Origin of the sequence: Rhodococcus sp. NCIMB 12038 (assembly GCF_002165735.1) — a bacterium.
GTDB lineage: Bacteria > Actinomycetota > Actinomycetes > Mycobacteriales > Mycobacteriaceae > Rhodococcus_F.
The window spans coordinates 1-115,343 of record NZ_NHML01000031.1; the positions used below are offsets into that span (position 1 = coordinate 1).

General features: G+C 68.3%; 101 protein-coding genes and 6 tRNA genes (1 of these 107 running past the window's edge). 50 read left to right on the plus strand and 57 right to left on the minus strand.

Translation table 11 applies throughout. From position 1 onward, the window contains the following. The 4 genes from CA951_RS44640 to CA951_RS43060 all read left to right on the plus strand — a co-directional run. Positions 1-143 (plus strand): hypothetical protein (locus tag CA951_RS44640; RefSeq protein WP_179220413.1); only part of this gene is annotated, 143 nt, incomplete at its 5' end. Between the two features lie 66 nt (positions 144-209). Continuing rightward, entirely contained in the window at positions 210-1,598 is a 1,389-nt protein-coding gene (locus CA951_RS33605) for an NAD(P)/FAD-dependent oxidoreductase (RefSeq protein ID WP_087561001.1), read from the plus strand. Beyond that, positions 1,595-2,578 (plus strand): ROK family protein, encoded by a 984-nt coding sequence (locus CA951_RS33610; RefSeq protein WP_087561002.1) that lies wholly within the window; start codon positions 1,595-1,597, stop codon positions 2,576-2,578. Before CA951_RS33605 ends, CA951_RS33610 begins: the two co-directional genes overlap by 4 nt. Before the next feature lie 40 nt (positions 2,579-2,618). Then, positions 2,619-3,005: a DUF222 domain-containing protein gene (locus CA951_RS43060; RefSeq protein ID WP_143543146.1), complete on the plus strand. Its 387-nt coding sequence runs from the start codon at positions 2,619-2,621 to the stop codon at positions 3,003-3,005. A 278-nt stretch (positions 3,006-3,283) separates the two neighbouring features. On the opposite strand, the gene CA951_RS33620 is transcribed toward CA951_RS43060, so the two are convergent. After that, a complete protein-coding gene (locus CA951_RS33620; protein ID WP_087561004.1) occupies positions 3,284-4,753 on the minus strand; it encodes a sugar porter family MFS transporter in 1,470 nt (489 codons plus the stop codon). 239 nt (positions 4,754-4,992) lie between these two features. Between CA951_RS33620 and CA951_RS33625 the strand changes: the two genes are divergently transcribed. Further along, entirely contained in the window at positions 4,993-6,045 is a 1,053-nt protein-coding gene (locus CA951_RS33625; RefSeq protein WP_087561078.1) for a LacI family DNA-binding transcriptional regulator, read from the plus strand. A gap of 23 nt (positions 6,046-6,068) precedes the next feature. Here CA951_RS33625 and CA951_RS33630 read toward each other — a convergent pair whose 3' ends face one another. The 10 genes from CA951_RS33630 to CA951_RS33680 form a co-directional block, all read right to left on the minus strand. Further along, positions 6,069-6,935, minus strand: a complete 867-nt coding sequence (locus tag CA951_RS33630) for a sugar phosphate isomerase/epimerase (protein WP_087561005.1) — start codon at positions 6,933-6,935, stop codon at positions 6,069-6,071. Positions 6,936-7,014: 79 nt separating this feature from the next. Further along, the gene (locus CA951_RS33635) at positions 7,015-8,202 is read right to left on the minus strand and encodes a phytanoyl-CoA dioxygenase family protein (protein ID WP_087561006.1); all 1,188 of its coding nucleotides are present in this window, start codon (positions 8,200-8,202) and stop codon (positions 7,015-7,017) included. 86 nt (positions 8,203-8,288) lie between these two features. Then, positions 8,289-9,062, minus strand: a complete 774-nt coding sequence (locus CA951_RS33640) for a M23 family metallopeptidase (protein WP_087561079.1) — start codon at positions 9,060-9,062, stop codon at positions 8,289-8,291. Between the two features lie 278 nt (positions 9,063-9,340). Continuing rightward, a complete protein-coding gene (locus CA951_RS33645) occupies positions 9,341-11,275 on the minus strand; it encodes a sugar phosphate isomerase/epimerase and 4-hydroxyphenylpyruvate domain-containing protein (RefSeq protein ID WP_087561007.1) in 1,935 nt (644 codons plus the stop codon). Between the two features lie 7 nt (positions 11,276-11,282). Then, positions 11,283-11,723: a type II 3-dehydroquinate dehydratase gene (aroQ, locus tag CA951_RS33650; protein WP_087561008.1), complete on the minus strand. Its 441-nt coding sequence runs from the start codon at positions 11,721-11,723 to the stop codon at positions 11,283-11,285. 68 nt (positions 11,724-11,791) lie between these two features. Next, the gene (gene clpX, locus CA951_RS33655; protein WP_005248181.1) at positions 11,792-13,072 is read right to left on the minus strand and encodes an ATP-dependent Clp protease ATP-binding subunit ClpX; all 1,281 of its coding nucleotides are present in this window, start codon (positions 13,070-13,072) and stop codon (positions 11,792-11,794) included. Positions 13,073-13,312: 240 nt separating this feature from the next. Next, positions 13,313-13,975 carry an ATP-dependent Clp protease proteolytic subunit gene (locus CA951_RS33665; protein ID WP_087561009.1) on the minus strand — a complete coding sequence of 221 codons (663 nt, stop codon included), beginning with the start codon at positions 13,973-13,975 and terminating at the stop codon, positions 13,313-13,315. A 48-nt stretch (positions 13,976-14,023) separates the two neighbouring features. Continuing rightward, positions 14,024-14,611 (minus strand): ATP-dependent Clp protease proteolytic subunit, encoded by a 588-nt coding sequence (locus CA951_RS33670; RefSeq protein WP_011594411.1) that lies wholly within the window; start codon positions 14,609-14,611, stop codon positions 14,024-14,026. 184 nt (positions 14,612-14,795) lie between these two features. Then, the gene (gene tig / locus CA951_RS33675) at positions 14,796-16,190 is read right to left on the minus strand and encodes a trigger factor (protein WP_087561010.1); all 1,395 of its coding nucleotides are present in this window, start codon (positions 16,188-16,190) and stop codon (positions 14,796-14,798) included. A gap of 62 nt (positions 16,191-16,252) precedes the next feature. Continuing rightward, positions 16,253-16,329 (minus strand) — tRNA-Pro (locus CA951_RS33680). A gap of 139 nt (positions 16,330-16,468) precedes the next feature. Between CA951_RS33680 and CA951_RS33685 the strand changes: the two genes are divergently transcribed. Together CA951_RS33685 and CA951_RS33690 are read left to right on the plus strand one after the other, a co-directional pair. After that, positions 16,469-16,542 (plus strand) — tRNA-Gly (locus CA951_RS33685). A gap of 243 nt (positions 16,543-16,785) precedes the next feature. Next, entirely contained in the window at positions 16,786-17,613 is an 828-nt protein-coding gene (locus tag CA951_RS33690) for a hypothetical protein (protein WP_087561011.1), read from the plus strand. A gap of 8 nt (positions 17,614-17,621) precedes the next feature. Here CA951_RS33690 and CA951_RS33695 read toward each other — a convergent pair whose 3' ends face one another. Together CA951_RS33695 and CA951_RS33700 are read right to left on the minus strand one after the other, a co-directional pair. Continuing rightward, positions 17,622-18,419: an Fpg/Nei family DNA glycosylase gene (locus CA951_RS33695; RefSeq protein WP_087561012.1), complete on the minus strand. Its 798-nt coding sequence runs from the start codon at positions 18,417-18,419 to the stop codon at positions 17,622-17,624. A 6-nt stretch (positions 18,420-18,425) separates the two neighbouring features. Then, positions 18,426-18,899: a ribose-5-phosphate isomerase gene (locus CA951_RS33700; RefSeq protein WP_005248193.1), complete on the minus strand. Its 474-nt coding sequence runs from the start codon at positions 18,897-18,899 to the stop codon at positions 18,426-18,428. Positions 18,900-18,966: 67 nt separating this feature from the next. Between CA951_RS33700 and CA951_RS33705 the strand changes: the two genes are divergently transcribed. Then, complete coding sequence (locus CA951_RS33705; protein ID WP_087561013.1) at positions 18,967-19,941, plus strand: M48 family metallopeptidase; 975 nt, start codon at positions 18,967-18,969, stop codon at positions 19,939-19,941. A 12-nt stretch (positions 19,942-19,953) separates the two neighbouring features. On the opposite strand, the gene CA951_RS33710 is transcribed toward CA951_RS33705, so the two are convergent. Further along, positions 19,954-20,610, minus strand: a complete 657-nt coding sequence (locus CA951_RS33710; RefSeq protein ID WP_373414756.1) for a DsbA family protein — start codon at positions 20,608-20,610, stop codon at positions 19,954-19,956. 100 nt (positions 20,611-20,710) lie between these two features. On the opposite strand from CA951_RS33710, the gene CA951_RS33715 reads away from it, so the two are divergent. Next, positions 20,711-21,946 carry an NAD(P)/FAD-dependent oxidoreductase gene (locus CA951_RS33715; RefSeq protein WP_087561014.1) on the plus strand — a complete coding sequence of 412 codons (1,236 nt, stop codon included), beginning with the start codon at positions 20,711-20,713 and terminating at the stop codon, positions 21,944-21,946. A gap of 72 nt (positions 21,947-22,018) precedes the next feature. Beyond that, positions 22,019-24,598, plus strand: coding sequence for an aminopeptidase N (gene pepN / locus CA951_RS33720; protein ID WP_087561015.1), 2,580 nt, complete (start codon positions 22,019-22,021; stop codon positions 24,596-24,598). Between the two features lie 21 nt (positions 24,599-24,619). On the opposite strand, the gene dinB is transcribed toward pepN, so the two are convergent. The 4 genes from dinB to CA951_RS33740 all read right to left on the minus strand — a co-directional run bounded on the left by dinB (position 24,620) and on the right by CA951_RS33740 (position 27,445). Continuing rightward, entirely contained in the window at positions 24,620-25,846 is a 1,227-nt protein-coding gene (gene dinB / locus CA951_RS33725; RefSeq protein ID WP_087561016.1) for a DNA polymerase IV, read from the minus strand. 128 nt (positions 25,847-25,974) lie between these two features. After that, the gene (locus CA951_RS33730) at positions 25,975-26,451 is read right to left on the minus strand and encodes a DUF5130 domain-containing protein (RefSeq protein ID WP_087561017.1); all 477 of its coding nucleotides are present in this window, start codon (positions 26,449-26,451) and stop codon (positions 25,975-25,977) included. Continuing rightward, complete coding sequence (locus tag CA951_RS33735) at positions 26,438-26,698, minus strand: hypothetical protein (protein ID WP_012688329.1); 261 nt, start codon at positions 26,696-26,698, stop codon at positions 26,438-26,440. Before CA951_RS33735 ends, CA951_RS33730 begins: the two co-directional genes overlap by 14 nt. 75 nt (positions 26,699-26,773) lie before the next feature. Then, complete coding sequence (locus CA951_RS33740) at positions 26,774-27,445, minus strand: HNH endonuclease (protein ID WP_179220415.1); 672 nt, start codon at positions 27,443-27,445, stop codon at positions 26,774-26,776. A gap of 140 nt (positions 27,446-27,585) precedes the next feature. Here CA951_RS33740 and CA951_RS33745 point away from each other — a divergent pair, with 140 nt between their 5' ends. Both CA951_RS33745 and CA951_RS33750 read left to right on the plus strand, forming a co-directional pair. Next, positions 27,586-27,981 (plus strand): globin, encoded by a 396-nt coding sequence (locus tag CA951_RS33745; RefSeq protein ID WP_087561080.1) that lies wholly within the window; start codon positions 27,586-27,588, stop codon positions 27,979-27,981. Between the two features lie 67 nt (positions 27,982-28,048). Continuing rightward, the gene (locus CA951_RS33750; protein WP_087561019.1) at positions 28,049-29,644 is read left to right on the plus strand and encodes a glycoside hydrolase family 13 protein; all 1,596 of its coding nucleotides are present in this window, start codon (positions 28,049-28,051) and stop codon (positions 29,642-29,644) included. A 28-nt stretch (positions 29,645-29,672) separates the two neighbouring features. Here the strand turns inward: CA951_RS33750 and CA951_RS33755 are convergent, their stop codons facing one another. The 7 genes from CA951_RS33755 to CA951_RS33785 form a co-directional block, all read right to left on the minus strand. Beyond that, positions 29,673-30,359 (minus strand): hypothetical protein, encoded by a 687-nt coding sequence (locus tag CA951_RS33755; protein ID WP_087561020.1) that lies wholly within the window; start codon positions 30,357-30,359, stop codon positions 29,673-29,675. Then, complete coding sequence (locus CA951_RS33760) at positions 30,352-30,777, minus strand: thioesterase family protein (protein WP_012688334.1); 426 nt, start codon at positions 30,775-30,777, stop codon at positions 30,352-30,354. The genes CA951_RS33755 and CA951_RS33760 overlap by 8 nt, the downstream gene beginning before the upstream one ends. Next, positions 30,774-35,675 (minus strand): NAD-glutamate dehydrogenase, encoded by a 4,902-nt coding sequence (locus CA951_RS33765; RefSeq protein WP_087561021.1) that lies wholly within the window; start codon positions 35,673-35,675, stop codon positions 30,774-30,776. The genes CA951_RS33760 and CA951_RS33765 overlap by 4 nt, the downstream gene beginning before the upstream one ends. A 108-nt stretch (positions 35,676-35,783) precedes the next feature. Further along, positions 35,784-36,206 (minus strand): thioesterase family protein, encoded by a 423-nt coding sequence (locus CA951_RS33770; protein ID WP_087561022.1) that lies wholly within the window; start codon positions 36,204-36,206, stop codon positions 35,784-35,786. A gap of 4 nt (positions 36,207-36,210) precedes the next feature. Beyond that, a complete protein-coding gene (gene ettA, locus CA951_RS33775) occupies positions 36,211-37,890 on the minus strand; it encodes an energy-dependent translational throttle protein EttA (protein ID WP_072947065.1) in 1,680 nt (559 codons plus the stop codon). Positions 37,891-38,024: 134 nt separating this feature from the next. Then, positions 38,025-38,453, minus strand: coding sequence for a single-stranded DNA-binding protein (locus CA951_RS33780; RefSeq protein WP_087561023.1), 429 nt, complete (start codon positions 38,451-38,453; stop codon positions 38,025-38,027). Positions 38,454-38,621: 168 nt separating this feature from the next. Then, positions 38,622-40,652, minus strand: a complete 2,031-nt coding sequence (locus CA951_RS33785) for a cytochrome c oxidase assembly protein (protein WP_087561024.1) — start codon at positions 40,650-40,652, stop codon at positions 38,622-38,624. A gap of 104 nt (positions 40,653-40,756) precedes the next feature. On the opposite strand from CA951_RS33785, the gene CA951_RS33790 reads away from it, so the two are divergent. Both CA951_RS33790 and CA951_RS33795 read left to right on the plus strand, forming a co-directional pair. Then, complete coding sequence (locus CA951_RS33790; protein ID WP_087561025.1) at positions 40,757-41,134, plus strand: DUF4345 family protein; 378 nt, start codon at positions 40,757-40,759, stop codon at positions 41,132-41,134. 57 nt (positions 41,135-41,191) lie between these two features. After that, positions 41,192-41,264: transfer RNA gene (locus tag CA951_RS33795), tRNA-Arg, on the plus strand. Between the two features lie 86 nt (positions 41,265-41,350). Here CA951_RS33795 and CA951_RS33800 read toward each other — a convergent pair. From CA951_RS33800 to CA951_RS33810, 3 genes are all read right to left on the minus strand, one after another. Continuing rightward, entirely contained in the window at positions 41,351-42,175 is an 825-nt protein-coding gene (locus CA951_RS33800; RefSeq protein ID WP_087561026.1) for an alpha/beta fold hydrolase, read from the minus strand. Positions 42,176-42,404: 229 nt separating this feature from the next. After that, positions 42,405-42,968, minus strand: a complete 564-nt coding sequence (locus CA951_RS33805) for a PaaI family thioesterase (RefSeq protein WP_087561027.1) — start codon at positions 42,966-42,968, stop codon at positions 42,405-42,407. Next, complete coding sequence (locus CA951_RS33810; protein WP_087561028.1) at positions 42,968-43,684, minus strand: SDR family oxidoreductase; 717 nt, start codon at positions 43,682-43,684, stop codon at positions 42,968-42,970. Before CA951_RS33810 ends, CA951_RS33805 begins: the two co-directional genes overlap by 1 nt. Positions 43,685-43,772: 88 nt before the next feature. Here CA951_RS33810 and CA951_RS33815 point away from each other — a divergent pair, with 88 nt between their 5' ends. Both CA951_RS33815 and gdhA read left to right on the plus strand, forming a co-directional pair. Beyond that, positions 43,773-44,276 (plus strand): helix-turn-helix domain-containing protein, encoded by a 504-nt coding sequence (locus tag CA951_RS33815; protein WP_087561029.1) that lies wholly within the window; start codon positions 43,773-43,775, stop codon positions 44,274-44,276. Positions 44,277-44,377: 101 nt separating this feature from the next. Then, a complete protein-coding gene (gene gdhA / locus CA951_RS33820) occupies positions 44,378-45,721 on the plus strand; it encodes an NADP-specific glutamate dehydrogenase (protein WP_087561030.1) in 1,344 nt (447 codons plus the stop codon). Positions 45,722-45,782: 61 nt separating this feature from the next. Here the strand turns inward: gdhA and CA951_RS33825 are convergent, their stop codons facing one another. The 3 genes from CA951_RS33825 to CA951_RS33835 are packed head-to-tail and all read right to left on the minus strand — an operon-like array spanning position 45,783 to position 48,318. Next, positions 45,783-45,992, minus strand: a complete 210-nt coding sequence (locus CA951_RS33825; RefSeq protein ID WP_087561031.1) for a hypothetical protein — start codon at positions 45,990-45,992, stop codon at positions 45,783-45,785. A gap of 11 nt (positions 45,993-46,003) precedes the next feature. Further along, complete coding sequence (locus CA951_RS33830) at positions 46,004-47,176, minus strand: acyl-CoA desaturase (protein ID WP_087561032.1); 1,173 nt, start codon at positions 47,174-47,176, stop codon at positions 46,004-46,006. A gap of 32 nt (positions 47,177-47,208) precedes the next feature. Beyond that, on the minus strand, positions 47,209-48,318 hold the full coding sequence (locus CA951_RS33835) for a ferredoxin reductase (protein ID WP_087561081.1): 1,110 nt from the start codon (positions 48,316-48,318) through the stop codon (positions 47,209-47,211). Positions 48,319-48,436: 118 nt separating this feature from the next. On the opposite strand from CA951_RS33835, the gene CA951_RS33840 reads away from it, so the two are divergent. The 3 genes from CA951_RS33840 (at position 48,437) to CA951_RS33850 (ending at position 50,678) form a co-directional block, all read left to right on the plus strand. Beyond that, entirely contained in the window at positions 48,437-49,144 is a 708-nt protein-coding gene (locus tag CA951_RS33840) for a TetR family transcriptional regulator (RefSeq protein ID WP_087561033.1), read from the plus strand. Positions 49,145-49,170: 26 nt separating this feature from the next. Further along, complete coding sequence (locus tag CA951_RS33845; protein ID WP_087561034.1) at positions 49,171-50,022, plus strand: alpha/beta fold hydrolase; 852 nt, start codon at positions 49,171-49,173, stop codon at positions 50,020-50,022. 77 nt (positions 50,023-50,099) lie between these two features. Next, positions 50,100-50,678 (plus strand): DUF4203 domain-containing protein, encoded by a 579-nt coding sequence (locus CA951_RS33850; protein WP_087561035.1) that lies wholly within the window; start codon positions 50,100-50,102, stop codon positions 50,676-50,678. Here CA951_RS33850 and CA951_RS33855 read toward each other — a convergent pair. Then, positions 50,675-52,000: an MFS transporter gene (locus CA951_RS33855; RefSeq protein ID WP_087561036.1), complete on the minus strand. Its 1,326-nt coding sequence runs from the start codon at positions 51,998-52,000 to the stop codon at positions 50,675-50,677. The genes CA951_RS33850 and CA951_RS33855 overlap by 4 nt on opposite strands. Positions 52,001-52,126: 126 nt before the next feature. Here CA951_RS33855 and CA951_RS33860 point away from each other — a divergent pair, with 126 nt between their 5' ends. Genes CA951_RS33860 through cmrA form a run of 3 tightly spaced genes read left to right on the plus strand, consistent with a single transcriptional unit; the run spans position 52,127 to position 55,520 of the window. Next, a complete protein-coding gene (locus tag CA951_RS33860; RefSeq protein ID WP_087561037.1) occupies positions 52,127-52,660 on the plus strand; it encodes a PadR family transcriptional regulator in 534 nt (177 codons plus the stop codon). A gap of 13 nt (positions 52,661-52,673) precedes the next feature. Further along, positions 52,674-54,698: an NADPH-dependent 2,4-dienoyl-CoA reductase gene (locus CA951_RS33865; RefSeq protein WP_087561038.1), complete on the plus strand. Its 2,025-nt coding sequence runs from the start codon at positions 52,674-52,676 to the stop codon at positions 54,696-54,698. Between the two features lie 18 nt (positions 54,699-54,716). Further along, positions 54,717-55,520 carry a mycolate reductase gene (gene cmrA, locus CA951_RS33870; protein WP_087561039.1) on the plus strand — a complete coding sequence of 268 codons (804 nt, stop codon included), beginning with the start codon at positions 54,717-54,719 and terminating at the stop codon, positions 55,518-55,520. On the opposite strand, the gene CA951_RS33875 is transcribed toward cmrA, so the two are convergent. Next, positions 55,521-57,257, minus strand: coding sequence for a helicase HerA-like domain-containing protein (locus CA951_RS33875; protein ID WP_087561040.1), 1,737 nt, complete (start codon positions 57,255-57,257; stop codon positions 55,521-55,523). Positions 57,258-57,342: 85 nt separating this feature from the next. Here CA951_RS33875 and orn point away from each other — a divergent pair, with 85 nt between their 5' ends. Together orn and CA951_RS33885 are read left to right on the plus strand one after the other, a co-directional pair. Further along, positions 57,343-57,942, plus strand: coding sequence for an oligoribonuclease (gene orn / locus CA951_RS33880; protein WP_005261989.1), 600 nt, complete (start codon positions 57,343-57,345; stop codon positions 57,940-57,942). An 87-nt stretch (positions 57,943-58,029) separates the two neighbouring features. After that, positions 58,030-58,105: transfer RNA gene (locus CA951_RS33885), tRNA-His, on the plus strand. A 62-nt stretch (positions 58,106-58,167) separates the two neighbouring features. Here CA951_RS33885 and CA951_RS33890 read toward each other — a convergent pair. Next, entirely contained in the window at positions 58,168-59,406 is a 1,239-nt protein-coding gene (locus tag CA951_RS33890) for an Ig-like domain-containing protein (RefSeq protein WP_087561041.1), read from the minus strand. A gap of 289 nt (positions 59,407-59,695) precedes the next feature. Between CA951_RS33890 and CA951_RS33895 the strand changes: the two genes are divergently transcribed. Beyond that, a tRNA-Lys gene (locus tag CA951_RS33895) sits at positions 59,696-59,768 on the plus strand. A 156-nt stretch (positions 59,769-59,924) separates the two neighbouring features. Here the strand turns inward: CA951_RS33895 and CA951_RS33900 are convergent. Continuing rightward, positions 59,925-60,146, minus strand: a complete 222-nt coding sequence (locus CA951_RS33900; RefSeq protein WP_037236402.1) for a DUF3618 domain-containing protein — start codon at positions 60,144-60,146, stop codon at positions 59,925-59,927. A gap of 161 nt (positions 60,147-60,307) precedes the next feature. On the opposite strand from CA951_RS33900, the gene bcp reads away from it, so the two are divergent. Both bcp and CA951_RS33910 read left to right on the plus strand, forming a co-directional pair. Then, complete coding sequence (gene bcp, locus CA951_RS33905; protein WP_087561042.1) at positions 60,308-60,781, plus strand: thioredoxin-dependent thiol peroxidase; 474 nt, start codon at positions 60,308-60,310, stop codon at positions 60,779-60,781. Positions 60,782-60,930: 149 nt separating this feature from the next. Further along, entirely contained in the window at positions 60,931-61,620 is a 690-nt protein-coding gene (locus CA951_RS33910) for a TetR family transcriptional regulator (protein ID WP_087561043.1), read from the plus strand. 68 nt (positions 61,621-61,688) lie between these two features. On the opposite strand, the gene CA951_RS33915 is transcribed toward CA951_RS33910, so the two are convergent. Continuing rightward, positions 61,689-62,081 carry a holo-ACP synthase gene (locus CA951_RS33915; protein ID WP_009474123.1) on the minus strand — a complete coding sequence of 131 codons (393 nt, stop codon included), beginning with the start codon at positions 62,079-62,081 and terminating at the stop codon, positions 61,689-61,691. A gap of 9 nt (positions 62,082-62,090) precedes the next feature. Further along, positions 62,091-71,414 (minus strand): type I polyketide synthase, encoded by a 9,324-nt coding sequence (locus CA951_RS33920; RefSeq protein ID WP_087561044.1) that lies wholly within the window; start codon positions 71,412-71,414, stop codon positions 62,091-62,093. A gap of 455 nt (positions 71,415-71,869) precedes the next feature. Between CA951_RS33920 and CA951_RS33925 the strand changes: the two genes are divergently transcribed. The 5 genes from CA951_RS33925 to CA951_RS33945 all read left to right on the plus strand — a co-directional run bounded on the left by CA951_RS33925 (position 71,870) and on the right by CA951_RS33945 (position 74,033). Continuing rightward, entirely contained in the window at positions 71,870-72,529 is a 660-nt protein-coding gene (locus CA951_RS33925; protein ID WP_087561045.1) for a hypothetical protein, read from the plus strand. Next, positions 72,526-73,011, plus strand: coding sequence for an HNH endonuclease signature motif containing protein (locus CA951_RS33930; RefSeq protein WP_087561046.1), 486 nt, complete (start codon positions 72,526-72,528; stop codon positions 73,009-73,011). The genes CA951_RS33925 and CA951_RS33930 overlap by 4 nt, the downstream gene beginning before the upstream one ends. A 46-nt stretch (positions 73,012-73,057) precedes the next feature. Continuing rightward, positions 73,058-73,139: transfer RNA gene (locus CA951_RS33935), tRNA-Leu, on the plus strand. A 130-nt stretch (positions 73,140-73,269) separates the two neighbouring features. After that, positions 73,270-73,671, plus strand: coding sequence for a transcriptional regulator (locus tag CA951_RS33940; RefSeq protein ID WP_087561047.1), 402 nt, complete (start codon positions 73,270-73,272; stop codon positions 73,669-73,671). Next, positions 73,668-74,033, plus strand: coding sequence for a DUF3817 domain-containing protein (locus CA951_RS33945; RefSeq protein ID WP_087561048.1), 366 nt, complete (start codon positions 73,668-73,670; stop codon positions 74,031-74,033). The genes CA951_RS33940 and CA951_RS33945 overlap by 4 nt, the downstream gene beginning before the upstream one ends. A gap of 90 nt (positions 74,034-74,123) precedes the next feature. Here the strand turns inward: CA951_RS33945 and rdgB are convergent, their stop codons facing one another. The 11 genes from rdgB to clpS form a co-directional block, all read right to left on the minus strand. Continuing rightward, positions 74,124-74,741 (minus strand): RdgB/HAM1 family non-canonical purine NTP pyrophosphatase, encoded by a 618-nt coding sequence (gene rdgB, locus CA951_RS33950; protein WP_087561049.1) that lies wholly within the window; start codon positions 74,739-74,741, stop codon positions 74,124-74,126. A gap of 4 nt (positions 74,742-74,745) precedes the next feature. Beyond that, positions 74,746-75,534 (minus strand): ribonuclease PH, encoded by a 789-nt coding sequence (gene rph, locus CA951_RS33955; protein WP_087561050.1) that lies wholly within the window; start codon positions 75,532-75,534, stop codon positions 74,746-74,748. 43 nt (positions 75,535-75,577) lie between these two features. Continuing rightward, the gene (locus CA951_RS33960) at positions 75,578-76,336 is read right to left on the minus strand and encodes a cyclic nucleotide-degrading phosphodiesterase (protein ID WP_179220416.1); all 759 of its coding nucleotides are present in this window, start codon (positions 76,334-76,336) and stop codon (positions 75,578-75,580) included. A 122-nt stretch (positions 76,337-76,458) separates the two neighbouring features. Next, on the minus strand, positions 76,459-77,409 hold the full coding sequence (locus tag CA951_RS33965) for a PLP-dependent cysteine synthase family protein (RefSeq protein ID WP_087561052.1): 951 nt from the start codon (positions 77,407-77,409) through the stop codon (positions 76,459-76,461). 341 nt (positions 77,410-77,750) lie between these two features. Further along, on the minus strand, positions 77,751-78,422 hold the full coding sequence (locus tag CA951_RS33970; RefSeq protein WP_087561082.1) for a rhomboid family intramembrane serine protease: 672 nt from the start codon (positions 78,420-78,422) through the stop codon (positions 77,751-77,753). Between the two features lie 19 nt (positions 78,423-78,441). Continuing rightward, positions 78,442-79,404, minus strand: coding sequence for a PLP-dependent cysteine synthase family protein (locus tag CA951_RS33975; RefSeq protein WP_087561053.1), 963 nt, complete (start codon positions 79,402-79,404; stop codon positions 78,442-78,444). A gap of 8 nt (positions 79,405-79,412) precedes the next feature. Further along, positions 79,413-79,685: a MoaD/ThiS family protein gene (locus CA951_RS33980; RefSeq protein ID WP_072947006.1), complete on the minus strand. Its 273-nt coding sequence runs from the start codon at positions 79,683-79,685 to the stop codon at positions 79,413-79,415. A gap of 61 nt (positions 79,686-79,746) precedes the next feature. Continuing rightward, positions 79,747-80,166, minus strand: a complete 420-nt coding sequence (locus CA951_RS33985) for a Mov34/MPN/PAD-1 family protein (protein ID WP_236580991.1) — start codon at positions 80,164-80,166, stop codon at positions 79,747-79,749. 105 nt (positions 80,167-80,271) lie between these two features. Continuing rightward, a complete protein-coding gene (locus tag CA951_RS33990) occupies positions 80,272-81,342 on the minus strand; it encodes a P1 family peptidase (RefSeq protein WP_087561055.1) in 1,071 nt (356 codons plus the stop codon). After that, the gene (locus CA951_RS33995; RefSeq protein ID WP_087561056.1) at positions 81,339-81,926 is read right to left on the minus strand and encodes a DUF2017 domain-containing protein; all 588 of its coding nucleotides are present in this window, start codon (positions 81,924-81,926) and stop codon (positions 81,339-81,341) included. The genes CA951_RS33990 and CA951_RS33995 overlap by 4 nt, the downstream gene beginning before the upstream one ends. A gap of 36 nt (positions 81,927-81,962) precedes the next feature. Continuing rightward, the gene (gene clpS, locus CA951_RS34000) at positions 81,963-82,301 is read right to left on the minus strand and encodes an ATP-dependent Clp protease adapter ClpS (protein WP_072947001.1); all 339 of its coding nucleotides are present in this window, start codon (positions 82,299-82,301) and stop codon (positions 81,963-81,965) included. On the opposite strand from clpS, the gene CA951_RS34005 reads away from it, so the two are divergent. The 5 genes from CA951_RS34005 (at position 82,300) to CA951_RS34025 (ending at position 88,946) form a co-directional block, all read left to right on the plus strand. Beyond that, positions 82,300-83,679 (plus strand): nicotinate phosphoribosyltransferase, encoded by a 1,380-nt coding sequence (locus tag CA951_RS34005; protein ID WP_087561057.1) that lies wholly within the window; start codon positions 82,300-82,302, stop codon positions 83,677-83,679. The genes clpS and CA951_RS34005 overlap by 2 nt on opposite strands. Beyond that, positions 83,676-84,302, plus strand: a complete 627-nt coding sequence (locus tag CA951_RS34010; RefSeq protein WP_087561058.1) for a nicotinamidase — start codon at positions 83,676-83,678, stop codon at positions 84,300-84,302. The genes CA951_RS34005 and CA951_RS34010 overlap by 4 nt, the downstream gene beginning before the upstream one ends. 9 nt (positions 84,303-84,311) lie before the next feature. Next, positions 84,312-86,360, plus strand: a complete 2,049-nt coding sequence (locus CA951_RS34015; protein WP_087561059.1) for an ATP-dependent DNA helicase — start codon at positions 84,312-84,314, stop codon at positions 86,358-86,360. Positions 86,361-86,436: 76 nt separating this feature from the next. Beyond that, the gene (locus tag CA951_RS34020) at positions 86,437-87,357 is read left to right on the plus strand and encodes an ABC transporter ATP-binding protein (protein ID WP_087561060.1); all 921 of its coding nucleotides are present in this window, start codon (positions 86,437-86,439) and stop codon (positions 87,355-87,357) included. Further along, on the plus strand, positions 87,354-88,946 hold the full coding sequence (locus CA951_RS34025; protein ID WP_256974206.1) for an ABC transporter permease: 1,593 nt from the start codon (positions 87,354-87,356) through the stop codon (positions 88,944-88,946). The genes CA951_RS34020 and CA951_RS34025 overlap by 4 nt, the downstream gene beginning before the upstream one ends. Before the next feature lie 40 nt (positions 88,947-88,986). On the opposite strand, the gene glgP is transcribed toward CA951_RS34025, so the two are convergent. Beyond that, positions 88,987-91,584, minus strand: coding sequence for an alpha-glucan family phosphorylase (gene glgP / locus CA951_RS34030; RefSeq protein ID WP_087561061.1), 2,598 nt, complete (start codon positions 91,582-91,584; stop codon positions 88,987-88,989). 160 nt (positions 91,585-91,744) lie between these two features. Between glgP and CA951_RS34035 the strand changes: the two genes are divergently transcribed. The 3 genes from CA951_RS34035 to CA951_RS34045 are packed head-to-tail and all read left to right on the plus strand — an operon-like array spanning position 91,745 to position 97,429. Then, entirely contained in the window at positions 91,745-93,763 is a 2,019-nt protein-coding gene (locus tag CA951_RS34035) for an alpha-1,4-glucan--maltose-1-phosphate maltosyltransferase (RefSeq protein WP_087561062.1), read from the plus strand. Next, the gene (gene glgB / locus CA951_RS34040) at positions 93,763-95,961 is read left to right on the plus strand and encodes a 1,4-alpha-glucan branching protein GlgB (protein ID WP_087561063.1); all 2,199 of its coding nucleotides are present in this window, start codon (positions 93,763-93,765) and stop codon (positions 95,959-95,961) included. The genes CA951_RS34035 and glgB overlap by 1 nt, the downstream gene beginning before the upstream one ends. A 16-nt stretch (positions 95,962-95,977) precedes the next feature. Next, positions 95,978-97,429: a neutral zinc metallopeptidase gene (locus tag CA951_RS34045; protein WP_373414783.1), complete on the plus strand. Its 1,452-nt coding sequence runs from the start codon at positions 95,978-95,980 to the stop codon at positions 97,427-97,429. A 12-nt stretch (positions 97,430-97,441) separates the two neighbouring features. Here the strand turns inward: CA951_RS34045 and CA951_RS34050 are convergent, their stop codons facing one another. Continuing rightward, positions 97,442-98,218 carry an IclR family transcriptional regulator gene (locus CA951_RS34050; RefSeq protein ID WP_256974207.1) on the minus strand — a complete coding sequence of 259 codons (777 nt, stop codon included), beginning with the start codon at positions 98,216-98,218 and terminating at the stop codon, positions 97,442-97,444. Positions 98,219-98,285: 67 nt separating this feature from the next. Here CA951_RS34050 and CA951_RS34055 point away from each other — a divergent pair, with 67 nt between their 5' ends. Genes CA951_RS34055 through CA951_RS34070 form a run of 4 tightly spaced genes read left to right on the plus strand, consistent with a single transcriptional unit; the run spans position 98,286 to position 102,453 of the window. After that, the gene (locus tag CA951_RS34055) at positions 98,286-99,296 is read left to right on the plus strand and encodes a 2-dehydro-3-deoxygalactonokinase (protein WP_087561065.1); all 1,011 of its coding nucleotides are present in this window, start codon (positions 98,286-98,288) and stop codon (positions 99,294-99,296) included. Next, positions 99,293-99,919: a 2-dehydro-3-deoxy-6-phosphogalactonate aldolase gene (locus CA951_RS34060; RefSeq protein WP_087561066.1), complete on the plus strand. Its 627-nt coding sequence runs from the start codon at positions 99,293-99,295 to the stop codon at positions 99,917-99,919. The genes CA951_RS34055 and CA951_RS34060 overlap by 4 nt, the downstream gene beginning before the upstream one ends. A 54-nt stretch (positions 99,920-99,973) precedes the next feature. Then, positions 99,974-101,122: a galactonate dehydratase gene (gene dgoD / locus CA951_RS34065; protein WP_087561067.1), complete on the plus strand. Its 1,149-nt coding sequence runs from the start codon at positions 99,974-99,976 to the stop codon at positions 101,120-101,122. A gap of 20 nt (positions 101,123-101,142) precedes the next feature. Beyond that, positions 101,143-102,453 (plus strand): MFS transporter, encoded by a 1,311-nt coding sequence (locus CA951_RS34070; RefSeq protein ID WP_087561068.1) that lies wholly within the window; start codon positions 101,143-101,145, stop codon positions 102,451-102,453. A 70-nt stretch (positions 102,454-102,523) separates the two neighbouring features. Here the strand turns inward: CA951_RS34070 and CA951_RS34075 are convergent, their stop codons facing one another. The 3 genes from CA951_RS34075 to CA951_RS34085 all read right to left on the minus strand — a co-directional run bounded on the left by CA951_RS34075 (position 102,524) and on the right by CA951_RS34085 (position 105,188). Next, positions 102,524-103,441: a tetratricopeptide repeat protein gene (locus tag CA951_RS34075; protein WP_087561085.1), complete on the minus strand. Its 918-nt coding sequence runs from the start codon at positions 103,439-103,441 to the stop codon at positions 102,524-102,526. A 118-nt stretch (positions 103,442-103,559) separates the two neighbouring features. Next, positions 103,560-103,931 carry a DUF3817 domain-containing protein gene (locus CA951_RS34080; RefSeq protein WP_087561069.1) on the minus strand — a complete coding sequence of 124 codons (372 nt, stop codon included), beginning with the start codon at positions 103,929-103,931 and terminating at the stop codon, positions 103,560-103,562. Positions 103,932-103,994: 63 nt separating this feature from the next. After that, a complete protein-coding gene (locus tag CA951_RS34085) occupies positions 103,995-105,188 on the minus strand; it encodes an acetyl-CoA C-acetyltransferase (protein ID WP_087561070.1) in 1,194 nt (397 codons plus the stop codon). Positions 105,189-105,282: 94 nt separating this feature from the next. Here CA951_RS34085 and mce point away from each other — a divergent pair, with 94 nt between their 5' ends. Then, positions 105,283-105,756 carry a methylmalonyl-CoA epimerase gene (gene mce / locus CA951_RS34090; protein WP_072946976.1) on the plus strand — a complete coding sequence of 158 codons (474 nt, stop codon included), beginning with the start codon at positions 105,283-105,285 and terminating at the stop codon, positions 105,754-105,756. A gap of 68 nt (positions 105,757-105,824) precedes the next feature. After that, positions 105,825-106,916: a hypothetical protein gene (locus CA951_RS34095; protein WP_087561071.1), complete on the plus strand. Its 1,092-nt coding sequence runs from the start codon at positions 105,825-105,827 to the stop codon at positions 106,914-106,916. On the opposite strand, the gene CA951_RS34100 is transcribed toward CA951_RS34095, so the two are convergent. After that, positions 106,913-107,239 (minus strand): ATP/GTP-binding protein, encoded by a 327-nt coding sequence (locus CA951_RS34100; RefSeq protein ID WP_072946972.1) that lies wholly within the window; start codon positions 107,237-107,239, stop codon positions 106,913-106,915. The two genes, CA951_RS34095 and CA951_RS34100, sit on opposite strands and share 4 nt — an antisense overlap. 17 nt (positions 107,240-107,256) lie before the next feature. After that, positions 107,257-107,931, minus strand: coding sequence for an endonuclease NucS (gene nucS / locus CA951_RS34105; protein WP_043824264.1), 675 nt, complete (start codon positions 107,929-107,931; stop codon positions 107,257-107,259). A gap of 36 nt (positions 107,932-107,967) precedes the next feature. Here nucS and CA951_RS34110 point away from each other — a divergent pair, with 36 nt between their 5' ends. Then, positions 107,968-109,569 (plus strand): adenylate/guanylate cyclase domain-containing protein, encoded by a 1,602-nt coding sequence (locus tag CA951_RS34110; protein WP_087561072.1) that lies wholly within the window; start codon positions 107,968-107,970, stop codon positions 109,567-109,569. Here the strand turns inward: CA951_RS34110 and CA951_RS34115 are convergent. Then, the gene (locus tag CA951_RS34115; protein WP_087561073.1) at positions 109,516-110,298 is read right to left on the minus strand and encodes a TetR/AcrR family transcriptional regulator; all 783 of its coding nucleotides are present in this window, start codon (positions 110,296-110,298) and stop codon (positions 109,516-109,518) included. The two genes, CA951_RS34110 and CA951_RS34115, sit on opposite strands and share 54 nt — an antisense overlap. Positions 110,299-110,387: 89 nt before the next feature. Here CA951_RS34115 and CA951_RS34120 point away from each other — a divergent pair, with 89 nt between their 5' ends. Continuing rightward, positions 110,388-113,189 (plus strand): DEAD/DEAH box helicase, encoded by a 2,802-nt coding sequence (locus CA951_RS34120; protein ID WP_087561074.1) that lies wholly within the window; start codon positions 110,388-110,390, stop codon positions 113,187-113,189. Continuing rightward, complete coding sequence (locus tag CA951_RS34125; RefSeq protein WP_087561075.1) at positions 113,186-113,959, plus strand: SWIM zinc finger family protein; 774 nt, start codon at positions 113,186-113,188, stop codon at positions 113,957-113,959. The genes CA951_RS34120 and CA951_RS34125 overlap by 4 nt, the downstream gene beginning before the upstream one ends. On the opposite strand, the gene CA951_RS34130 is transcribed toward CA951_RS34125, so the two are convergent. Continuing rightward, a complete protein-coding gene (locus tag CA951_RS34130) occupies positions 113,925-114,299 on the minus strand; it encodes a UBP-type zinc finger domain-containing protein (RefSeq protein ID WP_087561076.1) in 375 nt (124 codons plus the stop codon). The two genes, CA951_RS34125 and CA951_RS34130, sit on opposite strands and share 35 nt — an antisense overlap. Before the next feature lie 141 nt (positions 114,300-114,440). Between CA951_RS34130 and CA951_RS34135 the strand changes: the two genes are divergently transcribed. Further along, positions 114,441-115,343: the 5' portion of a CdaR family transcriptional regulator gene (locus CA951_RS34135; protein WP_087561077.1), read on the plus strand. 726 nt of this gene lie beyond the right edge of the window; only the first 903 of its 1,629 coding nucleotides appear in the window; its start codon is at positions 114,441-114,443; its stop codon lies beyond the right edge, outside the window.

The following is a 115,343-nucleotide window of genomic DNA, read 5'->3' on the forward strand; positions in this document are numbered from 1 at the left end:
GCTGGAAGAACTCCCTGTTCGGCGACACCCACGCCCACGGCGCCGAAGGTGTGCACTTCTTCACCCGCGGCAAGGTCGTCACCACCCGCTGGCTCGACCCCAGCCACGGCGGCCTCAACCTCGGATTCCCCCAGAACGCGTAAGTACTGGTTCTCCGCGCCGGACCGTCCGCGGTCCGGCGCGGCGTCCGTTCGATCGAAAGGAACTTCATGAGCGACACCTCTCTCGCCCGCCGTCATCGGGTCGTGGTCATCGGATCGGGATTCGGCGGCCTCTTCGCCACCAAGGCACTGAAACGGACGGACGTCGATGTCACTCTGATCGATCGCACGACGCATCACCTGTTCCAGCCGTTGCTGTACCAGGTGGCGACGGGAATCCTGTCGGAGGGCGAGATCGCGCCCGCGACGCGGCTCGTCCTCGAAGACCAGCAGAACGCGTCCGTGCTCATCGGCGGAGTCGAGAAGATCGACGTCGCCGACCGAACCGTCACCTCCACCCATCGCGGCCGCACGACCGTCACCGAGTACGACAGTCTCGTCGTCTCGGCGGGCGCCCGCCAATCCTATTTCGGCAACGACCATTTCGCGGAGCACGCACCCGGAATGAAGACGATCGACGACGCCCTCGAGCTGCGGGGTCGCATTCTGGGCGCCTTCGAGAGCGCCGAGGTCAGCACCGATCCCGCTGAGCGGGCGCGACTGCTGACGTTCGTCGTGGTCGGCGCCGGGCCCACCGGTGTCGAGATGGCTGGCGAGATCGCCCAGCTCGCGCACCGCACTCTCGCCGGCGCGTACCGCACCATCGATCCCCGTGACGCGCGCATCATCCTGCTCGACGCGGCGCCGACGGTGCTCCCGCCGTTCGACGACAAGCTGCGCCGGGCGGCCGCGGACACGCTGGAGAATCTCGGGGTCGAGATCCAGCTGGGCGCGATGGTGACCGACGTCGACGACGACGGACTCACCGTCCGCGACCAGGACGGAGCCGAGCGGCGGATCGAGGCCGCCTGCAAGATCTGGTCGGCGGGCGTCGCGGCCAGCCCGCTGGGCAGGCAACTCGCCGAGCAGACCGGCGCCGGCACCGACCGCGCGGGCCGGGTTCTCGTCGAACCCGACCTCACCCTGCCGGGCCACAGCAACGTCTTCGTCGTCGGGGACATGATGAACCGGGACGGCCTTCCCGGCGTCGCGCAGGTCGCGATCCAGGGCGGCCGCTACGCCGCGCAACTGATCGCCGCCGAGGTGCGCGCCCACCGGAAAGGTCGCGACAAGCCCGAACGCGCCCCGTTCCGCTACACGGACAAGGGCAGCATGGCGATGATCTCCCGCTTCCACGCGGTCGCGAAGGTCGGCCGCCTCCAACTGACCGGGCTGCTCGCCTGGCTGCTGTGGCTCCTGATCCACCTGGTCTACATCGTCGGATTCAAGAGCCGGCTCGCGACCGCCCTGTCTTGGACGTGGTCGTTCCTGGGCAGCTCCCGGGGCCACCTCGCCGTCACGGAACAACAGGTGGTCGCCCGGACCGCGATCAGCAGGCTCGATGCCTGGGAGGATTCCCGGGCGGTACCCGAGGCGGCGACGGCCTCGGCACGGTGAGTACCGTCGCCTCCGTGCCTGTCTCCGCTCTCACCGTCGGCATCGACGTCGGTGGTACCAGTATCCGGGCCTGCGTGGTCGACGACACCGGCGAGGTGCTCGACTCCGTGCAGGCGCCCACACCACAATCGGCGAAGGCCCTCGAGGACGCGCTCGACCGTGCCGTCCGCGAACTCGCGGGGCGCCATCCCGTGTCGGCCGTCGGGCTGGCCGTGGCGGGTTTCATCACCCCCGACCTCACCACCGTGCGGTTCGCGCCGCATCTGCCGTGGAAGAACGTGCCGGTCGCCAACGACCTCAGCGAACGGCTCGGCCTGCCAGTGGTCCTCGAACACGACGCGAACGCGGCGGCGTGGGCGGAGCACCGGTTCGGGGCCGCCGCCGGTGGTCGCAATGTGGTGATGGTCGCGATCGGCACCGGCATCGGTGCGGCGCTGCTCATCGACGGGACGCTGTACCGCGGGAGCCACGGTGTCGCCCCCGAACTCGGCCACCTGCAGGTGGTCCCGGGCGGCAGACCCTGCGCCTGCGGCAAGCGCGGGTGCTGGGAACGGTATTGCAGCGGAACAGCGCTCGTGGACACGGCCATCGAACTTCTCGCCTCCGACCCCACGAGTTCGACGATCCTCGCACGCGAAGTGGCGAGCGATCCGGGATCGCTCACCGGCCGCCGGATCGCGAGCGCCGCGCGGGACGGCGACCCGCTGGCCATCCGCACGATGGAAGAGTTCGCACGATGGCTGGGCGTCGGACTCGCCATGGTCGGCGACGTCTACGACCCCGACCTCGTCGTCATCGCCGGCGGAGTCAGCGGTTCGGCTCCGTTGTTCCTCGACCACGCGCGGGACGTCTACGCCTCTCTCGCAACCGGTTCCGGGCACCGCCCCCTCGCCCGCATCCGCGAAACACAACTCGGCGAATCGGCACAGCGCATCGGGGCCGCCACCCTCGCGAGGCGCTCCGCGCCCGTGCGTGGTTGAGGAGTCCCCGGACTCGTCGGGCACTCACGAGCGCGGAAGCATGACGACACCGCCGGGAATCTTGGCGATCGATGGGCTGCGGATGGGCAGGTCGATGCTGGTGCAAGCTCACCATCGACGAGTGATGGCCGTCGCACTCGGCGTCAACGACCCGGTGGTGACCCCCTGGATCGACCTCGGACTCGACCTGCGCCACCGCCTGCACGGCACCCGAGACGCATTCGCGGCCGGGCGGATCGACCTGGATCAGGCACGGGTCATCGCCCGCTACGACCCCGACAGCATCGTCCACCGCAACAAGCTCGCCATCGCCGATCGCGACGTGTGGATCCGCCCGGCGGAGAACGGCATGGCCTACCTCGACGGGCACCTCCCCGCCGCCGACGCCCACACCCTCGCAATGCGGTTGCGGGAAATGTCGGTCTGACGGTCGAGTCGAATCTCGCCTGCCTCTGCCGGCGTCATCACCGGCTGAAAACCTACGGCTGTTGGACCGTCCGGCAGATCGGCGCGGGACAACTCGAATGACCACAACCACATCCGAGGCGTGCAGAACTCCCGTGCCCTCCGGCCGCTCACCGAGCGTTCCCACGACCAGCAGGGACGCCGAGTACCTGAACGAACTACACGGGCGGCGCCCCACACACCGCAACGCACCGGCACCACCACCCGCAGGCGGTGGTACCGGTGCGTGAGAACCGGCGATCAGTGGGTGGCGACGGCTGCGGCGCTTCCCGCAGCGGACGTGGCGGGATTGCCCGCGCCGAGGCGGTCCTCCAACTCTTCGAGGCTGCGGCCCTTGGTTTCCGGGACGAAGCGGTACACGAAGTACACCGACATCAGGTTGACGAGAACGAACAGCCCGAACGTTCCGGTGGATCCGAGAACCGAGTTGAGGATCGGGAAGACGAACGAGATGAAGGCGTTGGTCGTCCAGAGCACGAATACCGCGATACCCATTGCGAATCCGCGGATGGCCATCGGGAAGATCTCCGACAGCAGCAACCACACGCAGGTGCCGATGAAACACTGCACGAACGCGACGAACACCATCATCGCGGCGAGGATGATGTAGCTGCGTCCGGTGGACGAGGGCAGCAGAAACACCAGCGACAGCGCGGCCTGCGAGCTTGCCACCCCAATGAAACCGGTGAGCAGCATCTTGCGGCGATTCACGAAGCCCAGCAGGACGATTCCGAGGATCGTCATGACCACGGAGGTGACACCGACCGCGATGGTGGCCACCAGGGACGCGCTGACCCCCAACCCACTCTGTTCGAGGATCGTCGGGGCGTAATAGTTGACCGTGTTGATGCCCGTCGCCTGCTGCACGATGGCAAGCCCGCAGCCGATCCACAGGATCCGGCGCATCCAGGGGTAGTCACGCAGGTAGTGGACGGCGCCACTGGTCTTCGACTTCCGGTCGCGGGCGGCGTGGAAGGCGATGCCGGCGTACTCGTCGGCGGCCTCGGACTCGCTGCGGCTCAGTTCGAGGGTCCTGCGGGTCTCGGCGAGCCGGCCCTTCGACGCGTACCAGCGCGGTGAATCGGGCAGCGCGAGCATGCCGAGCAGCAGGAGAACCGCGGGCACCGACGCGATGGCCAGCATGTACCGCCACACCGTCGGATCCTCGATGACGTGATCGAGCAGCGCGTTGATCGAGAAGGCCAGCATCTGACCGGTGACGATCATCAGTTCGTTGATGGTGACCATCCGGCCACGCCGCTCCACCGGGGCCATCTCGGCCAGGTACAGCGGGCAGGTGACGGCGGCGGCGCCCACACCGAGACCGAGGACGATCCTGGCCAGCACCATGATCTCCACGTTGGGAGCCATCGCACACCCGAGGGCACCGACGAGGAACAGGCCCGCGCAGACGAGCAGCGTGCGCTTGCGGCCGAGGGCATCGGACAACCGGCCGCCCAGCAACGCGCCGACCGCGGCACCCGGGAAGAGCAGCGAACTCACGACGGTGGCTTCGCCAACCGCACTGAGGTTCAACTCGTCCTTCATGTACAGCAGCGCACCGGAGATCACCCCGGTGTCGTAGCCGAACAGCAGGCCTCCGAGTGTGGAGATGACAGTGAGCTTGGTCAGGAAGCGTTTGTGACTGCGCTCGTTACGCGCAGCGCCGCCGCTTCCGCGTGCACTGGCAGCCGAGTTGGTTGTCAACATCAGGTGTGGCCTTTCTGGGAATGCTCACGCATCACGACACGGAAGATCGGTTCACGTGCGTCGATATATCGCCCGGGGCGCGCTCGGCTCGATGCAGCCGAAGAGGCGTACTTTCCTGGACTGAAGCGCTTCACTAACGCGCTTCAGTTGTCTACTATGAGGTGAATCACAGAAGGTGTCAAGGGCTGAAGTCGCGATCCGTGAGAATGTCCGTGACGACGCAACCGAGGGAGATCGAGATGCTCGACGACCGAGCCACGGCGCACGCGGATGCGGAGCGGGCACCGGCCGGCCTGCACCGACGCCCCACGATGGCCGACGTCGCGACGCGGGCCGGGGTGTCACGCACCCTCGTATCACTGATCTTCAGCAACAAACCGGGTGCATCCGACGAGACCCGGGACCGCGTCCTGCAGGCCGCGGACGAACTGGGCTACCGGCTCGACCGGGCCGCCCGCATGCTCGCCCGCGGCCGCAGCCGCACCCTCGGGGTGCTCATGGATGTCCACCAGACCTTCCAGGCCGACCTGATCGGAACCATCTACGCGGAGGCCGAGGCCGCCGGATACGAGGTCCTGCTCTCCGCGAGCGCACCCACCCGGGACGAACACAAGGCGATCGAAGCGCTACTCAGCCACCGGTGCGAGGGCCTGATCCTGCTCGGCCCCCTCTCCGAGGCGGACTATCTGCGCACGCTCGCGGACCGGGCCGTGGTCACTGTCGTCGGCCGCGCGCTCCCCCACACGGCCGTCGACACCGTGCGGACCGCCGACGCCAAGGGCATCCGCCAGTCCGTGGACCACCTGGTCGGACTCGGACATCGCGAGATCGCGCACGTCGACGGCGGCGCGGACCCGGGCTCACCCGAGCGGCGTCGGGCGTACCTCGCGGCGATGCGCAGGCACGACCTCTCCGATCACGTTCGCGTCATTCCCGGTCAGCACACCGAGGAGGCAGGCGTCGCGGCCGCGAACACGCTGCTGGCCGAGGACCACCTGCCCACCGCCGTGCTCGCCGGGAACGACCGCTGCGCCATCGGTCTCATGGACGTGTTCACCCGCGCCCACGTCGACGTTCCGGGCGACATCTCGATCGTCGGGTACGACGACAGCCACCTGGCACAGTTGTCGCGGATCGACCTCACCACCGTGCGGCAGGACACCGAGGGCCTGGCCCGGCACGCCGTGCAGTTCGCCGTCGGCCGCCTCGAGGACGAGGACCTCGACCCGCAGGATTTCGTGATCGACCCCCACCTGATGGTGCGCGGCACGACCGGGCCTGCCCGGTGGTAGCCGCGCCCCGGCGGCACGAAGCCCTACTTCGTGATGCTTTCCAGGTATTCGACGCTTCGGACGACGTCGCGCACGGGGCCTCCGCCCTCGGGTTCCGCCGCGAGAATGGTGTCCTGCTCGAGGACGTACCAGCCGTCGTAGCCCTGATTCTGCAGCCGCTCGACCACCCCGGCGATGTCCACGTCACCGGTGCCGAGCGGCGTGTACATGCCCTGGGCGACGGCCTCGGTGTAGGTGAGTTCACCCGCCCGGACCCGGCCGAGGAGTGCCGCATCGACATCCTTCAGGTGCGCGTGGGCGATCCGCTCGGGGGCCGTGGAGACCAGGTCGAGCGGGTCGGTGCCGCCGATCAGGAGATGACCGGTGTCCAGGCACAGCGGGATCGACGAGCCGTCCAGGACGCGGTCCACCTCGGCCCGGTTCTCGATCATCGTTCCCACGTGCGGGTGGATCACCGCCCGCAGGCCCCGGTCGGCAGCAGCGGACGACAGGCGGTCGAGGTTGCGCAACAACGTCTTCCATCCGGAGTCGTCGAGTTCGGGTCGCGAATCGTAACCGACCGCCCCTGTCACCGCCGCCAGGACGATCACCTCCGATGCCGACGCCACGAGCGAATCGAGCGCCCCACCGATCGCCGCGACCGTGTCGTGATCCGCGTCGTGCAGCAGCACCGGCACGAATCCCCCGACCGCCGTCAGGTCGTACCGGGCGAGGGTGTCCGTCAGCTCGTGTGGATCCGAGGGGAGGAATCCGTCCGGACCGAGTTCGGTAGCCGCGAGGCCGGCGTCGCGCATCTCGGTGAGCACCCGGTCGGGGTCGAGCTGGTGACCCCAGCCCTCCACCTCACACACTCCCCAAGAAATGGGCGCGCCTGCCAGTCGAATCGTCATCGTCGTGTCTCGTCCAATCGCACCGGACGGTGCTGTCGTAGTGTATCCGCGTGTCCGTCGATCACGCTTCGGAGCCCGTTCACGGTTGCCGCCGCGCGGTCTGCACGGCCAGACGCTCCGCGAGCACCGCCGGATCGACGCTGTCCCGCAACGCTTCCCACACCGCGTCCACCTGGGTGGCAGGCGCGAGACTGTGCACCGGCTGATCGTGGTCGAGGTTGGTGGGGAACGGGTAGCCCTCGGCGGTCGCGACGACGGCGTTGCGGAGAGTGCGCTCGCTCGCCCCCGCCCTCTGCCGGGCCAGCAGCGTCGGATACACGGCGTTCGCCATGGCCTCACGGTCCAGCACTTCCATCGCCCGGCCGAACGGCGACGAGATCTGCAGCAGATTGGCCATCCGCCGGATCGACTCCGAACGGTTGTGGCCGGCCCCGTGGTAGAGCGCCGGGTTGAAGAACACCGCGTCGCCCTTGCGGAGCGGCAACTGGACGTGACTGTGGCGAAAGAACTCGACGAACTCCGGCCGCGAGAACGCCAGGTAGCCCGCCTCGAACTGCTGCGAGTACGGCAGATACAGGGTGGGTCCGCTCTCGACGGGCATGTCGCAGTGCGCCACCGCGCCCTGCAGCGTCAGCGCCGCCGACATCCGGTGCAGGTGCGCCGGATACTGGGGCAGCTCGTGCGAAGGCACGATGCCGAGGTGGTAGTCCCGATGCGGAACCTGCGCGGCCCCACCGGGATTGACGACGTTGACTTGCGACGTGACCTGGTACAGCGGCCCCAGCCAGCTCTGGCAGATCAGCGCGAGGATGTCGTTGGCGTAGTAGTCGGCAAACACGTCCGGGGCGCCGAGAGCCAGTTTCTGCGCGGCGTTCCAGATGCGGTCGTTGGCGCCGGCCTTGCCGAAGTGGTCCCCCACCACACCACCCGACGCATGCTGCTGCGCGATGAGGCGGTCGAATTGTTCGGTGGCACGATCCACCACGGCGGGATCATCGAAGGCGTTCTGGAACACCACGATTCCGGGACCGTCGGTGAGCGCGCGCACGAGCTCGGTCTGCACTGTGCGGCGGGACTGCGCCTCGTCGAGATGCGGAGTCAGCGAATCGCTGCGGTACACCAGGACGTTCTGCTCCACGGAGTGGGCGAACGGATAGTCGGCCAGGTTCGTCGAGCGGTCCACGGAGGCGCGAAACGCGTCGAGGTCGCAGTCCGAGTCGTGAATCCACTCACGCCGGCCGGTCGACGGAGAAGAAGAGAGGGTCATGGAGACAGTCTTGCGGTGATGCGACCTGCAGACAACACCAGAAACCCATCATTTTCACCTCAGGCGGCGGAGCCGCGGGGACGCCCCTAGCCGCCCTGCCCTCCGGGAATGGATACGCCGCGCGAGTTGAGCCAGCCCGCCGGATCGATCTTGGTTCCGTTCGCCGTCCACACCTCGTAGTGCAGGTGCGGTCCGGTCGACTGTCCCCGGTTGCCCATGGTGGCGATCTGGTCGCCGGCCCGTATCGGCTGCCCGACCGAGACCAACGAGGTGTCGATGTGGCCGTATACGCCGATGGTGCCGTCGTCCTGCTGCAGGCGGATCCACATCCCGAAGCCCGACGCCGGACCGCTCTCGATCACGGTGCCATTGGTGACGGCCCTGATCGGGGTGCCGATGGAGTTCGCGATGTCGATGCCGTTGTGGTTGGTGCCCCAACGCTGACCGAAGCCCGACGTGAAGGTGCCGTCGGCCGGAAACAGGACGGCGGGCCGGCGAGCGGCTTCCTCGGCGGCGGCCTGGCGTGCGGCCTGTTCGGCGGCCTCGCGGGCCAGGCGCTCGGTCTCGGCCTTCTGCACCGCGAGACGCTCGACCTCACGCTGGGCGGCGCGCTGGAGTTGGTCGGTGTGGTCGGTCAACTCCGGGCGGTCGACCTGCAGGAACTGCGGCGGCGGCGTGAGCGACACACCCGTGTCGGTGGATGCGTGCGCGACCTCCCCGGTGGCAGCGGAGGCGATGGCACCGGACACGAGCAGTGCAGCGGCCGCCAGCGAGGTCGCGACCACATGCCGGCGGGCGGACTTCGCACGGGAGCGCCGGGCGTGCCGGGACTGCGGGACGGTGTTCGCGTGTAGAGACAAGACCACTTTCCTCCGTCGAGTTCGTGACTGATAACGAAATGGTCACGGTTTCGACACAGGTTAGTACGTATCAGCCAGAAACCCACGTGTCGCGTTGACGCCTGCGCAGTCGGCCGCGGTCTCCGGCCGGATTTTTCGACCACATCAGTCACACGCACCCCGGGAGGGCGCATCGATGTCAGTGGTCACGCTCCAGAAGTGGCGGACGTCACTCGACCGAAGGACGATCGGCGCCCGCGGTCGTGACCACGGGCGCCGTTATCTGTCGGGTGGAGCGCTCAGCCGGCCGCCCGCAACTGGGCAGCCAGACGCATCGCGGAGTTCGCGTCCCCGTACCCCTCGTAACCACCGACGCGTTGCACCACCTCGAAGAACAGGTCGGCGCCCACCGTCTGAGTGAACAGGTGGAAGAACTCGCCGTGGACGTCGGCGTCGTACATGATGCCGGAACCGCTCATGCGGTCGAGGAGTTCGCGGGAGAGTCCGAAACGGGCCTCGAGGTCGTCGTAATAGTTCGGCGAGATGACGAGCGGCTCGAAGCCGCTCGACTGCATGGTCGCCGCGGCGGTGAAGATATCCGTGCACGCGAACGCGACGTGGCTGATCCCACCGCGCCGGGCCGCGGCGATGTGAGAGTTCCCCGACACCGCGCCCGGAACCATGTTCAGCGAGATGCGCAGCGGACGGTCGACGCCGTCGGCACCGGTCTGATCCATCGTCAGCGCCTGACTGCGCATCATCCCGACCGCGTCCGTGACATCGAGTCCCTCGTGCGGCGCCATCGCGAACACCGAGCGGAGCAGCAGCATGATGCCGTCCCAGTTGTCCGACGGAACGGCGAGCGCCACGTGATCGACCCCGGTGAACACCGGCACCTCGTCCTGCCAGCGCGACTCCGTCGGATACAGATCGAACGCCGACTGCCACGACGCGGCGCTACCCGGACCGCGCAGGTCCAGCGACGTCGCGTCGGTGATCTTGAGACGCACCACATCGGATTCGGGCGCGGTGTCGACCCCGGGCAGCAGGACCTCGTGCACCGGGACCTCGAGCGCCGCGGCGCGCTCCCCCCACGCGTCGGGATCGCTCGACCGGATGCCGATCTGGGTGAGCACCGGCAGGTGCGCAGGCAGACCCGGCGCCGTCCACACCGTGCCCGCGGTGGCGTCGACCACGATGGTCATCCGCCCGTGCCGCCACAACTGGAGGTCGTGGCTGCGGTGGCGGCCCACCAGACGGAATCCGATGTGCTGCAACGCTTGCCGGAGGTCGGAATCCTTGCCGGGACCGGCGGCGAGCCGGAGCGACACGATGCCTTCGAGGGGTGCGCGCGGCGGCGGCTCGAACAGCGCCAGACCGCGACCGGTGTCCTCGCCGTGCTCGGTCTGCACGCGGGCCACCTCTTCCTGGAGGTACAGCAGCGAGCGGTGCGCGTCGGCGGCCGTGCGGCCCGTCGACGACTGCCGGAACGTGTCGTTGAAGATCTCCAGCGACCACGGTCCGGTGTATCCGGCCGCCTGGACGTGGGCACCGAACGTGGCGAGATCGAAGTTGCCCTGCCCCGGGAAGTTCCGGTGGTGCCGGCTCCACTGCAGGATGTCCATCGACATCCGGGGAGCATCGGCGAGCTGCAGGAAGAAGATCTTCTCCCCCGGGATGTCGCGGATGCCGGACGGGTCGTCCCCGCGAGAGAGGATGTGGAAGCTGTCGAGGCAGGTGCCGAGGGCGGGATGGTCGGCGTCCTGCACGATCTTCCACGCGTGCCGGTACGTGTTGACGTGCGTGCCCCAGGCCAGCGCCTCGTAGGCGATGCGGAGCCCCCGGCTGTGTGCACGCTCGGCGAGGGTATGGAGCTGCTCGGTGAGGCGGGCGTCGTCGCGCACCGCCTCGGGCAGCGGCGACGAGCAGACCAGCAGGGTGTCGCAACCGAGCTGCTCCATGATGTCGAACTTGCGCTCGGCCCGGATCAGGTTGCGCGCGAACGTCGCGTCGTCGGCGGAATCCAGATCGCGGAACGGCTGATACAGATCGAGGGTGAGCCCGAGATCCGCTGCGCGGGAGGCCAGCTCACGCGGCGACCACGGCGAGCTCACGAAATCGGGTTCGAACACCTCGAATCCGTCGAACCCGGCCGCCGCGATCGCAGTGACCTTCTCCTCCAGCGATCCGCTCAAGGACACCGTGGCAACGCTCGTACGAACCTGTCGTCCCATGGCGCCGTCAGCCCTTGTTGCAGATGAAGTCGACGGCCAGCGAATAGCCGAGGATGCCGAGTCCGGCGATCGTTCCGGTGGCGACCCCGGACACGTAGGAGTGGTGCCGGAACTCCTCACGGGCGTGCACGTTGCTGATGTGCACCTCGACGAGCGGCACCTCGAGCGTGACCAGGGCGTCGCGCAGCGCCACCGACGTGTGTGTGAAACCGCCGGGGTTGATCACGACGCCCGACGCCGTGGTGCGGGCCTCGTGCACCCAGTCGATCAGGTAGCCCTCGTGGTTGGACTGCCGCGCGACGATCTCACGTCCCGCCTTCGCGGCGGCAGCGCGGCACAACTCCACGACGTCGTCGAGCGTCTCCCGCCCGTACACCTCGGGCTGCCGTTGCCCCAGCAGATTCAGGTTGGGGCCGTTGAGAACAAAGATCGGTCCGGGAGCGGTCATCGCGCGCTATACCTCCATTTGTACGAACTAGTGAGTTAGTTCGCACCCAGGATACAGCGCGCTCCCGCCTAGGCGGACTTGTCCCGGCGTTCTCCCCGCTCCGGCTTGCGCGGGACGATGGTCGGAAGCACGTTGTCGTTGACCGTCTCCGCGCTGACCACGACCTTCTCGACGTCGTCCCGGCTCGGGATGTCGTACATGACCGGAAGCAGAACTTCCTCCATGATCGCGCGCAGACCACGAGCACCGGTGCCGCGGAGGATCGCCTGATCGGCGATGGCCTCGAGCGCGTCCGTGGTGAACTCCAACTCCACGCCGTCCATGTCGAACAACCGGTTGTACTGCTTGACCAGTGCGTTCTTCGGCTCCGACAGGATCTGGACGAGCGATTCCTTGTCGAGGTTGGTCACCGACGCCACGACGGGGAGACGGCCGATGAACTCGGGGATGAGCCCGAACTTGATCAGGTCTTCCGGCATGACCTCCGCGAAGTGGTCCTGCGTGTCGATCTCCGCCTTCGACCGCACCTCGGCACCGAAACCGATGCCGCGCTTGCCGACGCGGTCGGACACGATCCGCTCGAGGCCTGCGAACGCGCCCGCCACGATGAACAGGACGTTCGTCGTGTCGATCTGGATGAACTCCTGATGCGGGTGCTTGCGACCACCCTGCGGCGGCACGCTGGCCTGCGTGCCCTCGAGAATCTTCAGCAGAGCCTGCTGCACACCCTCACCGGACACGTCCCGCGTGATCGACGGGTTCTCGGACTTGCGGGCGATCTTGTCGACCTCGTCGATGTAGATGATGCCGGTCTCGGCGCGCTTGACGTCGTAGTCCGCGGCCTGGATCAGCTTGAGGAGGATGTTCTCGACGTCCTCACCCACGTAGCCGGCCTCGGTGAGAGCCGTCGCATCGGCGATCGCGAAAGGAACGTTGAGCATCTTCGCCAGCGTCTGAGCCAGATACGTCTTGCCGCAGCCCGTGGGGCCGAGCATGAGAATGTTCGACTTCGCCAGCTCGACCGTCTCGCCACGAGCATCACGGCCCTTGTCGCCGGCCTGGATGCGCTTGTAGTGGTTGTAGACCGCGACGGCGAGAGTCCGCTTGGCGGCATCCTGGCCGATCACGTAGTTCTCGAGGAAGTCCCGGATCTCGGCCGGCTTCGGCAGCTCGTCGAGCTTCACCTCGCTGGACTCGGCCAGCTCCTCTTCGATGATCTCGTTGCACAGGTCGATGCACTCGTCGCAGATGTACACCCCAGGCCCAGCAATGAGCTTCTTGACCTGCTTCTGGCTCTTACCGCAGAAAGAGCACTTGAGCAGATCCCCGCCGTCACCGATGCGTGCCATCTCGTCAGGTCCCTACTTCCTTCGTCTACGTGCAACCATCGAACCGATCCCACGCCCTGCGCGCATCGACCGAAAACGAAAGCCCGTTATGTGACCGTACCCGCAGATCGCGAGCGAGGTCGACTGGTTGTCGGTGATTCGCGCACCGATCTTCCGGGAAAGCCAGCCTTGCCGATCCCGCACCCGGCTCGCGGCAACCACACCGTCACGGCGTGTCGCCCGAGCCGGGGCGGCAGGGAATCACTTCTGGGCGCTGAGTTTGCGGTACTCGAGCACGTCGTCGATGATTCCGTAGTCCTTGGCCTCGGCGGCCGTGAGGATCTTGTCGCGATCGGTGTCCTTGCGGATCACGTCGGCGTCCTTGCCGGTGTGCTTCGCGAGGGTGGTCTCCATCAGGCGACGCATCCGCTCGATCTCGGCGGCCTGGATCTCGAGGTCGGAGACCTGGCCCTGGATGCCACCGGTGGCCGGCTGGTGGATGAGGACACGAGCGTTCGGCAGGGCGAGACGCTTGCCGGGGGTACCCGCCGCGAGCAGCACCGCAGCAGCGGAGGCCGCCTGCCCGAGGCACACGGTGGTGATGTCGGCGCGCACGTACTGCATGGTGTCGTAGATCGCCATCAGCGAGGTGAACGAGCCACCCGGCGAGTTGATGTACATGGTGATGTCGCGGTCGGGGTCCAGCGACTCGAGAACGAGCAGCTGAGCCATCACGTCGTTGGCCGACGCGTCGTCCACCTGCACGCCGAGGAAGATGATGCGCTCCTCGAACAGCTTGTTGTACGGGTTGGACTCCTTCACGCCGTAGCTCGAGTGCTCGATGAACGACGGCAGGATGTAACGCGACTGGGGGCCTGTAGGCGCCTGGCCTCCCAGGCTGCGGGGATCGAACAGGTTGGTCATCAGTTCTCCAAGGGATGTGTGGGAGCGGTCAGTGAGGAAGCCGGGCTGCTACTGCCCGGTCCCGCCCGCCTGCGCCGCGCGGGAGACGACGTGGTCGACGAAACCGTATTCGAGAGCCTGCTGTGCGGTGAACCAGCGGTCGCGATCCGAATCGGCGGTGATCTGCTCGACCGTCTGACCGGTGTGCTCGGCGATCAGCTCGGCCATTTCGCGCTTGGTGTGCGCGAACTGCTCGGCCATGATCGCGATGTCACTGGCGGTACCACCGATTCCGGCGGACGGCTGGTGCATCATGATCCGCGCGTGCGGGAGGGCGTACCGCTTGCCCTTGGCCCCGGCGGAGAGCAGGAACTGGCCCATCGACGCGGCCAGACCCATTCCGAACGTCGCGACGTCGCACTCGGCGAACTGCATCGTGTCGAAGATCGCCATACCGGCGCTGACCGAGCCGCCGGGCGAGTTGATGTAGAGGGAGATGTCCCGGCTGGGATCTTCTGCCGACAGCAGCAGGATCTGGGCGCACAGCTTGTTCGCGATGTCGTCGTCGACCTGGGTACCGAGGAAGATGATGCGCTCGCGCAGCAGGCGCTCGTACACCGAGTCGCTGAGGTTCAACCCAGCGGTGGCTGAAGTCATGGCGGGACTCTGCAAAGTCTCCAGGTGATTGGAAGTCACGGTACCTGCCTTCTCCGTAAATCGTTGATTGCTGACACAGACACTAACGAAGGAGGGCGGCACCGGAGTCCCGGTGCCGCCCTACTTCGCTCAAAGCGGAAAACATCTCACAGCCGAACGCGAGGGAAACACCCCGCGACCAGCATTACTTCTGGTCTTCGCCCTCGGCGGAATCCGACGCGACCTCGTCCGTGGACGCGGCCTCTTCGGCTTCGGCCTCACCGTTGCCGAACAGTTCGGCGGTGTCGACGGAAGCACCCGAGGTGTCCGTGACGGTGGCCTGCTCGACGACACCGGCGAGAGCCTTGCCACGACGCACGTCCGCGAAGACGGCGCCGAGCTGACCGGCCTGCTGGATCTGCTGGATGAACTGCTCCGGCGCCATGCCGTAGCGCTGCGCCTGGAACAGGATGCGCTCGGTGAGCTCGTCCTGGCCGACGGTGACGTCGGAGGCGTCGGCGATGGCGTCCAGCAGCAGCTGGGTCTTCACCGAGCGCTCGGCGCTCTCCTTGGCATCCTTGTCGAACTCTTCGCGGCTCGTGCCCTGCTCCTCGAGGAGCTTGTTCAGCGCTTCCTCGTCGTGGTCGAGTCCGTGCACGGCGTCGTGCAGCGCAGCGTCGACCTCGGCCTTGACGACGGCCTCGGGCAGCGGGACCTCGACGGTCTCGAGCAGGGTCTCCAGGACCTTGTCGCGGATCTGACCGGCCTGCTCGACCTTGCGGACGCGTCCGACGCGCTCACGGAGGTCGGCCTTCAGCTCGTCGAGCGTGTCGAACTCGCTTGCCAGCTGAGCGAACTCGTCGTCCTCGGCAGGCAGCTCGCGCTCCTTGACGGTGCCGACGGTGACGGTGACGACAGCTTCCTTGCCCGCGTGGTCACCGGCGACGAGCGTCGAGGTGAACTCCTTGGACTCGCCGGCCTTGACGCCGACGACGGCCTCGTCGAGGCCCTCGATGAGCTGACCCGAACCGACCTCGTGCGACAGACCGCTCGCGGTGGCCTCGGGAACGGCCTCACCGTCGACGGTGGCCGCCAGGTCGATGGAGATGAAGTCTCCGTCCTCGACCGCGCGCTCGACACCGGTGAGGGTGCCGAAACGCTGACGCAGCGACAGCAGCTGCTCTTCGACGGCCTCGTCGGTGATCTCGATCGGATCGACGGTGACGCTCAGTTCGCTGTAGTCGGGCAGCGTGATCTCGGGACGGACGTCGACCTCGGCGGTGAATTCCAGGAGCTCGCCGTCCTCGATCTTCGTGATCTCGATCTCGGGCTGACCGATCGCCTTCACCGAGGCGCTGGTGACGGCCTCGGAGTAGCGGGACGGGAGTGCGTCGTTGACGACCTGCTCCAGGACGGCGCCACGACCGACACGGGCTTCGAGCAACTTGGCCGGTGCCTTGCCCGGACGGAAACCGGGGAGACGGATCTGTTGCGCGAGGGCCTTGTAGGCCTTGTCGAAATCAGGCTTGAGCTCCTCGAAGGGCACCTCAACGTTGATACGGACTCGCGTCGGGCTGAGCTGCTCGACGGTGCTCTTCACGGACTGGCTCCTTCGTGTGGTCGTGCTCTTTTACTGTGCGGCAGTTACCTGCCCTGTGGTTCTGGTCGGGGTGACAGGATTTGAACCTGCGACCCTCCGCTCCCAAAGCGGATGCGCTACCAAGCTGCGCTACACCCCGGTCGAAGCCGGCCCTCACCAACCTCGCGAGGACCCGAGGAAGAATCCTACGGCCCCCCGATTATGAAATCCAAAGCGAGGTTGGGTACAGTCACTCATCGCAGACGACATGCATGGCGATCCCAGGTTGTCGTATGCACGGGGATGTAGCTCAATGGTAGAGCCTCAGTCTTCCAAACTGATTACGCGGGTTCGATTCCCGTCATCCCCTCCACACAGGAGCGTTCCCTCCCCAGGGAACGCTCCTTTTTGTTGCGCACGGGCGGTCGCGCACATCCGCCTCGGTATGACATGCGTCACAGGCAATCGAGCGAACGTCGGCCTCGCTCCCGCGCCCGTTCGCCCAGCGCGTAACCCGGATTTCGATCAGTACTCTGGGAGATGTCCGATTTGTCCCCTACTCGCGGATGCCGCAGCCCCCGCAGCCGGCGGTCCGCGAGAACTCCGGAGGCCCACCGTGGAACTGCTACTCATTCTCGTGATCGTGGCGGCGGTCGCCTTCCTGGTGGTGAGGAGCCGCAACAACCGCGCCGGGCAGACCGCGAACCAGCTCGAGGACGCCAAGGCGGACGCTCGCCAGGCCATCGAACGACTCGGCGGGCAGGTGTACAGCCTCACCGGGTCCGACACCGCCTCACAGCAGGCGCTGGCCGACGCGTCCGAGCGCTACACGGCGGCGGGCTCCCAGATCGACCAGGCATCCACCCCCGTCCAGGCGCGTCTCGCCAAGCAGACGGCGCTCGAGGGCCTCTATTACATCCGCGCCGCGCGGACTGCCATGGGCATGGACCCCGGCCCCGACGTCCCGTCGATCGACGGGCAGAAGTCCGCGGGCGCGGTCACCGAGGACCGTGAGGTCGAGTTCGAGGGCAGGCAGGTCGCCGCGTCGCCGAACCCGTCGTCGAGGACACCGAACTACTACCCGGGCGGTCGCGTCGCGGGACGCCCGGTACCCGCGGGCTGGTACTCGGAGCCGTGGTGGAAGCCCGCCCTCGTCGCGGGCGCGTGGGGCCTCGGTTCGATGTTCCTGTTCTCGGCGATGTTCTCCGGGATGGACGGGGTGGGATACGACGCGCAGGGCTTCGAGAGCGGCGCGGGCGACGCGTCGCAGGACGGCGGCGGTGACGCGGGCGCAGATGCCGGCGACGGCGGCGACTCCGGTGGGGACGCCGGCGGCGACGGTGGCGACATGGGCGGGGACGCCGGCGGCGACGGCGGCGGATTCGACTTCGGCGGCGGGGACGGCGGTGGCGGCTTCGACTTCGGTGGCGGTTTCGACTTCTGACGCGGCCGTCAGGACGGCTGGCAGGTCGGGCACCAGAAGAGGTTGCGGCCCTTCATGACCGAGTGGGCCACCGGGGTGCCGCAGACGCGGCACGGCGATCCCGCCCGCCGGTAGACGTACGTCCGGGGGCGGTCCTTCGCGTACGCCGGATCGCCGTGATCGTCCTCGGGGCGGACGACGTGCATCTTGCCGCGTCGCACACCGACCTTCATGAGGGCGACGAGGTCGGCCCACAGCGCGTCCCACTCGTCGCGCGACAGTCCGCGGCCGGGCCGCTCCGGGTCGATCCCGTGCCGGAACAGGACCTCCGCCCGGTACACGTTGCCGACGCCCGCGATCACGGCCTGATCCATGAGCAGCGCCCCGATCGGGGTCTTCGACGCCGAGATGCGTTTCCACGCCTTGTCGGGGTCGGCGTCCTTGCGCAGCGGGTCCGGTCCGAGTCGCGCCTCGATGGCCGCGACCTGCGGCGGGTGGAGAACCTCACACGCCGTCGGGCCGCGCAGGTCGGTGCCGAAGTCGGCGCCGACCATCCGCATCCGGACCTGCCCGACCGGCGGTTCCATGGGAACGGCCGCTTCCGTGAACGCTCCGTACAGGCCCAGGTGGACGTGCACGACCAGCCCGGACTCGTAGTGGTGCCACAGGTGTTTACCCCAGGCCTCGGACTTGACGAGGACGCGGCCGTCGACGAGGGCCGCGTCCTCGGAGAATCTGCCCTGCGGGCTCAGCACCCGCACCGGCGCACCGGCGAACCGGCGCTGATGTAGCCGGGCCAGCCGGTGCAGGGTGTGACCTTCAGGCAAGGACGATCAGGCCTCGGGCAGGGCCGGGGCGACACCGGTCTTCTCGAACTCGGACAGGATGTCGATACGGCGCTGGTGACGCTCCTCGTTCGACCACTCGGCGGCGAGGAACGCGTCCACGATCGCGAGGGACTCCTCGAGCGAGTGCATGCGCCCGCCGAGTCCGATCAGCTGGGCGTTGTTGTGCTGGCGGGCGAGCTGCGCGGTCTCGACGCTCCACGCGAGGGCGCAACGCGCACCCTTCACCTTGTTCGCCGCGATCTGCTCGCCGTTGCCACTGCCGCCGAGCACGATGCCGAGGCTGCCCTCGTCGGCGACGACACGACGTGCCGTCTCGATGCAGAAGGCGGGGTAGTCGTCGAGGGCGTCGTAGACGTGAGCGCCGCAGTCGACGGTCTCGTGGCCCGCGGCCTTCAGATGTTCGATGATCTCGTTCTTACGTTCGAATCCGGCATGGTCGGCACCCAGGTATACGCGCATGACTGGTGATTCTGTCAGGCGTCCGCGCGAATCGTGTCGGGGCCCCGGGACGCTTATCGTGATCAGCATGTATCCCGACAACGGACAGAACTGGGGACAGGCGTATCCGGGACATCGGCAGGCTCCCGCGCAGCAGCAGTGGGGCGGCGGGACGGGATGGAATCCCCCGGCCCCGTTGCCGGGCCTCATGCCGAACGACCGACCGGCCCGGCACTCGTGGGAGATCCCGCTGCTCGTGGCCGCGGTCGTGCTCACCGTCGTCGCCTACGTGGCGGCGATCGCGGCGCTGTTCCTGGGGGTGGTGTCCACCTGGGTGCTCATCGTGTTGGTCGCGCCGATCCTCATTGCCGTCGGCCGCGGCCAGCTGTACGGCTCGCAGCAGGTGAACGGGATCAAGATGACGCCCACCCAGTTCCCCGACGGCTACCGGATGGTGGCGGAAGCGGCCGCACGGTTCGGGATGGCCGAGCCGCCCGACGCGTATGTCGTCCTCGGGAACGGCCGGATCAACGCGTTCGCGTCCGGGCACGGCTTCCGCCGCTTCGTCGTCGTGTACAGCGATCTGTTCGAGATCGGCGGCGAGGCCCGCGAGCCCGACGCCCTCGCCTTCATCATCGGCCACGAGGTCGGGCACATCGCCGCCGGCCACGCCTCGTACTGGCGGCAACTGGGACAGTTCGCCGCCAACTACATTCCCGTCGTCGGGTCCGCCCTGTTCCGGTCGATGGAATACACCGCCGACAACCACGGCTACTGCGTGCGGCCGCAGGGCGCCCGCGGCGCGATGGGCGTGCTCGGCGCGGGCAAGTATCTGGTGAGCGTCGTCGGATTCGACGAACTCGCCGACCGGGCCACCACCGAAAACGGGTTCTTCCCGTGGTTCGTGAATCTGCTGTCGGGCCATCCGGTGCTCACCTGGCGCGCCGCGGCCCTGCGGAACCGGACCCGGCACGGTCACCTGTTCGTCAAACCCGGCCAGATCTACCGCGATCCGCTGCAATTGCAGTACGCGGGCGATCCGGCCGGGCCCGTCACTCGGTGACCGGGACGGGACTCAGTCGAACTGAGGGTCCTCGGTGCGGGTGCGCTTGAGTTCGAAGAAGTGCGGGTAGCCGGCGAGCGCGACCGCGCCGTCCCACACCTTGCCCGCGTCCTCGCCGCGCGGAATCCGCGACAGCACGGGGCCGAAGAAGGCGACACCGTTGACGTGGATGGTCGGGGTTCCGACGTCCGGTCCGACGGCGTCCATGCCCGCGGCGTGGCTCTCGCGCAGCGCGGCGTCGTACTCGTCCGATCCGGCGGCCTCGGCCAGTTCGGCGGGCAGACCGACCTCGGCGAGCGACTTCACGATCACGTCGTCGACGTCCTTGTTGCCCTCGTTGTGGATGAGCGTGCCCATCGCGGTGTACAGCGGCAGCAGGATCTCGTCGCCGTGCTTCTGCGCAGCCGCGATCAGCACACGCACCGGCCCCCACGCCCGGGTCATGAGTTCGCGGTATTCGTCCGGCAGATCCCGGCCCTCGTTGAGGACGGCCAGGCTCATGACGTGGAAGTTCGCCTCGAGGTCCCGCACCTCGGCGGCCTCGAGAATCCATCGCGACGTGATCCAGCACCACGGGCACAACGGGTCGAACCAGAAGTCGGCGACGTCCTTGGCAGTACCGGTGTTCGTCCCAGCGCTCACGTGTTGCTCCTTCTCGGTGATGTACACGATCCGGTTCAGTCAACACCTCCCTGCCGGGAATCCTTCCCGGAGACCCCGCCGGCGGCAGTAGGGTCGGAAGTGGTCGACCCGAAGGGAGCATCCTCACATGTCCTCCACTCGCACGTTCGTCGTCGTCGGCGGTGGCCTCGCCGGAGCGAAAACGGCAGAAGCATTGCGTGACAAGGATTTCGACGGATTGATCATTCTCCTCTCGGAGGAGGAACACCTCCCCTACGAGCGGCCTCCGCTCTCGAAGGAACACTTCGCCGGAAAGAAGGCTCTCGGCGACTTCACCGTCCACCACGGCGACTGGTACCGCGACCATCACGTGGACCTGCGGTACGGCACCACCGCCACCGCCCTCGACCTCGGCGCCCACACGGTGACGCTGCCGGACGGTTCCACGCTCGGGTACGATAAGCTCGCGCTGGCCACGGGTTCGCGGTCGCGTCGCCCACCGATCACCGGTTCCGACGCGGAGGGCGTCCACTACCTGCGCACCATCGACGAGTCGGACCGGTTGATCGCCGCGGTCGGCGGCGGCAAGCGCCTCGTCGTGATCGGCGCAGGCTGGATCGGTCTCGAAGTGGGAGCGTCCGCCCGGGAGAAGGGCGCCGACGTGACGGTGGTGGAAGCCGCCGAACTTCCGCTCCTCGGCTCGCTCGGCCCCGAGATGGGCACGGTGTTCGCGGAACTGCACCGCGAACACGGCGTTCAGCTGCACCTCGGTGCCACGGTCGATCAGATCGTCGTCGACGACGGCAAGGCCACCGGTGTGCGGCTCGGCGACGGGACGGTCCTGCCCGCCGACGCGGTCCTCGTCGCCGTCGGCGCCGCGCCCAACATCGAGATCGCCGAACGGGCCGGGCTCGACGTCGACGGCGGGGTTCTCGTCGACGCCGGATTGCAGACCAGCGACCCCGACGTCGTCGCGGTCGGCGACATCGCGGCGCAACTGCATCCGCAACTCGGCACCCGGATCCGGGTCGAGCACTGGGCGAACGCCCTCAACCAGCCGGCGGTCGCCGCGGCGACGATGCTCGGCCAGAAGGCCGAATACACGCGGCTGCCGTACTTCTTCACCGACCAGTTCGACCTGGGCATGGAGTACACCGGGTACGCCCCGTCCGACGGATACGAGCGGGTCGTGGTGCGCGGCAACCTTCCCGGACGCGAGTTCCTCGCGTTCTGGCTGGACGCGGACAACCACGTCCTCGCAGGCATGAACGTCAACATCTGGGACGCCACCGATCAGATCAAACAACTGGTGTCCTCGACCGCCCCGGTCGATCCCGACCGGCTGGCCGACCCCGCGGTGCCGCTGACCGACCTGTCCGGTTAACACCCCCGGCCCACTCGTGATGGGATGGCAGCATCGAGTTAGAGCACCGCCGCCGATCACGAGGAGACCTCTGTGGCCCCACCGAACCTGACCCGCGAACAGGCAGCCGAACGAGCCGGACTGCTGACCGTCGACAACTACCTGATCGAACTCGACCTCACCGACGGGACAGGTCAACCCGGAGTCGAGACGTTCTCCTCGCGGACCACCGTCACGTTCGGGGCCACCCCCGGCGCGTCCACGTTCGTCGACATCGTCGCTGCGCGTGTGCATTCGGCCACGCTGAACGGCTCCCCCGTCGACGTCGCGGATTACGACGAGTCCACCGGCATCACGCTCACCGGTCTCGTGGAACGCAATGAACTGGTGGTCGAGGCGGACTGCGCGTACTCGCACACCGGTGAAGGTCTGCACCGCTTCGTGGACCCCACCGACGACGCCGTCTACCTGTACTCGCAGTTCGAGACGGCCGACGCCAAGCGGATGTTCGCCTGCTTCGACCAGCCCGACCTGAAGGCGACGTTCGACGTGCACGTCACGTCCCCCGCCGACTGGAAGGTGATCTCCAACTCCGCGACCGTCGAGACGGTGACGGCCGAACCCGGCAGGCACATCTTCCGCACCACCCCGAAGATGAGCACCTACCTCGTCGCGCTGATCGCGGGCCCGTACGCGGAGTGGACCGACAACTACTCCGACGAGCACGGCGACATCCCCCTCGCGATCTACTGCCGCGCCTCCCTCGGCGAGCACATGGACGCCGAGCGCCTGTTCACGGAAACCAAGCAGGGCTTCGACTTCTACCACCGCAACTTCGGCACCCCCTACGCGTTCGGGAAGTACGACCAGCTGTTCGTCCCCGAATTCAACGCGGGCGCAATGGAGAACGCCGGCGCCGTCACGTTCCTCGAGGACTACGTCTTCCGGTCCAAGGTGACGCGGGCGTCGTACGAGCGGCGCGCCGAGACCGTGCTGCACGAGATGGCGCACATGTGGTTCGGCGACCTCGTCACCATGCGCTGGTGGGACGACCTGTGGCTCAACGAGTCCTTCGCGACGTTCGCCTCCGTGCTCTGCCAGAGCGAGGCCACCGAATACACCAACGCCTGGACCACGTTCGCCAACGTCGAGAAGTCCTGGGCCTATCGGCAGGATCAGCTGCCGTCCACCCACCCCATCGCCGCCGACATCCCGGACCTCGCGGCGGTCGAGGTGAACTTCGACGGCATCACGTACGCGAAGGGTGCGTCCGTCCTCAAGCAACTCGTCGCGTACGTCGGACTCGACCCCTTCCTGTCCGGTCTGCGGGACTACTTCCGCGACCACGCCTTCGACAACGCCACGTTCGACGACCTCCTCGGCGCGCTCGAGAAGTCCTCGGGCCGCGACCTGTCCGACTGGGGCACCCAGTGGCTCAAGACGACTGGGCTCAACATCCTGCGTCCCGAATTCGACGTCGACGCGGACGGCAAGTTCACCCGGTTCACCGTGCTGCAGTCCGGCGCCGCACCGGGTGCCGGTGAGCAACGGGTGCACCGCATCGCGGTCGGCGTGTACGACGACCGGGACGGCAAGCTGGTGCGCACGAAACGGGTGGAACTCGACGTCGACGCCACCGAACGCACCGACGTGACCGAACTCGTCGGTGTCGAACGCGGTCAGCTGATCCTCGTCAACGACGACGACCTCACGTACTGCTCGCTGCGCCTCGACCCCGACTCGCTGGCCACCGCCATCGAGCGGATCGGCGACATCGAGGAGCCGCTCCCCCGCACCCTGGTGTGGTCGGCGGCGTGGGAGATGACGCGGCAGGCCGAACTCAAGGCGCGGGACTTCGTCGCGCTCGTGCAGCGCGGCATCGGCGCCGAAACCGAGGTCGGCGTGGTCCAGCGACTGCTGATGCAGGCCCAGACCGCGCTGCACAGCTACGCCGAACCCGGGTGGTCCAAGGAACACGGCTGGCCCGACTTCGCGAACCGCCTCCTCGAGCTGGCGCGGGAGGCCGAGGCCGGTTCGGATCACCAGCTGGCGTTCGTCAACGCGCTGGCGGGTGCGCAGCTGTCGCCGTGGCACACCGAGGTCCTGCAGGAACTGCTCGACGCGGCACCGGAAACGGTCGGGCTGCCGGGGCTCGTCGTCGACACGGATCTGCGCTGGCGTCTCGTCACGGCCCTCGCCGGGGCCGGTGAGATCGACGCCGACGGCATCGAGACGCCGTTCATCGACGCCGAAGCCGAACGCGACCCGACCGCGGCAGGGGCCCGCAACGCCGCCGCCGCCGCCACCGTCCGCCCGCAGGCCGCGGTGAAGGAACAGGCCTGGAACCGGGTGGTCGGCGACGATTCCGTGCCGAACATCACCGCCCGCGCGATCATCGGCGCGTTCGCCGGTCACGGTCAGTCCGACATTCTCGAGCCTTACGTGGCCCGCTACTTCGCGGACATTCCCGCGGTGTGGGAGCGGCGTTCGAGCGAGGTCGCACAGACCGTGGTGGTGGGCCTCTACCCGTCGTGGTCGATCAGCGAGGAGTCCGTCGCGGCAGCCGACGAGTTCCTGGCCGGCGACCGTCCGCCGGCTCTGCGCCGCCTGGTGGTCGAGGGCCGCGCGGGAATCGTCCGGTCGCTCACGGCCCGGAAGTTCGACGCGAGCTGATCGGTGGCCGATCCTGCCGGACTAGTCCGGCAGGATCGGCACACTCACCCCCTGATCCCGGCCCAGCAGAACCGCGCGGGTAACCGCCGCGGAGCCGAATCGGTCGCGGAGGCTGTCGAGCGTGGTGTCGAGCGTGCTGCTTGTGTACGGATCGAACGGCAGCGCCAGTTGCTGCGGGCAGTCGTCCTCGAGGTTGGCCACCGCGACACCGACGAGGGTGATGCCCTTGCTCTCGATCATCGGCATCGCGTTGCCGAGCAGGCCCCGGGCCGTGGTGAGGAGCGTCTGCGTCTGCGCCGACGGTTGCGCCAGGGTGTGCGATCGGGTGACCCGGGTGAAGTCGTCGAACCGCAGCCGCAGCACCACCGTGCGCCCCACCCGCTTGCCGCGGCGCAGCCGGCCCGCCACCCGGTCGACCAGTGTCACCAGGGCGGCGTCCACGTCCTCCCGCGACGTCGGTCTGCGCCCCAGGGCGTGCTGGGCGCCGACGGACCTCCGTCTACGCCCCACCTGCACGGGACGGGGATCGCGCGCCCAGGCGAGCGCGTGGAGGTGGTGGCCCGCCGCCGGTCCGACGATGGACACGAGCAACTCCTCTGGATAGTGGGCCAACTGGCCGACGGTCGCGATCCCGGCGTCGCGGAGCTTGCGCGACGTCACCGCCCCGACTCCCCACAGCCGTTCGACCGGCAGCGGGTGGAGGAACTCGATCTCCCCGTCCGGCGGCACGTGCAGCAGTCCGTCGGGCTTGCCGACCGCGCTGGCGACCTTGGCGAGGAACTTCGTTCTCGCGACGCCGACGGTGATCGGCAGACCCACCTGCTCGCGCACATCGCGGCGCAGTCGCGCCGCGATGTCGACCGGTGCGCCCGCGATCTTGCGCAGACCCGCGACGTCGAGGAACGCCTCGTCGATCGAGAGACCCTCGACCAGCGGTGTCGTGTGTCCGAAGACCTCGAACACCGCCTTGCTCGCGGCGGCGTACGCCGACATCCGCGGGCGCACGACGACCGCGTGCGGGCACAGCCGCAAGGCCTGGGCGCCGCTACTCGCCGTGCGCACCCCGTACGCCTTCGCCTCGTAGCTCGCGGCCAGCACGACTCCTCCGCCGACGATCACCGGACGACCCCGCAGTGAGGGGTCGTCCCGTTGCTCCACCGAGGCGTAGAACGCGTCGAGGTCGGCGTGCAGGATGGTCGCCTCGGCGCCACTCGAGATGCGGGGGCGCGGCGAAACGGACACGAACATATGTTCGCATCGACCACCGACAGAAGTCGAGCGCGGTTCGGCCCCTCGGTCGCCGAGACACCGACGGCCCGTCCCGGTTCAGGAGGACTGAACGGTGACGGGCCGTGCGGACGCCGATCTGTGCGGATCTACGGCGAGGCGATCGCCGCGCTCATCACGCGGATGGCACTGACGAGACCGTCGATGAGGTCTCCGTCGCCGAACGACGACACCGCCGCCGTCGCCCCGAGCTGGGCAACCCGGTCGGTGACCCGGTTGGCCACGGCCCGGCCGCTGCGGATCTCGACCGTCCGCTGGTTGGGCGAGACCGCGATGAGGACGGACCGTTCCGCCTCGGGGGTCGTCGGGAAGAGCGCATCGGCGCCGGCCGCGGTGTTCTCGCCGAGGTCGCCGATGTACGCGTTGAAGCGCACCTTCGTCTTGCGGGTGCCTTCGGTGAGGGCATCGTCGAGGCGGACGAGTTCGTCCGTCGTGAACGGCAGGTCGTCGGTGAAGGGCTCACCGACGCGGTGCACGCCCGAGATGCGACCGCTGGCGGTCACGACGCTGCCGACGGGCAGATTGTCCGCGGATACGGTCGCGGGGATCAGGTCACCACTTGCCACTTGCCGAGCCTCCAATCAGGTCTTCCGAACCGGCGTGCGCGCCGTGGTGTCCGCCGTGATGACCGTGCGTGGTCACCTCGTCGACGGCGCTCCACAGCACCGGCGCATGCGTCCATTCCTCGCCGAGGTGGAACGCGGGCGGCACGGGGCCCGGCGTCTTCTTGCCGACGAACGACATCGCCGCGAAGAAGGCGGTGATCAACGCCGGAATTCCTACGAATATCAGCACTGTCTCGAGAATGCTCACACCGCAAACGGTAGCCCAGAACCGTGCGAAGGGAAGCGTCAGGGCCGAACTTCGCGGAGCGGTCGCGCGGAACGCTCAGGCGGCGCCTTCACCGAGGTAGGGCATCCACGACGGGTGCAGGTCCTTCGTCGACGCCAGCAGTCGCCAGTGCGGGCCCGACGGCGGCACCAGTGAGGCCCGGAGCGTCCAGCCGAGTTCGCTCAGCAACTTGTCCGCCTTGCGATGGTTGCAGGGCGCGCAGCAGGCGACGCAGTTCTCCCACGAATGCTCGCCGCCACGACTGCGGGGAACCACGTGGTCGACCGTCTCGGCCTTGGACCCGCAGTAGCCGCAGCGGAACCGGTCGCGGTGCATGAGCGCTGCGCGGGTCATCGGGACGCGCGCGCGGTACGGGACGCGGACGTAGTTGCGGAGGCGGATCACGGACGGCACCTGGACGGACCACTGCTCGGAGTGGACGACCGGGGCCTGGGGATCCTCGTGGACGGTGTCGGCCTTACCGCAGGTCATCAACACCACGGCACGGCGGGCAGGAAGGGCGGTGAGCGGCTCGTAGGTGACGTTCAGCAGAAGCACCCGGCGCTTGATCCAGAGCGGAACCGCATTCTCGCCCGGGAAAGAAGGCTCGGCGCTGTGCGCGGAGCCTTCGGTGATCACTTGTAAAGCAAACGCCCCTGAAACCCCGGCACTCCGGGCATCAGTGGGCACGAGTTGTCGGTGCGCGCGGGCGCTGTGTCGATTCTTCATGCGACCTCCGGGAGATTGCCACCAAGTGCACCATGAATTGCCTGCGTGCGCACGCCCATTTCCGACAAAAATGCAGGACATTCGGTGAACAGACGGTGACGAAGACCGTTCGCGCCCGCACGTGCACAATGGAAGACGCCATGACTGACGTGCAGCAGACCTTCTATGAGGCGGTGGGCGGAGCGGAGACGTTCCGCAAGCTCACCGCGCGCTTCTACGAGGAAGTCGCCAAGGACGACATCGTGCGGCCCCTCTATCCCGAGGAAGACCTGGGTCCGGCCGAGCGCCGGATGCGGATGTTCCTCGAGCAGTACTGGGGCGGACCGCACAGCTATTCGGACGAGCGTGGCCATCCGCGACTGCGGATGCGTCACCATCCGTTCAAGATCGGCCCGATCGAGCGCGACGCGTGGCTCCGGTGCATGCACACGGCGATCGCGTCGATCGACTCCGGGACCCTCGACGACGCGCACCGCAAGGCTCTGAGGGAGTACATGGACATGGCCGCGGCGTCGATGGTGAACTCCGCCTTCTGAAACCGCCGCGCGCCGATTACGCCGGTCGAGTCGTGGCGGGGACGATCGTTTGGCACGATGGGCGATTGTGAGCACTCCCGCCGAAACGCCCGCCGACGACACACAGCCGGCACCCTGGTGGTCCGACGCCGTCTTCTACCAGATCTATCCCCGCTCGTTCGCCGACGCGAACGGTGACGGTGTCGGCGATCTCCAGGGAGTGCGGGACAAACTCGGCTACCTCGAACTGCTCGGTGTCGACGCCCTCTGGCTGAGCCCGGTCATGCGTTCCCCGATGGCCGATCACGGCTACGACGTGTCCGATCCGCGCGACATCGACCCACTGTTCGGCGATCTCGAGGTCATGGACGAGCTGATCGAGGCGGCGCACGCGCGCCAGATCAAGGTGACGATGGACCTGGTGCCCAATCACACCAGCGTCGAGCACGACTGGTTCCGTGCCGCCGTGGCGTCGCCGCCGGGCAGTCCGGAACGGAACCGGTACATCTTCCGCGACGGCCGTGGCGAGGACGGCGCGGAGCCGCCGAACAACTGGCCGAGCATCTTCGGCGGTCCGGCGTGGACGCGGATCACCGAGGCCGACGGCACACCCGGCCAGTGGTACCTGCACATCTTCGCGGCGGAGCAGCCCGACCTGAACTGGGACAACCCGGAGGTCGTCGAGGATCTCACGAAGACGCTGCGGTTCTGGCTCGACCGGGGCGTCGACGGATTCCGCATCGACGTCGCGCACGGCATGGCGAAGCCGGAAGGCCTGCCGGATCACGACTGGTCCGCCAACGAACTGCTGCACAACTCGGACGACGACCCGCGGTTCGACAACCCCGCGGTCCACGACATCCACCGCGGCATCCGCAAGGTCCTCGACGAGTACCCGGGAACGGTGGCCGTCGGGGAGATCTGGGTCCGCGACAACGAACGCTTCGGCGAGTACATCCGGCCCGACGAACTGCACCTCGGGTTCAACTTCCGGCTGGCGGAGGCCGCGTTCTCGGCGGAGACGGTCCGGGAGGCGATCGAGAACTCCCTGACCGCCGTCGACCAGGTCGGCGGAACCCCCACCTGGGCCCTGTCGAATCACGACGTCGAACGGGAGGTCACCCGGTACGGCGGCGGCGAGATCGGCACCGCACGCGCCCGGGCCATGATCCTCGTCGAACTGGCGCTGCCGGGTGCGGCGTTCCTGTACAACGGCGCCGAACTCGGCCTGCCCAACGTCGACCTGCCCGATTCCGCGTTGCACGACCCGGTGTGGGAGCGGTCCGGTCACGCCGAACGCGGCCGCGACGGATGCCGGGTGCCCGTTCCGTGGGAGGGCACCGAACCGCCGTTCGGGTTCAGCACGGGCGAGCCCTGGCTGCCGATGCCGGTCGAGTGGGCCCCGCTGACCGTCGAGGCGCAACTCGAGGACGTGACGTCGACACTCTCGCTGTACCGGGCGGCACTCGAACTGCGTTCGTTCCGTCCGGAGTTCTCCGGTCCCGGAGTCGACTGGTACGGCAGTCCCGAGGGCTGCTTCGCCTTCCGCAGGCGCGGTGGTCTGATCTGCGCCCTGAACGCCACCGAGGCGCCGATCTCGCTGCCGCCCGGTGAGGTGCTGCTCAGCAGCGCGCCGCTCGTCGAGGGACAGCTTCCGCCGAACGCGGCTGCGTGGCTCATCTGAGCCACGCTCCCCCGGTTGCGGCGCGGGGCTACCGCGCCACCGACAGCGGAATCCCCCCACCACGGTGCCGGTAGATCGACCCGAACCGGGCGTCCACCCGCAGCCACGACGCGGTGGCGCGCACCCGGACCAGTTCCGAGGCGTCGATGCGTTCGAGGTCGATGTCGGCGGTCAACCGATCCGAGCCGGCGTGCGGGACGAACCCCATCGCGGTGAGCGCGAACACCACCCGCATCGGGATGCCGACGGACTGCTCCGCGCCCTCCACCCGCAGCACCTCCTGGTCGAGCAGTGACGCGGGCGGACCGTGGCTGCTGCCGTGCTCCTGCGCCAGCGCCGCACCGCGCTGTGCGAGATCGACCAAGACGCGCGCCGGGACGTCGTCGACGTGGACGAACCCCTCCGTCGGAGGCAGGGCGCCCCGCCACGCCGAATCCATCGAGAACCCCGGATCGATGTCGGCGGCGGTCGCCGCTTCGAGCGCGGCGAGCAGTTGGTCGCCGGCAGCCGACGTGTCGTCCGGGGTGATCGTCCCCGCGATCGTGCGCACCGCGAGCGCGTCGAAACCGGTTGCCGCCCAAACCGTCAGGCGGCCGGGTCCGCGTTGACGGAGGCGGACCACCGTCGCCTCCTCCAACCGGACCACCCGGGTCAGGAAGGTGGCGAGATCGCCGCGCTCCGTCGCGTCCGGGATCGACAGGACGCGCTCATGCACGCTGCCAGCTCTCCAGGTAACCGCGCTCGACGTCGGTGATCCTGCGGAGCCGCTGGGTGTCGATGTCGAACGCCGCGATCTGCGTCGACGCGATGATGGACGGCGCGACCGACACGTCGACACCCTTCGGGCGGACCTCGTAGTTGATCGTGAAATCGACGGCGCGAACCTTCTCGACCCACATCAGGACGTCGAGCGGTGAATCGCTGTGCCGGAGCTGCCCGCGGTAGCGCACGTGCAGGTCGGCGATGACCGCGCCGTCACGCAATGTGACCGTGGGCCGGTCGTCCTCGAACAGCCAGGGAATCCGCGCCTCCTCCAGCAGCGTCACCATCCGAGCGTGGTTGATGTGCTGGAAGACGTCCATGTCCGACCATCGAACTTCGACCTCCGCGTGAAAGCCCTCGCTCAACGTCATACCTCCGATCGGGTGCCCATACCGCGCACCATGCTGCGTACCTGACGCGCCGCCACCGAGAGCGTCGCGAGGTCAAGGGTCCCAGACTCGAAAATCTCGGTGAGAGCGGACCTCGCCCTGGCCAGCCGGGACGCGTTCGTCGACTCCCAGTCGTCGATCTTCTCCTGCGGCGTCTCGTGAGGTTCGCCACCGAGCAGCACTTCCATCGTGAGCTGGCGCAGCGAACTGTAGAGGTCGTCGCGCAACGCGAGACGGGCCAGCGAATGCCACCGGTCGCCACGCGCGAGGGTGGACACCGCGCTGAGCAGCCAGTCGATGCCGAGGTGTGCGTCGAGCTCGTAGTACAGCTCGGCGACCTCGTCGATGTCGCGCTCGGCGATGTCGGCGATGTCGATGATGTCGAGCAGGCAGAACTTGTCGAGGAGCCGGAACACCTCGAAGGCCAGGTCTTCGGGCGCTCCGCGGACGACGAGCGGCCGCACCCGCGTCTCCACGTCGGTGAGCTGATGCCCCCGCACGAGTTGCGGCACCTTCGGCGAGAGGGCCCGGAAGTCGGCGGAGTAGCGGGCGATCTCGGCACCCACCGCGAGGGGCTGGGGCCGATTGGTCAGCAACCAGCGCGACGCCCGGTCCAGAAGCCGGCCCGACTCGAGAATCAGGTCGTCCTCGATGTCCGCGGCGATGTTCGCCGACCGGATCCGCGACCACAGGTCGGGCAGGGCGAAGATCTCGGTCACCGCCGCATACGCGCGGATGGCGTCGGTGCTGCTCGCACCCGCCTCGTCCGCCAACCGGTACGCGAAGGTGATTCCGCCGTTGTCGATCGTCTCGTTCGCGAGCATCGTCGCCACGATCTGCCTGCGCAGGGGATGCGCCTTGATCGCCGTGCGGAACTGCTTCCGCAGCACCGTCGGGAAGTACCGCGGCAGCCGCGGCGCGAACGTCTCGCTGTCCGGCAGGTCCGTCGCGAGGAGGTCGTCCTTCAGCGCAAGCTTCACGTGGGCGGTGAGAGTCGCGAGTTCCGGGGACGTCAGCCCCTGCCCGGCCTGCCTGCGACGGGCGATCTCCTCCTCGGTGGGCAGGGCCTCGAGTTTGCGGTCGAGACCGCGGCGGGACGCCAGGTGCTCGATCTGACGGCGGTGCACGCTCAGCATGGGGACCGCGCTGGTCCGGGAGACACCGAGGAGGTTGTTCTGGGCGATGTTGTTCGCGAGAACGAGGTGGGCCACCTCGTCGGTCATCGACGCCAGCAGCGGATTGCGGTCCTCCCGAGGCAACCCGCCGCCGCTCACCAGCGAGTCCAGCAGGATCTTGATGTTCACCTCGTGATCGGAGCAGTCGACGCCCGCCGAGTTGTCGATGGCGTCGGTGTTGATCCGGCCACCGTTCTGGCTGTACTCGATGCGGCCGAGTGCCGTCACCCCCAGGTTGCCGCCCTCGCCGACCACCCTGGCCCGCACCTCGTTGCCGTCGACGCGCACGGAGTCGTTGCTCTTGTCGCCCACCATCGCGTTGGTCTCGGTGGACGCCTTGACATACGTGCCGATGCCGCCGTTCCACAGCAGATCCACCGGGGCACACAGGATCGCCCGGACCAGTTCCGGTGGGGACAGTTCGGTGACGGTGTCGTCGAGTCCGAGGGCGGCACGCGCGGCCGCGCTGATCGGGACCGACTTGCGGGTCCGGTCCCACACTCCGCCGCCCGCACTGATGAGGCCGGTGTCGTAGTCGGCCCACGACGACCGGGGCAGCGCGAACATCCGGGATCGCTCCTCGAACGACGTGGCGGCGTCGGGATCGGGGTCGAGGAAGATGTGCCGGTGGTCGAATGCCGCCACCAGCCGGATGTGCCTGCTCAGCAGCATGCCGTTCCCGAACACGTCGCCGCTCATGTCGCCGACACCGACCGTGGTGAAGTCCTCGGCCTGGGTGTCGACCCCCATCTCCCGGAAGTGGCGTTTCACGCTCTCCCAGGCGCCGCGGGCGGTGATGCCCATCCCCTTGTGGTCGTACCCGGCCGACCCACCGGACGCGAACGCGTCGCCGAGCCAGAAGTTGTACTGCTCCGCAACCGAATTGGCGAGGTCGGAGAACTTCGCGGTGCCCTTGTCCGCGGCCACGACGAGATACCGGTCGTCACCGTCCCGCCGCACCACCCGGGCAGGAGGCACGATCTCCCCCGACACGTGATCGACGTTGTCGGTGAGGTCCAGGAGACCGCAGATGAACGTGCGGTAGCAGTCCTGGCCCGCCTCGAGCGCCGCCGCGCGGTCGGCCGCCGCGTCCCCCGACGGTGTCGGCGGATTCTTGACGACGAACCCGCCCTTCGCCCCGACCGGGACGATCACCGCGTTCTTCACGGCCTGCGCCTTCGCCAACCCCAGAATCTCGGTGCGGAAGTCCTCACGCCGGTCGGACCAGCGCAACCCGCCGCGGGCGACGGACCCGAACCGCAGGTGCACACCTTCGACGTCGGGTGAGTACACGAAGATCTCGTACTTCGGCCGGGGCTTCGGCAGTTCCTGGATCGAGGTCGGATCGAGCTTGATCGACAGATGAGCCGGCGGCTCCCCGGTCTCGCCTACTACGAAGTAGTTGGTGCGCAGCGTCGACTTGATCAGCCCGAACAGACCGCGCAGGATGCGGTCGGCGTCGAGGCTGACCACGGAGTCGATGTACTCCCGCAGACGGGTGTCGAGTTCGGCCACCAGGTCGGGTGAGGGCGCCTCCGGGTCGAACATCGCCTCGAACAGTTCGACGAGCGTGTACGCCGACCGGGGATTGGCCAGCGCAACCCCCTCGATGTGGAACTGACTGTACGGAAAACCCGCCTGGCGCAAATACTTTGCGTACGCACGCAGGATCACGGCCTGCCGCCACGACACTCCCGCCCGCAGGATCAGCTCGTTGAAGCGGTCGGCCTCCGCCCGCCCGAACCAGACCGCGGTGAACGCCTCCGTGAACCGTTCCTGAAGCTTCGGTTCGGCCGCGGACGCCTCCTCGGCGGCGAGTTCGGCATCGAGGTCGTCCTCCACCGAGGAGCGGAGCAACTCAGCGGGCACCGACAACCCGAAATCGTAGATCCAGCACGTCAACCCGTCGGGCCGCGGAATCTGGTAGGGGCGTTCGTCAAGGACCTCCACGCCCAGGCTCTGCAGCACCGGAAGCACCTGGCTCAGCGAAATACCGTCGCCGCCCACATACAGGGTGAACCGCCAGTGCCCGACCTCCGCCCCACGGTCGCGGTACAGCAGCAGGTCGATGGAGCCGCCTTCGAGCGCCTCCAGCCTCGCGAGATCCGACAACGCCCGGGTGGCGTCGAAATCCTCCTTGTACCCCTCGGGCAGCACGTCGGCATAACGCTGCGCCAGAATGGGATCCACACCGGCGGTGACCGGCAACAGGTCCCCGAGGTGATCGTCCCAGCTGCGGCTCGCCTCGGCCAGCATCGCCTGGACCCGTTCGCGGTCGGCGTCCGACAGGTCGAGCAGCGACCCCCTGTGTTCGATGTTCTTGCGGATCGTCACGTGCAGCAACGCCAGGTCGGACTCCGTGACGCGTGCGGTGTATTCCAAAGTGCCGCCGCCGAATTCCCGCAGCAGGATGTCCTGCATGGCGAGCCGGACCCGGGTGGTGTACCGATCCCGGGGCAGGTAGATCAGGCAGGAGACGAACCGTCCGAGAAAGTCCTCGCGCACGAACAGGCGCACCTGGCGCCTGAGCCCGATGCTGTGCACGGCCGTCACCGTGTCGAACAGGGTGTCCGCGTCACTCGAGAACAGTTCGGTGCGCGGGAACGACTGGATGACCTCCAGCATCGCCTGCCCCGAATACGAGTTCAGCTGGAACCCCGCCCGGTCGATCACCTTGCGTACCCGGCGAGCGATCACCGGAATGTCGAGGACGTTCTCGTGCAGCGCCGTGACGGTGAAGACGCCGAGGAAGCGGTGCTCACCGGTGATGTTGCCGTTCGCGTCGAGGATGCTCACACCGACGAAGAACGGGTAGACCGAGCGGTGCACGGTCGCGGGGAACGAGCCCTGCGTGAGCACGAGCAGGGGTCGGTCGGGGATCTCGGCGGCCGGCGGCAGACTCAGCGGGCCCTCGGTGACCGTGTCGGAGCGCAGCAGTCCGAGACCACTGCCCGGCACCACCTGCAGGCTCCGGGCGCCGGAATCGTCCGGCTCCCCCAGTTCGAAACGACGGTACCCGAGCGCCGCGTAGTTGCCCTGCGACATCCACCGCAGCAGGTCGGCGCAGTCCTCCAGGTCGTTCTTCGACACACCGGGACAGGGTGCTGACGCCTCGAGTTCGTCGGCCAGCGTCCGCTCGAGCTTGCGCATGATGTCGGTGTCCCGTACCACCTGGCGCACGTCGGCCAGGACGGTGCCGACCTCCTTCTCGAGCGTGTCGAGCACCGCGGAGTCGGCACGCGGATCGAGTTGGACGTGGATCCACGACTCGGACATACCGTCCTCGTCGGCATCCTTGGCCTTGTCTCCCATGAGGATTCCGCGCAATGCGCCGATCGGATCACGCTGCACCGACACGATCGGGTGCACGAACTCGCTGATCCCGATGCCGAGCCGGTTCAGCAGTGCGGTGATCGATTCGACGAGCAGCGGCATGTCGTCCGTGACGATCTGCAGGGACGCACCGAGTTCGCGCCCGTCTCCCGGCCGGTAGACCCGGGTGATCGCGCGCTCCGGGGGCCGATGCAGGGCCAGCGTCAGATGCGCGCCGAGCACGGCGTCGGAAGCGCCGTTGACGGCGCTCTCGCTGTCACCGCGATCGACGTGCCGGAAGTACACGGCTGCGAGAGTCGGCACCTGAGACCGGAGACCTTCGGGCAAATTCCGCGCCCACTCCGCATCTTTCAGTGCTGCCGATTCCGTCATCGGGGCTCACTTCCTCTTCGTTCCGATCGCCGCGGGCAACTCTCTCGAGACTAGCCCGCGGCGATGGGGACAGAGGGTGAACTTCGGGCACCCCGCGTGCCGGATCCGTCAGCCGGTGGTCACCGGCGCGAGGTACTTCTCGAGCCCGTCGCGTTCCGCCTCGGACAGCGGACGCGACCGTTCGGTCTTCACGTCGAACGCCACCATCAGGGCGTCGCCCGTCGCGCAGTGGACGCCGTCGCGGTTCGTGACGACGTGCCGGATCGTGTACGACGAATTGCCGACATGGAGCACCGACACGTCGATCGTCAGCGGACCGGAGGCGTCGGTGACGGGACGCAGGAATTCCACGTCCATCTTGCGCACCACCATCGCACCGGGCTGCGCGCCGGCGGCGCGCAGTTCGGCGGTCAGGAATGCGATCCGCGCTTCCTGCATGTACTCCATGAAGCGGGTGTTGTTGACGTGACCCAGGCGGTCGGAGTCACCCCACCGGACCTGGATCTCGTACGTGAAGGCCTGCTGCCCCACCAGGTCAGTCCCTCGTGAGCTTGCGGTGCGTGACGCGGTGCGGACGTGCCGCATCCGGTCCGAGCCGCTCGACCTTGTTGGCCTCGTAGCCCTCGAAGTTGCCCTCGTACCAGTACCAGGCAGCCTCGTTGTCGCCGAAGCCGCCCTCCCAAGCGAGGATGTGCGTGCAGGTCCGGTCGAGGAACCAGCGGTCGTGGGAGATCACGACGGCGCAGCCGGGGAACTGTTCGAGCGCGTTCTCCAGCGAACCGAGGGTTTCGACGTCGAGGTCGTTGGTCGGTTCGTCGAGCAGGATCAGGTTTCCGCCCTGCTTGAGCGTCATCGCGAGGTTCAGGCGGTTGCGCTCACCACCGGACAGCACGCCCGCCGGCTTCTGCTGATCGTGGCCCTTGAACCCGAACGAGCTGATGTAGGCGCGCGACGGCATCTCCGTCTGGCCGACCACGATGTGATCGAGACCGTCGGACACGACCTCCCACACCGTCTTGTCGGGGTCGATGCCGGTGCGGTTCTGGTCGACGTAGCTGAGCTTGACGGTCTGACCGATCTTCACCTCGCCCGCGTCCGGCTCCTCGAGCCCGACGACGGTCTTGAACAGCGTGGTCTTACCGACACCGTTGGGGCCGATCACGCCGACGATGCCGTTACGCGGCAGGGTGAACGACAGGTCCTTGATCAGGACCCGGCCGTCGAAGCCCTTGTCGAGGTTCGACACCTCCACCACCACGTCGCCGAGGCGCGGCGGCGCGGGAATCTGGATCTCGTCGAAGTCGAGCTTGCGGGTCTTCTCGGCCTCGTTGGCCATTTCCTCGTAGCGGTCGAGGCGGGCCTTGTTCTTGGCCTGACGGGCCTTCGCTCCCGAACGGACCCAGGCCAGCTCCTCCTTGAGGCGCTTCTGCAGCTTCTGGTCCTTCTTGCCCTGGACCTCGAGCCGGGCGGCCTTCTGCTCCAGGTAGGTGGAGTAGTTGCCTTCGTACGGGTACAGGCGGCCGCGGTCGACCTCACAGATCCACTGGGCGACGTGGTCGAGGAAGTACCGGTCGTGGGTGACGGCCAGGATCGCACCCGGGTAGGCGGCGAGGTGCTGCTCCAGCCACAGGACGCTCTCCGCGTCGAGGTGGTTGGTCGGCTCGTCGAGCAGCAGCAGGTCGGGCTTGCTGAGCAGCAGCTTGCAGAGGGCGACGCGGCGCTTCTCACCACCGGAGAGGTGAGTGACCATGTCCTCCGGCGGCGGACAACGCAGTGCGTCCATCGCCTGCTCCAGCTGGGAATCGATCTCCCACGCGTCGGCATGGTCGAGCTTCTCCTGGAGCTCGCCCATCTCCTCCATCAGCTCGTCGGAGTAGTCGGTTGCCATCAGCTCGGCGATCTCGTTGTACCGCTTGAGCTGGACCATGGTTTCACCCATGCCCTCTTCGACGTTCTCGCGAACGGTCTTCGTCTCGTCCAGGTGCGGTTCCTGCATGAGGATCCCGACGGTGGCACCGGGAGCGATGAACGCTTCACCGTTGCCCGGCTGATCCAGCCCCGCCATGATCTTGAGGATGCTGGACTTACCCGCGCCGTTCGGGCCGACCACACCGATCTTGGCGCCGGGGTAGAAGCTCATCGTGACGTCATCGAGGATGACCTTGTCACCGTGCGCCTTGCGCACCTTCTTCATCGTGTAAATGAACTCAGCCATGGGGCCAGCCTAATGGTGAGGCGCGACGAACCCACATCGCGGAGGGTCGGGGACGTGATCGGGGGCTTCCCGGGAAGATGCTGCGGGCACCGGCGCCGGGAACGCAGAGGTCGGCGCCGATACCCGCAGGTGCGCTACGCGACGAGGGACCGGGTGGCCACCTCTTCGGTCGCCGGGTTCCCCGCACCACCGTCGGTCGTTCTCGGCGTGCGCTCGAGCACGACCGTGCACCGGGCCAGGTCCGGTCCGATCGCGGTGGCACTCAACTCCAGGTCGGAACGGGCTACGCCGTCGCGGGTGGTGTATTCGGTTGTGCGCAACTCGCCCGTCACGAGGACGGGGTCGCCCTTCGTGATCGAGGCGACGACGCCGGCCATCAGCCGGCGCCTGCAGGTCACCGTGAGGTAGAGCGTGCTCCCGTCACGCCACTCCCCCGTCGCGTGGTCTCGGCGCCGGACCGTGCTCGCCATCCGGAAACTGAGGAACTCGTCACCGGCCGCATTCGACCGGGTGACCGGGCTGGTGATGACCGTTCCGACGACGGTGCCGTGCGTTTCGTACATGACGTCTACCCCCTGTGAGTGCGGCAAGGTGCCTTCACTCACAGCGTGCCGTCCGGCGGCGTCGTTTTCGGCCTGCAGCAGACATCTGTGGAGAAACGGGGCGGTTGTGGATGGAACCGCGAAATCGGCCCCGGGAACCCCGAACGTGTCGGGGCGGCGTGCTAGCGGTCAGCGTCCCGCTTCGCGGTCCCGTCGCGCCAGCTCTGCGAACATCGCGTTGTGCGCCGCCAGATCCGCGTCGTCGTCCCGGTCCGCGGCCCGGTCGACCCGCTTCGCCGTGCGACTGTCGCTGCGGGACCACTGGATGAGCAGCGCCATCATCACCAGCACCAGTGGAATCTCACCGGTGGCCCACGCGATGCTGCCGCCCAGTTGCTGGTCACCCACCAGGTCGGCGTTCCAGCCGAGTCCGAGCGATCGGTAGTACCACTCGCCCATCACGGCGCCCATGCTCATCAGCGCGACGCCGAAGAAGGCGTGGAACGGCAGGGAGCCGAACACCATCGCGAGCTTCGTCACCGGTTGCAGCCTGCGCGGCGACGGGTCGATGCCGATCGCGACCCAGTAGAAGAGGTAGCCGCTCAGCAGGAAGTGCAGGTTCATCAGGACGTGCGCGGAGTGGGAGTCGACGGCGGCCGCGAAGATCCCGCCGAGGTAGAGGGCGTAGAAACCGCCCACGAACAGCACCGCCGCGACGACGGGGTGGGTGATGAATCGGGAGAACGGGCTGTGCAGCGCGGTCAGAATCCATTCGCGCAGTCCCGGCACACCGTTCTTGCCCGCGGGGTCGAGGGCCCGGAGCGCGAGCGTGATCGGGGCACCGAGCACAAGGAGCACCGGCGCGAGCATGGACAGCGCCATGTGGGCGCCCATGTGCACGCTGAACACGGCAGGCGAATAGCGACCGACACCCGACGACGTCGCGATCAGCAGCACCACGCACCCGCACATCCAGGCGACGGTCCGGCCGACGGGCCAGCTGTCGCCGCGCCGCCGCAGTTTGCGCAGTCCGATCGCGTACACCACGGCCAGCACGATCGCGGCGGTGCCGTAGAGGAGGTCGAATCGCCAGTCCAGCATCAACCGGGCGAACGTCGGCGGCCCTGCCAGGTTGTAGCCGAGTTCCACCTCCGTGAGGGTGGGGGCTGCGGTCGGGGCCGGCGGGGGCGTGCGGCCGAGTCCGACGGCGAGACCGATCGTCGCGGCGAAGACCATCACCTCCGCACCGGCGAAGCGGATCAGGTTGCCGCGTTTCGTCGGGTCCTTCCGCAGTGCGGGCAGCGCCCGTCGACGCTGCGCCCACCCGAACACGCCGAGTACGACGAGGGCGACGATCTTCGCGACGATCAGGCGTCCGTACGTGGTGTCGACGAGATCGCCTATCTGGACGCGAACGAGCGCGTTCACCACACCGCTGACCGCCATGACGACGAAGCAGACGGTCGCGACCGCGGAGAACCTGCGCGCCGCGACGTCCGTGTAGGCGCCGCGCCTGCGCGCATGGGCGAGGAGCGCGAACAGACCGCCCGCCCACAGCGAGGCCGCCACCAGGTGCAGAATCAGGCTGTTCGTGGCCATGTCGTGCGAGCCACCCGAGGACGAGTGCCCGGTCAACGCGAGCGGCATCAGTCCGAGGACGCCGACGACCAGCAAGAGAGGCGTCCACCACCAGCGCAGCACGAGCCGGGAGGCAATCGCGAGGACGATGGCGATGATCGCGGTCCATCGCCACGCGCCTGCGAGTTCGACCTGATCGATCGAATTGAAGATGTTCGCCGGTTTGACCGCTTCCCCGAAGGGTTGCCCGGACGTGTCCGACAGCGTCAGCGGGACGAGGACGAGGGCGGTCGCCGCCCACACGATCGCGGCGTACGACGCGGTGCGGACGGCGCGGTAGCCGTCCACGTCGAGGACACCGGATTTCTGCGGCGGCACGAAGAACGCCGCGAGCAGCAACGATCCGATGGTGATGACGGCAGCGATCTCCGACACGGCCCGCATGGCGGGCAATCCGTAGGTGGTGATCGGTCCGGGATCCGGAATTCCCAGCAGCACGAGCGCCTGAGCAGCGGAAAGTCCGACGACGATTGCCGCAACCAGTCCGGCGATGAGACCGCCGACGACGAACAGGGCGGTCGAATCGGCACGATTCGGAGGTTTCGAGGCCGGGTCGGACGCCGCGAGCTGGGGTGTAGCCATACATCAAGGGTAGGACCTACGACAGGCCGTCGGAGACGCGAGGGTCGGTCGCCGTTTGCGGCTACGGTCGACGCGGACGTGTCCCGTGGGAACGAGAGGCGGAGATGGCGGAGTTTCTGATCATCGTGGTGGCGTTGTTCTTCGCGGGCATGGGCGTCTACGGGCTCGCCCTGCCCGCCCGGCTCGTCGCACCGTTCGGTCTGACCGCGGATTCGGCGACGGCCCGCGCCGAGGTGCGCGCGGTCTACGGCGGTTTCGGGGTCGCGGTGGCAGGCCTGCTCTTCTTCGCGGCCTTCGACGCCCACGGCATCCGATCGGTCGCCACGGTGACGGTGGCCGTCGCCCTGCTGGGGATGGCGTTCGGCCGGATCGTGGCGGCCCTCACCGACCGGCCGACCCGCTTCTACCCCGTGTGGTTCTACTTCGTCGTCGAACTCGTTCTGGCGGGACTCCTGCTCTCCGCGGCGGCCCTGGGCTCGTGACGCACACACCCCAGCCCCGGTCGGAGCACTCGGGGCGGCAGGTAATATTTGCTGCGCGCCTCCGTAGCTCAGGGGATAGAGCAAGAGCCTTCTAATCTCTTGGTCGCAGGTTCGAATCCTGCCGGGGGCACTCATTCGACCCAGTCCTGGGACGGCGAAAACCCCCGATCACCTGCACAGTCAGGGAATCGGGGGTGCCGGCAGCGGGGCCTCGGGTCACTCCTTCAGGAACGCCAGCAGGTCGGCGTTGATCGTCTCCGCCTGCGTGGTGGGCATGCCGTGGGGGAAGTCCTTGTACGTCTTCAACGTCCCGTTGGCGAGAAGCTTCGCGGACAGGGGTCCGGCGTCGGCGTAGGGAACGATCTGGTCGTCCTCGCTGTGCATCACGAGCACCGGCACCGTGATCTTCTTCAGGTCTTCGGTGAAATCGGTCTGCGAGAAGGCGACGATGCCGTCGTAGTGGGCCTTGGCCCCGCCCATCATCCCCTGCCGCCACCAGTTCTCGATGATCGCCTCCGAGGCCTCGACTCCCGGCCGGTTGAATCCGTAGAACGGCCCCGACGGCAGGTCGCGGTAGAAGACGGACCGGTTGGCCGCGAGTTGCGCCTGCAGATCGTCGAACACGGCCTTGGGCAGGCCGCCCGGGTTCGCGTCCGTCTTCACCATCAGCGGCGGCACCGCGCTGATCAGTGCAGCCTTCGACACCCGGCTCTCGCCGTGTCGCGCGAGGTAGTGCGCGACCTCGCCGCCGCCGGTCGAGTGGCCGACGTGGATGGCGTCGTGGAGGTCGAGGTGTGCGGTCAACTCCGCGAGGTCATCGGCGTAGTGGTCCATGTCGTGGCCGTCGCCGGTCTGCGTGGAGCGTCCGTGCCCGCGCCGGTCGTGGGCGATGACTCGATACCCGTGCTGGAGAAAGAACAGCATCTGGGCGTCCCAGTCGTCGGCCGACAGCGGCCAGCCGTGACTGAACACGATGGGCTGACCGGTTCCCCAGTCCTTGTAGAAGATCTCCGTGCCATCCTGCGTGGTGACCGTGCCCATGAATGTGCCTTCCTTGACCGCTCCGGGAATGACGCTGATGAGGACGATTCAGTACATCAAACTTCGGTATGCCGTAGGGCTGCTTCGACCGGCGGCGGTGCTCGCGTACTCGCGCGTAGCAAACCGACTGATTAGTCTCGTTCACGCATCGCCCCAACCCGACGGGGCAACGGTGCATCGGGACCCGCCACTTTCCTCCGCGAGTGGCGGGTTTCCCGACCGTCCGGCGTCAGCTCTGCGGTGGAACCTCGAACACCAGCAGCGTGCTGGTGGCGGTGGCCACGAGGCGGCCCTGCGAGTCGGTGACCTCCCCCTCCGCGAAGGCGATGCGGCGGCCCGCCTTCTTCACGACACCGGTGGCGCTGAGCGCCCCGGAGTCGTGGGTCGCCCCGCGGATGTAGTTGACCTTGATCTCGACCGAGGTGTACCCCCACCCCGCGGGCAACGTGGTGTGCACAGCGCAGCCGGCGACCGAATCGAGCAGCGTGCACACGGCGCCGCCGTGGATGGCGCCGATCGGGTTGTACTGCGACTCGTCGGGATCGAGCGCGAAGACCACTCTCCCGGATTCGGCCTCGAGGAACCGCAGGTTCATCAGGCTGGCGATGGGCGGCGCCGGAATGCTGCCGTCGAGGATTGCCCGCAGATAGGTGAGGCCGTCGAGTTCCCGGGCCTTGCGCGCCGGCCCTGCGGGGTCGTGCCATTCGACGATCCTCGATCGCATCTCGCCCCACTCGCCGGTGTCCGGCAGGCTCTCGACCGTCGACGTTTCACCGTTTCCGAACGCGCTCACTATGCGGCTCCCCGCTGCACCGACTGCGGATAGAGGACGTCGAGGTCGCCGGACAGCGCCGCCTTGACGGTGCGGGTGGTGTCGTCGGCGAGCACCTCGTGGGCGCCGGACTCGATGCCATCGAAGGCCAGTCGCGCGACGTCGGCCGCGGAGATCTTCTCCACGTCGAGACCGCTGGTCATGTCGGTGTCCATGTAGCCGAGATGCAGCCCGACCACCTGAATGTTCTGCGCCGCGAGTTCGGCGCGCATCGCGTTGGTGGCACTCCACAGGGCGGCTTTCGAGACGCTGTAGGAACCGCCGATCGCCAGCCACGACAGCACGGAGTGCACGTTGAGGATCGCGCCACCGCCGTTGGCGGCGATGATCGGCGCGAGCGCGCGCGTCACGTTGAGCGGCCCGTAGAGGTTGGTTTCGAGTTCGCGGCGCATCCCGTCCAGATCGCCCGTGAGCGGCGATTCGCCGACGAGAATTCCGGCGTTGTTGATCAGCACGCCGAGATCGCCGACGAGCTCCGCTGCGGCGTAGACCGAGTCGGGGTTCGTGACATCCAGCTGGACGGGCACGACCCGCGGGTGCCCCTCGATCGTGGACGTGTCGCGCGCCGACGCGTAGACCGTGCGCGCTCCTCGGGCGAGCGCCTCGGTGACGAAGGCCCGCCCGAGCCCCCGATTGGCCCCGGTGACCAGCACCGTTCGATCTTGAATCGTGGTCATGACGACCCCTTCGAGGTGAGTAAGTCTGCTTTTCCAACTAACTATGTCGACGACAGTAACCCCTATCAGTTGGAAAACACAACCCTCTATGATGGAGAGCATGAGCAACGGCGACACCCAGCCAGCAACACCCGAGATCGTCATGGACCGCATGCCCCTGGCGCCGAGACCGTGCGCCATCGCCGCCACCATGGAGTTGATCGGCGACCGCTGGTCGATGCTCGTGATCCGCGAACTGTCCTACGGGGTGCACCGCTTCGACCGGATCGCGGGCTACATCGGCGTCTCGCGTGACATCCTCACCGCGCGACTGCGCAAACTCGAGGAGGTCGGCGTCATCGAACGCAGGCAGTACTCCGAGCACCCGCCCCGCTTCGAGTACCACCTCACCCCCGCGGGCGAGGACCTGCGGCCGCTGCTGCTCTCCCTGTTTCAATGGGGCAGCAAATGGGCCGTCGACGAGGCTCCGTCGGTGCTCGTGCACGAGTGCGGGCACTCGCTGGAACTGGAACACCGCTGCGCGCACTGCGGCGAGGCAGTCGAGAACACTGCTGTCGCAATGCATTCCCGCACACCTCGACGGGAACCCTGACCTCCCGGCACGGCCCAATACAGGACGTCCTGACACCGGTCTATAGTTTTCGATGTAAACGTCAGGTAAAGAAGTCCTCACATGTAAGGCAGGGGTGGTCTGTGTCAACGCGCGACCGGGTAGCAGAGATCTACGAGCAGGTTCGCCTGCGGAACGCCGGAGAACCCGAGTTCCACCAGGCCGCCGCGGAGGTCTTCGAATCGCTCCAGGTCGTGCTCGAGCACCGTCCCCACTACGCCGATTCCGGACTGATCGAGCGACTGTGCGAGCCCGAACGTCAGATCATCTTCCGGGTGCCGTGGGTCGACGATTCCGGCAACGTGCACGTCAACCGTGGTTTCCGCGTGCAGTACAACAGCGTGCTCGGCCCCTACAAGGGTGGCCTGCGGTTTCACCCCAGCGTGAACCTGGGAATCGTGAAATTCCTCGGGTTCGAGCAGATCTTCAAGAACGCCCTCACCGGACTTCCGATCGGCGGCGGCAAGGGCGGCTCCGACTTCGACCCCAAGGGTCGTACCGAGGCCGAGATCATGCGGTTCTGCCAGTCGTTCATGACCGAACTGCATCGCCACATCGGTGAATACACCGACGTCCCCGCAGGTGACATCGGTGTCGGCGGTCGCGAGATCGGCTACCTGTTCGGTCAGTACAAGCGCCTCACCAACTCGTACGAGTCGGGCGTTCTCACCGGCAAGGGACTGACCTGGGGCGGCTCGCAGGTGCGTCGCGAGGCCACGGGGTACGGGGTCGCCTACTTCGTCGCCGAGATGCTGAAGACCGCGAACAGCTCACTGGACGGCAAGACCGTCGTCGTCTCCGGCTCGGGGAACGTCGCGATCTACGCAATCGAGAAGGTGCACCAACTCGGCGGAATCGCGATCGCGGCCTCCGATTCCGCGGGCTACGTCGTCGACGAGAAGGGCATCGACCTCGCACTGCTGAAGGAGATCAAGGAAGTGCGGCGGGGACGGATCAGCGAGTACGCGGACACCGTGCCGCACGCCCGGTTCGTGCCGAACGGTTCCATCTGGGATGTGCCGTGCGACGTCGCGCTCCCCTGCGCCACACAGAACGAACTCGACGAAGCAGCAGCCAAGACCCTGGTCACGAATGGTGTGCAGGCGGTGGCGGAGGGCGCGAACATGCCGACCACCCCGCAGGGCGTCCAGGTGTTCCGCGATGCCGCCGTGGCATTCGCACCGGGCAAGGCGGCCAACGCGGGCGGGGTCGCGACGTCGGCACTCGAGATGCAGCAGAACGCATCCCGCGACTCGTGGGGCTTCGAATACACCGACGAACGGTTGGCCGGGATCATGCGCGGCATCCACGAACGCACCGTCGCCACCGCCGCCGAGTACGGCATGCCGGGCGATTACGTGCACGGCGCGAACATCGCCGGTTTCGTGAAGGTCGCCGACGCCATGATCTCGCTGGGCGTCATCTAGCAGAAGCGAAAAGGTGGGGCGCGCCCGTTGCCGGCCGCGCCCCACCCCCGGACAACGATCGTCAGTCGACCGTCTCGTCCTCGCCCTCGTCTTCGCGGGCCTTCTTCGCGGCCTCACGCATCTCGATGCCGTCGGACACCCAGTCGCCGATCTCCCGGGTGACGTCCCGGACGGCGCCCGCGATGATCGTCGCGATCTGGCCCACGTGTGTGGCTGCCGACTCCGTCAACTCCTGCACGGTGTCCTTGCGCCGCTCGAACTTCCCCACCATGTTTTCGCCTCTCAGGCTGCAGTCTTCTGCCGCTCGACGATAACACCGGGAGGGGTGTCGGACGAGACGAGACCGGGCGGCAGGGCGAACTTGAAGATCTTCGCCCACACGGAGCCGATCTGCTTGAAGAAGCCGCCGGTGTTGTAGGGCAGTCCGTGCTTCTCGCACAGCGCCTTCACGACGGGGGCCATCTCCGGGTAGCGGTGAGCGGGCAGGTCCGGGAACAGATGGTGTTCGATCTGGTGGGACAGGTTGCCGGACATGATGTGGAACAGCGGGCTTCCCTCGATGTTCGCGCTGCCGAGCATCTGCCGGACGTACCATTCGCCGCGGGTTTCCTCCGCGGTCTCGTCCTCGGTGAAACTCTGCACGCCGGTGGGGAAATGACCGCAGAAGATGATGGAGTACGCCCACACGTTGCGGATCAGGTTGGCGGTCACGTTGCCGAGCAGGGTCGGGACGAACAGCGGCCCGGTGAGCGCCGGGAAGATGACGTAGTCCTTGAGCACCTGCCTGCCCGCCTTGCGCCACCAGCCCTTCAGCAGCGGTTTGACGTCGTGCCACTTCCGCTTGCCCTGGATCACGTTCTCGGCTTCCAGGTCGTGCATCATGACGCCCCACTCGAACAGCATCATCAGGAAGAACGCATAGACCGGGTTCCCCAGGTAGTAGGGGTTCCACTTCTTCGCCTCGTCGATCCGCAGGATGCCGTAGCCGATGTCCCGGTCCCGGCCCAGGATGTTGGTGTACGTGTGGTGCATGTAGTTGTGGGAGTGCTTCCACTGGTCGGCCGGGCAGACGGTGTCCCATTCGAACACGCGGGAGTTCAGGCCGGGTTCACGCATCCAGTCGTACTGACCGTGCATGACGTTGTGGCCGATCTCCATGTTGTCGAGAATCTTCGACACGCCGAGGGCGCCGACGCCGGCGATCCAGGCCGGCGGGAAGAAGCCGAGGTACATCAGACCGCGGCCTGCGACCTCGAATCCCCTCTGCGCCTTGATGATCTTGTAGATGTACTCGCGGTCCTCGGCGCCGAGGTCCGCGACCGTCCGGTCGCGGAGGTCGTCCAGTTCCCTGCCGATCTCTTCGACCTGGTCGTGACTGAGCACCACCGGGGCGGCGTTGCGGGGGCCGTCGGCGCCGCCGACGAACGGGAGGAACGAGAGTGAGAGTCCAAACATGTCGGTCTCCAAACGTTGATGTCGGGTGAAAGTCAGATGTCGAGGGCGACGTCTCCCACCGGGACCGAGACGCACAGCTGAATCGCCTTGTCCGGGTCGGTGTCGGTGTCGCCGGTGCGGACGTTCCTGGTGCACCCCGATGTCTTCACCGTGGTGCAGGAGAAGCAGATGCCCATCCGGCAGCCGTACTCCGGATGGAGCCCGGCCGCTTCCGCCTGTTCGAGCAGCGTCGCACCGGAGTTGTCCGCGGTGACGCCGCTGGCGGTGAAGGACACCGCGCCACCGGTCTCCCCCTCCGCCGGGGCTGCGGCGGGAGCGAACTCCTCGGTGTGCAGACGGTCCTCGATGCCGAGTTCGCGGTACACCTCCCGGACGCCGCGCATCAGTCCGGGAGGACCGCACAGGAACGTCTCGGCGTCGGCGTACCAGGGCGCGACCGCGTCGAGGTGCTCCTGCCCGAAGAACCCGTGCAGGTGCCCGCCGGCCTCCTGGCCGGTGTACGCGAGCACGAGGGAGACGTTGGCATTGGCGTCCGCGAGTGCGCGCAACTCGTCGAGGTACGCGACGTCGTTTTCGGTGTACGCGTAGTGCAGAAAAGTGACGCTTCCGACGTGCTCCTCGTCGACGAGGGTGCGCAGCATCGACAGAACCGGGGTGATTCCGCTGCCTCCGCTCACCAGCAGGAGCCGGCGTGGGCGCGGAGACGGAAGGGTGAATTCGCCCGCGGCCTGAGACAGGTCGAGCACGAGTCCGGGGCGCGCCTGCGCATGCAGATATTGCGAGACGAGCCCGTCGGGATGCGCCTTGATCGTCAACTCGACGTGTCCGTCGGTGGACGACTGTGCATTGGCGGGCGAATAGCAGCGGGTGTGCCGGACCCCGTCGATCACGACCCCCACCTGCACGAACTGCCCCGCCCGGAATCCACGCCACTGGCGAGTGGGGCGCAGCGTGAGGGTGACGGTGTCGGCGGTGGAGCGCCGGACCGCGACGACTTCGGCGCGGAGGTCGCGCACGGTGACCATCGGCGTGACGAGTTCGAGGTAGCGGTCGAGCTGGTGCGGAGTGGCCATCGCCTCGAACAACGACAGCAGCGAGAACCTGCGTCCCTCCGCCGGACGACTGGTGTGGGCAACTGACACGTCGGCCTCCTCCATTTGAGTGCACGGTTGTACACTGACAATAGTGTGACAGAGGGAGACAGGAACTTGTCAATCACAATGTGACCGCACGCACACTCGGGGCGGGGATCGGATACGCATGCCGGACGACGAACGCGAACACCCGGAGGTGGTGGCGGTGCTCTCCCCCGCGAATACACTCACTGCCGTGAGTCAGTCGACCGGCGCCGAACCCGAGAGCAGGGCAGCGCGCAAGGAGCGCACGAGGAAGGCCCTCCTCGACGGCACGCTCGAACTGATGGCGGACCGCAGTTTCGCCGGTGTGAGCCTGCGCGAGATCGCCCGCACCGCGGGAATCGTGCCCACCGCGTTCTACCGCCATTTCGCGTCCATCGAGGAACTCGGCGTGGTGCTCGTCGAGGAGGGCATGCGGATTCTGCGGCAGATGCTGCGCGACGCCCGCCGCACCCCGAGCACGAAAAGCGCAGGCGCGTCCCTCGACATCCTGGTGCGGCAGGTCCGCACCCACGAGGCGCAGTTCCGGTTCCTCAGTCGCGAACGCTACGGCGGGGTGCCGGAAATTCGCCGTGCGATCGCGACCGAGATGAAACTGTTCGTCAGCGAACTCACGGTCGATCTGTCCCGCATCGACGGCCTGCAGTCCTGGGACCACGACGACCTGGAGATGGCGGCCGACCTGATCGTGTCCACCATGTTCGCGGTCGTCGTCGATCTGCTCGAGGCCGATCGCCCCGGGAGCCGAAGCGAGGCCGAGGTCGTCGCGCGCGCCGAACGGCAACTGCGCCTGATCATGCTCGGCATGAGCGGGTGGAATCCCGGAACGTAGCCGCGCTCTCGCCGTACGGTGGGGGCATGCTGTCAACCTCGGAACACGCGCACGTCACTCTCGGCGACCTGACCTTCGACGTCACGATCAGCGGCCCGGCGGACGGGGCCCCCGTCGTTCTGCTGCACGGGTTTCCGGAGAGCGCCGCGTCCTGGGCACCAGTCAGCGCGCTGCTGAACGAGTCCGGTCTGCGGACGTACGCGCCGAACCAGCGTGGGTACTCGCCCGGTGCGCGACCCGACGGCGTCGACTCCTACGAGATCGACCACCTTGTCGCGGACGTCGTCGGACTGCTCGACGCACTCGGCCTCGAGAGGGCGCATCTCGTCGGCCACGACTGGGGCGCCGCCGTGGCGTGGGTCGTCGCGGCGCGGCACCGGGACCGGATCACCTCGCTCACCGCCGTCTCGGTGCCCCATCCCGCCGCGTTCGGCTGGGCGTTGCGCGAAGACGCCGATCAGAAGGAACGCTCCTCCTACATCCGTCTTCTGAGAACGGAGGGCAAGGCCGAACGGGTCCTGCTCCGCGACGACGCGCAGGCGCTGCGCGCGATGTTCGGTGACGTCGTCGCGCCGGCACTCGTCGACAAGCACGTCGCGCTGCTCGGTGAACCGGGAGCGCTGACCGCCGCGCTGAACTGGTACCGCGCGATGACCAAGGACTTCGAGAACACCCCGGCCGTCACAGTCCCGACAACCTACGTTTGGAGCACCGAGGATATGGCGCTGGGCCGTGCGGGAGCCGAGCGGTGCGGCGAGTTCGTCGATGCGCCGTACGAATTCGTCGTGCTCGACGGCGTCACCCACTGGATCCCCGAGCAGCGCCCCGACGCTCTCGCAGACGCGATCCGCACGCGCACCGGAACCACACCGAACTGAAATCCGTTGTTCCCCGCGGCGGGGCGTGCGTTCTGGTTTGATGGCACTACTCGTCTCGTGCACCCTGGGAGGGCACCATGAGTGGCATCGCAATCCTTCTGGTCGGCGCCGTTCTGTGCTTCGCCGGTGTCGGCTCACTCCACATCGCCGTTCTCGCGTCGGGTTTCGGCCTCGGCTGGCTGATCGCCGACCTGCTGTCGCTGTCGCTCGGGACGACGTTCCTGTTCGCGGCGATCGGTGCGGTCGTGGTGTGGGTGGCCACCACCCTGATCTTCAAATTCGCCGCATTCTTCATCGGGATCATCGCGGGCGCCGTGGTCGGCGCGAAGCTCAGCCGGGTGCTGCAACCCGAGGACGTCAATTGGATCCTCAGCGGAATCGTGATCGTCGCGCTCGCCGTCGCCTGCGGGTTCGTCGCCGACCGGTACCGGGCACGGGCTCTGCTGTGGCTCACCGCGCTCGGCGGCGCCAGCATGGTGCTGACCGGCCTCGGCATGGCCATCGGCTCGCTGAGTTTCCTCGACCAGCCGAACGAGGGGGTGCAGCAGTTCTTCGCGACGCTGGTCTGGATCGCCGTCGCGGCTGCGGGCTGGTTGACGCAGCGGCGGCTGTTCCCGGAGAAACTCCGGATCGACGACAGTCGCGCGAGGCGCTAGTCGCGTTCGGGCGCCTTCACCACCGTCAGCGCGGCCAGCCCGATCGCGAGCACGATCACCAGGCCGAGGATCCCCGCCCGATCCGCCGCGAACCACCACGCGAACAACCCGAACAGGGTGGGCGAGAGAAACGACACCGCGCGACCGGTGGTCGCATACAGGCCGAACATCTGCCCCTCCCGTCCGGGCGGTGTGATCCGGGCCAGGAACGTGCGCGCGGACGACTGCGCAGGCCCGACGAACAGGCACAGCAGCAGTCCGAAGATCCAGAACATGGCAGGCCCGGACACCCCCATCAAAACGATGCCGACGACGATCATCGCGATCAGGGACGTCATGATGACGGTCTTCGGGCCGATCCGGTCGTCGAACCGTCCTGCGGTGAGCGCGCCGAGTGCGGAGACGACGTTGGCGGCGACACCGAACAGCAGCACGTCACCGGCGCTGATGCCGTAGACGTTGACGGCGAGGACGGCGCCGAACGTGAAGACACCGGCCAGTCCGTCCCGGAACAGCGCGCTCGCCACCAGGAAGTAGACGGTGCGCCGGTCGGCGGACCAGAGGTCGCGCAGATCCCGCCACAGCACCCGGTACGACTCGACGAAGCCGGCCTTGTCCGCACCCGGATCCGCGTGCGGGCGGGTCAGCTCGGGGACCTTCACCAGCACGGGGATCGCGAAGACCGCGAACCAGACGGCGGCCAGCAGCGCGACCATCCGGATGTTCAGGCCGCCGTCGGTGGTGAGCCCGAGGAATCCCCGAGTGTCGCCGTCACCGGCGATGAAACCGAAGTAGCACAGCAGCAGGAGCACGATCCCACCGAAATAGCCCATCGCCCAGCCGAACCCGGACACCCGGCCGATGTTCGACGGCGTGGACACCTGCCTGAGCATCGCGTTGTACGGGACGCCGGCCAGTTCGAAGATCACCGAACCCGCGGCCAGTAGCACCAGCCCGAGCCACAGGTACTGATAGGAGTCGCGGACGAGGAACATCGCCGCCATGCACCCGACCGTCGCGAAGGTGAGCACGCCGAGCGCCCATTTGCGTCGTCCCGCGGCGTCGAATCGCTGACCGGTGACGGGGGCGAGCACGGCGATGAGGAAACCGGCGATGCCGAGCGACCACCCCAGCCAGGTGCTCGCGGAGACCGATCCCGGCAGGTCCTCCCCCACGGCGTCCGTCAGGTAGACGGAGAAGACGAACGTGAGGATCACGGCGTTGAAGGCCGCCGAACCCCAGTCCCACAAACCCCACGCGACAACCTGTCTGCGCGTCGCGGCCTCGCCGATCCCGGCCGGAGGACGAACGTCGGTGCTCATGCCCGCGAGCCTATGCGAGCAAGTGGGGAGTTCGTGCGGTCTGACGTCATGAGAGTCCCGCTCGGGCGGACCAACTTAGTGTGCACTCAGTTGCATAGGCACCTCGTTGCATACATACTTCGGTGCGTGGCACTCGAACATGCGCTCCTCGTCTCCCTGACCGAGCACTCCGGCTCGGGGTACGAATTGGCGCGCCGATTCGACAAGTCCATCGGCTTCTTCCAGAGCGCCACCCACCAGCAGATCTACCGCGTCCTCAAACGCATGGACGAGGCCGGCTGGGTCGACGCCGAGGTGGTGGCGCAGGACGGCCGCCCCGACAAGAAGGTGTACCGGGTCAGTGCGTCCGGACGTGCGGAACTCGCGCGCTGGATCGCCGAACCCACCGAGCCCAACCACCTGCGCAACGAGCTGGCAGTGAAGATCCGCGCCGCTCGACACGGGGACGTCGCCGCACTCACGGCCGAGGTCGCCCGCCACCGCGACGGCCACGCCGCCCGGCTCGAGGTCTACCGCATGATCGAAAAACGCGACTTTCCCGCACCGGACCAGCTCTCCGGCGCGGCCCTGCACCAGTACCTCGTCCTGCGCGGCGGAATCCGCGTCGAGGAGGGGTTCGCCGACTGGTGTCAAGAAGTACTCGACGCGCTCTCACGATAAGGACACGCCGCCAATGACACAGTTCCCCCAGCTGCTCGCCCCCCTCGACCTCGGCTTCACGACGCTGAAGAACCGGGTGATCATGGGTTCCATCCACACCGGACTCGAGGACCGCGCCAAGGACGTCCCCCGGCTGGCGGAGTACTTCGCCGAGCGCGCCCGCGGAGGGGTCGCACTGATCGTCACCGGCGGTTACGCACCCAACCGGACGGGCTGGTTGCTGCCGTTCGGCGCGAAGCTCACCAACCGTGTCGAGGCCCGCAGGCACCGCGCGATCACGAAGGCGGTGCACGACGAGGGCGGCAAGATCGCCCTGCAGATCCTGCACGCCGGCCGGTACAGCTACCAGCCGTTCAGTGTCTCCGCCTCGTCGATCAAGGCCCCGATCAACCCGTTCCGGCCCCGCAAACTCACCGGCCGCGGTGTCCGCTGGCAGATCCGCAACTTCGTTCGCTGCGCGCGGCTCGCACAGCAGGCGAACTACGACGGCGTCGAGATCATGGGCGGCGAAGGCTACTTCGTCAACCAGTTCCTGTGCGAGCGCACCAACAAGCGCACCGACGAGTGGGGTGGGACCCCCGAGAACCGCCGTCGGATGGCCGTCGAGATCGTCCGCCGCACCCGCAAGGCGGTCGGCCCGGACTTCATCATCATCTTCCGACTGTCGATGGCCGACCTCGTCGAGGGCGGTCAGACCTGGGACGAGATCGTCGCGCTGGCACAGGAAGTGGAGGCGGCGGGCGCCACCATCATCAACACCGACATCGGCTGGCACGAATCGCGTGTTCCCACGATCGTGACGTCGGTGCCGCGGGCCGCGTTCGCCGACATCACCGGCAAACTCGAGAAGCACGTGACCATCCCCGTGGCCGCGTCGAACCGGATCAACATGCCGGAGGTCGCGGAGGAGATCCTGACCCGCGGTGACGCACAGCTGATCTCGATGGCACGCCCGATGCTCGCCGATCCCGACTGGGTACGGAAGGCGGAGGCAGGCACTCCCGACGAGATCAACACGTGCATCGCGTGCAACCAGGCCTGCCTCGACCACGCCTTCGTCCGCAAGCACGTGTCGTGCCTGCTGAATCCGCGGGCAGGCAGGGAGACGGAACTGACGCTCTCCCCCACCCGGACCGCGAAGCGGGTCGCCGTCGTCGGCGCCGGCCCCGCGGGACTGTCCGCGGCGCTCGGTCTGGCCCAGCGCGGCCACTCGGTGACCCTGTTCGAGGCGGATTCGGAGATCGGCGGCCAGTTCGGCATCGCCCGCAAGATCCCCGGCAAGGAGGAGTTCGCGGAGACCATCCGCTACTACAACCGCCTGCTGCCGCTCACCGGCGTCGACGTCCGGCTCGACACCCGCGTCGCCGCGACCGAGCTGGTCGGCACGTATGACGAGGTGATCGTCGCGACCGGTGTGACGCCCCGCGTCCCGTCGATTCCGGGGATCGACCATCCGAAGGTGCTCACGTATCCGGAGGTCGTCCGGGGCGGCAAGCCCGTCGGACGGTCGGTCGCGGTGATCGGGGCCGGCGGGATCGGCGTCGACGTCAGCGAGTTCCTCACCCACGAGCATTCCCCGACTCTCGATCTGAAGGAATGGAAGCAGGAGTGGGGTGTCACCGAACCGGAGGCGGCGGCAGGCGCCCTCACCACCCCCATTCCCGAACCGTCGCCGCGCGAGGTGTACCTGCTGCAACGCAAGAACGGCCGGATCGGCGCGGGACTCGCCAAGACCACCGGCTGGGTCCACCGGGCTGCACTGAAGAACAAGGGCGTCCAGGAGCTGTCCGGGGTCAACTACGAGCGCATCGACGACGACGGCCTGCACATCACGTTCGGCGCCAAGCGGGAGAAGCCCCGCACCCTCGCCGTCGACAACGTCGTGATCTGCGCGGGCCAGGAATCGGTGCGTGACCTCGTCGACGAACTGACCGTCGCCGGCGTCACCACCCACGTCATCGGGGGCGCCGACGTCGCCGCCGAACTCGACGCGAAGCGCGCCATCGAGCAGGGCACCCGGCTCGCGGCCCGCATCTGACGCACTACGCTGCTGACCGTGAGCTTGCCGAACCCCACCCCCAGTGCCCGCGCCGTCGTGACCGGCGCCTCGTCCGGAATCGGCGAGGCGCTGGCCGCCGACCTGGCCTCCCGGGGCCACTCCCTGATCCTCGTCGCGCGCCGCGGCGAGGTCATGGAGTCACTCGCCGGGACCCTGCGCGACAAGTACGGCGTCGACGTCGAGGTGCGCGCGTGCGACCTGTCCGATCGGGACGCGCGGGCCGTGCTCGTCACCGAACTGGCGGGCCGTGAGGTCAGCGTCCTGTGCAACAACGCGGGCATCGCCACGTTCGGGCCCGTCGCCGGACTCGATCCCGCGTACGAGCGGGCCCAGGTGGAACTCAACGCCGTTGCGGTGCACGACCTCACCCTCGCGGTACTGCCCGGGATGATCGAACGCGGGTCCGGGGCGATCCTCATGGTCGGCTCGGCGGCGGGCAACATGCCCATCCCCCACAACGCCACCTACGCGGCCAGCAAGGCGTTCGTCAACACGTTCTCCGAATCGCTGCGCGGCGAACTGAAGGGAACGGGCGTGAACGTCACCCTGCTCGCCCCCGGCCCGGTGCGCACCGAGGAGCCCGATCCGGCGGATGCGTCGATCGTGGACAGGCTGGTGCCCGACTTCCTGTGGATCTCCAGCGAATACACCGCCAAGGTGTCGCTCGACGGCTTGGCCGACAACAAGATGCGCGTCGTGCCCGGCATCATCAGCAAGGCGATGTCCGTTGCCGGGCAGTACAGCCCGCGTGCGGTGGTCGCGCCGATCGTCGGGACGTTCTACAAGAAGCTGGGCAGTTAGTCACCGATTGCGACGTCGTCCCGTCCCGAAGATGCTGCGGGAGATCTCACGGCCTGCCGCCGACGCGGCCGAGCGGAGGAAACTCTTCACCGCGGAGTTCCCGAGGATCTGCTCGGCCATGTTCGGCCCCTCCCGCTGTGCGGGCGCCGGCGGCGGGAGGTCGGGCAGCGGGGGCAGGTCGAGGCCCGGTTCCGCGGCCGGCGCCCCGGCGACCTTGGCCGTCAGTTTCTCGTACGCCGACTCCCGGTCGACGGTCTGCCCGTACTTCGCATACAGCGGGCTCGACGACGCCGCAGCCGTGATCGCGTCGTTGCCGATGGTGTCCATCAGCGAGCGGGGAGGCCGAATCCTGGTCCATGCCACCGGTGTCGGTGCGCCCCGTTCCGACAGGACCGTCACGATCGCCTCGCCGATGCCCAGTGACGTGAGGGCTTTCTCGAGGTCGTAGTTCTCGGTGGTCGGGTACGTCCGTACCGTTTTGGTCAGTGCCTTCTGGTCGTCCGGGGTGAATGCGCGCAGCGCGTGCTGGATTCGGGCACCGAGTTGCGACAGCACCGCGTTCGGGACGTCCGTCGGCAACTGCGTGCAGAAGAACACCCCCACGCCCTTGGAGCGGATGAGCTTCACGGTCTGTTCCACCTGCTGCAGGAACGCCTTCGACGCGTCCGCGAACAGCAGGTGCGCCTCGTCGAAGATGAAGACGAGCTTGGGTTTGTCGAGATCGCCTTCCTCGGGCAGGGTCTGGAACAGATCCGCCAGCACCCACATCAGGAAGGTGGAGAACAGTGCGGGGCGCGCGGCCTGGGCGCCCAACTCGAACAACGTGATCACACCCGTGCCGTCGATCACCCGGAGCAGATCCTCGGTCTCGAGTTCGGGTTCCCCGAAGAACGTGTCGCCGCCGTCGGCCTCGAGATTGACGAGGGCCCTGAGGATCACACCGGCCGTGGCCGGGGACACGCCGCCGATGCCCTTCAGATCGGCCTTGCCCTCGTCGCTGGTGAGGTGTGCGATGACCGAACGCAGATCCTTCAGGTCGAGCAGCGCGAGCCCCTGGACGTCGGCCCAGTGGAAGATCAGCCCCAGCGTGGACTCCTGAGTCTCGTTGAGCCCGAGCACCTTGGCGAGCAGGATCGGCCCGAACGCGGTGATGGTCGCGCGGACGGGGATGCCCAGGCCTTCCGTTCCCAGTGACAGGAATTCGACGGGGGATCCCGCGGGCCGCCACTGGTCGTCGCCCGTCTCGGCCGCCCGGGCCGTGATCTTGCCGCTGGCCTCCCCCGGCTGTGACAGACCCGACAGATCGCCCTTCACATCGGCCATCACCACGGGAACCCCTGCAGCCGACAACTGCTCGGCTATGCCCTGCAGCGTCTTCGTCTTTCCCGTCCCGGTGGCGCCGGCGACGAGTCCGTGCCGGTTGATCGTCGCGAGGGGGATGCGCACGCGGGCCGCCGGATCCACGGCGCCGTCCAGAACCACGGTTCCCAGTTCCAGCGCCGCACCCTCCGAGGAGTACCCGGCCGCGATGTCCGCGGCGGCACCGGTCGGGGCGGCGACGCCTGCAGGAGTACGGTTCTCCGCCGCCTCCGCGTCCCGGGCCTCCTGCTCCGCCGCCTCCGCCGCTGTTGCTGCCTCCGCCGCGACCCTGGCCGCCTCGGCGGCTGCGGCCCTCGCGGCCGCCGCCCTTTCCGCCGGGGTCGAGGTCGCGTCGCCGTCCTGCGATTGCCGGGTCATCCAAGCCCTCCTCGGATCACACACATCGGGAGAAAGTGTCCACCGCAGACCTTATCCCGTCACCCACGTGACTACTGTGTTCCTGGTGCAGGACAAACTTGTGTGGATCGACTGTGAAATGACCGGGCTCCGCCTCGGTACCGACAAGCTGATCGAGATCGCGGCTCTGGTCACGGACAGCGAGTTGAACGTACTCGGTGAGGGTGTCGACATCGTCATCCACGCCGACGACGACGCGCTCGCGGCCATGCCCGACGTGGTGACCAAGATGCATGAGAACTCGGGGCTGACCGACGAGGTCCGGAAGTCCACGGTCACCCTCGCCGAGGCCGAGCAGCAGGTGCTCGCCTACATCCGCGAGCACGTCCCCGTCGCGGGCACGGCGCCGCTCGCCGGCAACTCGATCGCCACCGACCGCGGATTCATCGCCCGCGACATGCCGGACCTCGACACCTACCTGCACTACCGGATGATCGACGTCAGCTCCATCAAGGAACTGTCCCGGCGCTGGTACCCGCGGATCTACTTCGGTCAGCCCGAAAAAGGTCTCGCCCACCGCGCCCTGGCCGACATCAAGGAGTCGATCCGGGAGTTGAAGTACTACCGGAAAACGGCGTTCGTCGCCGAGCCCGGACCGTCTACCAGCGACATCGCCGCAGTCGTCGAGGAACTCGGACCCGCCTGAGATACCGATTGGCGTTTTGCGCATCGAACGCGCTAATATCTTCCTCGCCGAAGTTACTGCCCCCCGGGCGGTGACAGAAGCACAGTGGTGGGTGTAGTTCAGCTGGTAGAGCACCAGGTTGTGATCCTGGGTGTCGCGGGTTCGAGTCCCGTCACTCACCCCACACGGAAAGCCCCCGGCCTCGGCCGGGGGCTTTCCTCTTTGCAATTGGACTCTCGCCCGCCGTCAGGCGTTGGCGTTGCCCGCCTTCCAGACGTCCCACGGGATGTTCCAGTCCCCGAGGCCGTCCGTGCCCGACAGGGTGCCGCCCAGCGTGTTCTTGACGACGACGATGTCGCCGCGCTTCGTGTTGTCGAACACCCACTTCGCGTTGGACGGGCTGAGGTTCAGGCAACCGTGGCTCGCGTTCGAGTAGCCCTGCTGCCCCACCGACCACGGCGCCGAGTGGAAGAAGATGCCGCTGTACGACATTCGTGTGGCCCAGTCGACGGGAGTCTTGTATCCCTGCGGGGAGTTGACGGGCACGCCGTACGTGGACGAGTCCATGACGAGGTTCGCGAACCGGTCGCCGATGATGTAGACGCCGTTGTCGGTGGGTGTGTCGTCCTTACCCATCGACGTGGGCATCGTCATGATGACTTCGCCGTTGCGCTCGAACGTGACCTGCTTGGTGTTGTCGTCCGCGGTCGCGACGAGGGCGTCGCCGATGGTGAAGGCGGTGTGGACGTCCTCCTGACCGAACAGGCCGTCACCGAGATCCCGGCCGTACACGGCGACCTTCACGTCCACGGCGGTGCCGGGCGCCCAGTAGCTCTGCGGACGCCACCGCACCTCACGGTTGTTCACCCAGTAGAACGCGCCCTCGACGGGCGGATTCGTCGTCACCGTGATCGCCGACTCCGCCGCCTTGCGGTCGGGGATGTTCTCGTCGAACTGGACGGCGATCGGCTGACCGATGCCCACCACGTCGCCGTCCGACGGCAGCACGTACGGCTTGGTGACGTTTCCGGGCGCGCTGGTGGTGAACTCGGACGTCGAGACGGTGCCGCCACCGAGCCCGTTCGCCTTCACCTCGAGCCGGTACTCCTTGTCGTAGCCCAGCGGCTCCGTGTTGACCCAGGACAACCCGTCGGGGGCGATGGCGCCGTCGACCGGCTCGCCCTCCGGGTTGAGCATGGTGACCTTCGCCAGCGTGCCGTCGGCCACCGTCACCGTCACCGGTTGTCCCGGCGAGAATCCCACCGCACCATCGACTGCCGAGGCCGTCAGCTTCGGCTTGATGAGTTCGGTGACCGGATTGGAATCGATCGGCGCCTCACCTTCCGACGTGACGCTGTCGGCACCGGAGACGGTGCACCCTGCGATCGACAATGCGAATACGAGTGATGCCGCCACAATCGTCGCCGTCTTCGAGACGGAACTCACCGATTGCGCACGCATGCGCCCGCCACGCCCCACACCCATGGATAACCCCACTTCACGTCCTCGCTCCGAATTCACGTTCAAGCCGGCACGTCCCTCGCCTTCGCAAGACGATTCGGCACGTCGAGACCGTGTGGTCTCCAATGATGCCAGCCGCTGGAGACCGGTTCCAACCAAGCGCCGGGCCGCTCAATAACGTTCGAATATCAATCGTGACCAGCGGCGCTCTTGTTACGCAGCACCCCGCGGATGGGGTCGTCATGGGGAGTCGCGACCAGGCGATTTGCATTCCCGAGAAGCGACCCGCTAATGTTCTGTCTCGCAAGAGCGAGCGCCTATAGCTCAGTTGGTAGAGCAAGTGACTCTTAATCACTGGGTCCGGGGTTCGAGTCCCTGTGGGCGCACTTGCACGAAGGCCCCCATCCTCTCACGAGGATGGGGGCCTTTCTCGTTGTCACCATCTCACCGAACCGTGCGGGCGGTCAGACGACGAACGGGCCGCCGGAACGTGAAGTCACTGGGAACTTCACCTCCGACGGCCCGTTGTCACGGGGGGTCGTTCAGCGCAACGCTTTGCGGAGCACCAGGAGCCCTGCCACCGCACCCACGGCGATCAGTCCGTACTTGACCGCCGGCTCGTTCAGCTTCGCGATCAGCGTCCGCTTCGTGTTCTCCACGAGACGCTTCGGGTTGGTGCGGACCGTCAATTCGTCGAGAGTGCTTGCGAGCTGATTACGCGCGTTCTCGATCTCACGCTCGATGCTCTCGGTGTCCCTGGGCACGTGTCCTCCAACTTGTTCGACTTGTTCGATCAGCGAGAGCGACGCTACCGCGACGTTCCCACACTTGCGTCAACCGTAGACGAGAACTCCCGACCTGCGACTCCGTCTCCCCCAATCGCGCTTCGGCCCACTGTCGTCCCTGCCCGGTAGCCTGACTTCTCGTGACCGACAACAGCAGACTCGCCCCCGGCGACACCGCCCCCGCCTTCACGCTGCCCGACGCCGACGGCAACGACGTGTCGCTCGCCGACTTCCGCGGCCGCAAGGTCATCGTGTACTTCTACCCGGCGGCGAGCACGCCGGGCTGCACCAAACAGGCGTGCGACTTCCGCGACAATCTCGCCGACCTCAACGGCGCAGGCCTGGACGTGATCGGCATCTCCCCCGACAAGCCGGCCAAGCTCGCCAAGTTCCGCGACAACGAGGAACTGACGTTCCCCCTTCTCTCCGACCCCGAGAAGACCACGCTCGAGGCGTGGGGCGCGTTCGGTGAGAAGAAGATGTACGGCAAGACGGTGCAGGGCGTCATTCGCTCCACGTTCCTCGTCGACGAGGACGGGAAGATCGAGGTGGCGCAGTACAACGTCCGGGCCACCGGTCACGTCGCGAAACTGCGGCGGGACCTGTCCGTCTGATCGGTGCGTCGGGCGGCTGTGTCTCGTCAGCCGCCCGATCAATCGTTCGCGCGCAATACGTCGCGACGAGTCTCCTCGTCCAGGTGAAACCTGACGCGTCACCGGGAGGGATCTTCGGAATCCGGACGAAAGACGGATAGCCTGGGGCGGTGGAGTCTTCAGTCAGCAAGCAAGCGCCGCGCCGTGTGGATCCGGCGTTGGAGCAGCAGTCGGACCCGCAGGAGCTCCTGCCGCGCAGACGTCCGACCCAGGAACGTAGCCGCCGCAAGTTCGACGCACTGCTCACCGCATCGCGGGAGTTGCTGGTGGACGTGGGATTCGAATCGTTCACCTGCGAGGAGGTCGCCGCCCGCGCGGACGTCCCGATTGGCACGCTCTACCAGTTCTTCGCGAACAAGTACGTGATCGTCTGTGAGCTCAACCGGCAGGACCTCGTCGGCGTGCAGCACGAGATCGCCCAGTTCAACGGTGAGGTCCCGTCCCTCGACTGGCTGCGGTTCCTCAATTCGTTCGTCGACCACATGGCGGGCCTGTGGACGTCGGATCCGTCGAGGCGCGAGGTGTGGCTGGCGATGCAGTCGACGCCCTCGACGCGCGCCACCGGCGCCATCCACGAGAAGGCGTTCGCGGAGCAGGTCTCGCGGATGCTCGCACCGCTCACCCCGCAGACGTCGCGGGAGCGGCGCACGATGATGGCCGAGGTGCTCGTCCACGTCGTGTATTCGATGCTCAACTTCTCGGTGCAGGACAATCAGAGCCACGCGGACGCCGTCGCCGAACTGAAGCGGCTGATGGTGGCGTACCTGCTGGTCGCCGAGAAGGAATCGCGCACCACGTAGGCGCTACGCACTCGTGCGCCCTTCCGGTTGCCGGGGCTACCAGAAAGGCGCACGAGCGCCGGAGGCGCCTACACGGATTCGATGACGGCGAACGCGCCGGCCATGTCTCCGTCGTGGGTGAGCGAGATGTGGATCTTCACGTCGGTCAGATGCTTGGCGACGTCCCCGCGTAGGCGGATACTCGGTCGCCCCCACGCGTCCGTCACCACCTCGATCAGGTGGTGGATCATCTCGGGCAGCACCGGCGGGCTGGCGAAGAGAGACGTGGACCAGGCCTTGATCACTGCCTCCTTCGCAGCCCACCGGGCGGCGAAATGTCTAGCCGGATCGGAGCTCCGGGTCACGGCGTCCCGACGCTCGCCCGGTGTGAAGTTGTCGAGCATGGCCGTCCCTGGCCGGTCCAGCTGCTCGGCGAACTCCGACACCGTCACGAGATCGAAGCCGATCCCCAGAACTCCCATCCGTCGTTCCTACTTGCAGCCGGGCAGACCCGAGCTGTACACGTCGTCCGCTCCGAGGCGCGCGGCCTCGGTGAGCAGGACGTCAGCCTCGAGCTGACGGGACGCGGCGGCCGGGACGCTGTCGCCGCCGAAGCGACGATCCGCCGGACGCTCGTACAGGCTGCCGCCGCCGACCATGGCCTTCGCCAGACGACGCTGACCCTCGACGGTGCGCTTGCGTGCCTGCTCGAGGTACGCCTCACGCCGGTCGGCCGGGACGGCCTCGACGAACGCCTGCGAGTGGACGACCGCGACCATGCCCGACACGTGCCCGAAGCCGAGGCTGGTCAGCAGACCGGCCTTCAGCGGGAACTGCTCGCCGAAGCGGAGCGCCTCCCGGGCCCACACGAGGTGTTCGAACTCGGCCATCTTCTCGTCGACGCAGTCGAGGCTGCGGTTCGGCGGCACGATGCCCTGGTCCAGCACCTGGCAGAGACCGATCAGCTGGAATGCTGCGGCACCACCCTTGGCGTGTCCGGTGAGGCTCTTCTGCGAGACCACGAACAGCGGTGCACCTTCGCTGCGGCCGAGTGCCCCGGCGAGGCGCTCGTGCAGCTCCGCCTCGTTGGGATCGTTGGCCGCGGTGGACGTGTCGTGCTTGGAGATCACCGAGATGTCGTCGGCACTGACACCGAGCTTGCCGAGGGACTGGGCGAGCTGCGAATCCGCTCCCCCACGACCCGCGCCGAGCGCACCGATTCCGGGAGCCGGGATCGACGTGTGGACACCGTCCGCGAACGACCCGGCGTAGGCGACCACACCGAGGACGGGCAGGCCCATCTCGAGTGCCAGGTCACCGCGGGCCAGCAGGATGGTGCCACCACCCTGCGACTCGACGAACCCGCCGCGACGACGGTCGTTGGCCCGCGAGAATCGACGGTCGTCGATGCCCTTGGCCCGCATGTCGTCGGTCTTGGCCGTGGCGGACATGTCACCGAATCCGATGATGCCCTCCGCGCTGAGGTCGTCGAACCCGCCGGCGACCACGAGCTGTGCCTTGCCGAGCTTGATCTTGTCGACGCCCTCCTCGACGGACACCGCGGCCGTGGCGCACGCCGCAACCGGGTGGACCATGGCGCCGTAACCGCCGACGTAGGACTGGACCACGTGCGCCGCAATCACATTCGGCAGGGCTTCCTGCAGGATGTCGTTCGGCCGGTTCTCACCGAGCAGCGTGTCGATGTACAGCGACCTCATGGAGGTCATGCCGCCCATGCCGGTGCCCTGGGTGTTGGCGACCAGCGAGGGGTGCACCCACCGCAGCAGTTCGCTGGGCGTGAACCCACCGGTGAGGAACGCGTCCACCGTGGCGACGATGTTCCACAGGCCCACCCGGTCGACGGAGTCGGCCATGTCTGCGGGGATGCCCCACTTGGTGACGTCGAAGCCGGTCGGGATCTGGCCACCCACGCTGCGCGTGAGCTTCATCTTGCGGGGGACGCGGATCTCGGTGCCCGCACGGCGGGTGACCTGCCAGTCACCGCTGTCCGGAACCGGGGCTGCGACCGTGTTCTCCGGGTCGGCCTCGACGAAGGCGAGTGCCTCCGCCTCGGTGCTGACCACGAAGCTCAGGTCCTTGTCGAGGAAGACCGACGTGAGCAACGGTGCGGTGTTCTCGATCATGGCGCCGTCGTCGACGTAGCGACGGATGCCGCAGTTCTCGACGACCGTGTCGTGGTAGCGGTCCGCGATCTCGGCCTCCGGGACCAATTCCCCGGTCTCGGCGTCGTACCAGCCTGCGGACGGTGTGGTCTCCCACACGACGAGTCCGGTGTTCCAGGCGAGTTCGAGAACGCCTGCCGCCGAAAGCTCTTCGTCGACCTCCATCTCGAAGCGGGTACGCGAGGAACCGAACGGTCCGAGCTCACCGGCGCCGACGATGACGACGAGGTCCTCCGGAGCCGCAGTGACGCCGGACCAGGCCGGAGTCACCGACGCGGAGACCCGCGGCGGGGCGGGCAGGGCCGCGATGGTGTCGAGCGCGTCCGCGATCTCGTCGGCCTCGGCGGCGGCAGCCGCAGCGTCCTGAGCCTGCTTCGCCAGAGCGGGCAGATCCAGGTTCGCCTGGGCGAGCCCACCGGTCAGATCGGCCGCGAGCGGCTCGGTGGAGGCGAGGCGACGTGCCTCGGGCTCGCACCACTGCAGCAGTTCGGTGGCCATTTCCTGGGTGGACCAGGTACGGACTCCAGCGCCTTCGACAGCCTCGACCAGCGGGTCGTTGCCGCCCATCAGGCCGGTTCCGCGGACCCAGCCGATGAGAGCGTGCACCAGGGTGACGCGCTCGGCCCAGTTGCGCTCGGCCTTCCAGCGGCCGACCACTGCGTCCAGCGCGGCCTTGGCCTCGCCGTACGCACCGTCGCCACCGAACAGACCGCGGTTCGGGGAACCGGGCAGCACGACGTGCAGGTGGGTGTCGACGTCACGGTCGTAACCGATCTTCGACAGTCCGCCGATCAGGCGCTCGACCGACCACAGGAGTACACGCATCTCCATTTCGGCGCGGGCGCCGGCGTCGGCGAGGTCGCCTGCCACGCGGGGCGCGGCGAACGGGAACAGCAGCGTCGGGGTGACCGCTTCCTTGACCAGCTTCTTCGATCCGCCGGCCGTCTCGTACTGGGCTTCACCGATCCACTCGATGAGTGCGTCGATGTCCGTGTAGGACGCCATGTTCGCGGGGACCACCCACAGGGCGGCACCGGCGCGGGCAGTGCGGCGGTACAGGTCGCGGTAGAAGCCGAGACGCTTGTCGTCGAGACGCGAGGTGGTCACGAAGACCGTCGCGCCGCCTGCGAGGAGCTTCCCTGCGACCGAGGCCGCGATGGAGCCCTTGCTGGCGCCGGTGACGACGGCGACCTGGTCTGCCCATTCCGGGGTCTCGTCGGTGACGACGACTGCCGCCTCCGCGATGCGTCCGTACTTCTCGGCCAGAGCCGTGCGACCCTCGTCGGTTGCGCGGGCCTGCCACCATGCGGCCTGCGCCGCAACGGACTTGCCTGCACCGGCGAAGCCTTCGATCTCGAGGGACTCGGAGCCTGCCGCGTCGATCCACAGACGAGCCAGGTCCTCACGGGCGCTGGCCCAGCGGTCGTCGAGGAGCACCGCGCGCTTGGCGTCGAACGCGGGAGCGACCAGTCGCGGCCAGTCGGAACCGAGTTCCGCCGACACGAGGTCGACGAGTTCGGTGTCGGTCGGCTGCGTTGCGGCCGCCGTGTCACCGGCGAAGCCGAGCTGCTCGAGCACGAGGCGGGCGGCCGAGGCCAGCACGCCGTCGCGGCCCGTGATGTGCTCGGTGAACTCACCCAGTGCCGCTGCGTCGACGGTGCCACCGGCTCCGCCGCCCGAGGACGGGAGGGAGACGCTGATTCCGCGGCGCGAGGCGACTGCTGCCACTGCGCTGTCGATGACGGCGTCCACTGCGGCACCGTCGGCGAGACCGCCGCCGGCCAGACCGCCGAGGTCACCACCACGGATGCTGGAACCGTCGCGGGTTCCGAGCGCCACCTCGGCAGTGACGTGGTACGCCCAGCCGTCGCCGAGTTCCCAGACCTTCTTCACACGGTCCGCGATTGCCGCGGGACGACGACCCGAGGGGCCGAAGACCTTGCGGAGGTGGTCGTTGATCGAGTCGGACAGCACCGGGCCGAACGGCTTGTACGTGCGGGCCAGGGAGTCGACCGTGCCGGCGAGCGAGCCCATGTCGGCGTCTGCGGCACCGTCGATCGCGCCGAGCGAGAGCTCGGAGCCGAGGTCGACGAGCAGCTGGTTACGCCGCGAGGACACGCCGTCACACAGCGCCTCGATCGTGTCGACGGGGCCGACCTGGTCGGGGCGGAGCTTCGTCCACAGGCTGATCAGAACCTTGGTGGCGTCGGCGGCCTTGAACGCGATGTCGTCGGGACGCGGTCCACCGGACGGTGCTGCTGCCGGGGCCGGAGCCGCGGCAGGTGCAGCCGATGCGGCGGGAGCGGCAGCTGCGGGCGCTGCCGGCTCGTCGTCCTCGACCGGCGCCGGATCGACGTCGGTGGAGTACACGATCGCGGCTTCACGCTCGATGTTGAGGACCTCGACCGGGTAGCCGAAGCGGCCCGGAAGCTTGAGGGTCTGCGACGCGAGGTTCGCGACGGTGGGGACGGAGCCCAGACCGATCTCGACGAACCGCTCGACACCCAGTCCACCCTCGGACTCGTCGCCGAACAGCAGGTCCTGCGTCTCGATCCAGCGCACCGGGCTGGCGAACTGCCAGGCCAGGAGCTCGGTGAGAACCACGCGGGTCAGCTGAACCGGCTTCTTCGCCCAGGAGTCGAAGTCCTTCAGCACCTTGTCGAGGGGCTTCGACGGCACCAGGTCGGCGATCTCCTGCACGAACTCCTTCTCCAGGGAGAACGGCTTCGGGACCAGGTTCGGGATGTAGCGCCCGATCAGGATGGCCGGGTCGATGTCCTGCGGAAGCAGTTCCTCGAGACGTCCGCGGAAGTCGTCGACGCCGCCACGCAGCACCGTCGAGTGGAACGGGACGTCGATGCCCGGGACCATGATGTACGCGCGCTTGCCACCGAAAGCTTCACGGCGGATGTCGATCTGCGTCTCCAGCGCGTTGAGCCCGGCGACCGTGCCCGCGATGGCGTACTGCGAGCCACGCAGGTTCAGGTTCACGATCTGCAGGAACTCACCGGTCTCCTCGGCGACACCGGCGACGAACGCCTCGACGTCGTCGTCGGCCAGACCGATCTGCGACGGGCGGATGGCGGCCATCCGGTAGTCGGAGCGGCCGGCCTCGTCGCGGGGAACGAGTGCGTGCATCGCGGAGCCACGCTGGAAGACCACCTCGAGGACGGCTTCGAGCGGCAGCACACCGGCGACGGCGGCGAGTGCGTTGTACTCACCGACCGAGTGGCCTGCGAGCAGGGCACCCTCGACGAACGCACCGGACTCACGGAGTTCGGCGACCTGAGCCACACCGAGAGTCGCCATCGCGACCTGGGTGAACTGGGTCAGGTGCAGGACACCGTCCGGGTGCTTGTGCTCGATGCCACGGGCCTTGACGACCGTCGGGTTGTCGCGGACCACGGCGAGGATCGAGAAGCCGAGGGCCTTGCGGGTGTGCTTGTCGGCGCGGTCCCAGATCTCGCGGGCGGCCTTGGAGCGGGCGCGGGCGTCGAGGCCCATGCCGGGACGCTGGATGCCCTGTCCGGGGAACGCGTAGACGGTCTTCGGCGCGGCGGTGCGACCGGTGGCGACCATCACGAGGTCACCGTCGATGCGGCAGCCGACCTCGACGATCTCGGCACCACGGTCCGTGGCGATGCGGTCGACGCGGACGTCGATCTCGGCGCCGGGGCGGACCATGCCGAGGAAGCGCGCGGTCCACGCGGTCAGGCGGCGCGGCGGCGTCTTGGTCTCGGCCGGGTCCACGGCGGTGACGACCTGCTGGGCGGCGGCGGAGAGCCACATGCCGTGCACGATCGGGCTGCCGAGACCGGCGAGCAGTGCCGCGTTGTCGGAGGTGTGGATCGGGTTGTGGTCACCCGACACCTGGGCGAAGGAGCCCATGTTGCGGGGAGCCACGATCTTGGTGTCGCGGCGACGACGACGCGGGGTGTCGACGGCCTCGTCACTGAGCGAGCCACCGGCGCGGGCCGGGTCGGTCAGTTCGCCCTTGCCGGTACGGCCGCGGATCGCGAAGCGCTCCGACAGGGTGACGACGGCAGGCGCGTCCAGGCCCTCGCCCAGCATGGCGCCGACCTCGACCTTGACCTCGACGACGCGGCCCAGGTCGGTGTCGAGAACCGAGGCGACCTCGGCCTTGACGACGAGAATGCTGGTCTCCGAGGGCAGTTCGCCGACGAAGTCGACGCCGTGGTCCAGGTGGACCAGGTCGAGCATGCCCTCGATGACGGAGAGCGAGTCTTCGGTCTTGGCGGCACCGAGCACGGCGAACACGGCCGGCCAGCAGGCGCCGACGACGACGTCCGGAACGGCCTTGCCGCTCACGCTCAGCGACGTGGGCAGACCCGAACCGGTGACACCGGCGTGGTCCGCGATCAGGTCGGGCGTCCACGCCAGGTTGAGCCGTGCGACACCGTTCTTGACGGCGGGCAGTTCCTGACCGGCCGCGACCGCGAGGAGAGCCGTCATGGACTTCTCGGCGTCGGCCTCGGTGACCACGGGGGCGCCACCGTCGACGACGGACGCGGGGACGGTGATGGTGATCTCGACGGACTTGCCTGCGACCAGCGGGACGGTCAGGAGAACCTGACGGTCCTCGATCACGGACAGCTCGGCACCGGTGGTCTCGTGGACCGCGCGGGTGTCGGACTCGACCGACCACTTGTCGAGGTCACCGAGCCGGCGAACCGGGTTCAGCGTCAGGCGCGAGGCCCACTGGATGTCGGGAGCCGACAGCACGGTGTCGAGGAGGCCGCGGGCGATGTCCGCGTGACGACGTGCGGGCAGCGACTGCGGCTCGGCGCCGGCGGTGACCAGCTCGTCGTAGGTGGCCTTCTCGAAGCGGTCCAGCAGCTCACCGACGGGCTCGTCGGCGCGCGTGATGCCGGCGACGGCAACGGTGCCGGGGATGACGCAGACCTGGTCCGCGGTGTAGCGGGGATCGTGCGCCTGCCACAGCGAGTCGGAACGCCACCAGCGGCGGACGTCACCGTCGACGACGGGAACGAAGTTGACCGGCTTGCCGGGGGTCTTGCACAGCGAGACGAAGAACGAGACGTCCGCGGGGTGCAGAACCGTGGTCGCGTAGTCGGGGTACTGAGCCTGCAGGGCGCAGATGGCCGCCTCGGGACGCTCGAGGATTGCCTCGTCGGCGAACAGGGTGGGGATGGGTCCACGGTCGACCGGGTGCAGACGCGACTCGGTGCGCTGCAGCATCTCACCGAAGCGCGCACGCCAGGTGATGTCGAGCCACGGGCTCTCGGTGGCCTCGGTGATGGCGTCCTGGAGGTCGGTGCCGCAGTCGAATGCCTTCGCCGCGTCGATGCCGACGGCCAGTTCGAGGTAGCGGCGCAGCCACTGCTCGTACGTCATCGTCGCGACGTCGCCGAAGAACGGCTTGGCCGTGATGTTCAGGGCCTCGATGATCTCGTCGCGACGCTCGGCGACGGCGTCGGCGTCGCCGGCGACCTCGTCGAGCAGGCGGCCGGTGCGGGACGCGGCGTTGTCGATCTCGTGGATGTCGGCGCCGAGCTGGCTACGGCCGGAGGCCATGCCGCCCTCGGCGGTGCCCGCACCGACCCACGCCGGGGTACCGGGGGTGTCGACGAGGAGCTGCTTGACCTCGGGAGACGTGGTCGCCTCGAGGGTGGCCATGGCGGCGGTGCCGACCAGGATGCCGTCCAGCGGCATCGCCGGGAAGCCGTGCGCGACGGACCAGCGGCCGGTCAGGTAGTCGGCAGCCTGCTCGGGCGTGCCGATGCCGCCACCGACGCACAGGACCAGGTTCGGCCGGGTACGCAGCTCGGCGTAGGTGTCGAGGAGCAGGTCGTCCAGGTCTTCCCAGGAGTGGTGGCCACCGGCGCGGCCGCCCTCGATGTGGGCGATGACGGGGAACGAGGGAACCTCGTTGGCGATGCGGATGACGGAGCGGATCTGCGCGACCGTGCCCGGCTTGAACGCGACGTAGCTGAATCCGCCCTCGACGAGGTCCTCGATGATCGAGACGGCGTCCTCGAGCTCGGGGATGCCTGCGGTGACGACGACGCCGTCGAACGGAGCACCCGCGGCGCGGGCCTTCGGGACGAGGCGCTTGCCACCGACGTGGAGCTTCCACAGGTAGGGGTCGAGGAACATCGAGTTGAACTGCACGGCGCGGCCCGGCTCGAGCAGCCCGGTGAGCTTCTCGACGTTGTCGGCGAAGATCTGCTCGGTGACCTGGCCACCGCCGGCGAGCTCGGCCCAGTGGCCTGCGTTGGCGGCTGCGGCGACGATCTTCGGGTCGACCGTGGTCGGGGTCATGCCCGCGAGCAGGATCGGCGAACGACCGGTCAGCTTCGTGAAGGCGGTCTCGACGCCGATGCGTCCGCCCGGCAGCGACACCGGCTTCGGGAGGAACTCGGTCCAGGCGGCGGGAACCTCGGGGGTTGCGCCCGGGGTGAGCAGGTTGCGGTGACCGCCACGGGTCGCGGCGGCGACGATTCCGACGCCCTGGCCGCGGACACTGGCCGACGTCATGCGGGTGAGGAGGTCACCGGGTCCGAGGTCGAGAATCCATGCGGCACCGGCTTCGATGGTGCCGTCGACGGCCTCGACCCAGTCGACGGGGTCGACGAGGCAGGCGCTCGTGAGGGCGCGGGCCTTCTCCTCGTCGAGACCGCAACGCACGGCCCACTGGCCGACGATGTCGATCGTCTCCGCGAGTGCGGGGTGATGGAAGCCGATCTCGACCGCGAGGGGCTCGAAGACGGGCGCGAAGATGGAGCCGCCACGCTTCTTGGCGTCGCGCTCACGGGCCTCGTCGGCCTCGATCTGCTCGCACCGCTGCTGGACGCGTGCCAGCTGGGCGGGCGGGCCGGACAGGACGACGCGGCGACGGGCGTTGCGGATGCCGAGGACCGCTGCACGCTCGGGCTCGAGGCCCTCGGCGAGCTCCTCGACGATCTGACGGAGGCGTTCCGGATCGACGTTGGAGACAGCCAGCATCGGGGTGGAGTCGGCGGCGGAGATCACTCCGCGACGACGGCCGACCAGACCGGCGGCAGCACCGATGAGCTGAGCGAGGGCGAGGAGTTCGCCGTCCTTCTGACCGGAGGAGGCGACGGCCTCCGCGGCGAGGAGTCCCTGGGAGTGGCCGATCACCGAGACGGGAGCCGTAACCGCGGGATCGAGGCCCTGAGCTGCCAGCGCACGCAGCGCTGCGATCTGGGTGAGGAAGACGCCGGGGAGGGACACCGCCGCCGAGGTGAGCGCTGCCGCGGAAGGGCCGGACGCCTGGGCGTCGTCCTCTTCGTCGGCGAGTTCCTGCTCGAGGATCCATGCGATGGGGTCGAATCCGACCGGGCGCACGACGAGCAGCTCCTGCGCCACGGGGGCGAGGTAGTCGGCCGCGTCGTTGACGAGGGTGGTGAGTGCCGGCTCGAGTCCGTTGTCGCGGCTCAGTTCCTCGAGCGAGCTCAGCCAGGGTGCGCCCTGACCACCGAAGGCGAGCGCGTACGCCTCACCTCCGAGCAGACGATCCACCAGGGTGCCCTTGCTCGACGACCGAGTGTCGTCCCGGTCTACGCCGATGCGCCGCGAACCCTTCGAGTTGCTTCCGTTTCCTGCGGGTGTCGTGTCGTCAATCGTCACGCGTATGTCCTCTCCTGTTCCCCTCTGGGGGGAGGTGGGGATTGCTGTCTGCTGCCCTCGGCATCGTGTGCCTGCTGTATCGGCTCTGATCAGCTCTTCCGGGCTGCTCAAGGTTGACACAGAATCATGAGGATTTCCTCACGTTCACGAGCCGCCGGGGTGTCACAGCCGTGCATCGGAGAAATATTGCGTGATGTCCCTCACAGGCCTACCGCGAAGTGACCGACGGGTAGATCACGTCTCCGCTGCACGTAGCGGTGCAAGGACGTCCAAGAACCTGAGGAAAGCCTCACATTAATCGTTATCAATTCGTTACCACCTTGACGAAGTCCCAGGTTCATGCACGTATGCGCCCTCGAAACCGGCCCCGGAGCACGACGAAAGCGAACCTGTCGGACCCTCGCACTAATGTTCGATTCCAGGAACAGCCGACAGCCATTCTCCGGGGGGAAGAAATGAGCACAGCCCACGTCCGCGCCCTACTCGATCACATCGACGCCGAACTGCCGCGAGAGTCGTGGCCGCACTGGACGGAGGGCTGGCCGCAGGAGATCGAAGCCGCTCTGCTCGACGCGGCCTACTCCGCCCGCGCGACGTACGGCACGCCCACCACCGGAGTCCGCGCCGTCATCACCCGATGGCGCGATCACCGCGCCGCACCACTCGACGACCTCACCGCACTCGCCGCGCACGCCGACGAACCCGAGGGCCTCCTGACGGTCCTGAACAACCGGCAGCGGGTACCGGGGAACTACACCACCAAGGCCGAGGCCGTCGCCACGGCGGCACGCTCGCTCACCGAACTGGGCTGCATCACCTCCGCGGATCTCCGCGACGACGGCGCGCAGCGGAGCGCCATCGTCGCCGTGCCCGGGTTCGGAGCGGCCACCTGGGAATGCTTCGCCATGCAACTCGGCGTGCCCACAGCCGCTTCCCGCGCAGTGGTGTGCGACTTCATCGGCGAGGCCCTCGACCTCGAATCACCCGCAACCGAAACACAGGCGGAAGACCTCGCCGCTGCAGCGGCAACCCGCCTCGAGGTCACTGCCACGACCTTCACCCACGCCATCTGGCGGTACCAGCGCCGGCAGCAACGCGCGGCAGGTGCGAGGTGAAATACACGCGGGAAGTCCTCGAACAGGCGGTGGCGGAATCGACGAGCGTGGCGGGCGTCATCCGATACCTCGGGCTGCGCCCGTCCGGAGGAATGCAGGCCCACCTGAGTCGTCGGATCAAGAAGTTCGGGATCGACACGGCGCATTTCACCGGGAGTGCACACACCAAGGGCAAGCCTGCCCGCAATCGCATGTCGTGGGAGGAGATTCTCGTCGAAAGACCGCCGGGAAGCGCACGGGTGAAGCCACATCTGTTGCGCCGCGCCCTGATCGAGGCTGGAGTCGAATACAAATGCGTCCTGTGCGGACTCGGTGACGACTGGTGCGGAAGTCCATTGACTCTGCACGTCGACCACATCGATGGTGACCCCCACGACTCACGCTTGCATCAGATCCGTTTCCTCTGCCCCAATTGCCACAGTCAGACACCAACATGGGCCGGCCGAAATCGCTGGACGCGGGGCGGCGAGCACGCAGGCTGATACGAGGATGGGATCCCGTCGAGGTGTGGCGTAGTCTGTGTTTCGCGCGCGAGTGGCGGAATGGCAGACGCGCCACACTTAGGATGTGGTGTCCAACGGACGTGGGGGTTCAAGTCCCCCCTCGCGCACTTCTCGGCTTCGGCCGATTTGGTGGCCGTGTGCCCCGGCCGGCTCGCCCGTCGCAGGCGAGCCTGTGACCGCCGCCATAGCGGCAACCTCTCCTAGCAGCGCATTCGGCGATTCAGGTACCGTCGTTACGTGTCCGGTAACCGTAAGCAACGCCGCCCCGCGCTGATCCTGTTGGTGGTCGTCGGGGCTGTCGGGTGCCTCGCACTCGGCTGGTGGCAGTGGCAACGGTTCGAGGCGGTAGGCGGAACCGGCCAGAATCTCGGGTACGCGTTCCAGTGGCCGCTGTTCGCAGCGTTCCTGGTCTACGCCTATCGGCGGTTCGTGCAGCTCGAGGACGCCGAGCCGGCAGACACCGCCGATGTCCCGGACGCGCCCGCCGAACTGCGGGAAATTCCTGCGGACGTCCTGCCCCCTCGCCCCGCGGCGGCCGAGGACGACGATCCGGACGACCTCGAGAGCCTGCAGATTTCGCAGTACAACCAGTACCTCGCCGAGCTGTCCGCTCGCGAGACCGATAGGAGCACCACGTGAGCACGGGCCAAGACGAGACGACTGCCGGTTCGGTCGCAGATACCGCGAAGCAGAAGAAAGTTGCTCCCGCGCTGCTGCGCTACCGAGTACTCGCCTACGCCACCGGTGTGTGGCTGCTGGTCCTCACCGCGGAGGTAGTGGCCAAATACATCTTCAAGGTCGACAACCTGCCGACGTGGATCGCGGTGGTTCACGGCTGGGTGTACTTCGTCTACCTGCTGGTGACGCTCGACCTGGCGGTCAAGGTGCGCTGGCCCGCGGGACGGACGGTCGGAACGCTCCTCGCGGGCACCATCCCGTTCCTGTCGTTCTACGTGGAGCACCAGCGGACCAAGCAGGTCCGCCGCGACCTCGAACTCTGATCGAACCGCTCGCCTCCGTCACATGACGACCGGCTGACCGGTGATCATCGCGATCACGTAGGTCAGCCGGCCGAGCTGTGTCTGTCGGTGTCAGCGCCCGGTGAGCGCCGCCAGGGCGGGGACGAGTTGGACGAGCGCCCGCCCTCGATGCGAGGAGGCGTCCTTCTCCTCGGGTGAGAGCTGGGCGGCCGATCGGGTGTCCCCCTCTGGCACGAACACCGGGTCGTAGCCGAATCCGCCGTCGCCGACGGGTTCACCGGCGACGCTGCCCCGCCATTCGCCCCGGACCACCGTTTCCTCGCCGCCCGGAACCACTAGGGCGCACGCCGAGACGAACGCCGCTCCCCTGCGGTCTTCGGGCACGTCGGCGAGCTGAGCCAGGACCAATGCGGTGTTCGCGGGATCGTTCCCGTGGGTGCCCGACCACCGGGCGGACAGGATTCCGGGCATACCGTTCAGTGCATCCACCTCGATTCCGGAATCGTCTGCGACACAGGGCAATCCGGTGGCGGCGGCGCCGTCCCGCGCTTTCGCGAGAGCGTTCTCCTCGAACGTCGCACCGGTTTCGGGGGCCTCGGGGTATTCGGGCACGGCGTCGAGCCCGACGAGTTCGATTCCGTCGACGCCGGCCGCCGCGAGCACGCGATGCAGTTCCCGGAGTTTTTTCGCGTTGCGGCTGGCCACCAGCACCCGTGTGGTTTCCGGCACCGGTCTAGCTCCCGAACTTCTTCTTCGACGTCTCCGGGACCTTCGGCTCGGGAAGCTCACCGGGATAGGGCAGTTCGAGTGCCGCCTTCTGGATCTCGAACAGCTGCTCGCAGCCTGCGAGCGCGGAATCCAGCAGCTTGTCGAGCGTGCTCCGCGGGAAAGTCGCGCCTTCGCCGGTGCCCTGGATCTCGACGAGGGTGCCGGTGTCGGTGGCAACCACGTTCATGTCGACCTCCGCGCGCGAGTCCTCCTCGTACGGCAGGTCGAGGCGCACACGGCCGTCGACGACGCCCACACTCACCGCGGCGATGCCGCAGGAGATGGGCTGGGGGTCGGCGAGGCGGCCCGCGGCACGGAGGTAGGACACCGCGTCGACGAGCGCCACGTAGGCGCCGGTGATGGCGGCGGTGCGGGTTCCGCCGTCGGCCTGCAGGACGTCGCAGTCGAGGGCAATGGTGTTCTCACCGATGGCGGCGAGATCGATGCAGGCGCGGAGGGAGCGTCCGACGAGCCGGCTGATCTCCTGGGTACGTCCCCCGACCTTGCCCTTGACGGACTCTCGGCCGCTGCGGGTGTGGGTGGCGGCGGGCAGCATGGCGTATTCGGCGGTCAGCCAGCCGAGCCCGGAGCCCTGACGCCAGCGGGGAACGCCGTCCTCGACGCTGGCGGTGCACATCACCCGGGTGTTTCCGAATTCCACCAGCACCGATCCCGCGGGATGGGTTGTGAAGCCTCGGGTGATCTTGACCTCGCGGAGTTCGTCGTCCGCCCTGCCGTCTTCTCGTGTGGTCACAGCGGAGAGCCTAGCCGTCCCCGGGTGGGGCGCGGACACGGCGTCAGACGGTGTAGACGCCGCCGGCGGACACTGCATGCACGGGACCGGAGAATTCGGCCTTGGCCTCGGCGATGACGTCCTCGCGGGACGTCCACGGCGGGATGTGGGTGAGCAGCAGTTCGGCGACGCCGGCACGGTGTGCGACCTGGCCGGCCTCGGTGCCCGAGAGGTGGATGCCTTCGGGACGGTCCGGGCTGTGCGTCCACGACGCCTCGGCAAGCAGCACGTCGGCGTCGCGGGCGAGTTCGATCACTTCTTCGCACATGCCGGTGTCGCCGGTGTAGACGAGGGTCCGTCCGGCGCCGTTGGTCAGTCGGAACCCGTAGGCCTCGGGCGGGTGGTTGACCCGCCGCGCGGTGATGGTGAGATCGCCGACCGTGACCTGTTCACCGTCGGCCCAGTGGTGCAGATCGATCGTGTCGGAGATGTCGTCGATGTCCCCGCCGCACTCGGCGGACGCGACACCGATCCGGCGGGCGGTGTCGGACGGGCCGTAGACGAGGGCGCGCCCTGTCGGCGGATTCGGATGGTAGCGACGCCAGACGAGCAGTCCGGGGAGGTCCAGGCAGTGGTCCGCGTGCAGGTGGCTGAGGAGGACGGACACCTCGCCGGGATCGGCGAACCGTTGGAGCGCACCGAGGACACCGGGTCCGAAGTCGAGTACGAGCGGCGGTGTGTCCGGCGCGGTCAACAGATAACCCGATGCAGGTGAGTCTGGTCCGGAGACGCTCCCTGAACATCCCAGGACGGTAATGCGCATACCCGCCATGCTGCCACGACGACCCGTTTCGGAAAAAGCTTCCGACGGAATTGGCGCGTCGACCTCACAACCGATGGGGAAATGTGACCTGACCATGCTGATCTACCGTGAATCCGGCCTCGTTACCGTTCCCATGCCTCTTCGAGGACCTGGACCTGTGGGTCGTAGGTTCCGGTGGAGAGGTATTTCCATCCGCCGTCGGCGACCACAAAGGCGATGTCGGCGCGCTGCCCCGATTCGACGGCGGACCACGCCACATCGAGTGCGGCATGGAGATTGGCGCCGGTGGACGTGCCTGCGAAGATTCCCTCGACGTCGATCAACTCGCGGGTGCGCTGGATCGCCTCGGCGTGACGCACTCGGAATCGACGGGTGAGTACCGACTCGTCGTACAACTCCGGGACGAATCCCTCTTCGATGTTGCGGAGGCCGCACACCATCTCCCCGAAGCGCGGTTCCGCGGCCACGATCTCGACGCCGTCGACGTGTTCGCGGAGGAACCGGCCCGTCCCCATGAGGGTTCCGGTGGTGCCGAGCCCCGCCACGAAATGGGTGATCTCGGGCAGGTCCCGCAGGATCTCCGGCCCGGTCGTCTCGTAGTGCGCCATCGCGTTGGCCGGGTTGCCGTATTGGTAGAGCAGCACCCAGTCCGGATTCTCGTTCGACAGTCGCATCGCGACGGCGACGGCCTCGTTGGAACCACCGGCGGCCGGGGAGTCGATGATCCGGGCGCCGAACATCGTCAGGAGCTGGCGGCGTTCCATCGACGTGTTCTCGGGCATCACGCAGATCAGCTGATAGCCCTTCAGTTTTGCGGCCATGGCCAGGGAGATTCCGGTGTTTCCGCTGGTCGATTCGAGAATCGTCGACCCCGGGGTCAGACGGCCGTCCCGTTCGGCCTGCTCGATCATGCGCAGTGCCGGCCGATCCTTGATCGAACCGGTGGGATTGTGATCCTCGAGCTTGGCCCACAACCGGACCGGGTTGCTGCCGTTCCAGCGTGGCGACAGCCGGGGCAGGCCGACGAGTGGTGTGTTCCCGAGAGTGTCAATGTACGAATCGAACCTTGCCACGTCAGTGATCAGCCTTCCGTGACTACACGGCGTACGGACGGACACTCGCTGTCGACGTCGGGGGTCGAATCTGTGACAGCCATGATCAACTCCTGAGGGTGCGATGGGGTGCGGCGACGGAGGCCTGCCGTGGGGACGTCCGGACCCCGGCGACCCGGCGTGTGCGCGAATCCGCAAGTTCGAACCCCTCGACCGGCCCTCCACGACGACACTGTCGATGGCCTGAACTACGCAGTTTTGGTGTGCCCGGATCTCGCGAGGAGCGTACCAGCAGGCCGTTCGCCCGGCCGCCGGATGCGGCGTACACGCCGGTAGAACACGTGTTCGCCGTGGACGGCCACTTATCCGAACGATTGCGGCCCTACCGCTTTCCGGGCCCGCTGCTTCCTGGCGCCGGCGGAGAGCAGCCACGCGGCGAGGACACCGCCGACGGCGCCGAAAAGGTGGCCCTGCCAGGACACACCGGGCGCGCTCGGCAGCACACCCCACAGCAGACTGCCGTACACGACGAACACCACCACGCCGACGAGGATCTGGCCGAGGTTGCGAGCGAAGACTCCCCGGACCAGCAGGTAGGCGAGCCAGCCGAAGATCAGGACGGAGGCGCCGATGTGGTTGGAATAGGATCCGCCGGTCAACCAGGTGCCCAGACCGCCGACCACCCAGACGATTCCGGTGGCGGCGAGGCCGCGGGCGATGCCCGACAGCAGCACGAGGAAGCCGAGGACCAGCAGTGGGACGGTGTTCGCGAACAGGTGCGCCCAGTCGTCGTGGAGGACCGGGGCGAACAGAATTCCCCACAGCCCGTCGATCGTGCGCGGCTGGACGCCGTTGTCTTCGAGTCGCTCGTCGGACGCCACGTCGGCGATCTCGATGACGTACAGCAGCATCGTGAACGTGCCGACGAGGATCGCGGACTGCAGCCACAGCGGCTTCGACTTGCGCGCGGGTGCCGGCGACGTACCCCTCGGCACCGGCGAGCCGAATCGCGAGGAGTCGAACGGCGACGTCATGATCCGCACACCCTTGTCGTCATGCCCACAGCTGCCCTTCCAGTGCTTCTTCCGCTTCCTCGACCGTACCGCCGTAGGCGCCGGTCGACAGATATTTCCATCCGCCGTCGGCGACGATGAACGCGATGTCGGCGGCGCGTTCGGCCTTGACCGCTTTGCGCGCGACTCCCAGCGCGGCGTGGAGGATCGCGCCGGTGGAGATGCCCGCGAAGATCCCTTCGTTGTCGATCAGTTGCCGGGTGCGGCGGACGGCGTCGGCGGGGCCGACGGAGAACCGTGAGGTGAGGACGGATTCGTCGTACAGTTCGGGGACGAAGCCCTCGTCGATGTTGCGGAGGCCGTACACGAGTTCCCCGTAGCGGGGTTCCGCCGCGACGATCTCGATGCCGTCGACGTGTTCGCGGAGGTAGCGACCCACGCCCATCAGGGTTCCGGTGGTGCCGAGGCCCGCCACGAAGTGGGTGATCTCGGGCAGGTCCCGCAGGATCTCCGGCCCTGTCGTCTCGTAGTGCGCCAGCGCGTTCGCGGGATTGCCGTATTGGTACAGCATCACCCAGTCGGGATGCTCCGCGGACAGCTCCTTGGCCACGGCCACAGCCTGATTCGAGCCGCCACGCGCCGGTGAGTCGATGATCTCGGCGCCGAACATCGTCAGCAGTTGCCTTCGTTCGACGGACGTGTTCTCGGGCATCACGCAGATGAGGTGGTAGCCCTTGAGTTTCGCGGCCATCGCCAGGGAGATGCCGGTGTTCCCGCTGGTCGGCTCGAGGATCGTGGCGCCGGGTGTCAGGGTGCCGTCGTTCTCGGCCTGTTCGATCATGCGGAGAGCGGGCCGGTCCTTCACCGAACCGGTGGGATTGCGGTCTTCGAGCTTCGCCCACAGGCGGACCGGCGAGGTGCCGGTCCAGCTCGGCGACAGGCGCGGCAGCCCGACGAGGGGTGTGTCACCGAGGGTGTCGATGAGCGAATCGAACCGCGCCACGGCCGCGATCAGCCTCCGGCGACGGCGGGCAGGATGGTCACGGAATCCCCGTCGGCCACCTCGGTGTCGAGTCCGCCCGAAAAGCGGACGTCCTCGTCGTTGACGTACACGTTGACGAACCGGTGCAGCCGGCCACCGTCGATCAGGCGGTCCTTGATGCCGCCGTAGTTGCCGTCGAGGTCGTCGATGACGGCGGAAAGTGTGGGACCTGTTGCCTCCACCCGCTTTTCGCCGCCGGTATGGGAACGCAGGATGGTGGGGATCGAAACTGTGACAGCCATGGTCGGCTCCTCGGGATGTGGGTGTCTTTCTGCCGCGGGACCGTCGCGAGGGACGGCGTCGTCACTTGTCGGGGACGTCCGCCACCGAGGTGTGGGCGAACTTGTAGCTCTGCACCACGTCGACGGGTTCCTCGGTGACGACGCCGTCGACGATGCGGTAGCTGCGCAGTTCGTGGGCGTCGGGGTCGCGGGTGGAGATGAGCACGTAGTGGGCGTCCGGTTCGGATGCGAAGGAGATGTCGGTCCGGCTGGGATACGCCTCGGTGGCGGTGTGCGAGTGGTAGATCACGACGGGCACCTCGTCGGCGTCGTCCATCGCGCGCCACACCTTCAGCTGCTCACCGGAGTCGAATCGGTAGAACGTCGGCGAACGTTCGGCGTTGATCATCGGGATGTGCCGTTCGGGGCGGTCGGAGTCCTCGGGCCCGGCGATGACCCCGCACGCTTCGTCCGGGTGGTCGGCCCGCGCGTGCGCGACCATCGCCTCGACGAAGTCCGATCGAATCACCAGCACGTCATCCACCTCCGTGAGCGCCATCCTAGGTGCGGACCGTCGACTCGGCCACCGAACAGGGCCGGGACCGCGTCAGGAACGCAGTGCCGAGGGGAACAGTTCGCGGTACGTGGGAATTCCCGCGACCGGGGTGGCGCTGAGGACGGCGTCGACGATGGCCTTCTCCACCACTTCGGCGGCCGCCGTGCAGACGGCGTCGACGACGGGCAGATCGGGCGGGAACGCGTCGGGCACGCCGGCCGGGTGGTGCACCGGGTGGATGCCGGTGGCGAGCGCGAAGATCGTGTCGCCGTCGAGCGGCGAATGCGCGGGCCGGATCGCGCGGGCGAGCCCGTCGTGTCCGGCCACGGCGACGCGGCGCATCGCCGCCTTGCCGAGGGCAGCGTCGGTCGCGACGACCCCGATGGTCGTGTTGAGGACGGTGCTTTTGGCCATCAGTTCGCGTGCCGCCGCCACCTCGGCGGCGACCGGCGGCCGGAGTCCGAACGCGGCTGCACCCACGGTGGCGACACCCCACGGCAGTCCGGTCGCCGGGTCGAACACGGTTCCGACGGGATTGGCCACCATCAGCGCGGACACGGTGATGCCCTTCGCCGGACCGTCCGTGATGACGACGCTCGCCGTTCCGACCCCGCCCTTGATCGCCCCCGCGCGCGCCCCGACCCCGGCACCCACCGAACCGGAGAGCACCGTGTGCGACGCAGAATCCGCTGCACGGTAACCGAATTCGGCGGTGGGACGAGTTCGCCAGTCGCCGACCGGCAGATCGAAGATGACGGCGGCGGGGACGATCGGGACCACCTGATCGGGCTCGCCCATGGCGATTCCGTGACCGTGCTCCTCCAGCCATCGCATGACGCCGTCCGCGGCGGCGAGCCCGTACGCGCTGCCGCCGGTGAGGACGATCGCGTGCACCTTCCGGACGCTGTGGCTGGGGTCGAGGAGGTCCGTTTCCCTGGTGCCCGGCCCGCCGCCGCGGACGTCGACCGCACCGATCGCGCCGTGCGGCGCGAGGACGACCGTGCACCCGGTGGCGGCACCGCTGCCGAGTGCGGCGTCCGGATCGAGTTCGTGGTGGTGCCCGACGCTCAAGCCGACCACATCGACGAGCGAATCGGTGCGGCCCGGCGTCGTGCCCGTCACGGTGCCAGTGCCTGAACGAGCGAGTCCTGCATCCAGGTCAGCCAGTGATAGATGTCGAGGTGCGGTGCGCGGGGATCATTCGGATCGAGTTCGTCGGGCGTGTCGGCGTCGATGCCCAGGTTGGTCCCGAGCGCCAGCCGGACGTCGTTGAGACCGCTGAGCCAGGCGTCGGCCTGCTCCGGCGTGAGCAGAACCTTGCCGCCGTTCTCCGGGACGGTGTGAAGGATGACCGAACCCGCGGCCAGTTTGGCGTCGATGATCTCCGGTTCGTGGAGTCCGCGTAGCGCACCATTGACGTCGGCCTTCGATTCGGCGCGGATCTCGTCGTCGTCCGGCGCGTCCATGTCGGGGCGGTGGAAGTCGGGCAGCAGCCGGGCGAGGACCTCCTCGTCGGGTGGCGTCGTGTTGCCCGTCCGCATCCCGGTGAGCGCGGCGAGTTCGTCGGCCGGTGCCGACGCCGCCCGCTCCTCGAGGAGGCCGAGGACGGAGGCGACCAGCGATCGCAGCACCGTCGCCTCGTGCTCGTCCATCTCCGAGCGCAACTTCATGCCCCCGAGCGAGTTCTTCCTGCTCCACATCCGCACGTCGTGTACCGAGTTCCTTACTGTCCGAACGGAAAGTTAGCTGCTGTCCCGCTGCATCGTGGCCCACAGGCCCGCCGCGTGCAGCTTGCGTACATCGTTTTCGACCTTGTCGCGGGAGCCGCTCGACACCACGGCCTTCCCCTCGGAATGCACCTGCATCATCAATTCCGTCGCCTTCGCTTTGCTGTACCCGAAGAGCTTCTGGAAAATGTAGGTGACGTAGTGCATCAAATTCACCGGATCGTCCCACACGACGGTGACCCAGGGACGATCATTGGCTTCATCGACCTCGACGACCTCCGACTCTGCAGGGGTGACCTGCGGCGATGCCGGCATGGCATCCACGAATGGAGCTGTCGTCGAGCAATGAGCCATGAGACAAGGGTACGACGCTCCACCGCCCGGCGACACCGCGGCTTACAGTGGCCGGGTGTCCAGAGACAGCACCGCCTTGTTCACCGACCAGTACGAGTTGACGATGCTGTCGGCGGCCCTCGCCGACGGTTCCGCCCACCGTCGCTGCAGCTTCGAGGTGTTCGCCCGCCGCCTTCCGGACGGTCGCCGCTACGGTGTCGTCGCCGGCACCGCCCGCCTGGTCGCTGCGCTGTCGAACTTCCGCTTCGGCGAACCGGAACTCGAGATCGTCTCTCGCTTCCTCGACGACGCCACCCTCGCCTGGCTGCGTGACTATCGGTTCAGCGGCGACATCGACGGCTACCGCGAGGGCGACTTCTACTTTCCCGGTTCCCCGCTCCTGTCGGTCCGCGGAACGTTCGCCGAGTGCGTGCTGCTCGAGACGCTGATCCTGTCGATCCTCAACCACGACAGCGCGATCGCGTCCGCCGCCGCACGCATGGTCAGCGCCGCCGACGGCCGACCGATGATCGAGATGGGTTCGCGGCGTACCCACGAGGAATCCGCGGTGGCGGCCTCGCGCGCCGCGTACCTGGCGGGTTTCACGGCCACGTCGAATCTGGAGGCGGTCCGCAGGCACGGCGTGCCGGGTGCGGGCACCAGTGCGCACGCGTTCACCCTGTTGCACACCACCCCGGACGGGCCGGACGAGGCGGCGGCGTTCCGCGCGCAGGTCGCGGCACTCGGAGTCGGAACCACACTCCTTGTCGACACGTACGACATCACCGCGGGCGTCGAGACGGCCGTCGAGGCCGCGGGCCCCGGTCTCGGGGGTGTCCGGATCGACTCCGGTGATCTGGGTGTCCTCGCCCGTCAGGTGCGCGGGCAACTCGACGGCCTCGGGGCGACCGGGACGAAGATCGTCGTGTCCGGCGACCTCGACGAGTACGCCATCGCCGCGTTGCGGGCCGAACCGGTCGACGTCTACGGGGTCGGCACGTCCGTCGTCGTCGGGTCGGGTGCGCCGACCGCGGGAATGGTCTACAAGCTCGTCGAGGTGGACGGCATCCCCGTCGAGAAGCGGAGCAGCAACAAGGCGTCGCGGGGCGGCGTCAAGAAAGCGGTGCGGTTCGCCCGCGACACCGGAACCCTGGTGGAGGAGGTCGTGTACCCGGCCCACTCCGACGCACCCGGCGCAACCGGTCTCGACGCGACAGAACTACTGGTCCCGCTGGTGCGGGGCGGTGAGACCGCCTGCGGGGCGACTACTCTGGAGGACAGCAGATCCCTCCTGGCGGCGGGCCTCGTCAGTCTCCCCTGGGAGGGTTTGAAGCTCTCCCACGGCGAGCCCGCAATCCCCGTGCGCTTCGCCGAACCCGAATCCAGGAGGGCACCGTGACCGAGAACACCGACGCCCGGCGGGCACTGCTCGTGGTCGACGTCCAGAACGACTTCTGCGAGGGCGGCTCCCTCGCCGTCGAGGGCGGTTCCGCGGTCGCGGCGGCGATCAGCCGCTTCCTGGCCGGCGCCGAGTACGACGCGATCGCGGCCACCATCGACCACCACATCGACCCGGGCCACCACTTCTCCGAGGAACCGGACTACGTCGACACGTGGCCGGTGCACTGCAAATCGGGAACCCACGGCGCGGAGTTCCACCCGGACCTCGATCGCAGTGGCATCGAGTCGGTGTTCTCCAAGGGCGAGTTCTCGGCCGCGTACTCGGGCTTCGAGGGTACGAACTCCGACGGCCACAGCCTGGAGAAATGGCTGCGTGCGGCCGGAGTCACCGAGGTCGACATCGTGGGCATCGCCACCGATCACTGTGTGGTCGCGACGGCACTCGACGCCGTGGCGGCCGGCTTCCCGACGCGCGTGCTCCTCCCCCTCACCGCGGGCGTGGCGCCCGCGACCGTCGAGGCCGCGATCTCCGCCATGCGGGCCGCCGGGGTACGCCTCGTGGGACGCGACGCGGAGGCCCCCTCGGACCGCGTGACGATTTCTGACGTAGGTCCCGAGTAACCTGCTCGGGTGCCTGAAAACCTCCCCAACGTCCCCGAGCTGTTGCGCACGGCGGTGCGGTCGCTGGGCGGTGCCGAGCGGTCCAACCAGCTGACCATGGCTTCCGCCGTCGCGCATTCGATCGACACCGGGGAGCATCTGGCCGTCCAGGCCGGTACGGGTACCGGCAAGTCGCTCGCCTACCTCGTGCCGAGCGTGCGGCACGCGGTGCAGAGCGGCAAGACGGTCATCGTCTCGACGGCCACCATCGCGCTGCAGCGTCAGCTGATCGACCGCGACATGCCGCGGCTCGCGGACGCGCTCGCGGGTTCACTCGGCCGCAGGCCACACTTCGCGATCCTGAAGGGCCGCAACAACTATCTGTGCATGAACAAGATCCACACCGGGACTGCGGAGGAACCGCCGGCCGACGAGCTGTTCGATCCGTTCGCGGTGTCCCGGCTCGGCCGTGAGGTCCAGCGACTCACCGAGTGGTCCTCGGACACCGAGACCGGCGACCGCGACGACCTGACCCCCGGAGTCAGCGACAAGGCGTGGCGCCAGGTCAGCGTCACGGCCCGCGAGTGCCTCGGCAAATCCCGCTGCCCGGTCGGCGAGGACTGCTTCGCGGAGCGGGCCCGCGCGGAGGCGTCGCAGGTCGACGTCGTGGTCACCAACCACGCCCTGCTCGCCATCGACGCCATCACCGGAATCGCGATCCTTCCCGAACACGACGTCGTGGTCATCGACGAGGCGCACGAACTGGTCGACCGCGTCACCAACGTCGCCACCGCCGAGCTGGCGGCGTCGACGATCAGTGCCGCGGCGCGGCGCTGCGCAAAGCTCGTCGAGGAGCAGGACGCCGATCGCCTCGAGGCGGCGGGCGAGGGCTGGGCGGCGCTGCTGGAGGAGTTGCGGCCGGAACGGTGGGAGGCGTTGCCGCCCGGCGCGGCACCCGCGCTCGCCGCCGTCCGCGACGCCGCCTGGGCGCTGCGCACGGCCATCGGCCCGTCCCGTCCCGGCATGGCGTTGAGCGACCCGGAGGCGGCCGCCGCCCGCAACACCGCACTCGCGTCGGTCGAGGAGGTTCACGACAGCGCCGTCCGCGTCCTCAGCGCGTTCGACGAGCCGGACCCGGCGAAGCGTCACGACGTGGTGTGGCTGGCCGCCGACGACAACCGCGGTTCGATCCGCCGGGTGGTGCGGATGGCGCCGCTGTCGGTCGGCGGGCTGCTGCGGTCCCGGCTGTTCGCGGAATCGACCGTGGTCCTCACGTCCGCGACGCTGACCGTCGGCGGGTCCTTCGACGGCCTCGCCGTCAACTGGGGGCTTCCCGCGGAGTCGTCCGTCGTGATCGATCCGGCGATGGCCACCGGGTCCGAGGCGCCGTCCGACGCGGGCACGTTGAAGTGGAACGCCCTGGACGTCGGGTCGCCGTTCGACCACGCCCGCGCCGGCATCATCTACATCGCGAAGCAACTGCCGCCGCCGGGGCGGGACGGCCTCTCCCCCGCATATCTCGACGAGATCGCCGAACTCGTCGAGGCGGCGGGTGGGCGGACGCTGGGATTGTTCTCGTCGATGCGGGCCGCGAAGGCCGCCTCCGAGGCCATGCGCGACCGGCTCGACACCCCGATCCTGTGCCAGGGCGACGACTCGACGGGTGCCCTCGTCCGGGCGTTCGCCGGCGACGAGCCGACGTCGCTGTTCGGCACGTTGTCGCTGTGGCAGGGCGTCGACGTGCCGGGCCCGTCCCTGAGCCTGGTGATCCTCGACCGCATCCCGTTCCCCCGCCCCGACGACCCGCTGCTGGTCGCCCGGCAGAAGGCGGTGGAGTCGCGGGGCGGCAACGGGTTCCTTTCCGTCGCAGCCAATCACGCGGCGCTGCTGCTCGCGCAGGGCGTGGGACGTCTGCTGCGCAGTGTCGACGACAAGGGCGTGGTGGCGGTCCTCGATCCGCGGCTCGCCACCGCCCGGTACGCCGGGTATCTGCGGGCGTCGCTGCCGCCGTTCTGGGAGACGTCGGACCCGGAGGTCGTGCGCAAGGCGCTGGGACGGATCCGCGACTCGCGTCCCTGAACCGCGCTCGTGCCGGCCTGAAACGCTGTCGTGCACTGAGTCGGACAGCGGATCGGTGCGCACCTATGCTCGACCGATGGACCTTGCGATCTCAGTCCGCGGACTCACCAAGAAGTTCGGTGAAGTCCTCGCCCTCGACGGCCTCGATCTGGAGGTGAAGTCGGGCGAGGTGCACGGATTCCTCGGACCCAACGGCGCGGGCAAGTCCACGACCATCCGGGTGCTTCTCGGTCTGCTGCGCGCAGACGGGGGTTCGGCGTCCGTTCTCGGTGCCGATCCGTGGCGTGATTCCGTACCCGTGCACCGGCGGCTCGCCTATGTGCCGGGGGAAGTGAACCTGTGGCCCAACCTGTCCGGCGGCGAGGCGATCGACCTTCTCGGGCGCCTGCGCGGCGGACTCGATCCGGCCCGGCGCGCGTCGCTGATCGAGCGGTTCGAACTCGACCCCACCCGGAAGGGCCGCACCTACTCGAAAGGCAACCGGCAGAAGGTCGCCCTCGTGGCCGCGCTCGCCACCGACACCGAACTCCTCGTCCTCGACGAGCCGACGTCGGGCCTGGACCCGTTGATGGAGGCGGTGTTTCAGGAGTGCATCACCGAATTCGCGCGCGGCGGGCGCACGGTGCTGCTGTCCAGTCACATCCTCGCCGAGGTGGATGCGCTGTGCCACGCCGTGACCATCATCCGGGCAGGCCGGACGGTGCAGGCGGGAACACTGTCCGAGCTGCGGCATCTCACCCGGACGACGGTGACGGCGACCACCCGGATCAAGCCCAGTCCCATCGCGAACGTCCCCGGTGTGCACAACCTGCAGAAGGGTGCGGACGCGAACACGGTGACGTTCGACGTCGATTCCGACCAGATCGACCCGGTCATGACCACGTTGACGGGGCTGGGCATCGTGTCGATCACCGCCAACCCGCCGACCCTGGAGGACTTGTTCCTCCGCGAGTACCGCGACGAGGTCGAGGCGCTCGGGATCGGACGGCCGCAGTGAGTCAGTTGAGCGGAACGGGTGTGCTCGCCGAATTGGCGGTGCGCACCGACCGGGTCCGGATTCCGGTGTGGACGGTCGCGGTGGCGGGGCTCACCGTCCTGCTCGCGTCCAGTTACTCCACCATCTACCCGACCACCGAATCCCGGCAGGCCCGTGCCGAACTCATCTCGTCCCCGGCCGCCACCGCCCTTGCCGGGCCGGGCTACGGCCTGGACGACTACACGCTGGGTGCGATGGTCGCCAACGAGATCGCCGGCATGACGATGGTGGCCGTGGCGATCATGTCGGTGCTGCTGGTGACGCGGCATCTGCGGACGGAGGAGGAGACCGGGCGCGCGGAGCTGGTGCGCGCCGGCGTCGTCGGGCGGTACGCGGGGATCACGGCGGGACTGATCTCGGCGGCCCTCGCCAATGTGTTCGTCGCGCTGCTGCTGGTGATCGGGTTGCTCGCCGTGGGTCTGCCGCCGGCGGGTTCGCTGAACATGTCGGCGGGTGTCCTGGTCGTGGGTCTGGTGTTCACTGCGCTGTCGGCGCTGGCGTCGCAGCTCACCGAACACGCCCGCGCGGCAAGCGGTGCCGGGATCTGCGCGGTCGTCGTCGCGTACCTGCTGCGGGCGGTGGGCGATGTGCAGCAGGGACACAGCGGGAGCCTGCTGACGTGGGTGTCTCCGATCGGCTGGTCGCAGGCCACCCGCGCGTACGTCGACGAACGCTGGTGGCCGCTGCTGATCGGCGTCGTCGCGGCGGCGCTGACCGTCGTGTGCGCGTATGCGGCCATCGGTCGCCGGGACGTCGGGGCGGGACTCCTTCCGCCGCGGGGCGGTCGTGCCGAGGCGTCCCCCCGCCTGACCGGGGTCACCGCGCTCGCGGCGCGTCAGCAGCGCGGCCAGATCCTCGCCTGGGGTGTCGGCGTGTTCGCGCTGTCGCTGCCGATCGGTTCCCTCGGCAGGCAGATCAGCGATTTCATCGAACAGGACCCTGATCTCGCACAGCTGCTGCCGGGTGGCGCCGCGGCGGCCGCCGACGGCGCGTTCGCCCTGTATCTGGTGTTCCTGGTGGTGATGGCCGCGATGTACGCCGTCGGTGCCGTCGTGTCGATCCGCTCGGAGGAATCGTCGGGTCGCGCCGAGGAAGCCCTGGCCACCCCCGTGTCGCGGGCGCGGTGGCTCGGGGGCCAGCTGGTCGTGATCGCGGCCGCGGCCGTCGCGATCGCGGTGGCGGCCGGGGTCGGCATGGGGATCACCGCGGCGTTCACGCTGGCCGACGCGGGCGCGCTCGGCCGGCTGATCGGCGCGGCCCTGAACACGGTGCCGGCCGTGCTCGTGATCGTCGGATCGTGCGCGGCCGTCTACGGGTTGATCCCTCGCGCGCTGCCCGCACTGTGGGCGTTCGTGGGCTACGTTCTCGTCGCCGGAATGTTCGGGGAGGTCCTCCCGGACTGGTTCGGGATTCTCTCCCCCTTCCACTACACGCCGGCGCTGCCTGCCGAGAGCTTCTCGGCCGCTCCCCTCGTCGTTCTGCTGCTTCTCGCGGCGGCCTTGTTCCTCGCCGCCGTCGCCGGCTTCCGGCGCCGGGACGTCGGCCCGTAGGCCGTGCCGGGACGAACCCGGACCGGCTCGGTGGAGCCGGTCAGGGGTTCGGCACCGTCACCAGCCCCAGCTCCGACGGATCGACGAGCAACTCGTGGTGCGGAAGCACCCGCACCGTGTACCCGACCGACCCGGACAGCGGCAGAGCCAGATCGGCGACGAACAACTCTCCCGACTCGTCCGAGGCCGAGTGGGTCATCGGAACGGTGACGATGTCGGTGAGCTCCTCGTCCGGTCCGGCCTTGCCGATCACGGCCTGCACGGTGACGTCGTCGACGGACAGTTCACCGAGGCGGATACGGGCGCGGAGTACCAGATTCGCTCCGATCTCGGGGGTGTCGGGCAGCCCCGCGCCGTCGACCTGTAGGACCGTCACCGCGGGCCATGCGGCCTCGACGCGTCGACGGAACGCGGCGAGCTCGCGGGCGCCGGCGAAGTTCTCCGCCGCCACCGTCCGGGCCGACGCGGCGGCGGGCGCGTAGTACTGGACGGCGTAGTCGCGCACCATCCGTGACGCCAGCACCTTGGGCCCGAGGTTCTGCAACGTGTGACGCACCATCTCCACCCAGCGCACCGGCAGTCCGTCCGCGCGGTCGTAGAACCTCGGCAGGACGGCGCGCTCGAGCAGTTCGTACAGTGCGCTGGCCTCGAGGTCGTCACGACGGGTCTCGTCGACGACGCCGTCCGCGGTGGGGATGGCCCAGCCGTTCTCGCCGTCGAACATCTCGTCCCACCAGCCGTCGCGGATCGACAGGTTCAGTCCGCCGTTGAGGGCCGACTTCATCCCCGACGTTCCGCAGGCCTCTAGCGGGCGCAGCGGGTTGTTGAGCCAGACGTCGCAACCCCAGTACAGGTACCGCGCCATCGACATGTCGTAGTCGGGGAGGAACGTGATGCGGTGCCGCACGTCGGCGGCGTCGGCGAACCGCACGACCTGCTGGATGAGTGCCTTCCCGCCGTCGTCCGCGGGGTGGCTCTTCCCGGCGACCACCAGCTGTACCGGACGCTCCTCGTCGAGGAGCAGGGCCCGGAGCCGCTCGGGGTCGCGCAGCATCAGCGTCAGACGCTTGTAGGTGGGCACCCGCCGGGCGAAGCCGACGGTGAGCACATTCGGGTCGAACACCTCGTTCGTCCAGCCGAGCTCGGCGGACGTCGCGCCGCGTTCGATCCAGGACGCCCGGACCCGGCGGCGCACCTCCTCCACGAGTTTTCCGCGCAGCGCGTTGCGGGTCGCCCACAGCTCCTCGGCGGACAGATCCTGCAGCCGCTCCCAGCCGCGGGCCTCCTCCACCAGTTCGGGACCCAGGATGCGGGTGGCCAGATCGATCCATTCGGGTGCGGCCCAGGTGGGCGCGTGGACACCGTTGGTGACCGAGCCGATGGGCACCTCTCCGGCGTCGAAGCCGTGCCACAGCGGCTGGAACATCTCCCGGCTGACGATGCCGTGCAGCTTGGACACACCGTTCGCGCGCTGCCCGAGACGCAGGCCCATGTGGGCCATGTTGAACACGGTCGGATCCGATTCGCGGCCGAGTCCGAGGATCCGGTCGATCGTCAGCCCCGGCAGCAGGGACGATTCGTTCGCCCCGTTGTCGCCGCCGAAGTAGTGCCGCACGAGGTCGGCGGGGAACCGGTCGATTCCCGCGGGAACCGGGGTGTGGGTCGTGAAGACGGTGCCGGCGCGGACCGTGGCCAGCGCCTCGTCGAAGTCGAGCCCGCCGGTGGTGACCAGTTCGCGGATCCGCTCGATGCCGAGGAACCCGGCATGCCCCTCGTTCATGTGGAAGACGGCGGGATCGGGCAGGCCGTAGGCGTGGGTGTAGGCGCGCACGGCGCGGACGCCGCCGATGCCGGCGAGGATCTCCTGTTTGATGCGGTGGTCCTGGTCGCCGCCGTACAGGCGGTCGGTGACGCCCCGCATCTCGGCGTCGTTCTCCGCGATGTCGGAGTCGAGCAGCAGCAGCGGGACGCGCCCCACCTGGGCGATCCACACGCGGGCGCGCAGGACCCGGCCGCCGGGGACCGCGACGTGCACGAGGACCGGCGCCCCGTCGGACGACTGCGGCCCGGACTCGGTGAGCAGGCGCAGCGGGAGGCCCTGCGGGTCGTGCGGCGGGTAGTGCTCGGCCTGCCAGCCGTCCGCGGTCAGCGACTGCCGGAAGTATCCCGAGCGGTACAGCAAACCGACACCGATCAGCGGCAGTCCCAGATCGGATGCCGCCTTCAGGTGGTCGCCCGCGAGAATCCCGAGGCCGCCGGAGTAGTTGGGCAGCACTTCGCTGACCCCGAACTCCATTGAGAAATATGCGATCCCGCCGTCCAGCGACACTCCCTTGGCCTGCTGGTTCTGATACCAGCGGGGCCGGGACAGGTAGTCGTCGAGGTCGGCGGCCGCGGCGTCGAGGCGGGCCAGGAACGCGACGTCCTCGGCCAGTTCGTCCAGGCGGGCGGGGTCGACCTCACCGAGCATCCGGACCGGGTCGAACTGCACCTGCCGCCACAGGTCCTCGTCCAGCAATCCGAACAGTTCCTGCGTGGCCGGATGCCACGACCAGCGAAGATTGGTGGACAGCGGGCCGAGGGCAGCGAGCCGCTCCGGAAGGTGGGCTCGGACAGTGAACCGACGCAAGGCTTTCACCTCGCGAACGATAACGCACTGCGGGCGTCGTTGCGCCGTGTCGGGCCGGGTGGACGTCAGATCTGCAATCCGGACAGGAACCGGTCGACTCCATTACGGTTGAACGGGCGGCCCAGCCCACGAGCCGCCGGCAACTTCCGGCTATGGAACGGAGCCCAGTGTGACAGGTCGACTCGGAATCGACGACGTGGAACCGAACGTCGGGTGCGGCCGCTTTCCCGCCAAGGCCGTTGTGGGTGAGGTGTTTCCCGTACGGGCAACCGTGTGGCGCGAAGGTCACGACGCCGTGGCCGCCACGCTTGCGGTGCGGGGGCCGCGCAGTGCTTCTTCGGGCGGCTCGGCGACGTTCCGGATTCCCATGACCAGCGGTCCGGTGCCCGACACCGTCGACGGCTCCTTCACCCCGACCGGTGAGGGTCTCTGGACGTTCCGCATCGAGGCCTGGAGCGACCCGATCACCACGTGGAAGCACGCGGTCGAGGCGAAGCTGGCGGTGGGGCAGGGTCCGGCCGAACTGGCCAACGACCTCGAGATCGGTGCGCGGTTGTTCGAGCGTGCCGCGAAGGGCGTCCCCCGCGCGGACCGTTCACGGCTGACCGGGGTCGCGGCGTCGCTGCGTTCCGACCGTCACCTCTCCGAGCGGGTGGCTCCGGCGTTCGGATCGGACGTGACCGAACTGCTCCGCGCGCATCCGCTGCGCGAACTGGTGACGAAGAGCGAGGCGCACACCGTGCTCGTCGATCGCACGCGTGCCCTTTTCGGGTCGTGGTACGAGTTCTTCCCCCGATCCACCGGGGGCCGGGACGAGAACGGCAAGCCCCGCCACGGGACGTTCGCGACGTCCGCTGCGGCCCTTCCCCGCATCGCGTCGATGGGTTTCGACGTGGTGTACCTGCCGCCGATCCACCCGGTCGGAAAGGTCAACCGGAAGGGCCCCAACAACACGCTGACCCCGGGCCCCGAGGACGTCGGTTCGCCTTGGGCGATCGGCTCGGACGAGGGCGGCCACGACGCGATCCATCCCGAACTCGGGACGATGCGCGATTTCAAGGCGTTCATCGCTGCCGCCAAGAAGCTGAACCTGGAGGTGGCGATCGACCTGGCCCTGCAGGCCGCACCGGACCATCCGTGGGCGAAGAAGCACCCGGAATGGTTCACCGTCCTCCCCGACGGCACCATCGCCTACGCCGAGAACCCGCCGAAGAAGTATCAGGACATCTACCCGGTCAACTTCGACGACGACCGCGACGGCATCTACGCGGAGGTCCTGCGGGTCGTGCGGCACTGGGTTGCGGCGGGCGTCAAGATCTTCCGGGTCGACAACCCGCACACCAAACCTGCGGACTTCTGGGAGTGGCTGATCGCCGAGGTCAAGAAGACGGATCCGGACGTCCTGTTCCTGTCCGAGGCGTTCACCCGTCCGGCGCGACTGTACGGTCTCGCCCGCCGCGGGTTCACGCAGTCGTACACGTATTTCACGTGGCGGACGGCCAAGTGGGAGTTGACGGAGTTCGGCAAGGAGATCGCCGCCAAGGCCGACGAGGCGCGTCCCAACCTTTTCGTCAACACCCCGGACATCCTGCACGAGAGCCTGCAGACCGGCGGTCCGGGCATGTTCGCGCTGCGCGCCGCGCTGGCGGCAACCCTGTCGCCCACGTGGGGCGTGTACTCGGGATACGAACTGTACGAACATGTTCCGGTGCGTCCGGGCAGTGAGGAGTACCTCGACTCGGAGAAGTACGAGTTGCGCCCCCGCGACTTCGAGGGAGCGGCCGCCCGCGGCGAGTCACTGGAACCGTGGATCACCGCGCTCAACCGGATTCGCAGGCAGCATCCGGCGCTGCAGCAGTTGCGCAACATCCATTTCCACCACGTCGACAACGACGCCCTGATCGCGTACTCCAAGTTCGACGCCACCACCGGCGACGCCGTGCTGACGGTGATCAATCTCAACCCGTACGGCGCCGAGCAGGGCAACGTGTGGCTCGACATGCCGGCGCTGGGCCGCGACTGGCACGACCACCTGACCGTGCTCGACGAGGTCACCGGGGAGCAGTATCACTGGGGGCAGACCAACTTCGTGCGCCTCGAACCGTGGCGGGCCGTGGCCCATATCCTGGCACTACCGTCGATTCCCTATCCGGCCAGAACGAAGCTGGCCTACCGCGGAGGTACATAGTGACCGTCGAACCGCCTGTCGCCATCGCACCCGACGCCGCCGACCTGGACCTGCTGGCCCGGGGCGAGCATCACAACCCGCACTCGATCCTGGGTGCCCACCCGCATCCCGAGGGCACGGTGATCCGTGCCCTGCGCCCCTACGCGGAGGCAGTCGACGCCGTCATCGGTGGGACGAGTTTCTCGCTGGAGCACCTCGCGCACGGTGTGTGGGGGGCGCTGGTGCCGTACCGGGATCTGATGGACTACCGGCTGTCCACGACGTGGCCGGGTGGTCACAACGACGTCTCCGCCGACGGCTACCGGTTCCTGCCCACGCTCGGCGAACTCGACCTGCACCTGTTCGGCGAGGGTAGGCACGAACGGCTGTGGGAGATCCTCGGCGCGCACCGCCGCCGCTACGACACGCCCGACGGCACCGTCACCGGCACCTCGTTCGCCGTGTGGGCTCCCAATGCCCGCGGGGTGAGCGTGATCGGCGATTTCGACGGGTGGAGCGGCCGGAACTTCCCGATGCGGGTGCTCGGATCCACCGGGGTGTGGGAGTTGTTCGTCCCCGGCATCGAGGTCGGCGACCTGTACAAGTTCCGGGTCCACGGCCCCGACGGCACTGTCCGCGACAAGGCCGACCCCATGGCCTTCGCGACGGAGGTCCCTCCCGCGACCGCGTCCCGGGTGTCGGTGAGCACGTACGAATGGAACGACGCCGACTGGCTGGCCCAGCGGGCGGCCACCGAACCCGCACAGTCCCCGATGAGCGTGTACGAGGTTCACCTCGGGTCGTGGCGGCCCGGGCTGAACTACCGCGAGATGGCCGAGCAACTCGCCACCCACATCACGGAGACGGGGTTCACGCACGTCGAACTGCTGCCGGTCGCCGAGCACCCGTTCGGCGGGTCCTGGGGATACCAGGTGACGTCGTACTACGCGCCCACGTCACGGTTCGGCTCCCCCGATGACTTCCGGTGGTTCGTCGACCACCTGCACGCCGCCGGCATCGGCGTCATCGTCGACTGGGTTCCCGCCCACTTCCCCAAGGACGAGTGGGCGCTGGCCCGGTTCGACGGCACACCGCTCTACGAACACAGCGATCCCCAGCGCGGCGAGCAACTCGACTGGGGAACGTACGTGTTCGATTTCGGGCGACGCGAGGTCCGCAACTTCCTTGTCGCCAACGCGCTGTACTGGCTCGACGAGTTCCACGTGGACGGTCTGCGCGTCGACGCGGTCGCGTCGATGCTGTACCTCGACTATTCGCGGCCGGAAGGTGGCTGGACACCGAACATCCACGGCGGCCGGGAGAACCTGGAGGCAGTCGCGTTTCTGCAGGAGACCAATGCCACGGTCCACAAGCAGCACCGTGGGGTCGTCACCATCGCCGAGGAGTCGACGGCGTGGCCGGGTGTCACCCGCGCAACCAACGTCGGCGGTCTCGGTTTCAACATGAAATGGAACATGGGGTGGATGCACGACACCCTCGGGTTCCTGGCGCACGACCCCGTCCACCGCAGCTATCACCATCACGAGATCACGTTCTCCCTGATGTACGCGTGGAGCGAGAACTATCTGCTCCCCATCAGCCATGACGAGGTGGTGCACGGCAAGGGCACGCTGTGGACGCGGATGCCCGGCAACGACTGGTCGAAGGCCGCCGGCGTGCGGGCCCTGCTGGCGTACATGTGGTCGCACCCCGGCAAGCAACTGCTGTTCATGGGTCAGGAGTTCGGGCAGACCGCGGAGTGGTCCGAGGAACGCGGACTCGACTGGTATCAGCTCGACGACCCGTACACCGGCGGCTTCCACCGCGGTCTGCTCCGGCTCGTCCACGACCTCAACGCCACGTACCGCGAGCACCCGGCACTGTGGACGCTTGACACGTCACCGGGCGGGTTCTCCTGGATCGACGCCAACGACACCGCGAACAACGTCCTGAGCTTCCTGCGGTACGGCACCGACGGGTCGATTCTGGCGTGCCTGTTCAATTTCTCGGGCTCCGCGCACGCGAATTATCGTGTGGGCTTGCCAGAACGGGGCGAATGGCGTGAAATTCTCAACACCGACGCCGAGGTCTACGCAGGATCGGGTTGGGGAAATCTCGGTGCGGTGACGGCAACTTCGCAGCCGTGGCACGGCCGTCCCGCCTCGGCAGAGGTGGCACTGCCCGCGAACGGCGCGATCTGGATGAGTCTGGAGCGTTGATGAAGGCACGGCCTTGCTGATCCGACGTCGGCTGTGGGCTGCGAGCTTGGGCGTTCTGGCCGCGACTGCGGTCGTGCTGTCGGGGTGCGCGCGTTCGGTGGACGGCGAGGCCGCGTCCATCTACGACGATCCGTTCAAGGTGGCGGGCCTCGATGCCACGTCGGGGCCGAGCGGTGCCCGCAAGGGCGCACCCGACGCCGGCCTTCCCGTCACCGGCACCGACGACGGGGAGATCGACACGATGGCCGCCAACGCGGTGAGCGACATCGAGAGTTACTGGCGCACCGAGTTCCCGGCGCTGTTCCAGCGCAAATTCGAACCGGTGGAGGAGCTGATCTCCTGGGATCCGCGGGATTCGGACGGCCCCCGGTTCTGCGGAGACAGCACCGAGGAACTCCTCAACGCCGGCTACTGCAGCACCGACCACACCATCGGCTGGGACCGGGCGCTCCTGCTGCCGGAGGTCGTGGAGAAGTTCGGCGTCGTCGCCGCCGTCTTCGTGCTGGCGCACGAGTACGGGCACGCCGTCCAGACGAAGGCGGGAATCGCCGACGAGAACGTGGGCGGCGGGATCGTGCGGGAACAGCAGGCCGACTGTTTCGCGGGGGCGTTCATGCGGCACATCGCGGAAGGCAAGGCGCCCCATTTCACGCTGAACACGTCGGACGGGCTGAACAAGGTGCTGGCGTCGGCGGTGGCGATCGGTGACACCGACCCGAACGATCCGGACAACGTGCACGGCTCGGCGTTCGAACGTGTCACCGCCACCCAGATCGGGTTCACGGACGGCCCGGCAGCGTGCACGCGCATCGACGAGAAGGAGATCGACTCGCGGCGCGCGGATCTGCCGCAGCGGTTCGCCGACGACAGCGACGACGGTGAACTTCCCGTCACCGACGAGTCCGTCGAGGCGTTCTTCACGTCGTTCCAGCAGATCTTCGATCTCAGCGATCCGCCCACGCTGCAACTCGACGGCGCCGACCTCGGCTGCGCGGACGCCGACGTGACGGAACCGGTGTCGTACTGCCCGGCCACCAACACGATCGGGGTCAGTGTCGACGCCCTCGCCGAACGCGGCACACCGGGACGCCCGGGCCGCCGTGAACTGTTCCAGACCAAGCTCACCGGCGACTACAACGCGTACGTCCTTCTCGCCTCGCGGTACACCCTGGCGCTGCAGCGGGACCGGGGCGACGATCTGCACTCACCGCAGACCGCGCTGCGGGCCGCCTGCCTGTCCGGGGTCATCACCGGCGCGCTCAGCCCGGCGAGTCCGGCCACACTGGCGGAAGGCAGCGTGTGGCTGTCCCCCGGCGACCTCGACGAGGCCGTGTCGGGGCTTCTCACCGACGGCCTCGCCGCCAGTGACGTGAACGGGGAGACCGTGCCGAGCGGGTTCTCCCGGGTCGACGCCTTCCGCACCGGCGTGCTCGGCGGCGAGCAGGCCTGCGAGGGCCGGTACCGCTGACCGGTCGCCGGCTCAGATCTCCCGGTAGCCCAGCGCCGCGGAGATCCGTCCGGCAGCCCGGCACACGACCGGCACGAGGCCGCGCATCCGCTCGTCGGGCATGTACGGGCTCGTGGCCGACACGCTGATCGCTCCGACGATCGCGCACGACGCGTCCCGCACCGGGGCCGCGACGCAGCGGATTCCTGGTTCGTTGTCCTCGAGGTCCATGGCCGCCCCGATCCGCGCGTAGTCCTCCATCCGCCTACGGAAGTCGGCGTGCGCGCCGTGTCCGCGGGCCGGGGGTCGCGGAGCCTGCGCGGCGTCGCTCTCGTACAGCGCATCCCAGCGCTCGGCCGAGTCGAGCAGCAGGGCCTTGCCGACCCCTGCGCGGGTCAGCGGCATCCGGTGACCGATGCGCGAACGCATCTCCGCACCGCGCGATCCGGGCAGCTTGTCCAGGTACAGCACCGAGCCGCCGTCCTCGACCGCCAGGTGCACGGTGTCGTGCACGTGCGCCGACAACTCCTCGAGGATCGGGCGCGCGACGACGGGCAGCGGGTTGCCGTGGAGGGCTTTGAAACCGAGTTCGATCAGCGTCGGGCCGAGGGTGTAGCCGCGGCTCCCAGTGCGCAGATACCCCTCGTGGACCAGCAATTGCACGAGCCGGTGCGCGGTACTGCGTCCCAGCCCGGTGTGGTCGACGACCGCACGGAGATCCTGCGCGCCGTCGGAGACTGCACGGATGACGGCGAGCCCCCGGGCCAGTGTCTGGGTGCCGGGGGGAATGTCGTTCGTCGGTTCGGTCACACCCCCACTGTCCCACATATAGGGACCTCGTTCGTCATTATGGGATTCGCGTCTGATAGTGGTTTGCGTGATCCAGAACACCCCCGACACCTCACCACCGCGCCTGATCGCCCTCGACTGGGGCACGTCTTCGCAGCGCGCCTGGCTCCTCGGCGACGGCGGCCGCATTCTGGACGTTCGCAGGCCCGACTTCGGACTGCTCGGCATGACCGGGGACGACCCGGAATCGCGCACCCGCGCCTACGAGGCCGCGTTCGACGAGGCCTGCGGCGACTGGATCGCGGACGCCCCCGATCTCCCCGCGATCGCCTGCGGCATGGTGGGCAGCGCCCAGGGCTGGCGTGAGGCCGGCTACGTGACGACGCCGACCGATCTCGCCATCGGCGCCGGCGACCTGACAACGGTCCCCCACCCCCGCGGGATTCTGCACCTCGTGCCCGGCCTGCGCGTCGCTTCCGCCGCCGACGGTTCGGTGCCCGGCGACGTGATGCGGGGCGAGGAGACGCAGATCATCGGGGCCCTGGGCCTGCTCCCGCCGACCTACGGTCCACTGACCATCGTGCTCCCCGGAACGCACAGCAAGTGGGCACGCGTCGAGGACCACAAGATCGTCTCGTTCGCGACGGCGATGTCCGGCGAGTTGTACGGCCTGGTGATGGAGCACGGCATCCTCGGCCGCACCGCAACCACCGGGGTGCGGGACGACGCCGCCTTCGGTCGCGGCCTCGCCACGGGAACGTCGGTACAGTCCCGCGGATTGCCCGCCGAGTTGTTCGGGGCGCGGGCGCTCGTGCTCGACGGACTCCTCGATCCGGCGTCGCTGCCCGACTACGTCTCCGGCGTGATCATCGCCGACGAGGTCCGGCATCTCCTGCCGCACTACGCCGCCGGGCACCGAATCCTGCTGTGCGGAAACGCCGATCTCTGCCGTCGTTATGCGGCGGGACTGCGCGTCCACGGCGTGGCCGCCGACATCGTCGCCGAGGAGGCCGCCGCGCATGGTTTGTGGCGCGTGGCGATCGACGCGGGACTGCTCGACCCGGACGCATCCACCATTCCCGAGAAGGAGACCCTGTGAGCACCTCTGCCACCACGACGACCACCGGATTGATCGCCATCCTGCGGGGCATCACCCCGGAGGAGGTCGTCGCAGTCGGTTCCGCCCTCGTCGACGCCGGCTTCACGACCATCGAGGTCCCCCTGAACTCCCCGCGGCCGTTCGACTCGATCGAGCGGTTGGCGACGGCCGTCGGCGACGTCTGCGTCGTCGGCGCCGGCACCGTCCTCAGCGTCGACGACGTGATCCGCTCCGAGGCGGCCGGGTCCCGGATCATCGTCTCCCCCAACAGCGACGTCGAGGTCATCGGCGCTGCCGTCGCCCGGAACCTGCACCCGTACCCGGGAGCGGCCACCCCCACCGAGGCCTTCAGCGCAGTGGGTGCGGGAGCGCGCAGCATCAAACTGTTCCCCGCCGACTCGGTCGGGACTGCGGGGATGCGGGCGTGGCGGGCCGTCCTGCCCGCGGAGGTCGAACTGCTCCCCGTCGGCGGCGTCGACCGGACCAACCTCGCCGAGTGGGCCGCCGCAGGCGCGGGCGGCGCGGGACTCGGCACCTGCCTCTACCGGCCCGGCGACAGCGCCGGCACCGTCCGCGACCGCGCCCTCGCCTTGATGAACATCTGGTCGGCCGACGCCGCCTGAACCGACACCGACGACGACCGGGGCCACCACCACGGCCCCGCACAGGAGGACTCCATGAAGATCAAGTCACTCACCACGTACGCCGTGCCCCCACGGTGGCTGTTCCTGCGGATCGAGACGGACGACGGCGTGGTCGGCTGGGGCGAGCCGGTGCTCGAAGGCCGGGCGGCGTCCGTCGCCGCCGCGGTCGAGGAACTGTCCGACTACCTGGTGGGGCAGGATCCGACGCAGATCGAGGATCTGTGGACGGTCATGTACCGGGCCGGTTTCTACCGCGGCGGCGGTATCCACATGAGCGCGCTGGCCGGCATCGACCAGGCCCTGTGGGACATCAAGGGCAAGGCCCTCGGCGTGCCGGCGTACGAACTTCTCGGGGGCCGGGTCCGGGACCGGATCAAGGTCTACTCCTGGATCGGCGGCGACCGTCCCGCGGACACCGCGAAGGCGGCGCGCGAGGTCGTCGACCGCGGCTTCACCGCGGTGAAGATGAACGGCACGGAGGAACTGCAGTACCTGGACTCCTGGGACAAGGTGGACCGGTGCCTCGCCAACGTCGCCGCGGTGCGCGACGCCGTGGGCCCGAACATCGGCATCGGCGTCGACTTCCACGGCCGGGTGCACAAGCCGATGGCCAAGGTGCTGTTGAAGGAACTCGAACCGTTCCGGCTGATGTTCGTCGAGGAACCCGTGCTCTCCGAGCACGTCGACGGTTTCGTCGACGTGCTCCGGCAGTCGCCGATCCCGATCGCACTGGGTGAGAGATTGTTCTCCCGCTGGGATTTCAAATCCGTTCTCGCTTCCGGGGCCGTCGACATCATCCAGCCCGACCCGTCCCACTGCGGCGGCATCACCGAGGCCCGCAAGATCGCGCACATGGCCGAGGCGTACGACGTGGCGCTCGCGCTGCACTGCCCGCTCGGGCCGATCGCCCTGGCCACGTGCCTGCAGATCGACGCGGGCTGTTACAACGCGACCATCCAGGAACAGAGCCTCGGCATCCACTACAACACGTCGAACGATCTCCTCGACTATCTCGTCGACCCGTCCGTGTTCACGTACGCCGACGGTCAGGTCCGCATCCCGACCGGCCCCGGGCTGGGCATCGAGGTGAACGAGGAGTACGTAATCGAACGGGCGGCCGAGGGCCACCGCTGGCGCAACCCGGTGTGGCGGCACAGCGACGGCTCCTTCGCGGAGTGGTGAGGGCAGGAGTGGTGAAGGAAATGGTGCAGACCCAGAACGGCCGCTCCACGTCGGTCGCGGCGCAGGCGTCGAAGGCGCGCGTCCTCATCGCGGTCATGCTGTTCGTGACCGTCGTCATCAACTACATGGACCGGGCGAACCTGTCGATCGCGATGCCCGCGATCGCGGACGAAATGGACCTCTCCAAGGCCCAGCAGGGTCTGCTGCTGTCCGCGTTCGGGTGGACGTACGCGGCGCTGCAGATTCCCGGCGGCTGGCTCGTCGACCGGATACCCCCGAGAGTGCTCTACCCCGCCTGCCTCATCCTGTGGTCGATCGCGACCGCGTTCATGGGTGTCATCGGCGGATTCGTGGCGCTCATCGCGTTGCGACTGCTGGTCGGCGTGTTCGAGGCGCCCGCGTATCCGATCAACAACCGCGTCGCGACGGCCTGGTACCCCGAGCGTGAACGGGCGACGGTGATCGGCTTCTACACGTCCGGACAGTTCATCGGACTGGCCCTGCTCACCCCGTTCCTGTCCTGGCTGCAGTCCGTGCTGTCCTGGCACTGGGTGTTCATCGTGACCGGAACGGTCGGAGCGGTGTGGGGCGCCGTCTGGTACGCGTTCTACCGCGAGCCACGCGACTCCCGCGCGAACGACGCCGAGATCGACCTGATCCGCGACGGCGGCGGACTCGTCGACCTCGTGGACGAGCAGCAACCGGAACGTCCGGCCGTGACGCGCACCGACGTCGCGACCGTCCTCGGCAGGCGCAAGCTGTGGGGCATCTACCTGGGGCAGTTCTGCCTCACGTCGACGTTGTGGTTCTTCCTCACCTGGTTCCCCACCTACCTCGTCGAGTACCGGGGGATGGATTACATCAAGTCCGGATTCCTCGCGTCGCTGCCGTTCGTCGCGGCGCTCGTCGGTGTGCTGTTCTCCGGGGTGTTCTCGGACTTCCTGCTGCGCAAGGGGGTCTCGCTCGGAGTCGCCCGGAAGGGTCCGATCATCGTCGGACTGCTGCTGACCGTCGCGATGATCGGCGCGAACTTCACCGACTCGACCGCGATGGTGATCGTGTTCCTGTCCATCGCGTTCTTCGGCAACGGACTCGCGTCGATCACATGGTCGCTGGTGTCGGCACTCGCACCGGAACGGCTGCTCGGGCTGACCGGCGGAATGTTCAACTTCATCGGCAATCTGTCGTCGATCGCCACGCCCATCGTCATCGGGTTGCTCGTCACCGACGACAGTTTCGCTCCGGGATTCGTCTACATGACCGTGGTGACCGCAGTCGGGATCGCGTCCTATGTCTTCCTGGTCGGACGGGTGGAGCGCGTCCGCAGCTGATCACTGACGACGAAACCGGGGTGAGCGCCGAACGCACTCACCCCGGTTCCACGTCAGTACCGGTTCCTCGTCAGTACAGTGCGGCGGCGAGTTTCCGGCGCGCGGTCATGACGACCGGTTCGGCAGGGTCGAACAGTTCGAACAACTCCAGCAGACGCGTCCGCACCCGCGTCCGGTCGTCGCCGGCGCTGCGGGCGACGACACCGATGAGGCGGGCGAACGCCGCATCGGGTGCCTGGGAGTAGAGCTCCACGTCCGCCGCCTGCAGCTGGGCGTCGATGTCGGCCGGGGCGGCGTCCGCCACGGCGACGGCACCGGGATCGACGGACTGCACGCGGGCGAGGAAACGCACCTGACGGATCGCGCCCTGCGCCTCCGCGTTGTCCGGTTCCGTGTCGAGGATCTTCTGGAACTCGGCTTCGGCCGCCGCCAGATCGCCCTCGTCGAGCGCTGCCTCGGCGGCGACGAAACGCGGGTCCTCCGGCTCGGGCTCCTCCGTGTCGCCGTTACCGGCAGGAGGTCCGGACAGTTTTCCTGCGACCGCCTGCTGGACCGCGGCGAGCCACTGGCGCAGTTGCGGTTCGGGCTGTGCGCCCTGGAAGTCGGCGAGCGGCTGACCACCGGCGATGGCGACGACGGTCGGGACGGACTGGACACCGAAGGCCTGCGCGATACGCGGGTTGGCGTCGACGTCGACCTTGGCGAGCACCCAGGTGCCACCGGCCTCGTGTGCCAGCTTCTCGAGCAGGGGTGAGAGTTGTTTGCACGGCTCGCACCAGGTAGCCCACAGGTCCACGACGACCGGGACCTGCTGGGACCGGACGAGGACCTCCGCCTCGAACGTCGCCTCGGTGACGTCGATGACGGGTGTGAGGCCGGTGCCGCCGGGGGCGGCCGGAGCGGCGCCGTCCCCGGAGGGTGTGGGCGCGGGCGGGGGCGGAGCGGCCGCACGCTCCTTGAGGGCGGAGAGATCGACTGCTCCGCTCATGGCTGCGGCCACTGCTGAGGAACGCGCTGACGGACGAGAACCTGGTCGAGTCACGTCCACCAGTTTGTCACGATTCGAGCGGGCGCCGGAATGCGGGCCGTGCCTACCGCGAACTTGGTCAGACGAGCGACGGTTCGCCCTTGACCGCGCTCGTCCGGGACAGTTCAGCCATGCGGCCGGCGCGGGCCGCCCAGACCTCGAACACGACGGTGCCGAACGGCGGGACGCTGGCGACGAGCGCCCAGAACGTGGTGACCAGGTTCCAGCTCAGCTTGCGCGCGGTCCACAGCGAGACGAGCAGGTACAGGACGAAGACGCCGCCGTGGATCGGGCCGAAGATCTTCACGCCGATCTCGTTGCCGTCGGCGGGCAGGTACTTGAAGGCCATGCCGATGAGGAGGCCGAGCCAGGTGAATGCCTCCAGAATTGCGACAAATCGGAAGCGCTTGGCCGTGGTGCTGAGATCGAAGACGTTCGCCATGCCGACCATTGTGCCCGACCATCTACGACAGCCCGTAGTGGTGTGAGGCACACCACCACGGACCGTCGTCTGTCACGCCTTGGGGACGCGGACGATCAGGGCGTCACCCTGACCGCCTCCACCGCACAGGGCCGCCGCGCCCACGCCGCCACCGCGACGGCGCAACTCGAGCGCCAGATGCAGTGCGATCCGCGCACCCGACATCCCCAGCGGATGCCCCATCGCGATCGCGCCGCCGTTGACGTTCACGATCTCCGGATCCAGTCCCAGCTCCCGCGTCGACGCGATCCCGACCGCCGCGAAGGCCTCGTTGATCTCGACCAGGTCCAGGTCCTTCGGGTCGATCCCTTCCTTGGCGCACGCCTTCGCGATTGCCCGCGCCGGCTGTGACTGCAGCGTCGAATCCGGGCCCGCCACCACCCCGTGCGCGCCGATCTCCGCAATCCAGGACAGCCCCAGTTCCTGAGCCTTCTCCTTGCTCATCACGACGACGGCGGCCGCGCCGTCCGAGATCTGCGACGCCGACCCGGCGGTGACGGTGCCGTCCTTGCTGAACGCCGGCCGCAACCGGGCCAGCGACTCGGCGGTCGTGTCGCCCCGCACGCCCTCGTCGGAGCCGACGAGCAGGGGATCGCCCTTGCGCTGCGGCACCGGAACCGGAACGACCTCGTCGTCGAAGACCCCGTCCTTCCAGGCGCGCGCCGCCTTCTGGTGCGACGCCGCCGCGAACGTGTCCTGCTCCTCCCGGCTGATCCGCTGCCCGTCCTCCGCGTTCTTCGATTCCGTCAGACTGCCCATCGCCTGATCGGTGAAGATGTCGTACAACCCGTCGAAGGCCATGTGGTCGCGCATCGTGACGTCGCCGTACTTGAACCCTTCCCGCGACTTCTCCAGCAGGTGCGGGGCCCGCGACATCGACTCCTGGCCGCCGGCGACGACGACGTCGAACTCGCCGGCCCGGATCAGCTGATCCGCCAGCGCGATCGCGTCGATCCCCGACAGGCACACCTTGTTGATCGTCAGGGCGGGCACGTCCATCCCGATCCCGGCGGCCACGGCGGCCTGCCGCGCCGGGATCTGACCGGCCCCCGCCGTGAGCACCTGGCCCATGATCACGTATTCGACCTGTTCGGGGGCGACGCCCGCCTTCTCCAGCGCACCGCGAATCGCCACCCCACCCAGATCGGAACCCGACACATCCTTCAACGAACCCAGCAACCGGCCCATCGGGGTCCGGGCTCCGGCGACGATCACAGAACTGGTCACGATTTCCTCCGCGTGAGACGAATGGGCGGGTGCCGGGCGACGGAAGTCACATCCCGACGAGAACTACCGAAACGGTAGCGCTAACGTCGGGACCATGACACAGTCCTCTCCCACCCAGTCCACGTCGCCGCTGTCCTCGGATCTGGTGACCGCCATCGACCACGTCGGCATCGCCGTTCCCGACCTCGACGCCGCCATCGCGTGGTACTCCGAGCACCTCGGCATGGTGTCGACACACGAAGAGGTGAACGAGGAGCAGGGCGTGCGCGAAGCGATGCTGAGCGTCGTCGGCGCTCCCGCGGGCAGCACCGCACTGCAGCTCCTCGCGCCGTTGAACGAGAACTCGACCATCGCCAAGTTCATCGATCGCAGCGGTCCCGGTCTCCAGCAGCTGGCGTACCGCGTCACCGACATCGACGCCATCTCCGCCCAGTTGCGCGAGCGCGGCGTCCGGCTGCTGTACGACGCACCCCGCCGCGGAACCGCCGACTCGCGCATCAACTTCGTGCACCCGAAGGACGCGGGCGGAGTTCTCGTCGAGCTGGTCGAGCCGTCGGCGACCCACTAGAGCTGTGACCGGCCGCCGGGTACCAGGCGCAGAGACAAGTTCTACTTTGCCCAGGTAGATTGGCGGCCATGGTAAACGAGCAGGACCGTGGTTCGATCCCCCTTCCCTTCTCCACCGTGCGTAAGGGATTCGACCGGGACGAGGTACGCAACTACTTCGAGCGATTCGACGCCGAGCTCCGCGTTACTGCCGCCGACCGCGACGCCGCGGCGGCGCAGGCGCGGGACCTCGCCAAGCAACTCGACGACGCGCGGGACGAGATCGACGACCTCCGCAAGGACGTCGACCGCCTGTCGGTTCCGCCGACCACCGCGGAGGGAATGAGCGACCGCATCTCGCGCATGCTCCGGCTCGCGTCGGACGAGGCGTCCGAGGTGCGCGCGAAGGCCGAGGCCGATGCCGCCGAGATGATCTCCGTCGCCGAGCAGGAAGCCGCGCAGCTTCGCGGCCAGTACGAGTCGCTGGTCGCGGAACTCGAAGACCGCCGCAGCGCGCTCGAGATTCAGCACGAGCAGACCATGGCGAAGGCCCGCACGGAGGCGGCGAAGATCGTCGAGGCCGCGCAGTCCGAGCGCGACCGCCTCGCCGCCGAAGCCGAACTGCGTCGCTCGCAGGTTCAGGAAGACTTCGACCTCTCGATGTCCGAGCGCCGCCAGAAGACGATCACGGCGGTGAACGAGCTCGAGGCCACCAGCAAGGCCGAGGCGCAGCGTCGTCTTGCGGATGCCACGCACGAGGCGGAGCGCAGGCTGCAGGCGGCCACCGACCAGTCGGAGCGCAAGATCGCCCACGCCAAGGAACTCGCGGAGGAGCTTCGCGTGCTCCGCGGCCGGATCCTGGCGCAGCTCTTGGGCATTCGCGGGCAGCTCGATTCCGTTCCCGCCATGTTGGCGTCGGTCAACCGGGAGAGCGAACTCCTCGACGCGCAGCCCGACACCGCGGCGTCGAACTCCGAGAAGCGACCGAACGAGAACCCGAGCGGCAAGTCCGCACCGAACGGCACAGCGGACCGCAAGACCGAGTCGGGGTCGAACGATTCGGTGAAGAAGTCCGAGGACGAGACGGACAACTCGGACGAGGACACCGCGGTGCTGTCCACCGTCGAGAAGACCCAGGCGAACCGGCCTGCGGGTCAGCGGACCGTGAAGGCCGGAAGCTAGGACCACCTGCGGGTGAGGCCCCGGGTGCTGCGTCCCGACCAGCACCCGGTGTGCCAGTGCCGCCGGTCCTCGGCTCCGCCGTATTCGGCGGGCCAGGTGACGAGGTGGGCGACACCGGGCCGGATGTCGTGATCGCAGCCCGGGCACCGGTACGACTTGGTCGCCCGCGCCCCGGGGATGGTGCGGACGATGTAGCTCTCGTCCGCGTCGCCGGCGGGACCGGATTCCTGACGCATCAGCGCACTGCCGAACAGCGAGCCCTCGGAGTTGTCCGGGGGCGCGCTGCGGCGTGTGTTCTTCCGCTGCGGTTTACGACGGGGCACGGGTTCAGCCTAGGCCCTCAGAAGAGCCGGAACTCGGTGCTCTCGGTGCCGCGCAGCGCTTCGTAGTCGAGCACCAGGCACCGGATTCCGCGGTCGGTGGCAAGGGTTTTGGCCTGCGGCTTGATCTGCTGGGCGGCGAAGACGCCGCTCACGGGCGCGAGCAGCGGATCGCGGTTGAGCAGTTCGAGGTACCGCGTGAGTTGCTCGACACCGTCGATGTCGCCCCGTCGCTTGATCTCCACGGCGACGGACGCGCCGTCGGCGTTCCGGCACAGCAGATCGACGGGACCGATTGCCGTCATGTATTCACGCCGGACCAATGTGTAGCCGTTGCCGAGCGTTTCCACGTGTTCGGCGAGCAACTCCTGCAGGTGAGCTTCGACACCGTCCTTGACGAGCCCGGGGTCGACCCCGAGTTCGTGACGGGAGTCGTGCTCGATCTCCTCGATGGTGATCCGCAGTTCCTCACCGGCCTTGTTGGTCACCACCCACAGGGCTTCGGCGTCCTCGACGGAGTCCTCGACGAGCCAGCAGGGCGGGCTCATCCAGTTCAGGGGCTTGTAGGCGCGGTCGTCGGCGTGGATGCTCACGGAACCGTCGGCCTTGATCAACAACAGGCGACGAGCGGTGGGCAGATGTGCCGTCAAACGGCCTACGTAGTCGACTCGGCATCTGGCAATCACTAGGCGCACCCGCCCACCCTAAGGGATCGCGCCGACTAGTCTCGAATGACTATGCGCAGCCCTCGCCGATCCGTCGCCCCACTGGGGTCGTGGTTGCTGGGATCGCCGGACGAGAGTCCCCGCAGGCGCCGTATCCGTGTCCAGTTGCTGCTGACCGCCCCGCTGGTGTTCACCAATCTCGTCGGTGCGGTGATCACCTGCCTGCTCATCAGCGTCGTCGTGCCCGGACCGAGCGTGTGGGCGAGCGAGTTCGCGATCGCCAATTTCGTGGCTGTGCCGGTGTTCGTGCTGTGCGCGGTGCTGATCGGCGTGACCTGGGGCACCAAGCGACTGGTGTCGGATCTGCGATGGGCGACGGAGGACGACGTGCCCACCGACCACGACCGGTCGGCGGCGTTCCGCGCCCCGTGGCGCCTGACCCGGGTCCAGGCGGCGCTGTGGGGCATCGGGTTGGTCTTCTTCACGACGCTGTACGGCCTCATCGATCCCCAGACCATCCCGAAGGTCGCGTTCACGATCGCGATGGCCGGCATCACGGTCTGCGCTTTCTGCTACCTGCTGACGGAGTTCGCGCTCCGGCCCGTCGCCGCCCGCGCACTCGGATCGGATGGACCGCAACCCCGCCGCACGCTCGGCATCACCGGCCGCACGGCGCTGGCGTGGATCCTCGGGACGGGCGTTCCGGTGCTGGGCCTGATGCTCATCGCGATCTTCAGTTTTATCCGTCCGGCGAGCCCGACCAGCCTCGCGGTGTCGATCCTCGCGCTCGGCGGGGTGATCCTGGTGTTCGGCCTGCTGCTGGTGGTGATCAGTGTGCGCGCCACCGAGGCGCCCATCCGCTCGGTGGCGCAGGGCATGGCGAAGGTGGCCGACGGCGATCTCGAGGCCGAGGTCGTCGTGTACGACGGCACCGAACTCGGCGCACTGCAGACCGGGTTCAACCGGATGGTCGAGGGACTGCGCGAACGGGAGCGGATCCGCGACCTCTTCGGGCGGCACGTCGGGCAGGACGTGGCGTCGCAGGCGCTTCGGCACAACCCCGAACTCGGCGGGGAGGAACGCGACGTGGCAGTGCTGTTCGTCGACATCATCGGGTCCACCACGATCGCGGCCACCCGGTCTCCGGCGGAGGTCGTGGATCTGCTCAACCGGTTCTTCAACGTGGTCGTCGACGAGGTCGACCGGCGGGGCGGGTTCGTCAACAAGTTCGAGGGCGACGCCGCACTGGCCATCTTCGGGGCACCGATGGCGCTGGACGACCACACCGGTGCGGCCCTGTCCGCCGCTCGGGCACTCCGCGCACGGCTCACCGCCGAGGTGCCGGAATGCGATGCGGGAATCGGGGTGGCGGCCGGTCGCGCCGTGGCCGGAAACATCGGCGCCCACGAACGTTTCGAGTACACGGTGATCGGCGATCCGGTGAACGAGGCAGCGCGGTTGTCCGAGCTCGCCAAGAATGTTCCCGGGCACGTCGTCGCGTCCGAGCGGGCGATCGACGCGGCGTCGGAGGACGAAGGCGCGCGGTGGCAATGCACCGACACCGTCACCCTGCGCGGACGTCTCGAGCCGACCACGCTGGCCGTTCCCGCCGAACTAATCCCCGCCGGTTCCGCCGCCGACGATGAGGGCGCCGACTCCGTCGAGTAGCCGGGCGAGACCGAATTCGAAGGCGTGGGCGGGCGAGAACGCGGCGTTGTGGTGCTCCCCTGCCGTGGCCCCGACCCGGGCGGCGAGCGGAAACCGCTCGGGGTCGAAGACCTTCTCGAAGTGCGGCGCGACGCTCTGCCACCACTCGCTGTCCGCCTCACCCCGGGCGGCGAGCGCGGCCGCGTCCACCGCCGCCCGCGCCGCGCCGGCGACGAAACTGTCGAGGAGTGTGACGACGGAGTCCATGTCGAGGTCCGGCAGTCCCAGTCCCTCGACCGCGCGCAGTTCCCGCTCGTACTTTGCCATCCCACCGGGCCCGAGGACCGGCCGGCTCAGCGCGACGACTCCGAGCATCCACGGGTGCGCGCACAGCAGTTGGAAGTAGTCGTGCGCCGCCGCGGTGAGACGGTCCCGCCACCCCGTGTCGGTGTCGTCGCCCGGTTCGAGCGTGGACAGCGCGCGGTCGAGCATCACCTCCACCAGTTCCGTCTTCCCGGGAACGTGCGTGTACAGCGACATCGCGCCGACGCCGAGTTCGGCTGCCAGCCTGCGCATCGAGACGGCGTCCAGCCCTTCTGCGTCCGCGACGGAGACGGCGGCCTCGACGATCCGGTCGAGCGTCAGGCCGGGTTTGCCGTTGCGGGGACGCGAGATCGGCGCGGTGCCGCCACCCCACAGCAACTCCATGGTGTGGGCGGGGTCGCCCTCCGGTGTCGCGCTTCTACCCATGCCGAGATCTTCCCACGGCGCCCGGGAACAATTCCGCGCGCCGCCTCGTTGACGTACGGCGTACCATAAACCCGGCGAAAGGCGCAGTAGTGACAGCAGAGTCCACCCTCGCCGGCTGCGCGGCCACGTTCACCCCCGCCGATCCTCCCCGCGACTCCCGCCTGCTGTTCTGGAGCGATTCACCGAACGGGCCGCGGCCTCCGAGTGCCGATTCCCGCACCCTCATCGCCGCGGGTGGAGCGGTGAACGGCGTTCCGACGCAAGTTGTTTCCCTCGCCGACGCGCTGCCGATGCTGCTGGCTCTGGACCCCGGTGACACGGCCCATCGATCGGTCGCGTTCTGGGCTGCCTGCGCCCGCACCGCCGTCGGTTACCTCGGAGCGGGCAAGGTCCTCCCCTCGGTCACACCGCACGGCCGCGACGTCTGGCGGCTCGGCGCCCTCGACGACGAGGACGCATCGCACCTGCGTCTGCTGGCCGCCGCACTCCCGCCGGAAGCCCGCGCCGTCCCGCTCGGGGATCCGCCTGCCGAGGAAGTTCGCCTCCCCGCCGCCGTGGACGTCCTGCGCAACTTCCTCACCGCGGTCGTCGACACCGTCCCGAGACTCGGCTCGCCCGCCGACGCGGGCCCCTACCTGGCGTGGGATGCCGAACCCTCCCCGGAACTGCGGGCGTGGGCGGACGCCCTGACACCTGAGGCGATCGCGCTGTCGTTGCGGATCAACCCCGTCGATCCCGGCGCGGTCGATCTCTCGGACAGCGAGTTCGACGCCACGGTCCAGGTGCACGGCGTCGCGCGGCCCGGAGTGGTGTGCGACGCCGTCGATCTGTGGCGGCATCCGACGCTCGCCGAGTCCGCGTTCGCCGCCGACCCGCGGATGGAGGTTCTCGGTGCACTCCACCGCGCGGCCGAGGACTGGGCGCCTCTCGAAGATCTGTTGCGGGCGGAGGCGCCGCACCGCATCCGGCTCGAGGACGACGACCTGGCTTCCCTCGCCGCGGACGCCGGCCGTCGGCTGCGCGAGCGGGGCGTCCAGATCCATTGGCCGCGCGAACTGGTCGCCCAGACGTCGACCCGCATCGTCCTCGGCGACCCCGGATCCCGTGAGGGCGCAGCCGCTTTCGGCGGTGACCGTGCATTCGACTTCGACTGGCGCGTCGCGGTGGGCGAGGACGTGCTCACGCGCGAGGAGATGGAAGAGCTCGTGTCGGCGAAGCGGGCAGTCGTGAAACTTCGCAACCGGTACGTCGTCGCGGACTCCGACACGATTCGAAAGACCCTTCAGAGGCGGACCGGAACGATGACGGCCATCGAGGCGCTGCGGGCATCGCTGACCGGCCGGGCCAGGCGCGGCGAGGACGACGTCCGCGTCGACTCCTACGGGGCGGCCGCGGCGGTGGCGCGGGAGCTGTCGGACGGGGATCCGGAGGCCGTGCCGGTCCCCGCAGCCTTGCGCGCGCAGTTGCGGGACTACCAGCTGACCGGATTCCGCTGGCTCGCCGGGCTCACGTCGCGGGGCCTGGGTGCCTGCCTCGCCGACGACATGGGCCTGGGAAAGACGTTGACCCTCATCGCGCTTCACCTGCACCGGCAGCAGGACCCGGACACGGCGGGACCCACGCTGGTGGTCTGTCCCGCGTCCCTGCTGGGGAACTGGCGGCGGGAGATCGAACGTTTCGCACCGGGCACCGGTGTCCTCGTCCACCACGGCCCGAAGCGCCGGCCTCCCGGTGAGACGGTCGCGGACGGCAGCGACACCGTCGTCCTCACCACGTATGCGACGATGCGGCTCGATTGCGAAGTCCTCGCAGGCACTGCGTGGAGTCTGGTCGTCGCGGACGAGGCGCAGCACCTGAAGAACCGTGCCGCTGCCGTGACGCGGGCGCTGCGCATGATTCCGGGACAGGCGCGCGTCGCCCTCACCGGCACACCGGTGGAGAACCGGCTCAGCGACCTCTGGTCGATCCTCGACGGCGTCACCCCGGGTCTCCTCGGTCCGTACGCGCAGTTCCGGCGCCGCTACGACGACTCGGCCGGCGAGGACGGGCCCGACCGCGCGGCGGAGTTGGCGGCGTTGATCTCGCCGTTCGTCCTCCGGCGCAGGAAGTCGGATCCGGGGATCGCTCCCGAGCTTCCACCGAAGACGGAGATCGACCTCGACGTGACGCTCACCCCGGAGCAGGCCGGCATGTACGAGGCGCTCGTCCGCGAGGCCATGGAGCAGATCGAGACGAGCGAGGGCATCGGTCGGCGCGGCAGCATCGTGTCGCTGCTGACCGGTCTCAAGCAGATCTGCAATCACCCCGCCCAGTACCTCGGCCAGGAACACGCCGCGCTCACCGGCCGTTCCCACAAGATCGGTCTGCTCGACGAGCTGATCGACACCAACCTGTCGGAGGGCGGGCGTTCCCTCGTGTTCACCCACTTCACCACGATGGGACGGCTGCTGCGACGGCACCTGACGACGCGCGGGGTGGCGTGCGAATTCCTGCACGGAGGCACGTCCGTCGCGGCCCGGGAGAACCTGGTCGAACGCTTCCAGAACGGTGCTATCCCTGTCCTGATCCTGTCCCTCAAGGCCGCAGGCACCGGTTTGAACCTCACCCGGGCCGATCACGTCGTCCACTTCGACCGCTGGTGGAACCCGGCGGTCGAGGATCAGGCCACCGATCGCGCGTACCGCATCGGTCAGACGCACCCGGTTGTCGTGCACCGCCTCGTCACCGCGGGAACCATCGAGGAACGCATCGCCGCCATGCTCGCGTCCAAGCGGCAACTCGCCGACTCGGTCCTGTCGCACGGCGCCGACGCCTTCACCGAGTTGACCGACGGCGAGCTCGCCCGGCTGGTTGCCCTGAGCCCCGACTACGACTTCGGAGGTGACCTGTGACCGACGCCGTCACGCATCCCCGATTCCCTGCGCAGAAGGGCCGCCGCACGCGCGGCAGGACGTGGTGGGCGCAGCGCTGGGTCGACGACGTCGAGCAGGCCGCGCTCGATTCGGACACGCTCAAACGCGGACGCGCCTACGCCCGTGGCGGACTGCTCGGTCCGCTCACGTTCGCGCCCGGGCTCGTTTCCGCAGACGTGCACACCGACGACGAGAGCCTGCACGTGCGGATCCGGGTGGACCCGCTCGACGAGCGCCAGTGGGGCGAGGTGCTCGCGACCCTCGCGTCGCGGAGCGGTCACGTCGCCCAGTTGTCGAGTGGCACGCTCCCTCGCGAACTCGACGAGGATCTCGCGGCCGTCGACGTGTCACTGATTCCGTCGATGTTCGACGCCGACGCGACCTGCACGTGCGAGGAGTGGGACGTGCCGTGCCGCCACGCCGCCGCGGTGCTGTATCAGGCCGCGTGGGTGCTCGACGACGACCCGCTGCTGTTCTTCCTGCTGCGCGGACGCGAGGGACAGGAGATTCTGCAACTCAGGCACGGCGCGGATGCGGAAACATCCCGGTCATCCTTCGACGATTCGTGCGTACCCGTGCCCGCGTCGGATGCCTACGCCGCAGTACCCGGACCGCTTCCGGCGCCGCCGCGACCCGGCGGAAGCCTCGTGCGGCCACGCTGGCTCGACGCCGCTCCCCCGGAAGTTCGGGCCGACGCCGTCTGGTCTGCGATCGTCACTGCGATTTCGCGATACGGAGACCGTGTCTGAGGTCGTCCGCCGGCCCAGGCACCAGGCTGGGTGCGACCACCCGGGCCCCGGTCGCCGGATACGGCGTGCAGATCTGGACGTCGTGCACAAAGCACCAGCGCCAGTTGTCCCCCGCGTGGAGCGACTGGACGATCGGATGACCGCTGCGTTCCGCGTGATGTCGCGCGTGCCGCATCGGTGATCCGTCGCTGCACCCGACATACCCGCACGTCAGGCACAACATCAGGTGCTCCCAGCGGGTACCGAGTGCGAGACAGCCCTCGCACCCGTCCGACGTATGCGCGACGACATCGCGAACCATGTTCAGATCGGGATCGTGCCAATTATTGGATTGGGTCATAAGTGCCACCCCTCAGTTACCAAGATTGGCGGCTGATCCGTCTCGCCACATGGTCACGGCGGAACGAAAGAATCCCCCGAAATCCGGCCCCGCCGGACAGCGTCCCGGTTTCGACGGCGCAAAACGGGGTAGTTCCATGCCATGGATCTGGATGCAGCCCCAGACCCGAGGGTCGATCACACCCCGCGGGCCACGAACCTGTCGGCGGTGCTGGCCGTGACCGCACACATGCACGACTGCGGGAATCGGGACGAGATCCTGTCCCTGCTCGCCGAGGCCCTCCCCGAACTCGGCCCCTTCTCGGTCGAACCCGTCAGCGTCCTGACGGGCGAGGTTCCCGACGACGACGTCTGGCGGCACCGCGTGCTGCTCGACGATTCGTGGTCCAGACCGGTATCGCTGACACTGCGGGCCGACTACCCGCCGACACCGGTGCAGGCGACGCTCCTCGAGTTGTTGATTCAGCACGTGGGGTCGGCCCTGCGCGCCGCGTCGCTCAGCTCCCGGGCCGCCACCCAGGAACGCCACCTGCGCGAGGCCACGGACGAGATCACCGTGATCGGCACGAGGGCCGCGCGACTCGAGGAGGAAGCGAAGATCCACCGCACGTTCGGGCGACTCGCCGCGACCGGCGCCGACGAGACCGCCATTGCCGAGACCCTTCACCAGGTGACCGGACTCGCCGTCGGTATCGAGGACGCGTTCGGCAATCTTCGCGTCTCGGCCGGGCCGGACACGTCCGTCCCGGCACCCCGGTACCGCAAGGTCGGCGGCGGGAACCGGGTCGACGTCCTGCGCCGCGCCGCGATGGAGGGGGGCCCGCTGCGGGACGACAACCGGATCGTGCAGTTGGTCCGGCCCGGACAGACACTTCTCGGTGTCCTGTATCTGTCGGACCCGGAGCACAAGGCCACCGAACTCGACGCTGTCGCCCTGGAGCACGCCGCGACGATGCTCGCCGTCGACATGGCGCACCGCAGATCGCTCGCCGAGACGGAGGCGCGGCTGAGCCGCGACCTGGGAGCCGACCTACTGGCCGGCACC

Bases quoted from the DNA above. Each gene is read 5' to 3' on its own strand.
- CA951_RS33605 (WP_087561001.1), top strand. From the start codon at position 210: ATGAGCGACACCTCTCTCGCCCGCCGTCATCGGGTCGTGGTCATCGGA.
- CA951_RS43060 (WP_143543146.1), top strand. From the start codon at position 2,619: ATGACGACACCGCCGGGAATCTTGGCGATCGATGGGCTGCGGATGGGC.
- CA951_RS33620 (WP_087561004.1), bottom strand. From the start codon at position 4,753: ATGTTGACAACCAACTCGGCTGCCAGTGCACGCGGAAGCGGCGGCGCT.
- CA951_RS33625 (WP_087561078.1), top strand. From the start codon at position 4,993: ATGCTCGACGACCGAGCCACGGCGCACGCGGATGCGGAGCGGGCACCG.
- CA951_RS33630 (WP_087561005.1), bottom strand. From the start codon at position 6,935: ATGACGATTCGACTGGCAGGCGCGCCCATTTCTTGGGGAGTGTGTGAG.
- CA951_RS33635 (WP_087561006.1), bottom strand. From the start codon at position 8,202: ATGACCCTCTCTTCTTCTCCGTCGACCGGCCGGCGTGAGTGGATTCAC.
- CA951_RS33645 (WP_087561007.1), bottom strand. From the start codon at position 11,275: ATGGGACGACAGGTTCGTACGAGCGTTGCCACGGTGTCCTTGAGCGGA.
- aroQ (WP_087561008.1), bottom strand. From the start codon at position 11,723: ATGACCGCTCCCGGACCGATCTTTGTTCTCAACGGCCCCAACCTGAAT.
- clpX (WP_005248181.1), bottom strand. From the start codon at position 13,072: ATGGCACGCATCGGTGACGGCGGGGATCTGCTCAAGTGCTCTTTCTGC.
- CA951_RS33665 (WP_087561009.1), bottom strand. From the start codon at position 13,975: ATGACCAACCTGTTCGATCCCCGCAGCCTGGGAGGCCAGGCGCCTACA.
- CA951_RS33670 (WP_011594411.1), bottom strand. From the start codon at position 14,611: ATGACTTCAGCCACCGCTGGGTTGAACCTCAGCGACTCGGTGTACGAG.
- CA951_RS33700 (WP_005248193.1), bottom strand. From the start codon at position 18,899: ATGCGCGTATACCTGGGTGCCGACCATGCCGGATTCGAACGTAAGAAC.
- CA951_RS33705 (WP_087561013.1), top strand. From the start codon at position 18,967: ATGTATCCCGACAACGGACAGAACTGGGGACAGGCGTATCCGGGACAT.
- CA951_RS33715 (WP_087561014.1), top strand. From the start codon at position 20,711: ATGTCCTCCACTCGCACGTTCGTCGTCGTCGGCGGTGGCCTCGCCGGA.
- dinB (WP_087561016.1), bottom strand. From the start codon at position 25,846: ATGTTCGTGTCCGTTTCGCCGCGCCCCCGCATCTCGAGTGGCGCCGAG.
- CA951_RS33740 (WP_179220415.1), bottom strand. From the start codon at position 27,445: ATGAAGAATCGACACAGCGCCCGCGCGCACCGACAACTCGTGCCCACT.
- CA951_RS33745 (WP_087561080.1), top strand. From the start codon at position 27,586: ATGACTGACGTGCAGCAGACCTTCTATGAGGCGGTGGGCGGAGCGGAG.
- CA951_RS33760 (WP_012688334.1), bottom strand. From the start codon at position 30,777: ATGACGTTGAGCGAGGGCTTTCACGCGGAGGTCGAAGTTCGATGGTCG.
- CA951_RS33765 (WP_087561021.1), bottom strand. From the start codon at position 35,675: ATGACGGAATCGGCAGCACTGAAAGATGCGGAGTGGGCGCGGAATTTG.
- ettA (WP_072947065.1), bottom strand. From the start codon at position 37,890: ATGGCTGAGTTCATTTACACGATGAAGAAGGTGCGCAAGGCGCACGGT.
- CA951_RS33780 (WP_087561023.1), bottom strand. From the start codon at position 38,453: ATGTACGAAACGCACGGCACCGTCGTCGGAACGGTCATCACCAGCCCG.
- CA951_RS33785 (WP_087561024.1), bottom strand. From the start codon at position 40,652: ATGGCTACACCCCAGCTCGCGGCGTCCGACCCGGCCTCGAAACCTCCG.
- CA951_RS33790 (WP_087561025.1), top strand. From the start codon at position 40,757: ATGGCGGAGTTTCTGATCATCGTGGTGGCGTTGTTCTTCGCGGGCATG.
- CA951_RS33800 (WP_087561026.1), bottom strand. From the start codon at position 42,175: ATGGGCACGGTCACCACGCAGGATGGCACGGAGATCTTCTACAAGGAC.
- CA951_RS33810 (WP_087561028.1), bottom strand. From the start codon at position 43,684: ATGACCACGATTCAAGATCGAACGGTGCTGGTCACCGGGGCCAATCGG.
- CA951_RS33815 (WP_087561029.1), top strand. From the start codon at position 43,773: ATGATGGAGAGCATGAGCAACGGCGACACCCAGCCAGCAACACCCGAG.
- CA951_RS33825 (WP_087561031.1), bottom strand. From the start codon at position 45,992: ATGGTGGGGAAGTTCGAGCGGCGCAAGGACACCGTGCAGGAGTTGACG.
- CA951_RS33830 (WP_087561032.1), bottom strand. From the start codon at position 47,176: ATGTTTGGACTCTCACTCTCGTTCCTCCCGTTCGTCGGCGGCGCCGAC.
- CA951_RS33840 (WP_087561033.1), top strand. From the start codon at position 48,437: ATGCCGGACGACGAACGCGAACACCCGGAGGTGGTGGCGGTGCTCTCC.
- CA951_RS33845 (WP_087561034.1), top strand. From the start codon at position 49,171: ATGCTGTCAACCTCGGAACACGCGCACGTCACTCTCGGCGACCTGACC.
- CA951_RS33850 (WP_087561035.1), top strand. From the start codon at position 50,100: ATGAGTGGCATCGCAATCCTTCTGGTCGGCGCCGTTCTGTGCTTCGCC.
- CA951_RS33855 (WP_087561036.1), bottom strand. From the start codon at position 52,000: ATGAGCACCGACGTTCGTCCTCCGGCCGGGATCGGCGAGGCCGCGACG.
- CA951_RS33865 (WP_087561038.1), top strand. From the start codon at position 52,674: ATGACACAGTTCCCCCAGCTGCTCGCCCCCCTCGACCTCGGCTTCACG.
- CA951_RS33875 (WP_087561040.1), bottom strand. From the start codon at position 57,257: ATGACCCGGCAATCGCAGGACGGCGACGCGACCTCGACCCCGGCGGAA.
- CA951_RS33890 (WP_087561041.1), bottom strand. From the start codon at position 59,406: ATGGGTGTGGGGCGTGGCGGGCGCATGCGTGCGCAATCGGTGAGTTCC.
- CA951_RS33915 (WP_009474123.1), bottom strand. From the start codon at position 62,081: ATGGGAGTTCTGGGGATCGGCTTCGATCTCGTGACGGTGTCGGAGTTC.
- CA951_RS33925 (WP_087561045.1), top strand. From the start codon at position 71,870: ATGAGCACAGCCCACGTCCGCGCCCTACTCGATCACATCGACGCCGAA.
- CA951_RS33960 (WP_179220416.1), bottom strand. From the start codon at position 76,336: ATGCGCATTACCGTCCTGGGATGTTCAGGGAGCGTCTCCGGACCAGAC.
- CA951_RS33970 (WP_087561082.1), bottom strand. From the start codon at position 78,422: ATGACGTCGCCGTTCGACTCCTCGCGATTCGGCTCGCCGGTGCCGAGG.
- CA951_RS33980 (WP_072947006.1), bottom strand. From the start codon at position 79,685: ATGGCTGTCACAGTTTCGATCCCCACCATCCTGCGTTCCCATACCGGC.
- CA951_RS33985 (WP_236580991.1), bottom strand. From the start codon at position 80,166: ATGGTCGCGCACGCGCGGGCCGACCACCCGGACGAAGCGTGCGGGGTC.
- CA951_RS34005 (WP_087561057.1), top strand. From the start codon at position 82,300: ATGAGACAAGGGTACGACGCTCCACCGCCCGGCGACACCGCGGCTTAC.
- clpS (WP_072947001.1), bottom strand. From the start codon at position 82,301: ATGGCTCATTGCTCGACGACAGCTCCATTCGTGGATGCCATGCCGGCA.
- CA951_RS34020 (WP_087561060.1), top strand. From the start codon at position 86,437: ATGGACCTTGCGATCTCAGTCCGCGGACTCACCAAGAAGTTCGGTGAA.
- dgoD (WP_087561067.1), top strand. From the start codon at position 99,974: ATGAAGATCAAGTCACTCACCACGTACGCCGTGCCCCCACGGTGGCTG.
- CA951_RS34070 (WP_087561068.1), top strand. From the start codon at position 101,143: ATGGTGCAGACCCAGAACGGCCGCTCCACGTCGGTCGCGGCGCAGGCG.
- CA951_RS34075 (WP_087561085.1), bottom strand. From the start codon at position 103,441: ATGAGCGGAGCAGTCGATCTCTCCGCCCTCAAGGAGCGTGCGGCCGCT.
- CA951_RS34080 (WP_087561069.1), bottom strand. From the start codon at position 103,931: ATGGTCGGCATGGCGAACGTCTTCGATCTCAGCACCACGGCCAAGCGC.
- mce (WP_072946976.1), top strand. From the start codon at position 105,283: ATGACACAGTCCTCTCCCACCCAGTCCACGTCGCCGCTGTCCTCGGAT.
- CA951_RS34095 (WP_087561071.1), top strand. From the start codon at position 105,825: ATGGTAAACGAGCAGGACCGTGGTTCGATCCCCCTTCCCTTCTCCACC.
- CA951_RS34110 (WP_087561072.1), top strand. From the start codon at position 107,968: ATGACTATGCGCAGCCCTCGCCGATCCGTCGCCCCACTGGGGTCGTGG.
- CA951_RS34115 (WP_087561073.1), bottom strand. From the start codon at position 110,298: ATGGGTAGAAGCGCGACACCGGAGGGCGACCCCGCCCACACCATGGAG.
- CA951_RS34130 (WP_087561076.1), bottom strand. From the start codon at position 114,299: ATGACCCAATCCAATAATTGGCACGATCCCGATCTGAACATGGTTCGC.